The 113,592-nt window shown below is 69.4% G+C and carries 106 protein-coding genes, 1 tRNA gene and 3 pseudogenes (1 of these 110 only partly in view); 59 read left to right on the top strand and 51 right to left on the bottom strand.

Annotation, left to right across the window (positions count from 1 at the left end):
* Window positions 1-1,387, top strand: partial view of an acyl-CoA synthetase gene (locus ABD830_RS33105; protein WP_344996390.1) — the 3' portion only. Its footprint begins 200 nt before the window's first position; only the last 1,387 of its 1,587 coding nucleotides appear in the window; its start codon lies beyond the left edge, outside the window; the stop codon is at window positions 1,385-1,387.
* An 8-nt stretch (window positions 1,388-1,395) separates the two neighbouring features.
* Here ABD830_RS33105 and ABD830_RS33100 read toward each other — a convergent pair whose 3' ends face one another.
* The 3 genes from ABD830_RS33100 to ABD830_RS33090 form a co-directional block, all read right to left on the bottom strand.
* Window positions 1,396-7,575, bottom strand: coding sequence for a tetratricopeptide repeat protein (locus ABD830_RS33100; RefSeq protein ID WP_344996387.1), 6,180 nt, complete (start codon window positions 7,573-7,575; stop codon window positions 1,396-1,398).
* Window positions 7,576-7,662: 87 nt separating this feature from the next.
* Complete coding sequence (locus ABD830_RS33095; protein ID WP_344996384.1) at window positions 7,663-8,289, bottom strand: LysE family translocator; 627 nt, start codon at window positions 8,287-8,289, stop codon at window positions 7,663-7,665.
* Between the two features lie 21 nt (window positions 8,290-8,310).
* The gene (locus tag ABD830_RS33090; protein WP_344996382.1) at window positions 8,311-9,171 is read right to left on the bottom strand and encodes a LysR family transcriptional regulator; all 861 of its coding nucleotides are present in this window, start codon (window positions 9,169-9,171) and stop codon (window positions 8,311-8,313) included.
* Between the two features lie 110 nt (window positions 9,172-9,281).
* Here ABD830_RS33090 and ABD830_RS33085 point away from each other — a divergent pair, with 110 nt between their 5' ends.
* The 4 genes from ABD830_RS33085 to ABD830_RS33070 all read left to right on the top strand — a co-directional run bounded on the left by ABD830_RS33085 (window position 9,282) and on the right by ABD830_RS33070 (window position 11,215).
* Entirely contained in the window at window positions 9,282-9,809 is a 528-nt protein-coding gene (locus ABD830_RS33085; RefSeq protein WP_344996379.1) for a cysteine dioxygenase family protein, read from the top strand.
* Window positions 9,810-9,891: 82 nt separating this feature from the next.
* The gene (locus tag ABD830_RS33080) at window positions 9,892-10,395 is read left to right on the top strand and encodes a pyridoxamine 5'-phosphate oxidase family protein (RefSeq protein ID WP_344996376.1); all 504 of its coding nucleotides are present in this window, start codon (window positions 9,892-9,894) and stop codon (window positions 10,393-10,395) included.
* A gap of 48 nt (window positions 10,396-10,443) precedes the next feature.
* The gene (locus ABD830_RS33075) at window positions 10,444-11,028 is read left to right on the top strand and encodes a helix-turn-helix domain-containing protein (protein WP_344996373.1); all 585 of its coding nucleotides are present in this window, start codon (window positions 10,444-10,446) and stop codon (window positions 11,026-11,028) included.
* A 10-nt stretch (window positions 11,029-11,038) separates the two neighbouring features.
* Window positions 11,039-11,215 carry a hypothetical protein gene (locus ABD830_RS33070; RefSeq protein WP_344996370.1) on the top strand — a complete coding sequence of 59 codons (177 nt, stop codon included), beginning with the start codon at window positions 11,039-11,041 and terminating at the stop codon, window positions 11,213-11,215.
* Here the strand turns inward: ABD830_RS33070 and ABD830_RS33065 are convergent.
* Complete coding sequence (locus tag ABD830_RS33065) at window positions 11,209-11,604, bottom strand: ester cyclase (protein ID WP_344996367.1); 396 nt, start codon at window positions 11,602-11,604, stop codon at window positions 11,209-11,211. The two genes, ABD830_RS33070 and ABD830_RS33065, sit on opposite strands and share 7 nt — an antisense overlap.
* A 90-nt stretch (window positions 11,605-11,694) precedes the next feature.
* Between ABD830_RS33065 and ABD830_RS33060 the strand changes: the two genes are divergently transcribed.
* Window positions 11,695-12,285 carry a TetR/AcrR family transcriptional regulator gene (locus tag ABD830_RS33060; protein WP_344996364.1) on the top strand — a complete coding sequence of 197 codons (591 nt, stop codon included), beginning with the start codon at window positions 11,695-11,697 and terminating at the stop codon, window positions 12,283-12,285.
* Window positions 12,286-12,300: 15 nt separating this feature from the next.
* Here ABD830_RS33060 and ABD830_RS33055 read toward each other — a convergent pair whose 3' ends face one another.
* The gene (locus ABD830_RS33055) at window positions 12,301-12,915 is read right to left on the bottom strand and encodes a TetR/AcrR family transcriptional regulator (protein ID WP_344996361.1); all 615 of its coding nucleotides are present in this window, start codon (window positions 12,913-12,915) and stop codon (window positions 12,301-12,303) included.
* Window positions 12,916-13,010: 95 nt separating this feature from the next.
* Between ABD830_RS33055 and ABD830_RS33050 the strand changes: the two genes are divergently transcribed.
* The 9 genes from ABD830_RS33050 (at window position 13,011) to ABD830_RS33010 (ending at window position 18,840) form a co-directional block, all read left to right on the top strand.
* Window positions 13,011-14,207 carry a cytochrome P450 gene (locus tag ABD830_RS33050; protein ID WP_344996358.1) on the top strand — a complete coding sequence of 399 codons (1,197 nt, stop codon included), beginning with the start codon at window positions 13,011-13,013 and terminating at the stop codon, window positions 14,205-14,207.
* A gap of 183 nt (window positions 14,208-14,390) precedes the next feature.
* The gene (locus ABD830_RS33045) at window positions 14,391-15,005 is read left to right on the top strand and encodes a hypothetical protein (RefSeq protein ID WP_344996355.1); all 615 of its coding nucleotides are present in this window, start codon (window positions 14,391-14,393) and stop codon (window positions 15,003-15,005) included.
* 87 nt (window positions 15,006-15,092) lie between these two features.
* Window positions 15,093-15,470 carry a DUF2089 domain-containing protein gene (locus tag ABD830_RS33040; protein WP_344996352.1) on the top strand — a complete coding sequence of 126 codons (378 nt, stop codon included), beginning with the start codon at window positions 15,093-15,095 and terminating at the stop codon, window positions 15,468-15,470.
* 83 nt (window positions 15,471-15,553) lie between these two features.
* Window positions 15,554-15,727 carry a hypothetical protein gene (locus ABD830_RS33035; RefSeq protein WP_344996350.1) on the top strand — a complete coding sequence of 58 codons (174 nt, stop codon included), beginning with the start codon at window positions 15,554-15,556 and terminating at the stop codon, window positions 15,725-15,727.
* 11 nt (window positions 15,728-15,738) lie between these two features.
* Complete coding sequence (locus tag ABD830_RS33030; protein WP_344996348.1) at window positions 15,739-16,164, top strand: SHOCT-like domain-containing protein; 426 nt, start codon at window positions 15,739-15,741, stop codon at window positions 16,162-16,164.
* Window positions 16,165-16,402: 238 nt separating this feature from the next.
* Window positions 16,403-16,606, top strand: a complete 204-nt coding sequence (locus ABD830_RS33025) for a hypothetical protein (protein WP_344996345.1) — start codon at window positions 16,403-16,405, stop codon at window positions 16,604-16,606.
* Complete coding sequence (locus ABD830_RS33020; RefSeq protein WP_344996342.1) at window positions 16,603-17,385, top strand: ABC transporter ATP-binding protein; 783 nt, start codon at window positions 16,603-16,605, stop codon at window positions 17,383-17,385. The genes ABD830_RS33025 and ABD830_RS33020 overlap by 4 nt, the downstream gene beginning before the upstream one ends.
* Window positions 17,386-17,397: 12 nt before the next feature.
* On the top strand, window positions 17,398-18,159 hold the full coding sequence (locus ABD830_RS33015; protein WP_344996339.1) for an ABC transporter permease: 762 nt from the start codon (window positions 17,398-17,400) through the stop codon (window positions 18,157-18,159).
* A gap of 75 nt (window positions 18,160-18,234) precedes the next feature.
* A complete protein-coding gene (locus tag ABD830_RS33010) occupies window positions 18,235-18,840 on the top strand; it encodes a DUF1707 SHOCT-like domain-containing protein (RefSeq protein ID WP_344996336.1) in 606 nt (201 codons plus the stop codon).
* 92 nt (window positions 18,841-18,932) lie between these two features.
* On the opposite strand, the gene ABD830_RS33005 is transcribed toward ABD830_RS33010, so the two are convergent.
* On the bottom strand, window positions 18,933-19,382 hold the full coding sequence (locus ABD830_RS33005) for a carboxymuconolactone decarboxylase family protein (protein ID WP_344996333.1): 450 nt from the start codon (window positions 19,380-19,382) through the stop codon (window positions 18,933-18,935).
* Window positions 19,383-19,464: 82 nt separating this feature from the next.
* Between ABD830_RS33005 and ABD830_RS33000 the strand changes: the two genes are divergently transcribed.
* Window positions 19,465-20,349 carry a sigma-70 family RNA polymerase sigma factor gene (locus ABD830_RS33000; RefSeq protein ID WP_344996330.1) on the top strand — a complete coding sequence of 295 codons (885 nt, stop codon included), beginning with the start codon at window positions 19,465-19,467 and terminating at the stop codon, window positions 20,347-20,349.
* 71 nt (window positions 20,350-20,420) lie between these two features.
* Entirely contained in the window at window positions 20,421-20,930 is a 510-nt protein-coding gene (locus ABD830_RS32995; protein WP_344996328.1) for a GNAT family N-acetyltransferase, read from the top strand.
* A gap of 6 nt (window positions 20,931-20,936) precedes the next feature.
* Here ABD830_RS32995 and ABD830_RS32990 read toward each other — a convergent pair whose 3' ends face one another.
* Window positions 20,937-21,566, bottom strand: coding sequence for a TetR/AcrR family transcriptional regulator (locus ABD830_RS32990; RefSeq protein WP_344996325.1), 630 nt, complete (start codon window positions 21,564-21,566; stop codon window positions 20,937-20,939).
* A 90-nt stretch (window positions 21,567-21,656) separates the two neighbouring features.
* Here ABD830_RS32990 and ABD830_RS32985 point away from each other — a divergent pair, with 90 nt between their 5' ends.
* Window positions 21,657-22,079, top strand: a complete 423-nt coding sequence (locus ABD830_RS32985) for a DUF4345 domain-containing protein (RefSeq protein ID WP_344996322.1) — start codon at window positions 21,657-21,659, stop codon at window positions 22,077-22,079.
* A gap of 4 nt (window positions 22,080-22,083) precedes the next feature.
* Here ABD830_RS32985 and ABD830_RS32980 read toward each other — a convergent pair whose 3' ends face one another.
* Window positions 22,084-23,439, bottom strand: a complete 1,356-nt coding sequence (locus ABD830_RS32980) for a dipeptidase (RefSeq protein ID WP_344996319.1) — start codon at window positions 23,437-23,439, stop codon at window positions 22,084-22,086.
* A 281-nt stretch (window positions 23,440-23,720) separates the two neighbouring features.
* Here ABD830_RS32980 and ABD830_RS32975 point away from each other — a divergent pair, with 281 nt between their 5' ends.
* Window positions 23,721-25,103 carry an aspartate aminotransferase family protein gene (locus tag ABD830_RS32975; protein ID WP_344996316.1) on the top strand — a complete coding sequence of 461 codons (1,383 nt, stop codon included), beginning with the start codon at window positions 23,721-23,723 and terminating at the stop codon, window positions 25,101-25,103.
* A 61-nt stretch (window positions 25,104-25,164) separates the two neighbouring features.
* Complete coding sequence (ald, locus tag ABD830_RS32970; RefSeq protein WP_344996313.1) at window positions 25,165-26,274, top strand: alanine dehydrogenase; 1,110 nt, start codon at window positions 25,165-25,167, stop codon at window positions 26,272-26,274.
* Between the two features lie 32 nt (window positions 26,275-26,306).
* On the opposite strand, the gene ABD830_RS32965 is transcribed toward ald, so the two are convergent.
* The 4 genes from ABD830_RS32965 to ABD830_RS32950 all read right to left on the bottom strand — a co-directional run bounded on the left by ABD830_RS32965 (window position 26,307) and on the right by ABD830_RS32950 (window position 30,126).
* Window positions 26,307-27,695, bottom strand: a complete 1,389-nt coding sequence (locus ABD830_RS32965; RefSeq protein WP_344996311.1) for a tetratricopeptide repeat protein — start codon at window positions 27,693-27,695, stop codon at window positions 26,307-26,309.
* Window positions 27,696-27,751: 56 nt separating this feature from the next.
* Window positions 27,752-28,702: an urease accessory protein UreH domain-containing protein gene (locus tag ABD830_RS32960; protein WP_344996308.1), complete on the bottom strand. Its 951-nt coding sequence runs from the start codon at window positions 28,700-28,702 to the stop codon at window positions 27,752-27,754.
* Between the two features lie 118 nt (window positions 28,703-28,820).
* Window positions 28,821-29,063, bottom strand: a complete 243-nt coding sequence (locus ABD830_RS32955) for an SHOCT domain-containing protein (protein ID WP_344996305.1) — start codon at window positions 29,061-29,063, stop codon at window positions 28,821-28,823.
* A 94-nt stretch (window positions 29,064-29,157) separates the two neighbouring features.
* Window positions 29,158-30,126, bottom strand: coding sequence for an Lrp/AsnC family transcriptional regulator (locus ABD830_RS32950; RefSeq protein ID WP_344996302.1), 969 nt, complete (start codon window positions 30,124-30,126; stop codon window positions 29,158-29,160).
* 86 nt (window positions 30,127-30,212) lie between these two features.
* Here ABD830_RS32950 and ABD830_RS32945 point away from each other — a divergent pair, with 86 nt between their 5' ends.
* The gene (locus tag ABD830_RS32945) at window positions 30,213-31,043 is read left to right on the top strand and encodes an NAD(P)H-binding protein (RefSeq protein ID WP_344996299.1); all 831 of its coding nucleotides are present in this window, start codon (window positions 30,213-30,215) and stop codon (window positions 31,041-31,043) included.
* Here the strand turns inward: ABD830_RS32945 and ggt are convergent.
* Window positions 31,040-32,761: a gamma-glutamyltransferase gene (gene ggt / locus ABD830_RS32940; protein WP_344996296.1), complete on the bottom strand. Its 1,722-nt coding sequence runs from the start codon at window positions 32,759-32,761 to the stop codon at window positions 31,040-31,042. The genes ABD830_RS32945 and ggt overlap by 4 nt on opposite strands.
* A gap of 94 nt (window positions 32,762-32,855) precedes the next feature.
* Here ggt and ABD830_RS32935 point away from each other — a divergent pair, with 94 nt between their 5' ends.
* Window positions 32,856-33,983: a sensor histidine kinase gene (locus tag ABD830_RS32935; protein ID WP_344996293.1), complete on the top strand. Its 1,128-nt coding sequence runs from the start codon at window positions 32,856-32,858 to the stop codon at window positions 33,981-33,983.
* Window positions 33,980-34,627: a response regulator gene (locus ABD830_RS32930; RefSeq protein WP_344996290.1), complete on the top strand. Its 648-nt coding sequence runs from the start codon at window positions 33,980-33,982 to the stop codon at window positions 34,625-34,627. Before ABD830_RS32935 ends, ABD830_RS32930 begins: the two co-directional genes overlap by 4 nt.
* Here ABD830_RS32930 and ABD830_RS32925 read toward each other — a convergent pair.
* Window positions 34,608-36,122, bottom strand: coding sequence for an FAD-dependent monooxygenase (locus tag ABD830_RS32925; RefSeq protein WP_344996287.1), 1,515 nt, complete (start codon window positions 36,120-36,122; stop codon window positions 34,608-34,610). The two genes, ABD830_RS32930 and ABD830_RS32925, sit on opposite strands and share 20 nt — an antisense overlap.
* Before the next feature lie 52 nt (window positions 36,123-36,174).
* Between ABD830_RS32925 and ABD830_RS32920 the strand changes: the two genes are divergently transcribed.
* The 3 genes from ABD830_RS32920 (at window position 36,175) to ABD830_RS32910 (ending at window position 37,665) form a co-directional block, all read left to right on the top strand.
* Window positions 36,175-36,378, top strand: a complete 204-nt coding sequence (locus ABD830_RS32920; RefSeq protein ID WP_170223733.1) for a helix-turn-helix domain-containing protein — start codon at window positions 36,175-36,177, stop codon at window positions 36,376-36,378.
* Between the two features lie 10 nt (window positions 36,379-36,388).
* Window positions 36,389-36,844 carry a Clp protease N-terminal domain-containing protein gene (locus ABD830_RS32915; RefSeq protein ID WP_344996284.1) on the top strand — a complete coding sequence of 152 codons (456 nt, stop codon included), beginning with the start codon at window positions 36,389-36,391 and terminating at the stop codon, window positions 36,842-36,844.
* A gap of 65 nt (window positions 36,845-36,909) precedes the next feature.
* Window positions 36,910-37,665: a class I SAM-dependent methyltransferase gene (locus ABD830_RS32910; protein WP_344996281.1), complete on the top strand. Its 756-nt coding sequence runs from the start codon at window positions 36,910-36,912 to the stop codon at window positions 37,663-37,665.
* Here ABD830_RS32910 and ABD830_RS32905 read toward each other — a convergent pair.
* Both ABD830_RS32905 and ABD830_RS32900 read right to left on the bottom strand, forming a co-directional pair.
* Window positions 37,659-39,107 (bottom strand): flavin-containing monooxygenase, encoded by a 1,449-nt coding sequence (locus ABD830_RS32905; protein ID WP_344996278.1) that lies wholly within the window; start codon window positions 39,105-39,107, stop codon window positions 37,659-37,661. The two genes, ABD830_RS32910 and ABD830_RS32905, sit on opposite strands and share 7 nt — an antisense overlap.
* A gap of 163 nt (window positions 39,108-39,270) precedes the next feature.
* Window positions 39,271-39,444: a hypothetical protein gene (locus ABD830_RS32900; protein ID WP_344996276.1), complete on the bottom strand. Its 174-nt coding sequence runs from the start codon at window positions 39,442-39,444 to the stop codon at window positions 39,271-39,273.
* Between the two features lie 104 nt (window positions 39,445-39,548).
* Here ABD830_RS32900 and ABD830_RS32895 point away from each other — a divergent pair, with 104 nt between their 5' ends.
* Window positions 39,549-40,331 (top strand): SURF1 family protein, encoded by a 783-nt coding sequence (locus ABD830_RS32895; RefSeq protein ID WP_344996273.1) that lies wholly within the window; start codon window positions 39,549-39,551, stop codon window positions 40,329-40,331.
* 2 nt (window positions 40,332-40,333) lie between these two features.
* Window positions 40,334-40,651 carry a DUF3817 domain-containing protein gene (locus ABD830_RS32890; protein ID WP_344996270.1) on the top strand — a complete coding sequence of 106 codons (318 nt, stop codon included), beginning with the start codon at window positions 40,334-40,336 and terminating at the stop codon, window positions 40,649-40,651.
* A 38-nt stretch (window positions 40,652-40,689) separates the two neighbouring features.
* Here the strand turns inward: ABD830_RS32890 and ABD830_RS32885 are convergent, their stop codons facing one another.
* The 3 genes from ABD830_RS32885 to ABD830_RS32875 form a co-directional block, all read right to left on the bottom strand.
* A complete protein-coding gene (locus tag ABD830_RS32885) occupies window positions 40,690-40,884 on the bottom strand; it encodes a hypothetical protein (protein WP_344996267.1) in 195 nt (64 codons plus the stop codon).
* Between the two features lie 104 nt (window positions 40,885-40,988).
* Window positions 40,989-42,059, bottom strand: a complete 1,071-nt coding sequence (locus tag ABD830_RS32880) for a protein kinase domain-containing protein (protein WP_344996264.1) — start codon at window positions 42,057-42,059, stop codon at window positions 40,989-40,991.
* Window positions 42,060-42,086: 27 nt separating this feature from the next.
* Window positions 42,087-42,941 carry an arylamine N-acetyltransferase family protein gene (locus tag ABD830_RS32875; RefSeq protein ID WP_344996261.1) on the bottom strand — a complete coding sequence of 285 codons (855 nt, stop codon included), beginning with the start codon at window positions 42,939-42,941 and terminating at the stop codon, window positions 42,087-42,089.
* 72 nt (window positions 42,942-43,013) lie between these two features.
* Here ABD830_RS32875 and ABD830_RS32870 point away from each other — a divergent pair, with 72 nt between their 5' ends.
* Genes ABD830_RS32870 through ABD830_RS32845 form a run of 6 tightly spaced genes read left to right on the top strand, consistent with a single transcriptional unit; the run spans window position 43,014 to window position 51,453 of the window.
* Window positions 43,014-43,697 carry a response regulator transcription factor gene (locus ABD830_RS32870; RefSeq protein WP_344996258.1) on the top strand — a complete coding sequence of 228 codons (684 nt, stop codon included), beginning with the start codon at window positions 43,014-43,016 and terminating at the stop codon, window positions 43,695-43,697.
* Window positions 43,694-47,191 (top strand): DUF4153 domain-containing protein, encoded by a 3,498-nt coding sequence (locus ABD830_RS32865; protein WP_344996256.1) that lies wholly within the window; start codon window positions 43,694-43,696, stop codon window positions 47,189-47,191. Before ABD830_RS32870 ends, ABD830_RS32865 begins: the two co-directional genes overlap by 4 nt.
* Window positions 47,192-47,199: 8 nt before the next feature.
* On the top strand, window positions 47,200-48,741 hold the full coding sequence (locus ABD830_RS32860; RefSeq protein WP_344996253.1) for an N-acyl-D-amino-acid deacylase family protein: 1,542 nt from the start codon (window positions 47,200-47,202) through the stop codon (window positions 48,739-48,741).
* Between the two features lie 47 nt (window positions 48,742-48,788).
* On the top strand, window positions 48,789-49,856 hold the full coding sequence (locus tag ABD830_RS32855) for an alanine racemase (RefSeq protein ID WP_344996250.1): 1,068 nt from the start codon (window positions 48,789-48,791) through the stop codon (window positions 49,854-49,856).
* 10 nt (window positions 49,857-49,866) lie between these two features.
* Window positions 49,867-50,247 (top strand): RidA family protein, encoded by a 381-nt coding sequence (locus ABD830_RS32850; RefSeq protein WP_344996247.1) that lies wholly within the window; start codon window positions 49,867-49,869, stop codon window positions 50,245-50,247.
* A 9-nt stretch (window positions 50,248-50,256) separates the two neighbouring features.
* Window positions 50,257-51,453: a hypothetical protein gene (locus ABD830_RS32845; RefSeq protein ID WP_344996244.1), complete on the top strand. Its 1,197-nt coding sequence runs from the start codon at window positions 50,257-50,259 to the stop codon at window positions 51,451-51,453.
* Here ABD830_RS32845 and ABD830_RS32840 read toward each other — a convergent pair.
* Together ABD830_RS32840 and ABD830_RS32835 are read right to left on the bottom strand one after the other, a co-directional pair.
* Entirely contained in the window at window positions 51,450-51,992 is a 543-nt protein-coding gene (locus ABD830_RS32840; protein WP_344996241.1) for a TetR/AcrR family transcriptional regulator, read from the bottom strand. The genes ABD830_RS32845 and ABD830_RS32840 overlap by 4 nt on opposite strands.
* Window positions 51,993-51,996: 4 nt before the next feature.
* On the bottom strand, window positions 51,997-52,611 hold the full coding sequence (locus ABD830_RS32835) for a LysE family translocator (protein ID WP_344996238.1): 615 nt from the start codon (window positions 52,609-52,611) through the stop codon (window positions 51,997-51,999).
* Window positions 52,612-52,713: 102 nt separating this feature from the next.
* Between ABD830_RS32835 and ABD830_RS32830 the strand changes: the two genes are divergently transcribed.
* Window positions 52,714-55,455, top strand: a complete 2,742-nt coding sequence (locus tag ABD830_RS32830) for a helix-turn-helix transcriptional regulator (protein WP_344996235.1) — start codon at window positions 52,714-52,716, stop codon at window positions 55,453-55,455.
* A 35-nt stretch (window positions 55,456-55,490) separates the two neighbouring features.
* Here ABD830_RS32830 and ABD830_RS32825 read toward each other — a convergent pair whose 3' ends face one another.
* From ABD830_RS32825 to ABD830_RS32810, 4 genes are all read right to left on the bottom strand, one after another.
* Window positions 55,491-55,673, bottom strand: coding sequence for an ester cyclase (locus ABD830_RS32825; protein ID WP_344996232.1), 183 nt, complete (start codon window positions 55,671-55,673; stop codon window positions 55,491-55,493).
* A gap of 45 nt (window positions 55,674-55,718) precedes the next feature.
* The gene (locus ABD830_RS32820; RefSeq protein ID WP_344996229.1) at window positions 55,719-56,297 is read right to left on the bottom strand and encodes a TetR/AcrR family transcriptional regulator; all 579 of its coding nucleotides are present in this window, start codon (window positions 56,295-56,297) and stop codon (window positions 55,719-55,721) included.
* A 62-nt stretch (window positions 56,298-56,359) separates the two neighbouring features.
* A complete protein-coding gene (locus ABD830_RS32815) occupies window positions 56,360-57,337 on the bottom strand; it encodes a flagellar basal body-associated FliL family protein (RefSeq protein ID WP_344996226.1) in 978 nt (325 codons plus the stop codon).
* Between the two features lie 69 nt (window positions 57,338-57,406).
* Window positions 57,407-58,333, bottom strand: coding sequence for an AraC family transcriptional regulator (locus ABD830_RS32810; RefSeq protein WP_344996223.1), 927 nt, complete (start codon window positions 58,331-58,333; stop codon window positions 57,407-57,409).
* 121 nt (window positions 58,334-58,454) lie between these two features.
* On the opposite strand from ABD830_RS32810, the gene ABD830_RS32805 reads away from it, so the two are divergent.
* Window positions 58,455-59,015, top strand: a complete 561-nt coding sequence (locus ABD830_RS32805) for an NADPH-dependent FMN reductase (protein WP_344996220.1) — start codon at window positions 58,455-58,457, stop codon at window positions 59,013-59,015.
* A 50-nt stretch (window positions 59,016-59,065) separates the two neighbouring features.
* Here ABD830_RS32805 and ABD830_RS32800 read toward each other — a convergent pair whose 3' ends face one another.
* From ABD830_RS32800 to ABD830_RS32780, 5 genes are read right to left on the bottom strand one after another with little or no spacing between them, the layout of a single operon-like run.
* Complete coding sequence (locus ABD830_RS32800; protein WP_344996217.1) at window positions 59,066-59,467, bottom strand: RrF2 family transcriptional regulator; 402 nt, start codon at window positions 59,465-59,467, stop codon at window positions 59,066-59,068.
* Window positions 59,467-60,438, bottom strand: a complete 972-nt coding sequence (locus ABD830_RS32795) for a sulfate/molybdate ABC transporter ATP-binding protein (protein ID WP_344996214.1) — start codon at window positions 60,436-60,438, stop codon at window positions 59,467-59,469. Before ABD830_RS32795 ends, ABD830_RS32800 begins: the two co-directional genes overlap by 1 nt.
* A gap of 5 nt (window positions 60,439-60,443) precedes the next feature.
* Window positions 60,444-61,226 (bottom strand): sulfate ABC transporter permease, encoded by a 783-nt coding sequence (locus ABD830_RS32790; protein ID WP_344996211.1) that lies wholly within the window; start codon window positions 61,224-61,226, stop codon window positions 60,444-60,446.
* The gene (gene cysT / locus ABD830_RS32785) at window positions 61,219-62,037 is read right to left on the bottom strand and encodes a sulfate ABC transporter permease subunit CysT (protein ID WP_344996207.1); all 819 of its coding nucleotides are present in this window, start codon (window positions 62,035-62,037) and stop codon (window positions 61,219-61,221) included. The genes ABD830_RS32790 and cysT overlap by 8 nt, the downstream gene beginning before the upstream one ends.
* Window positions 62,038-62,044: 7 nt before the next feature.
* Window positions 62,045-63,052 carry a sulfate ABC transporter substrate-binding protein gene (locus ABD830_RS32780; protein ID WP_344996204.1) on the bottom strand — a complete coding sequence of 336 codons (1,008 nt, stop codon included), beginning with the start codon at window positions 63,050-63,052 and terminating at the stop codon, window positions 62,045-62,047.
* 153 nt (window positions 63,053-63,205) lie between these two features.
* Here ABD830_RS32780 and ABD830_RS32775 point away from each other — a divergent pair, with 153 nt between their 5' ends.
* From ABD830_RS32775 to ABD830_RS32765, 3 genes are all read left to right on the top strand, one after another.
* Window positions 63,206-64,390: a TIGR04028 family ABC transporter substrate-binding protein gene (locus tag ABD830_RS32775; RefSeq protein WP_344996201.1), complete on the top strand. Its 1,185-nt coding sequence runs from the start codon at window positions 63,206-63,208 to the stop codon at window positions 64,388-64,390.
* Window positions 64,391-64,472: 82 nt separating this feature from the next.
* On the top strand, window positions 64,473-65,048 hold the full coding sequence (locus tag ABD830_RS32770; RefSeq protein ID WP_344996198.1) for an alkylhydroperoxidase domain protein: 576 nt from the start codon (window positions 64,473-64,475) through the stop codon (window positions 65,046-65,048).
* Window positions 65,045-65,665, top strand: coding sequence for a VOC family protein (locus ABD830_RS32765; RefSeq protein ID WP_344996195.1), 621 nt, complete (start codon window positions 65,045-65,047; stop codon window positions 65,663-65,665). The genes ABD830_RS32770 and ABD830_RS32765 overlap by 4 nt, the downstream gene beginning before the upstream one ends.
* Before the next feature lie 57 nt (window positions 65,666-65,722).
* Here the strand turns inward: ABD830_RS32765 and ABD830_RS32760 are convergent, their stop codons facing one another.
* The 6 genes from ABD830_RS32760 to ABD830_RS32735 form a co-directional block, all read right to left on the bottom strand.
* Window positions 65,723-66,181, bottom strand: a complete 459-nt coding sequence (locus tag ABD830_RS32760) for a hypothetical protein (protein WP_344996192.1) — start codon at window positions 66,179-66,181, stop codon at window positions 65,723-65,725.
* A 60-nt stretch (window positions 66,182-66,241) separates the two neighbouring features.
* Window positions 66,242-66,997, bottom strand: a complete 756-nt coding sequence (locus ABD830_RS32755; RefSeq protein ID WP_344996189.1) for a MauE/DoxX family redox-associated membrane protein — start codon at window positions 66,995-66,997, stop codon at window positions 66,242-66,244.
* 9 nt (window positions 66,998-67,006) lie between these two features.
* Window positions 67,007-67,603, bottom strand: a complete 597-nt coding sequence (locus ABD830_RS32750) for a cell wall protein (RefSeq protein ID WP_344996186.1) — start codon at window positions 67,601-67,603, stop codon at window positions 67,007-67,009.
* Between the two features lie 10 nt (window positions 67,604-67,613).
* Window positions 67,614-67,919 (bottom strand): RlpA-like double-psi beta-barrel domain-containing protein, encoded by a 306-nt coding sequence (locus ABD830_RS32745; protein WP_344996183.1) that lies wholly within the window; start codon window positions 67,917-67,919, stop codon window positions 67,614-67,616.
* 231 nt (window positions 67,920-68,150) lie between these two features.
* Entirely contained in the window at window positions 68,151-69,488 is a 1,338-nt protein-coding gene (locus ABD830_RS32740) for an amidase (protein ID WP_344996180.1), read from the bottom strand.
* A 260-nt stretch (window positions 69,489-69,748) separates the two neighbouring features.
* A complete protein-coding gene (locus ABD830_RS32735) occupies window positions 69,749-70,735 on the bottom strand; it encodes a quinone oxidoreductase family protein (protein ID WP_344996177.1) in 987 nt (328 codons plus the stop codon).
* An 80-nt stretch (window positions 70,736-70,815) separates the two neighbouring features.
* On the opposite strand from ABD830_RS32735, the gene ABD830_RS32730 reads away from it, so the two are divergent.
* From ABD830_RS32730 to ABD830_RS32715, 5 genes are all read left to right on the top strand, one after another.
* Entirely contained in the window at window positions 70,816-71,187 is a 372-nt protein-coding gene (locus ABD830_RS32730) for an ArsR/SmtB family transcription factor (RefSeq protein ID WP_344996174.1), read from the top strand.
* Between the two features lie 115 nt (window positions 71,188-71,302).
* Window positions 71,303-71,386: a hypothetical protein gene (locus ABD830_RS54405; RefSeq protein ID WP_378520739.1), complete on the top strand. Its 84-nt coding sequence runs from the start codon at window positions 71,303-71,305 to the stop codon at window positions 71,384-71,386.
* Between the two features lie 116 nt (window positions 71,387-71,502).
* Window positions 71,503-72,900 carry a family 2B encapsulin nanocompartment shell protein gene (locus ABD830_RS32725; protein WP_344996172.1) on the top strand — a complete coding sequence of 466 codons (1,398 nt, stop codon included), beginning with the start codon at window positions 71,503-71,505 and terminating at the stop codon, window positions 72,898-72,900.
* A 15-nt stretch (window positions 72,901-72,915) separates the two neighbouring features.
* Complete coding sequence (locus tag ABD830_RS32720) at window positions 72,916-74,079, top strand: family 2 encapsulin nanocompartment cargo protein terpene cyclase (protein WP_344996169.1); 1,164 nt, start codon at window positions 72,916-72,918, stop codon at window positions 74,077-74,079.
* A gap of 41 nt (window positions 74,080-74,120) precedes the next feature.
* Window positions 74,121-74,966, top strand: coding sequence for a geranyl diphosphate 2-C-methyltransferase (locus tag ABD830_RS32715; RefSeq protein WP_344996166.1), 846 nt, complete (start codon window positions 74,121-74,123; stop codon window positions 74,964-74,966).
* Between the two features lie 64 nt (window positions 74,967-75,030).
* Here the strand turns inward: ABD830_RS32715 and ABD830_RS32710 are convergent, their stop codons facing one another.
* Window positions 75,031-75,465 (bottom strand): CBS domain-containing protein, encoded by a 435-nt coding sequence (locus ABD830_RS32710; protein WP_344996163.1) that lies wholly within the window; start codon window positions 75,463-75,465, stop codon window positions 75,031-75,033.
* A 77-nt stretch (window positions 75,466-75,542) separates the two neighbouring features.
* Entirely contained in the window at window positions 75,543-76,913 is a 1,371-nt protein-coding gene (locus tag ABD830_RS32705; RefSeq protein WP_344996160.1) for an MFS transporter, read from the bottom strand.
* 46 nt (window positions 76,914-76,959) lie between these two features.
* Between ABD830_RS32705 and ABD830_RS32700 the strand changes: the two genes are divergently transcribed.
* From ABD830_RS32700 to ABD830_RS32680, 5 genes are all read left to right on the top strand, one after another.
* Window positions 76,960-77,478, top strand: a complete 519-nt coding sequence (locus ABD830_RS32700) for a winged helix-turn-helix transcriptional regulator (RefSeq protein ID WP_344996157.1) — start codon at window positions 76,960-76,962, stop codon at window positions 77,476-77,478.
* Window positions 77,479-77,506: 28 nt separating this feature from the next.
* The gene (locus tag ABD830_RS32695) at window positions 77,507-78,118 is read left to right on the top strand and encodes a class I SAM-dependent methyltransferase (RefSeq protein ID WP_344996154.1); all 612 of its coding nucleotides are present in this window, start codon (window positions 77,507-77,509) and stop codon (window positions 78,116-78,118) included.
* A gap of 224 nt (window positions 78,119-78,342) precedes the next feature.
* Window positions 78,343-78,504: a hypothetical protein gene (locus ABD830_RS32690; protein WP_344996152.1), complete on the top strand. Its 162-nt coding sequence runs from the start codon at window positions 78,343-78,345 to the stop codon at window positions 78,502-78,504.
* Between the two features lie 12 nt (window positions 78,505-78,516).
* Window positions 78,517-79,368 (top strand): universal stress protein, encoded by an 852-nt coding sequence (locus tag ABD830_RS32685; protein WP_344996149.1) that lies wholly within the window; start codon window positions 78,517-78,519, stop codon window positions 79,366-79,368.
* 108 nt (window positions 79,369-79,476) lie between these two features.
* Window positions 79,477-80,523 carry a cellulose binding domain-containing protein gene (locus ABD830_RS32680; protein WP_344996146.1) on the top strand — a complete coding sequence of 349 codons (1,047 nt, stop codon included), beginning with the start codon at window positions 79,477-79,479 and terminating at the stop codon, window positions 80,521-80,523.
* A 1-nt stretch (window position 80,524) separates the two neighbouring features.
* On the opposite strand, the gene ABD830_RS32675 is transcribed toward ABD830_RS32680, so the two are convergent.
* The 5 genes from ABD830_RS32675 to ABD830_RS32655 all read right to left on the bottom strand — a co-directional run bounded on the left by ABD830_RS32675 (window position 80,525) and on the right by ABD830_RS32655 (window position 82,672).
* A complete protein-coding gene (locus ABD830_RS32675; protein ID WP_344996143.1) occupies window positions 80,525-81,019 on the bottom strand; it encodes a YbaK/prolyl-tRNA synthetase associated domain-containing protein in 495 nt (164 codons plus the stop codon).
* Window positions 81,009-81,311 (bottom strand): ArsR/SmtB family transcription factor, encoded by a 303-nt coding sequence (locus ABD830_RS32670; protein WP_344996140.1) that lies wholly within the window; start codon window positions 81,309-81,311, stop codon window positions 81,009-81,011. The genes ABD830_RS32675 and ABD830_RS32670 overlap by 11 nt, the downstream gene beginning before the upstream one ends.
* A 53-nt stretch (window positions 81,312-81,364) precedes the next feature.
* A complete protein-coding gene (locus ABD830_RS32665; RefSeq protein WP_344996137.1) occupies window positions 81,365-82,030 on the bottom strand; it encodes an AIM24 family protein in 666 nt (221 codons plus the stop codon).
* A gap of 80 nt (window positions 82,031-82,110) precedes the next feature.
* Complete coding sequence (locus ABD830_RS32660; RefSeq protein ID WP_344996135.1) at window positions 82,111-82,299, bottom strand: hypothetical protein; 189 nt, start codon at window positions 82,297-82,299, stop codon at window positions 82,111-82,113.
* Window positions 82,286-82,672 carry a response regulator transcription factor gene (locus ABD830_RS32655; protein WP_344996132.1) on the bottom strand — a complete coding sequence of 129 codons (387 nt, stop codon included), beginning with the start codon at window positions 82,670-82,672 and terminating at the stop codon, window positions 82,286-82,288. Before ABD830_RS32655 ends, ABD830_RS32660 begins: the two co-directional genes overlap by 14 nt.
* Before the next feature lie 115 nt (window positions 82,673-82,787).
* Here ABD830_RS32655 and ABD830_RS32650 point away from each other — a divergent pair.
* Window positions 82,788-82,859 (top strand) — tRNA-Arg (locus tag ABD830_RS32650).
* A 497-nt stretch (window positions 82,860-83,356) separates the two neighbouring features.
* Here ABD830_RS32650 and ABD830_RS32645 read toward each other — a convergent pair.
* On the bottom strand, window positions 83,357-84,214 hold the full coding sequence (locus tag ABD830_RS32645) for a protein kinase family protein (protein ID WP_344996129.1): 858 nt from the start codon (window positions 84,212-84,214) through the stop codon (window positions 83,357-83,359).
* Window positions 84,215-84,745: 531 nt separating this feature from the next.
* Between ABD830_RS32645 and ABD830_RS32640 the strand changes: the two genes are divergently transcribed.
* From ABD830_RS32640 to ABD830_RS32625, 4 genes are all read left to right on the top strand, one after another.
* Window positions 84,746-88,087 carry an NERD domain-containing protein gene (locus ABD830_RS32640; RefSeq protein ID WP_344996126.1) on the top strand — a complete coding sequence of 1,114 codons (3,342 nt, stop codon included), beginning with the start codon at window positions 84,746-84,748 and terminating at the stop codon, window positions 88,085-88,087.
* Between the two features lie 468 nt (window positions 88,088-88,555).
* Entirely contained in the window at window positions 88,556-93,610 is a 5,055-nt protein-coding gene (locus ABD830_RS32635; RefSeq protein WP_344996123.1) for a LamG-like jellyroll fold domain-containing protein, read from the top strand.
* Window positions 93,513-96,590, top strand: a complete 3,078-nt coding sequence (locus tag ABD830_RS32630) for an RHS repeat domain-containing protein (protein WP_345002188.1) — start codon at window positions 93,513-93,515, stop codon at window positions 96,588-96,590. Before ABD830_RS32635 ends, ABD830_RS32630 begins: the two co-directional genes overlap by 98 nt.
* 86 nt (window positions 96,591-96,676) lie before the next feature.
* Window positions 96,677-97,075 carry a hypothetical protein gene (locus ABD830_RS32625; RefSeq protein WP_344996120.1) on the top strand — a complete coding sequence of 133 codons (399 nt, stop codon included), beginning with the start codon at window positions 96,677-96,679 and terminating at the stop codon, window positions 97,073-97,075.
* A gap of 94 nt (window positions 97,076-97,169) precedes the next feature.
* On the opposite strand, the gene ABD830_RS32620 is transcribed toward ABD830_RS32625, so the two are convergent.
* The 3 genes and pseudogenes from ABD830_RS32620 to ABD830_RS54395 all read right to left on the bottom strand — a co-directional run bounded on the left by ABD830_RS32620 (window position 97,170) and on the right by ABD830_RS54395 (window position 98,175).
* Window positions 97,170-97,709 (bottom strand): transposase, encoded by a 540-nt coding sequence (locus ABD830_RS32620; RefSeq protein ID WP_344996118.1) that lies wholly within the window; start codon window positions 97,707-97,709, stop codon window positions 97,170-97,172.
* 69 nt (window positions 97,710-97,778) lie between these two features.
* Window positions 97,779-98,009 (bottom strand): annotated as a pseudogene (locus tag ABD830_RS54400) (helix-turn-helix domain-containing protein); the annotation flags it as partial.
* A complete protein-coding gene (locus tag ABD830_RS54395; protein ID WP_378520741.1) occupies window positions 97,897-98,175 on the bottom strand; it encodes a helix-turn-helix domain-containing protein in 279 nt (92 codons plus the stop codon). The gene ABD830_RS54395 and the pseudogene ABD830_RS54400, both read right to left, overlap by 113 nt.
* 204 nt (window positions 98,176-98,379) lie before the next feature.
* Here ABD830_RS54395 and ABD830_RS54390 point away from each other — a divergent pair.
* Window positions 98,380-99,470 (top strand): annotated as a pseudogene (locus ABD830_RS54390) (IS110 family RNA-guided transposase).
* A 611-nt stretch (window positions 99,471-100,081) separates the two neighbouring features.
* On the opposite strand, the gene ABD830_RS32605 reads toward ABD830_RS54390, so the two are convergent.
* Together ABD830_RS32605 and ABD830_RS32600 are read right to left on the bottom strand one after the other, a co-directional pair.
* Window positions 100,082-100,705: a TetR/AcrR family transcriptional regulator gene (locus ABD830_RS32605; protein ID WP_344996110.1), complete on the bottom strand. Its 624-nt coding sequence runs from the start codon at window positions 100,703-100,705 to the stop codon at window positions 100,082-100,084.
* A gap of 104 nt (window positions 100,706-100,809) precedes the next feature.
* Window positions 100,810-101,166: an MFS transporter gene (locus ABD830_RS32600; protein ID WP_345002187.1), complete on the bottom strand. Its 357-nt coding sequence runs from the start codon at window positions 101,164-101,166 to the stop codon at window positions 100,810-100,812.
* Here ABD830_RS32600 and ABD830_RS54385 point away from each other — a divergent pair.
* Window positions 101,091-101,363, top strand: a pseudogene (locus ABD830_RS54385) (aminopeptidase); the annotation flags it as partial. The gene ABD830_RS32600 and the pseudogene ABD830_RS54385 overlap by 76 nt on opposite strands.
* 63 nt (window positions 101,364-101,426) lie before the next feature.
* On the opposite strand, the gene ABD830_RS32595 reads toward ABD830_RS54385, so the two are convergent.
* A complete protein-coding gene (locus tag ABD830_RS32595) occupies window positions 101,427-102,119 on the bottom strand; it encodes a response regulator (RefSeq protein WP_344996107.1) in 693 nt (230 codons plus the stop codon).
* Entirely contained in the window at window positions 102,116-103,360 is a 1,245-nt protein-coding gene (locus tag ABD830_RS32590) for a sensor histidine kinase (RefSeq protein WP_344996104.1), read from the bottom strand. Before ABD830_RS32590 ends, ABD830_RS32595 begins: the two co-directional genes overlap by 4 nt.
* A 484-nt stretch (window positions 103,361-103,844) precedes the next feature.
* On the opposite strand from ABD830_RS32590, the gene ABD830_RS32585 reads away from it, so the two are divergent.
* The 3 genes from ABD830_RS32585 to ABD830_RS32575 all read left to right on the top strand — a co-directional run.
* A complete protein-coding gene (locus ABD830_RS32585; RefSeq protein WP_344996101.1) occupies window positions 103,845-107,093 on the top strand; it encodes a LamG-like jellyroll fold domain-containing protein in 3,249 nt (1,082 codons plus the stop codon).
* Between the two features lie 67 nt (window positions 107,094-107,160).
* The gene (locus ABD830_RS32580) at window positions 107,161-111,525 is read left to right on the top strand and encodes an RHS repeat domain-containing protein (protein WP_344996098.1); all 4,365 of its coding nucleotides are present in this window, start codon (window positions 107,161-107,163) and stop codon (window positions 111,523-111,525) included.
* Window positions 111,513-113,592, top strand: a 2,080-nt coding sequence (locus ABD830_RS32575) for an RHS repeat-associated core domain-containing protein (RefSeq protein WP_344996095.1), incomplete at its 3' end; no start/stop codon positions are given. The genes ABD830_RS32580 and ABD830_RS32575, both read left to right, overlap by 13 nt.

Raw genomic sequence — 113,592 nt, 5'->3', positions numbered from 1 at the left:
GGCAGGGCTCCTGGCCGCGCTGAAGATCAGGGCCGTGCCGATCAACGTCAACTACCGCTACGTCGAGAACGAGCTGCTCTACCTCTACCGGGACGCCGACCTCCGGGCGGTGGTCTACGACGTGGAGTTCGACGCGCGGGTGGCCGCCGTGGCGGACCGAGCGCCGCTGCTGGAGCACCTGATCTCGGTGGGCGGGCCGTCGGCGATCGGCGCGGCGGTTCCGTACGAGACCGCCTTGGAGCACGGCCGGCCGGAACGCGGTTTCCCGGCACGCTCGGGCAATGACGTCTACATCATCTACACCGGCGGCACCACTGGCATGCCTAAGGGGGCGATGTGGCGCGTCGAGGACCTGTTCATGGCCTTCGGCGGCGGCAACCCGTACGGCGAGCCGCGCGCCACCCCGCGCGAGGTGATCGACGAGGCCGTCAAGGCCGGCCCGATGGTCATGATGGCCGCGCCGCCGCTGATGCACGGGGCCGCGCAGATGGCCACGTTCATCGCCTGGTGGATGGGCGCGACCATGGTGTACGTGCGCAAGTTCGACGCCGAGGACGTGTGGCGGGCGGTCGAACGCGAGCGCGTGTTCACCATGAACATCACCGGCGACGCCATGGCCAGGCCCCTGGCCGAGGCGCTGGAGAAGGGCCGTTACGACGTCTCCTCGCTGTTCGTGATCAGCTCGACCGGGGCGATCCTGTCGGGCGCGGTACGCGACCGGCTCCAGAAGGCACTCCCGAACATTGGGATCCTGGACAACTTCGGCTCCACCGAGTCCGGCTTCACCGCGTCGGGCGTGGCCGGGTCCTCGCCGGAGAAGGGCCTGCGTTACCAGCCCAACTCCGTGGTCAAGCTGGCCGTCCTCGACGAGCGGCACCGGCCGGTCGAGCCCGGCTCCGGGCAGCTCGGGACCGTTGCCAGGACCGGGCGGGTGGCGTTCGGCTACTACAACGACCCCGACAAGACGGCCCGCACGTTCGTCACCGACGCGGACGGCATCCGCTGGCTGCTGACCGGCGACCTGGCGACCGTGGACACCGACGGGACCGTGAACGTGTTCGGCCGGGGCTCGCAGTGCATCAACACCGGCGGGGAGAAGGTGTTCCCCGAGGAGGTCGAGGCGGTGCTCAAGGGGCATCCGGCCGTGTACGACGCGGTGGTGACCGGGGTGCCCGACGAGCGGTGGGGGAGCAGGGTGGCCGCCGTCGTGGAGCCGCGGCAGGGTGTCGAGGTGACGGCCGAGGAGCTGGACGCGCACTGCAGGACGCTGCTGTCGGGGTACAAGGTGCCTCGTTCGTACGCGTTCGTGGAGGAAATGGTGCGCTCGCCGGCGGGCAAGGCGGACTACCGGTGGGCCCGCGAGACGGTGCAGGCGAGCGGCGCCTAGATGTACACCTAGAGTGCGCGCAACTCCTCCTCGACCGCTGCCAGCTCGTCGCTCCTGCCCGCCTTCTCCAGCAGCTTCAGCCTGCCCCGCAGCACGTCGCGGCGCAGGTCCGCGACGCCGTCCTGGGCGGGCAGGCCGCGCAGCAGCCCGGCCGAGACCCGCAGGGCGGCGTCGGCGGCGTCGTCCCTGCCCAGCTCCTGCTGGCAGAAGCCGAGCCTGGCGTGTGCCACGGCCCGGGGCAGCTCGTCCCGCGTCACCTGCGTGGCCCGATGGAAGACGAGCCCGGCCTCCAGCCCCCGGCCGGCCTCCATGAGGGCGTCGCCCAGCATGAGCATCGCCCTGGACAGCAGCTCGCGCTGGGCCGGGCTCCCTGACTCCTGGTGCGCCCGGCTCCCGGAGCCGAACCGCCGCTCCACCGGCCCGAACCTCTCCAGCGCCGCGACCGCCTCCCGCAGCGGCTGGATCGCGTCGGCGGCCAGGTGCCGCATCCTGAGCGCGGAGGCCAGCGTGAGGCAGGCGCCCGCGCGGCTGGTGTGCAGGGCCTGCGCGTCCATGCCGGTGGTCAGCAGCTCGTCGTAGATCGCGATGGCCTCTCTGGCCCTCGTCTCGGCCTCCACGCCGCTGTCCAGGCCGAGCAGGGGCAGCAGCTCGGAGCTCTGCGCGAGGGAGTCGGCGAGCACGGCCCGGTACGTGAGATCGTCCGGCGACCGCCTGGCCAGCGGGATCAGGTCCTCGACGAGCGCGTTGGCCTCGGTGAGCTCGCCGAGCATCATGTGGCACCTGACCAGCCGCTGGGTGGCCAGCGCGTGCTTGACCGTGCCCGGCTCCTGTCCCGTGGCGGCGATCTCGGCGAACTCGGCGGCCTCCTCCGGCTTGCCCGCCGCCAGAAGGTCGTCGGCGATCATCTCGGCGCACTCCCGCTTGCTCGCCGGGTCGGTGTGCAGCCGCAGGGCCTCCACGAGGTGCGCCAGCGCTTCCTGCTCCCTGCCGAACGCCCGCAGCACCTGCCCGCGCACCTGGACCGCCCGCGCCCGCACACCGGACGGCTCCTCCCGGTCCATCTCCGAGACTCGGTCCATCTCCGAGACTCGGTCCATCTCCGAGACTCGGTCCAGCTCGGCGAGCGACCAGGTGACCGCCTCCAGTGCGGCCTGCGGGCGGTCGAGCATGGCCAGGCTCGAGCCGAGCTGCACGTACGTGACCGCGGCGACGGCCGGGTCGTCCAGCTCGTCGCAGAGGTCGGCGGCCCGCTCGGAGTGCGCCAGCGCCTCGACGGGGCGGCCCTGTTCGAGCAGCTTGACAGCGTAGAGGTTGAGGGTCTCGGCCAGTTCCCTGCCCGGCTCGTCGGAGAGGAGGTCGATGGCCTGCTCCAGGACGGCGAGGTCGGCCTGCCCCTGCCGGGCGAGCGCGGCGAGCGCCCTGCCGAGCCGCCCGCGGTAGTCGCCGGAGAAGGCGGCCGGCCCCCGGTAGACACGCACGGCCGGCTCAGCGTCCGGCAACCGCATCAGAGCCTGCCCGCACAGGTCGTGCACCTCGGCGCCGCCGCCGCTCAGCGGCACCTCCTGCTCCAGCGCGTCCGCGAACGTCACGAGCGCGGGCAGCAGGTCGGACATGTCGCCCGGGTAGGCGATGACCTCCTCGACGAGGGTTCTGAGCGCATCCGTCCCCGGCAGCGGCCGGATGTCGAGTATCTGGCGGTACAGGGCCGCTCCGGCGGCCGGTCCTTCCTCCTCCACCCGCAGCCTGGCCAGCCGGGCGAGGGCCATCAGGTGCAGGTCGACGAGGTCGGCGGGCGGGTACGGCAGCATCGCGGTGCCCTCGGCCAGCTTGGCACCGGCCGCGCCGAGGTCGTGCAGCTCGGCCAGGCACAGGCCGCCGAGCTCCAGGCAGATGGCGGTGAGGAGCCGGTTCGCCGCCGGAGGCTCCGAGGACACGACGTCGAGGGCCCGGGTGGCCGACTGGAGCGCGCCCTCGACGTTCCGCCTCGTGAACCGGATGCCGCCCTGCAGCCGCAGGGCCCCCGCCAGGGCACGCGGGGATGCGAGCCCTTCCGAAACGAGCCCTTCGTAGAGCCCGACCAGCCGGTCTGCCGCCGCCTCCGCGTCGGCGGGGCAGGCGGATTCGGAGAGGGCGGCGGTCTCCAGGATGAGCAGCTCGGCCAGCTCCGTACGGAACACGACGCTCGTCCCGGCCCGCGGCTCATACGCCTCGATGGCGGTACGCAGGTGCGGGATGGCCTCCTTGTGCCGCCCGAGGCACACCAGCGCCCGGCCGAGCGCCGCCGCCACCATCCCCACGGCGATCGCGTGCGGCCGCTCCGGACCTGCCGACCGCTGCGGCGGCGTGTCCGGTACGGGATGGCGTCGCAGCAGTTCGGCGGCCTGCCTCGCGAGCACGAGCCCGTCGCCGGCCCGTCCCACGTCCGTCCAGGCCCGGGCGAGCACGGTCTGGGCCGAGATGTAGGCGTGGATCTCCGGCGTTCCGCCGCCCTCGGCGGCCTTCGCGCACTCCGCCAGCTGCCGTTCCGCCCCGGCCACGGCCTCCTCCGGCCGCGTGGAGATCAACGCCAGCAGCCACGGCCGCCCACCGGCGTGCTCGGCCGCCGTCTCCAGCCTGGCCGCCCTCGCCCGCACCTCGGACGTGTGCCGGTCGCCCTTGGCGCCCAGCGTGCCGTAAAGCTCGGCCGCCTGTTCCAGCTGCGCCCGGCCGTCCACCGGCCGGCCGAGCTCGTCCAGACAGAAGCCGAGCAGCCGCCTGCCCTCGGCCTGCGTCGCGGTGTGCTGCTGGGCCGCCACGGTCATGGCTTCCTGCAACGGCCCCAGCGCCTCCTCCGGCCGATCGTCGATCAGCAGCAGCTCGCCCAGCCGGAGCAGTTGCCCGGTCAGGGCGTGGCGGTGCTCGTCGGGCTCCAGCGCGACCAGGGCACGCAGGTTGCGTACGGCTTCGGCGGCGGACCGCACGGCGGCGTCCAGGTCTTCGAGCCGGGCATGGAGCCCCGCCAGTAGTCCGGCGGCTTCGGCCAGCATCAACCGCAGGCCGGGCTCCTGGACGGCGAGGCCGCGCAGCCGTACGACGGCCTCCGAGGCGGGGACCACGGCGTCGGCCGGCCTGCCGTGCCCGTCCAGCCAGACGGCCAGGAGGCGGAGCCGGTGGGCCAGGTCCCTGTTGGTCGGGGCCACGTTCCTGACGGCGGCGGTGACGGCGACGGCAAGGCACCCGGCCAGCTCGGGCAGCGCGCCGGCACCCGCCTCCTCGAACGGCATCAACGGCCCAGGACCTGGAACGGCGGCGACCGGCGACTGCTCCACCACCCCGGACCGCGCCATCGACGTCCGGCCGACCGTCCCGGCGCGTGCCGCTGACGGACCGGCCGTTTGAGGAAGCGCCGCTGTCGGGCCGGTTGTTTGGGGATGGGCTGCTGTCGGGCCGGTTGTTTGGGGATGGGCTGCTGTCGGGCCGGTTGTTCGGGGACGGGTCGCTGACGGGCCGGCCGTTTCGGAGCCGGCCGTCGGCAACCGCCCGCCCGCGCCGAGCTGTGAGACGGCGAGCGTCGCGAGGGTCGCCGCGAAGCCGGCGTCGCCGCCCGCCGCCTCGAACGCCTCCACGGCCTCGCCCAGGCGCCCGACCTCCAGCAGCGCGCAGGCGACGTTGTGCTGCGCCCGCGCGGCCTCGCCCGCGTACGACGGGTCGTCCTCGGCCAGGATGCGGAACCTGGCCGCCGCCTCCTGCGCCGGCTTGAGCGCCGAACCGGGCTCGCCCGCCAGCAACAGGCACGCCCCAAGGCTGAACAGCGCGTCCGCCCGCCCGGCCGCCTCCTCGTACGGGGGAGCGGCCGCGTAGATCTCAACGGACTCCGCCGCCGCCACGACCGCCTCTCCCGCCCTCCCCACAGCCGTCAGCCGACCCGACAGCCAGGACAGCGCCCCCGCCAGCGCCAACCCCTCGCCGGTCGCCCGGCGGTGCCGCACGGCCAGCTCGCCCAGGGTGACGTCCAGCGCCCGTAACCCGAGCCCCGCAGCGCGCCGCACCGGCCAGGCACCCCACCGCGCCGAGGATGCGCCTCCTCCCGGGCCCGATGCCGCCGGGCCCGATGCCGCCGGGCCCGATGCCGCCGGGCCTGATGCCGCCGGGCCTGATGCCGCCGGGCCTGATGCCGCCGGGCCCGATGTCGCCCGCTCAGCGGCCGAGCCGGTCCGGGTCAGCAGGGCGGATGCGGTCGCGGCGAGCGCGCGGTCGGCCGGGAACAGGGCCAGGGCGGCGTTGAGCATGTCGCCGAGCCGGGTGGCGGGGTTCGCCGCGGCTTCCGTGACGAGCTCGCCGAGCCTGGAACCGATCAGCGCACGCAGCGCCGACCGGGCCCCCTCCCCGTGGGCGGAGCGCCGCAGAACGTCCAGCAAGTGCACGATGTGCCCGACCGTGCGAGCGCCGTGATCATGGATGGCGAGAACCAGCGCGTCCAGGCCGTCCGTCTCGGCCAGGAGCCGTTCGGCCGCCAGATCCGGGCCGAGCGGGCCGCTCTGGAAGACCGTGCCCAGCCAGCGGGCCAGGTTCATGGTGGTTCCGTGGTCACGCAGCCCGGGGACGGCCGTCAGCAGGCCGGGCAGCTCCGCGGGTGTGGGAGCGGTGAGCGTGAGCAACGCCACAGCCTGCCGCGCCGTGACGTCGTCCACGCGTTCTTCCCCCGCCGGCCACACCCGCGCCCACTGGTCACTCTCCCGCTCCAGGAACCGGCCGAACAGCCCGCCACCTCGCAGCCGCATCGCCTCCGTGCCGTCATGGGCGGGGTCGGACCCTTCGTCCCCGTCGCACAGCCGCAGCAGAGCGGCCAGGTGGACGTGGAGCGGCAGGCCGTACTCCGGGTCGTCGAGCCGCGGCGGGGCGGGCAGGGCGGCCCGGCTGGGGGCGAACGCCTTCATGGCCGCGAGCGCGTGCTCCGTACGTTCCTGCAAGGTGAGCGGGTGGGCGTTGAGCTGGACGGCCGTGGTGTTGAGCCGCCTCAGCCAGCCACCGGCCGTCGTGTCGAGCCGCCGCCACCACTCCGCCTCGCCAGGCTCGCGGGCCAGCAGCAGGAGCCGTACGCGGGGGTTGCGCCCGTGCTTGGCCAGGTGCCGTACCAGCTCGCCCACCAGGGGCGGGGACGGCTCCGCGCCGTCCACCACGAGGAGGGTCGGGCGTGACGCGTTCAGGGTCCGGCTCGCCAGCGGGCCGACGACCGAGTCCAGGGAGAGGAAGCCCGTGTCCCATCCCGCCGCGGCCAGCTCCACGCAGAGCTCGCTCGCCAGCCTCGTCTTGCCCGTGCCGCTCCGGCCGGTCAGGATCGCGATCGACAGGGCGGCCGGCTCGGCGGCCCAGGCCCGGAGGTGCGCCAGCTCCTCGTCCCTCCCCAGGAACGGCACCATCGCGTGACGTGCCAGCAGCAGGGCCCAGTCCGGACAGTCCTGGGGCGGTTCGTCGCGGGCGGGCGTCAGGAGGTCGGCGAGCATCGCCGAAGGGTCGTCCTCCGCGACGGTCTCCAGCCGGCCGGGCGCCACGCCTGCCAGCTCGCGGAAGCGTTCGTCGCTCAGGAGCGCGGTCACGGGCACGGCGTCCAGGCGGTTCCGGGTGTGCCCGGCCGTGATCACGCCGATGATCTGCCCGGCCGGCTCGGCGAGCAGCGCGGCGCCCGACAGCCCCGGCCAGAGCGCGTCGGATCCCGGGCTCAGCACGCTGACCGCCAGAACCTTCGACACCGCACCCGTGGGGGCGTCGACCAGGCCGGACACCGTCTCGGCAGCCCGGAACCCGGCCCGCCGCTCCAGACGCGGAAACCCGCGGGCCACGCAGCGCACCCTGAAGCGGGCGCCGCGTCCCTCCTCCCCGTGCCCGTCGGAGATGCTCACAGGGTCCGCCGGCCTGGCCCAGCGGAGGTGTTCGATGCCGGGAACGCCCGCCCACGGCGAGTCGGCCACCCGCAGCAGCACCGCGCCCGCCCCGCCGCACCCACGCCACACCGGCTCGGCCTCGGCCCACTGTCCCGAACCCGGCGTACGTACCTGACATCGGGTGCCGGAAGCCGCCACCAGCCCGGAGGTCAGCACCAGATCGGCGCCGATCGCATACCCGGAACCGGTCGCGCCGACAAGGTCGCCGTGACCCGAGTAGACCTCGACGACCCGTTCGAGCCCGAGGCGGTGCTGTGGCGTGTCCATGGGGTTCGCCTCTTAGCTACGTCCCGACGTGCCGTCCCCTCGATCTGATCTCACTATCGCACTATGGCCGGGAAATTTCCCGGCTTGTCATGCCTTCTCGGCTGTGAGCCAGGCCGCCAGCCCGAGGTAGACGAGCCCGCTCCCCACGTCGAGACCCCGGCGTGCACGGGCCGACCTGCGCACCCGCCCGGCCACCGCCGACGAGAGCAGCGCGTACGTGCCGTCGGAGGCCATCCCGAGCACCAGCCACAGCACCCCGAGCAGCAGGATCTGCGGCCCGACCGGCCCCGCGTGCGGGTCGGTGAACTGGGGGAGGAAGGCGAGGAAGAAGATCGCGGTCTTGGGGTTGAGCACGTTCACCACGAACCCTTCCCAGAACAGCCGCCTCTTTGACTGCGCCGGCAGCTCCACCGGTCCCTCGTTCTCGCCCCGTCGCATCAGCTTGCGTACGCCGAGCCAGAGCAGGTACGCCACGCCCACGTACTTCACGATCGTGAACGCCGTCGCCGAGGCCGCCAGCAGCGCGCTGATACCGAGCGCCGCGGCCGCGATGTGGACCAGCGAGCCCGCGTGCACCCCGAGCACGGAGATCAGGCCGGCGCCACGGCCCTGGGAGACGCTCCGGGTGACGATGTAGAGGACCGCCGGTCCGGGCACCACGAGCAGTCCGAGGGTGGCCACGCAGAAGAGGGCAAGTGTCGCGATGTCAGGCATGGGGTCATCGTAGGAACAGCGTCAAAGGCTTTTCCGCAGAGCCACCAGCAGCGCCTCCGTGGCCGGCGGGTGGGGCGGCTCGCCGTAGACCGCGGCGTACACGTGCCTGGTCGAGCCGGGCACCTCCGCCACCTGCACGTCGGGGTGGCGGTGGGCCCGCAGCGCGAGCCCCGGCAGCAGGGTCAGGCCCAGACCGGCCGCCACCAGAGCCTGTACGGCCACGATGTCGTCACTGGTGAACGAGATCCGCGGCGCGAACCCCGCCTTCTCGCAGATGTCCAGCAAATGGCTCCTGCACCGGTCGCATCCCGCGATCCAGGACGATTCGGCGTGGTCGGCCAGTTCGCCGGCAGGGCCGCTGCACACCAGGTAACTGGGGTCGTCGAGAAGGTGGATCATGCGGATGCCGTTCTCCTCGGGTGCGGTGTCGTCGTACCGGAAGATCAGGGCCACGTCCACCCGGCCGGACCGCAGCAGTCTGAGCGCCTCCGGCGGCTCCATCTCGGTGAGCTCCAGGCGTAGCGCCGGATGCGCGGCGGACAGCAGCCTGGCCGCTGTCGGGATGAACGTGCCCAGCGCTGATGGGAAGGCGGCCAGCCGGGCCCGCCCCGACCGGAGCCCCACGTGCTCGGCGAGCTCCTCGGCGGCGGCGTCGAGCCGACCGATGATCTCCGCGGCCCGTTCGGCGAGCAGCCGGCCCGCCTCCGTGAGCCTGATGCCGCGCCCGACGCGCTGGACGAGCCGGGCCCCGGTCTCCGCCTCCAGTCGGGCCAGGTGATGGCTGACCGAGGGCTGCGAGTAGTGGAGCTCCTTGGCGGCGGCGGTCAGCGAGCCCTTGCGGGCGACCGCGACGAGGACGCGAAGGCGCACGACATCGAGCATTTATCGATCGTATCTATGGGTTAGGCAGAAAAGTTCTGTTGGACCTATCGGTCGAGACGTAGCACCGTGGAAAGGGAAAGAGAAATATCGTCTTTCCCTAGGGGGATACCGTGGATAGCGCTGCCACTGCCGTCAGGCCCGGCCTGGACGTGCTCGTGTCCGGCATCTCGGAGATCGTGGCCCGCCGGCTCGAGCGCCGCGAGACCGCGTTCGCCGTCGCCGACCTGCTCCGAGCCCGGCTCCCGGGGCTCGACATCCTCACGCCGCGCGAACGCGAGGGCTCGCCCGACGGGTTCGTCTCCCGCCCCCTCTACAGCCAGGACGACTTCTCCATCGTGAGCGTCGTGTGGCGCCCCGGCCAGGAGACGCCGATCCACGACCACGTGTCCTGGTGCGCGTTCGGCATCATCAGCGGCATCGAGTACGAGACGCTCTACCGCGACATGGGCCACCATCTGGTGGAGATCGGACGGACCGCCAACGGGCCGGGCGAGGTCAGCGGGTTCGCGCCGCCCGGCGACATCCACAAGGTCCGTAACACGAGCGGTGAGGTGGGGCTGTCGATCCACGTGTACGGGGCGGATGTGGCCAAGCTGGGCAGCAGCGTCCGCCGTGTCTATGACCTGCCAGTGAGGTAGCCAGGTGCTTATCCAGTGCGGCGATGAGTTTCCGCGCGCCGGGAAGTCCGTACGTGCGAGAGCCGTACCTGAAGGAGCCACCATGGAACCCACCGCCGAACTGGACGCACGCTACAGCGTCGAGAACGCGACTCCCACGCCCTGGGCCGAGGCCCGCGGCCAGCTCGAACGCGCGGAGACGTACTGGCTGAGCACTGTACGCGCCGACGGCCGCCCGCACGTCACGCCGCTGATAGCCGTCTGGCAGGACGACGCGCTCTACTTCGCCACGGGAGCCGAGGAGCAGAAGGCCAAGAACCTCGAGTCCAACCGGGAGTGCGCGCTCACGACGGGCGGCAGCTCGATGAGCGGCGGGCTGGACCTGGTGGTCGAGGGGAGCGCCGAACGCGTCAGGGACCCGGACAAGCTCAAGCGTCTGGGCGACGCCTGGGCGGCCAAGTACGGCCCTGAGTGGCACTTCGACGTCGAAGGTGATGAGTTCGCCAGCTTCGCGCACGGGCACGCTCTGGTGTTCGAGGTGGCGCCGTCGAAAGTGCTGGGCTTCCGCAAGGGCGACTACAGCCAGACGCGCTGGCGCTTCCGTTAATCCGCAAATTTTATTGCGCAAATTTTCTTTCGCTTCTATGGTGGGTTCATGGCCACCGAGAAGATCCGCCGCATCAAGGACCTCGACACGCTCAAGGCTCTGGGTCATCCGCTGCGCATGAAGCTCTACCGCGCCCTCTACGTGGCGGGCACGGCGACCGCCTCGCAGCTCGCCGAACAGGTCGACGAGGCCGTCTCGCTGGTCAGCTACCACCTGCGCAAGCTGGCCGCGCACGGCCTCATCGAGGATGCGGAGGCGGGCGGCGACGCCCGGGAGCGCTGGTGGCGGCGCGCAGACGTCGGCATCAGTACCAGGGACGAGGACTTCCGCGACGCCCCCGAGAGTGCCGCGGTCCACGCCGCGTTGTCCCGCATGCATGCCCGCCAACTGAGTGAGATGTATGAGAGCTACCTCGACACCCAGGCCGCCTGGCCCGGCGACTGGCGCAGCGCGACTTTCAGCTCTGAGTACCTGCTCTCGCTGACGGCCGAAGAGCTGCGCCGGCTGGGTGACGAGCTCAACGAGGTCATCACGAAGTGGCGGGTGCAGGGGCAGGCGGCTCGCGACTCCGGTGACACCGAGGGGCGCGAGAACGTCGCCGTGCACACGTACGGCTTCCCGTTCCGTACGTAAGGAGAACCCGATGTATCCCGACCTATACCTGTACGTCGAGCGGGCGCGAGCCCGCGAGCTGCGTGCCGACGCGGACCGGTACCGCCTGGCCCCGCCGCCGTCCGGCTCGGTCGTCCGCACCTTGGAGAGGCGGCTGGGCTGGGCCCTGGTGGAGACGGGCCTCCGGCTGGTGCACCGGCACTACTGATCCAGGCCGAGCTGGTGGCGCATGGCCACCGCGTCCCTGATGGCCCAGTGCTCGACGATCCTTCCGTCCCGTACGCGGATCATGTCGATGCCCCGCACCTCGTACCGGCGGCCCGAGGCCGTGTGGGTGCCGCTGCTGAGGTAGACGTTCGCCGACAGGTCGTCGGTCGAGATGTTCTGCTCCACTGTGACGGACATGTCGTGAAAGCCCGTCCCCCCGGAGAAGGCCCGCTCCCACTTGTCCTTCCAGGCAGCCAGCCCGTGGTGGTCGCCGTCCGTCCCGCCCCGGTGGTCGACCACGTCGGGGTCGATGAACGCCAGCCCCTCCTCCCACCGCCCAGCCTTGTAGAGCTCGATGATGCGCCGATGTACGTCCCCGGCCGTCGTCATGCCGTTCTCCCGCCGCTTAAGTGGGGAAGTCCCCGTTTCCTTCTGTCGACTAGAGTAGATGGGGAGTTCCCCACTTAGCAAGGGAGACAGATGGGACCACGTCCTCGCCGGGCGGATGCGCAGCGCAACTACGACCAGCTGCTGGCCGCGGCCGCGCAGGTCTTCGCCGAACGCGGCACCGACGCGCCGCTCGACGACGTGGCCCGCCGCGCCGGGGTCGGCAACGCCACCATGTACCGGCATTTCCCCACCCGTACGGACCTGCTGGTCGCCGTCTACGCCGACGAGGTCGCCCACCTGTGCACGAGCGGCCAGACCCTGCTGACCACCGGGTCACCCGGCGAGGCGCTCCACGAATGGCTGCGGCTCTTCATGGACCACGTCACCACGAAACGCGACCTGGCCCTGTCGGTCACCGACGACCAGAGCTGCTCCGCGCTGGTGGCGGAGTGGCACGCCTCCATGCTCGCCACCGCCTCGGCCCTGCTGGACGCGGCGAAACAGGCGGGCGCCGCCGGCGCCGACCTCGACGTGCGCGATCTGCTGACCCTGGTCAAAGGCATCGCCCTGGCCGCCTTGGACGGCGTGCAGGCCGACCGCCTGCTGCGCCTGATCGATTACGGCGCCTCGCCCGGTCCGTCCGCGCTCCCGGAGCCGAGCACGGACATGGGCCGGGTCTGACCGCCGTTCACGACCTCATCCGGTCGGGTCCACCCCACGCACGATGACCTCGACGGCCCGCCGGCCCGCCGCCAGGATCTCCTCGGGAGAGTCGCCGCGCTCTTGGGCGACGAGACCGGCCACGCCTGTGGCGCCCCAGAAGCCGCCGACCACGGCGGCCGCCGAGATCAGGTCGAGCTGGTCGGGGTAGGCCCGGTGCAATGCCTCGGCGAAGCGCGGCTGCCGGTCGAACATCAGCGACATCCCCCGCGCCCGCAGGGCGGGCTCGGAGAAGAGTAGCCGGGCGCGCGCCGTGGACAACGCGATGTCCAGCTCGTCGTCGTCGGCGAATCCCTGCACGAGCAGATCGAAGAGCCGTGGCAGCAACTCGCCCAGCGGCTCGTCGGGCCTGCGATCGGCCAGCGCCTCGATGAGCTGCTCGACCCGGTCCTCCGCCTGCAGGAAGAGCACGTCCTCCTTGCTGCCGAAGTACGTGAAGAAGGTCCGGGCCGACACCTCGACCGCGGCGGCGATCTCGTCGACCGTGGTCCGCTCGAATCCCTTCTCGTCGAACAGCCGAATCGCCGCCTCCACCAACGCACGGCGTGTCCGCACCTTCTTGCGCTCGCGAAGTCCCACTTCAGCAGACATGCCGGGAGTTTAGCACAGACCATGAAATTCTTCAGAGCTTGCAATTCTTCAGAGTCTGCGGTTTTCTCGATATCACGTCCACCATGGAGAGAACCATGACCGAGCCCCTGCCGGGCCTGCCGACCGACCGGCCCCATCCCTTCGACCCGCCCGCCGCGCTGCGACCGATACGCGACCAGGGTCCGCTGCACCGCATGACCTACGCCGACGGCCGCCCCGGCTGGCTCGTCACCGGCTACGCCGAAGCCCGTACGGTGCTGGACGACCCCCGCTTCAGCAACAGCTTCGACTCCGGCTTCAGCCCGCCCATCGCCGAGCTGGCGGTGGCGAAGGCACCGGAAGCGGTGCTGCCGCCAGGGTTCTTCCTGGCGCTGGACGATCCCGAGCACGCCCGCTTCCGCAAGCTCCTCACCGGCCAGTTCACCACTCGGCGCATGCAGGCGCTCGAACCGCGCATCATCGAGATCGTCGAGGCGCGGCTGGACGAGATGGCCCGCACCGGCCCGCCGGTCGACCTCGTGGCGGCCTTCGCGCGGCCCATCCCGTCCATGGTCATCTGCGAGCTGCTCGGGGTGCCGTACGGCGATCGGGACCGGTTCCTGGAAGACGCCGACACCATGGTGGACCTCGAGCGCACCGCCGGGGAGCGGGCCGCCGCCGTCGGGCGCGTCATGGGCTACCTCGCCGAACTGGTCGGGCGCAAGCACGCGGAACCGGCCGACGATGTGCTGGGCGGGCTGGTCGCGGGCGGCGAGCTCACCGACGCCGAACTGGCCGGCGTCGGCACGTTCCTGCTGGTCGCCGGCCACGACACCACCGCGAACATGCTGGGCCTGGGCTCCTTCCTGCTCCTCCAGAACCCCGCACAGGCCGCCCTCCTCCGGGAGGACCCGGCTCTCGCCGACCGGGCGGTCGAGGAGCTGCTGCGCTATCTCACGATCGCCCACATCGGCCCCATCCGCGTCGCCACGGACGACGTGCCGATGTCCGGCCACACCATCCGCGCGGGCGAGACCGTGACGATCTCCCTGCCGGTCGTCCACCGCGACCCCGACCGCTTCGCCGACCCCGACCGTCTGGACCTCACCCGGGACGGCGGCGGCCACCTGGCCTTCGGCCACGGCATCCACCAGTGCCTCGGCCAGCAGCTGGCCCGCGTCGAACTGCGGGTCGCGTACCCGGCCCTGCTGCGCCGCTTCCCCGGCCTGCGCCTGGCCGTGCCGCCCGAGCAGGTGCCGCTGCGACCGCGAGCCACGCTCTACGGCGTCAACCGGCTCCCGGTCACCTGGTGATCACACTGGCTGCATGACCAGCCGATTGCCGCAGCACCCCCGATCGGGACCGGTCCCGACGCCTCAGGGCGACCATGGGCATCGGCGCGTGCGAGCCGCCACTGAGCAGGCCACCCCACCCTGCACTATGCGTGTCTGTTTTGTTACTCTAAGTTACGGGTGGCAGACGAGGAGCGCAGGCACATGGACAAGGCAGGAACGACTCCCGGCGAGCGGAAGCGCGGCATCCCGTACGGCATCGGCGTGCCGCACCGGCTGATCGCGGCGGTGGCGGCGGTGGTAGCAGGTGGAATGCTGGCCCTGGCCGGGTGCGCGTCCGGTGGCGACACCTCGCCGGACGCCTTGACGCAGAGCGGCTCTCCGAGCTCGTCCGCTCCGCCCGCGGCCGCCGACGACGACGCCCAGGACGACGCCACCCCGGACACCTCGACACGGAGCGGGACCCCGGGTTCGTCCGGCCTGCCGGCAGCCGCGGACGGCACCGACCTCTCCGCCTGCGTCGACGGCCGCTGCGAGGTGCGTGTCGGCGCGGCGGCGAGGCTTCCGGTGCCACGCCGCCTCCGGGTCGCCTCGGTACGGGTGCAGTCGGTCGGCTTCGACACCGTCACCGTCGTCGGGCGCTATCTCGGATACTCGCAACGCGGATTCTGCACCGGAGTGAGCTGCAACTCCTCCAGCTCGGACGGCAGGTTCAGGCTCGTCCTGGCCGCCGACAGCACCGCCACCGAGAACGGCCTGAGCATCACGGCAGTGGCGGTCAACGGCGAATCCGCGGTGCTGCGGCTCACCCCGGAATGACGAGCACGAGCCCGATGGGCATCTCTTCTTAAGAAAATTAAGATCAACTTCTTGAAAGTTTAGGATGTCCTGGGTATAACTTTAGATATGACAGAACAGGCGATGGAATGGCAGGAGCTCACGAACCTGACCCGGGGCCGGCCGTTCGTCGTCGAGCGGGTGCGCCTGGCGGGCGCCGGCGTCGCGATCGAGGGTGAGTTCGAGCTGCCGCAACTGGCTCAGCTCAGCGTCGAGGATCAGGTCTTCGTCACGGCGTTCGTGCGGTGCCACGGTTCCATCAAGCAGATGGAACGGATCTTCGGGGTGAGCTACCCGACGATCAAGTCACGGCTCAACCGGATCGCGGAGATGCTCGACTTCGTCGAGACGGATCCGGCGCCGCCGCCGGCCGACGTCATCGATCGGCTGCGCCGCGGCGAGATCAGCGCGCAGCAGGCCCTGTCCGAGCTGGAGGGGCCCACATGATGCCGCAGTTGGTGACCGTAGGGGTCAAACGCCCGGACCGTCGTCGCATCCGGATCTGGGTTCCAGTGCTCCCGGTAGTGCTCGTGCTTTCGCCGGTCCTGGTCCTGGCCGTCCTGGGGGGCGCCGTGGCCTGCCACGTGTACCGCATCGACGTGATGCGGGCACTCGGCACCGGCTGGCGCATCGTCTCGGCGTTGCCCGGCACCCGGTTCGACGTCGAGTTCAGCCGTACGGCTGTGCTCGTAGCCATCCGATAGGAGAGGTTGCGATGAACGAACAGCGTAAGGACGTCCTCGGCATGCTGGCCGAGGGCAAGATCACCGTAGAGGAGGCGGAGCGGCTCATCACCGCACTCGAACGAGCCCAGCCGCCGACGGCGGCCAGTCCCGCCGTCCGGCCGAAAGGCAGGGCGAAGTACCTGCGGGTGGTGATGGAGTTCCTCGAGGAGGACGGCCAGTCGGGGCGGCTCAACGTGCGGGCGCCACTGCAACTGCTGCGGGCGGGCGTACAGCTGGCGGCCCTGATCCCGCCGCAGGCCCTGGAGCGCGCCAACGCCGAGCTGAGCAAGTCGGGCGTGCCGTTCGACCTGACGCGGCTCAAGCCCGAACAGCTCGAGGCGCTCGTGGACCACCTCGACGAGACGATCGTGGAGATGGAGATGTCCGACGGCCACTTGCGGGTCTTCTGCGAGTAGGCGCCGTCCGGTTGGACGGGCCCTCGGGAGGGTGCTGGAACACCCCCTCCGAGGCCGCGCCCCGCTACAGCAGTGCACGGTTGAACTGCCAATCTGAACTTCAGCCGCGCATCGGCGCGGCCCGGTCGACCTCCCCCACCGGCAGCGGAGGTCCACGCCCGCGCGCTCGGCGCCTGCGGGGTCATCAAGAACTCCGGCGGACACCCCCCGAATCGGCGAGGCCATCGACGGCCTGCGGATGAACTCAACCGGGGGCGACATCGTCGTCGACCACGCGCACGGCGCGCTCACCATGCCGAAGCGGCGCTGTCGGCCGCACAAGGCACGCACGCAGCGGCTCCCCGCGACCTGTCGCAACGCCACCCATCGCGCCATCAATGACGCCTTCGATCGCGTCATTGGCAACAAGCTGCGACGAAACAGAGAACGGATATCTGAATGACAGCTGACAAGGTCCAAGGACCTGTGATCCATGTGCAGGGCCTGGAGAAGTCGTACAAGGAACTGCGGGTGCTGCGCGGCGTGGATTTCGAGGTGGCGCGGGGCAGCATCTTCGCGCTGCTCGGCTCGAACGGGGCGGGCAAGACCACGGTCGTGAGAATCCTGTCCACGCTGCTCAAGGCCGACGCGGGCACGGCCGGGGTCAACGGCTTCGACGTCGCCACGCAACCGGCGGACGTACGCGAGTCCATCAGCCTCACCGGACAGTTCGCCGCCGTGGACGAGATCCTCAGCGGGCGGGAGAACCTCGTGCTGGTCGCCCGGTTACGACACCTCAAGAACCCCGGCCGGATCGCCGACGACCTGCTGAGACGTTTCTCCCTCACCGACGCCGGCGCGCGGAAGGTGTCGACGTATTCAGGTGGCATGCGCCGCCGCCTCGACATCGCGATGAGCCTCATCGGCGACCCGCCGGTCATCTTCCTGGACGAGCCGACGACCGGGCTCGACCCCCAGGCGCGCATCGAAGTGTGGCAGGCCGTCAAGGAACTCGCCGGCCGGGGCACGACGGTGCTGCTCACCACGCAGTACCTGGACGAGGCCGAACACCTCGCCGACCGGATCGCGATCCTCCATCACGGCCGCATCATCGTCAACGGCACCCTGGCCGAGCTCAAACAACTGCTCCCGCCCGCCAAGGTCGAATACGTCGAAAAGCAGCCGACCCTCGAGGACGTCTTCCTCACCCTCGTCGGCGACAACGCCGGCACGGACGCGTAAAGGGGAACACCGATGAGCAAGCACTTCTTCGGCGACACCACCGCCCTGCTGGGACGATCCCTGCGCCACATCACCCGCAGCGCGGACACCATCATCACGACCACGATCATGCCGATCGCCATGATGCTGATGTTCGTCTACGTGTTCGGCGGCGCGATCAAGACAGAGGCGGACTCGTATGTGAACTACCTGCTGCCCGGCATCCTGCTCATCACGGTCGCCTCGGGCATCTCCTACACCGCGTTCCGGCTCTTCCTGGACATGAAGAGCGGCATCTTCGAGCGCTTGCAGTCCATGCCGATCGCGCGCTCGTCCGTGCTGTGGGCGCACGTGCTGACCTCGCTGGTCGCCAACCTGATCTCGCTCGTGGTCGTCGTGCTCGTCGCCCTGCTCATGGGCTTCCGCTCCGGGGCGGGAGTACCGGCGTGGCTGGCGGTCGCGGGCGTCCTGATCCTGTTCACCCTGGCGTTGACGTGGCTCGCCGTCATCCCCGGCCTGTCAGCCACATCCGTGGAAGGCGCCAGCGCGTTCTCCTACCCGCTCATCTTCCTGCCGTTCCTCAGCTCGGCCTTCGTGCCCACCGCCACCATGCCCGGCCCGGTGCGCTTCTTCGCCGAGCACCAGCCGGTGACCTCCATCGTCAACGCCCTCCGCGACCTGTTCACCCAGCAGCCGGTCGACACCGACCTGTGGACCGCCCTGGCCTGGTGCGTCGGCATCCTCATCGTCACCTACATCTTCGCCATGGCCACCTACCGCCGCAGAATTGCCTAGGTGGCTGTCTCCTTGGACCGATCACTCAGCAATCTCGGTGGCTCGGTGCCACCCCCTCGCCACGGAGGAGGCCGGATGCCGGCAGATCCGCCCAGCTCACCCGCGCTGCGCGCGTCCGATGCGGATCGCGACCGGGCCATCGAACTGCTGCGCGCCGGCGTCGCCGACGGCCGGCTCGACCCGGTCGAGTTCGACGAGCGGCTGGACGCGGCGCTGGCCGCCCGCACCGTCGACGCGCTGACCCCGCTCGTCACCGATCTGGTCGCGGTGCCAGGCGGCGACGGCGCACTCACGCTGCCGTTCGCCGGGACGCCGGCCGAGCCGGCCGCCGAACTGCTCACCATCAAGGAGCGGCACGGCTCGGTGCGCCGTGACGGCCGGTGGACGCTGCCGCACCGGCTGGCGCTGCGCACCGTGTGGTGCGACGTGATGCTGGACCTGACCGGCGCGGTGCGCAGCGCACCCGAGCTGGTCATCGAGCTGCGGGTGAACGGCGGCAACGTGGAGTTGATCCTCGCGCCGGGCATGGTGGTGAACGCCAACGAGCTGTCGGTACGGCACAGCCTGGCGGAGATCAGCAGGGACGCGGGCGACGGCACACCGGAGACGCTGCACGTCCGCTTGGTGGGCCGAATGCGGCACGGCCGGCTCGGCACCCGGTGGCAGGCGCCGCGCCGGTGACGCGGCAGGGCCCGGATACCGCGGTATCCGGGCCCTGACATCTGCGCGTGGTGCGGGCGCACGGCCTCCGGGAGGATGACGCCCCGCCCGGCTCACCAGGTCATGCCGGCCTGCGCGCGGATCGTGTGGTTGATTCGGTTGAAGAAGTTGGTCATCGCGATGTTCAGGATGATCGCGGACAGCTGCTTCTCGTCGAAGTGAGCGGCGGCGGCGTCCCAGATCTCGTCGGTCACGCCCGGTGCGCCGTCCTGGATGCGGGTGGCGGCCTCGGCCAGCGCGAGCGCCGCCCGCTCCTTCTCGGTGAAGAAGGGCGTCTCGCGCCAGGCGGCCACGCTGTGCAGCCGCTCGTCGGTCTCCCCGCTCTTCTTGGCCGACGCGACCCCGGCGAACACGCACGGGCTGCAGCCGTTGATCTGGCTGGCCCGCAGGTGGACCAGCTCGAGCGCGAGAGGGTCGACGCCGCCGGCGTGGATCGTCTTGTTGAGCAGCTGGATCGCGGTCATCACGTCGGGACTCACCGAGCTGTTCATACGTGCTTTCATCGATGTGCTCCTTCATCGGTTACGTGCGCCCGTCCGGGCCCGTCATCACCCATGACGGAGCAGATCCGAGGAAGGTAACAACATGTCCCACACCAGCCCGGCGAACCCGGTGGCCGAGGCGTTCCAGGCCCAGCGCGACCGGCTGCGCGCGGTTGCCTACCGCATGCTCGGATCGCACGCCGACGCCGAGGACGTGGTCCAGGAGGCCTGGCTGCGGCTCTCCCGGCAGGACACGGCGACCATCCACAACCTCGCCGGCTGGCTGACCACGGTGGTCGGCCGGATCAGCCTCGACGTCCTGCGATCGCGCCAGGCCCACCCTGAGGCGTCCTACGACGACCGGCTGCCCGAACTCGTCGTGACGGCCGACGACAGCCCTGCGCCGGACGACGACGTAGCGCTCGCCGACTCGGTCGGGCTCGCGCTGCTCGTCGTCCTGGAGTCGCTCCGGCCGGGGGAGCGGCTGGCGTTCGTGCTGCACGACCTGTTCGCGGTGCCGTTCGATGAGATCGGCCAGATCCTCGGCAAGTCCGCCGACGCCGCCAAGATGCTCGCCAGCCGCGCCCGCAGGAAGGTACAGGCGACCGAGCGGCCCACGGCCACCGGACGGGAGCAGCGAGAGGTGGTCCAGGCCTTCCTGGCGGCGGCTCGCCGCGGCGACTTCGAGGAGTTGCTGCGCCTGCTCGACCCCGAGGTGAGGCTGACCGTCGACACGCCCACCGGTGAGGTCGTCATCCTCGGCGCCACCAAGGTCGCCGAAGGCGCATCCACTCGAGCCGCCGGCGGCGCGGCCGCGAGAGGGCGAGCGGTGCTCGTCAACGGCCTTCCCGGGTTCGTCTCCTGGCGCGAGGACGGAACTCCGCTCTCGGTCATGGCGTTCACCGTCGTCGACGGCCGGATCGTCGCCATCACGACGGTGATCGCCCCGGCCAGGCTCGCGTCGATGAACCTGCCGGAGCCGGAGTGAGCCACTGCCGGGGCGGTCGCCGCAGTTAAATGATTTGTCGGGAGAGCGGTGGGCGGTTACCTTCGCCGTCTATGACCCCGACCCTGCGCACTGAGCGTCTGCTGCTGGAGCCGTACGTCCCCGAAGACGAGGAAGGCTTCGTCGCCCTGTTCCAGGACCGGAGGGTTTCGCAGTGGATGGGCGATGGCACAGCTACCGAGGCGGAGGACCGTGCCCTGTTCGGACGGGTCTTCACGAAGGTCTATGCCCAGGAGCTGTTCGACGTCTGGGCCGTTCGCCGGGACGGTCTCTTGATCGGACACGCTGAGATCAAGCCGACCGACACGGTCCAGGGCTACGAGATCATCTACGCGCTCACCCCTGACGCGTGGGGATCGGGGCTGGGGAGAGAACTGGCCGAGGCGATCGTCGCCTACGGCTTCGACACCCTGGGGCTCACCGAGGTGTACGCCACCGTGGCGGCGCCCAACAGCGCCTCGCTGGCTGTGCTGAACAGGATCGGCTTCGAGCACGTCCGGGACATGGCCGAAGACGACGGCAGCACCACTCACGTGCTGGCGTGTCACCGATCTCCCGGCTGAGCAGACCTAGGCGCCCGCGCCGGCCCCTTGTGGCGGCCAGCCGGGGGCGGGGTCCTCGGCGAGCAGCGGCCGGAGGGCGCCGAGGACCGCGCCGATGCAGACGTCGCGTAGCTGGGTGCGGGTACAGGTCGCATGGGTGAGCCAGTCGACGCAGAGCACCTGGACGAAAACCAGCCAGCTCTTCAGGACGCCGGACACGGCTTCGCGGGCGCTGTCGTCCGCGAGCGGGAGCACGGCCAGCAGTCGCGCACGGAGTGCGTCCAGCTCGCTCGTCATGATCGTCTGGATCACCGGGTCGCCCGCGAGGACCCGGTTCGCGGCGAGGACGGCGTTGCGGTTCGTCACGAAGTAGTCGAGATGGACGTCCATGCCCTGGATGAGCTGCTCCACCAGGGAGTCGGCGGGGTCGAGTCGGGTCTCGGCGAGCAGTTGGTCCGCCGCCTGCTGGTAGACGGCTGCGAAGAGGGCGTGCTTGCTGGGGAAGTGGCGGTAGAGCAGGGCCCGGGAGACGCCGGCTTCTTCGGCGATCTCCTCCATCAACACGTCGGCGTACGGGTGCGCCGCGAAGAGCCGTGCGCCGACGGCGAGGAGTTGGGCGCGGCGGTCGGCGGGGGTGAGTCGCTGGCGGGAAGGCACGCACGAAGTTTAGTTGACACACGTCTACTAGTGCGCCCACTGTAGTAGACACATGTCAACTAAGCTTCGCCAAGACGACTCGGAGGGATTGTGGCCAGGGTTCTGCGCATACTCACGCAGCTGATGGGCTGGGCCTGCATCGCGATCGGCCTGTTCCACGTGGCACTCGGCAACGCGGCGATCCCCGGCGCCGGTTCAGCGGGCACGACGATCGACAGTTGGGGCCGGTTCATGGGGTCCAGTTTCGCCGGCTACGGGCTGGCCTGGCTCTGGGCCGCGCGTCAGCGTCCCATCCCGGCTCGGGCGGTGCGGTGGCTGGCCGGCGTCTTCCTGCTGGGCGGCGTGGGCCGGCTGCTCTCGCTCGCCGTGCACGGCTGGCCGCAGTCGTTCCAGATCGCGCTGGCGGTGATCGAGCTCGGCCTGCCGCCGGTCTTCTTCTGGTTGGCCGACGCAGACGAACGGGCCCACCCACCCGGTGACAAGGCAACGGATGGATGGGCCCGCGCGGCCTGACTGGCTAGACCCCCAGCGCCGAGGGGAGGCTGAGCTCGTGGAGGAACAGGGCCTCGGTCGTCGCCACGCGCTGCAGCTCCTCCAGGTCCACCCGCTCGTTCGGCGCGTGGATGGCGGCGTCCTCGTCCTCCGCCCCGAACAGCAGGATCTCCGCTGCCGGGAACTGCTTCAGCAGCGTGTTCACCAGCGGGATGGAGCCCCCCGCGCCCACGTCGCGCGGCCGGCGGCCGAAGGACCACTCCATGGCGCGGTTCAGCGCCGCCCGGGCCTTGCCGCCCGAGTCCGCCTGGAAGCCGGAGCCCACCGTGAAGTCCTCGAACGACACCTGGACGCCCCACGGCGCCACCTGGCGCAGGAACTCCACCACCGCGTTGACCGTGGTCTTCGGGTCTCCCGCCGGCGGGACGCGGACGGTCACGCGCGCCCGGGCGGCGGGCTGGACCGCGTTCACCGCGCCCGAGACCGTCGGCACGTCCAGGCCCGTCACGGTGATCGCGTACGACGACCAGAGCCGGTCCGCCAGCGAGCCCGAGCCCACCAGGGAGACTCCCTCCAGGACGCCGGCCGTCTTCCTGAACTCGTCCTCCGACGGCCCCTGGCCCAGGAACGCCCCGCGCGGCAGGCCGGGCACGCGGATGTCGCCGTTGTCGTCGTGCAGCGAGGTCAGCATGCGCATCAGGGCGGCCAGCGCGTCGGGCGCGGCGCCGCCGAACGAGCCGCTGTGCACCGCTTCCTTCAGCGTGCGGACCTCGATGGTGAACGCCGCCATGCCGCGCAGCGAGGTCGTGACCGCCGGGTCGCCGACGCGCGGGTTGCCGCAGTCGGCGACCACGATGGCGTCGGCGCGCAGCAGGTCGGGGTTGCGCTCGACGAACGCCTCCAGGCGCTCGCCCGCGTACTCCTCCTGGCCCTCGATGATGACCTTGATGCCCACCGGGAAGCGGCCCTGGAAGGCGCGCAGGGCGGTGACGTGGGAGATGACGCCCGACTTGTCATCCGCGCAGCCCCGCCCGTACAGGCGGCCGTCGATCAGGGTCGGCTCGAACGGCGGGGTCCGCCACGCGGCCAGGTCGCCCGCCGGCTGCACGTCGTAGTGCGCGTACAGCAGGACGGTGGGAGCGCCGGGAGGGGCCGGGGCCTCCCCGTAGACGGCCGGGAAGCTGCCGTCGACGGGCACCTGCTGGACGCGCGGCAGTCCCGCGGAGCGCAGCAGCTCCTCCGTCAGCGCGGCGGCGGCGAACACCGGCTCCTCCGGGTGCCCGGGGAAGGCCACGGAAGGTATGGCTGCCAGCCGCTTGAGGTCCTCGACGGACTGGGGCATCGCGGCGGCGACAGCGCTCTTGATCTGCTCAGGAGTCACGGAAGGTCCCCCGGGGGTCATTCATCGTCAGTGGTTGTCAACATCAACAGGTCTCGGCCGGTGCGGGCTGGTCTAGACGCGTTGCTCTCATTGGATCACAGAACGTCCCGGGTGCGGCAACGGGCCTGACCCGCGCGCCAATGTACATGCGGATTTCGTCGCTGTTACAAACCGGTTCTGCGGATCTCGATTTTCTTGCATAGTGCTGCGACCGATTCGCTTGGCAAATCCGCAGGTGAACATGCACACTGTGGGGAGATCAGACACAAGGGAAGATAACCATGACGCAGCCGGAAAACGACGTCCTGAAGGCCGCGCAGGACAACCTGTGGTTGCACTTCACCAGGCACAGCGCCTACCAGCAGTCCGAGATCCCGACCATCGTGCGCGGTGAGGGATCGTACGTCTACGACATTCACGGCAAGCGCTACCTCGACGGTCTGGCCGGGCTGTTCGTGGTCCAGGTCGGCCATGGACGCCAGGAGCTGGGAGAGGCCGCCGCCAAGCAGGCCCAGGAGCTGGCGTTCTTCCCCCTGTGGTCGTATGCCCACCCCAAGGCCGCCGAGCTGGCCCAGCGCCTCGCCTCCTACACCCCCGGCGAGCTGAACCGCGTCTTCTTCACCACCGGCGGCGGCGAGGCGGTCGAAACCGCCTGGAAGCTCGCCAAGCAGTACTACAAGCTCGTCGGCAAGCCGCTCAAGCACAAGGTCATCAGCCGTCAGATCGCCTACCACGGCACCCCGCAGGGCGCGCTGTCGATCACCGGCATCCCCGCGTTCAAGCAGATGTTCGAGCCGTTGGTGCCCGGCTCGGTCAGGGTCCCCAACACCAACCACTACCGCGCCGACGAGATCACCGGCGTCAAGGGCATGACCCCCGAGGAGTACGGCTTCTGGGCGGCCGAGCGCGTGGCCCGCGCCATCGAGATGGAGGGCCCCGACACGGTGGCCGCCGTCTTCGCCGAGCCCGTGCAGAACGCCGGCGGCTGCTTCCCGCCCCCTCCCGGCTACTTCCAGCGCCTGCGCGAGATCTGCGACGAGTACGACGTGCTGCTCGTCTCCGACGAGGTCATCTGCGCCTTCGGCCGGCTGGGCACGATGTTCGGCGGCCAGAAGTTCGACTACGTGCCGGACATCATCACCTGCGCCAAGGGTCTGACCAGCGGCTATTCGCCCATCGGCGCCATGATCGCGCATGAGCGGCTGTTCGAGCCTTTCAAGAACGGCGACACCATGTTCGCCCACGGCTACACCTTCGGCGGCCACCCCGTCTCTTCGGCCGTTGCACTGGCCAACCTTGATATCTTCGAACGTGAGGACCTGCTCGGTCACGTCACCAGGAACGAGCCGCTGTTCAAGCAGACCCTCGACGGCCTGCGCGACCTGCCCATCGTCGGTGACGTGCGCGGCTCCGGCTACTTCTGGGGCATCGAGCTGGTCAAGGACAAGGCCACCAAGGAGACGTTCAGCGCCGAGGAGTCGGAGCGGCTCCTGCGTGGCTTCCTGTCCAAGGCGCTGTTCGACGCGGGCCTCTACTGCCGCGCCGACGACCGCGGAGATCCCGTCATCCAGCTCTCGCCCCCGCTGATCGCGGGTCCGGAGGAGTTCGCCGAGATCGGGTCGATTCTCCGTGACGTGCTCACGCAAGCGTGGGCGCGCCTGTAAACCGCGCTGTAACACCGTAATCCCGGTACGACGGTGTGCCGGTTCGCGAAAGGATCAAACCATGAAGATCGGCGTTCCTGCCGAGGTCAAGAACCACGAATATCGCGTCGCCGCCACCCCTGCCGGAGTTCACGAGCTGGTGCGCAACGGCCACGACGTCCTCGTCCAGCGGGGCGCGGGGCTGGGCTCGTCCATCCCGGACGAGGAGTACCTCTCGGCGGGCGCGAAGCTCCTCGACAGCGCCGACGCCGTGTGGGGCGAGGCGGACATGGTGCTCAAGGTGAAGGAGCCGATCGCCGAGGAGTACCACCGGCTGCGTGAGGGGCTGGTGCTCTTCACCTACCTGCACCTGGCCGCCTCCCGCTCCTGCACCGACGCGCTGCTGGCCGGGAAGACGACCGGCATCGCGTACGAGACCGTCCAGGTCGGCAACGCCCTGCCGCTGCTCGCCCCGATGTCCGAGGTCGCGGGCCGGCTCGCGCCGCAGGTGGGCGCGTACAACATGATGCGCTTCAACGGCGGCCGCGGCGTCCTGCCGGGCGGCGTGCCCGGCGTGGCCCCGGCGAAGGTGGTCGTCATCGGCGGCGGCGTCTCCGGCCTCAATGCCGCGCAGATCGCCGTCGGCATGGGCGCCGACGTGACCGTGCTCGACACCAACATCGACCGCCTGCGCTACATCGACGCCATCTACCAGGGCCGCCTCAAGACGCTGGTCTCCACGTCGTACGCGATCGAGCAGGAGGTGCTGCAGGCCGACCTGGTCATCGGCGCGGTGCTGATCCCGGGCGCCAAGGCCCCGACGCTGGTCTCCAACGACCTGGTCTCGCGCATGAAGCCGGGCTCCGTGCTCGTCGACATCGCCATCGACCAGGGCGGCTGCTTCGAGGACTCGCGTCCGACCACGCACGCCGAGCCGACGTACACGGTGCACGAGTCGGTGTTCTACTGCGTGGCCAACATGCCGGGGTCCGTGGCCAACACCTCCACGTACGCCCTGACGAACGCGACGCTCCCGTACGCGGTCAAGCTGGCCAACCTGGGCTGGCGCGACGCGCTCAAGGCCGACGCGGGCCTCGCGGGCGGGCTCAACACCTACGACGGCAAGCTGACCAACCAGCCGGTGGCCGAGGCGCTCGGCCTGCCCTTCACGCCGGTGGCCGAGCTGGTCTGACAGATGGTGGAGGGACCTGCCCTCCACCATCTCTAGCGCACGCCCAGGCGCCGGCGCAGGTCGCGGGCCGTGGCCAGGACGTACTCGATCTCGGCGGGGCTGGGCCACGGCGCGCTCCCGGGGCGCAGGAGCGTGCCGCGCACCGACGCCAGGTGGTCGATCGCGCTCCGGTGCACCCCGCTCCGCTCGACCAGCCACCCGATCACGTCGGAATGGTCGTGCAGCGGCCTGGTCACCAGGTCCCAGGTGCCCAGCACCTCGGCCAGGTCCGACACCGAGAGCGAGACGCCGCCCCTGCGCCCGGTCGCGGCCGCGGCCAGCTCCGCCCTCGCGGTCAGCTCGGGCTCGGCGTGCCGTCCCCAGGCGGCGGCCGGCGGCGGGTCGGACAGCCAGGTCTGCGCCTCGCCCACCTCGCCCGCCACCGACAGCAGCCCGCCCAGCTCGACGGCGGCCCCGCGGTGCCCGGCCTGCGCCGCCTGCCTGAACCAGTGCTGCCCGCCCGCCATGTCGCCGAACTCGGCGATCAGCAGCAGGCCGTAGTTGAAGGCCGACTCGGCGTCCCCGCCGGCCGCCGCGCGGCCGAACCAGTGGCTGGCCGCCGCGCAGTCGCCCAGCTCCACGCAGACGAACCCGGCCATCCGCTGATCGTGGACCCGACCCGTCCCTGCCGCCTGCTCGAACCAGGCGCGGGCCGTACGCAGGTCGCCTCTGGACAGCGCGACGCCGCCGAGCTGGGAGGCCGCGCCCGGGTGCTCGTTCTTGGCGGCCAGCCGGTAGTACGCCTCCGCGCCCTCGGGATCGCGGCCGGCGTCGAGGTAGAGGCCCATGCAGTACGCCGAGTCCGCGTGGCCGCCCCTGGCCGCGTACTCCCACCAGCGCACGGTCTCCTTGTCGTCGCCCGAGGAGTAGGCCAGGAAGCCCAGGTCGTGTGCCGAGGTCAGATCGCCGTCGGAGGCCGCCCTGCGATGCCACTCCCGCGCCGCTCCGAGCTCGCCCGCGTCCTCGCACATCAGCGCCAGCCTGCGCGCAGCCGCCCTGGACCCGCCGAGGGCCGCCCGCTCGTACCAGTGTCTGGCGGCCCCGGTGTCGCCGCGCTGCTCCAGCAGGAGCGTCGCCAGGTTGGCGGCGGCCTCGGCGTCGCCGGTGCCGGCCGCGAACTCGTACCAGGTGACCGCTTCCTCCAGGCTGCCGTGTTTCTCGTGCCAGACGCCCAGGTTGTAGGCACTGTCGACGTTGCCGGCGGCGGCCGCCCGTTCCCACCAGTGCTTGGCGGCCGCACGGTCGCCGTGCTGGGCGTAAAGCTTGCCGAGCCGGTGCGCGGCCTGCGCGTCACCCGCACGCGCGGCGGCCAGCAGCTCGGGCTCGTCTCCCACGCGCGGCGCCGGTACGGTCGGCGCCGTCACCTCTCCTTGCCAGGCCATGGCGAACAGAGTGGCACGTGATCGCGAGATTGCGAACAGTAATCGCCGACACGGCGCTAGGAGAAGTTGATGAGGCCCGTGTACATGCCCATCCCGCACACGTACCGCAGCGATCCCCGCGGTTGCGGCGGCAGGCGCACAGTGGCCGGCAGCGCGATGTCGCGCCCGCCGATCGTGACGGTGCCGGTGCATCCCCGGTCCGCCAGCTTGAACACCACATCGACGGGCACGCCCGCGCGTGCCGTCACGATCGCCGGGCGGTAGCCCTCGCGGGTCGCCCAGATGGTCACGGTCTGCACGCCTGACCCGGTGGCGGGCGGGGTGCCGCCGACCGTCCCACCGACCGGGCCACCGACCGGGCCACCGACCGGGCCACCGACCGGGCCGCCGATCCAGCCGCCCAGGTTGATGCCGGCGCCGATGGTCCAGAGTCCGGCGGCGACGGCCACGACCCCGGCCAGCCGGGCCAGCCGGGTGCGTGAGAGGCGCCGCAGCACGTAGCCGAGCAGCGCGAACGCCGGAGCGGTGCCGACGACGAACCCCGCCATGGCCGCCGCCCCCGCGACCGGGGAGCCGCTGGAGACCGCGATCATCTCCATGCCGAGCGTCACCCCGCAGGGCACCAGGACGGTGGCCGCGCCCAGCAGCGGCGCCTGGTACCGCGAGGGGGCGTCAGCCGAGACCGGAGTCGCGCAGCGCCCCCGCCTCATCAGCCGGACCGCGAAGACGATCATCGTCACGCCGGCCGCGACGAGCAGCGCCGCGCGCGCCCGCGGGGGCAGGCTGACGGCCGAGCCGAGCAGCCCGAGCAGCGCTCCGGCCACGCTGTACGAGGTCAGCCGCCCCGCCAGGAACCAGGCGACCAATGCGGGATCGCGCCCGTGGCAGCCGTCGACCAGACCCATGAGCAGCCCGCCCTGCGCCGCGGCACACGTGGCCGTCCCCGCCACGAGCCCGGCGGCGGCACCACCGGCGAACAGGGTGAGGACGTTCAACCACGACTGCACTGGCCGCAGACTTCCGCGACAGACCGCATACCTGTCCCACTTCCACGAGTCCGGTATACGCAACCTAACGCGATGTCTTGGATGCGGCCAGTGACAGTGTTTGCGCCTTCGGTAATGGTTACGCTGCCCCGCCCCGGAGCACGGACATCCTCTCGAAGTACTCGTCGTCGCTCATCTCGCCGCGGGCGTACCGCTCGGCGAGGATCTGCTCCGCGGACGAGGTGGACGAGGCAGGCGAGGCCGGGGCGGGCGTGTGACGCGGCCCCCACCAGCCCCTGCGCCGGGCGGTGATGGCGAATCCGACGACGGCGACCCAGAACAGGCCCCAGAAGAACGGGATGATCGGCCAGAAGCTGTGCATGTCTCCTCCTCGGTGTGTGCCTCCAGGGTCCGCCGGCGGAGGGGGTCGCCGAATCGGACGTCAGGCCCTGTTCCGGATTCGCCCCAGGGAGTGTTCATGCGGGCCGGGCGTACGCCCGCGGAAGTAGGACACCGGTGCGTTTCATCGTCCGGAGGACGGGGGCGGTCTCGAGCGTCTGGACGGCGTCCAGGGCGCTGACCCGTTCGGTGAGGTAGCGGTAGAGGTCGGCGTTGTCGCGGCAGACGGCGGCGGCGAGGAGGTTCGTCGGGCCGGTGGTGACGCCGGCGAAGGAGATCTCCGGATGGCCCGTGAGGGTGGTGGCCACGTGGAGGAGCTCGGAGGGGCGTACGGACATCCACAGCCTGGCCTCGGCGTGGTAGCCGAGCAGCCTGGGGGCGTAGTCGAGCTGGATGTTGAGCGCGCCGGACGCCCTGAGCTGGTTGAGGCGGCGCTTGACGGTGGACTCCGACCAGCCGGTGGCCCTGGCCAGCTCCGCGTACCCGGCCCGGCCGTCCTCTGCCAGCACCTCCACGAGGCGGTGGTCCTCCTCCCGCAGGACGATGCCGTCCGATCCGGTACGCGGCTCGGGGCGCAGCCGGTCGGCCTGCTCCTCCGTCAGGCAGGCCAGCCCCCGCCAGCCGCCCGGCACGGCGAAGCCCCGCAGGAGCGAGTGCGCGGTCATGCCCAGGACATGGCTCGTCCTCGGCAGCTTCTCCAGCAGGACCGCGTCGGGTGACTGGGTGAAGCAGGAGATCTCGGTGCCGCCCGACAGCAGGTGCACCCAGTACGTGTCGGGCCGCCTGGCCAGGGCCTCGGCGATGGCCGTGCCGGCGTCGGGGGTGCAGCGTACGCGGATGGTCCAGGGCGTGTAGCCGAGGAGCAGGCCGTCGAGGCCGCCCACCACCCTGATCACACCCGCCGCGGTGAGCCTGCGGTAGCGGCGGGCCACGGTCTGCTCCGAGACGCCCAGCACGTCGGCGATCCTGGCGAAGGGGGCGCGGCCGTCGAGCTGGAGCGCGTGCACCAGGCCGCGGTCGACGGCGTCCAGTTCGGCGGATTCCATCTCATGATGGTAGATCGATGGAGGAAAGCCGCCGGAATGCTCCTGGCAATTGGGGCGGCTCGGGTGTCTGAGCCAGCCTTGGCCGCATGATTCTCGTAACAGGAGCCACAGGGAACGTCGGGCGCCAGGTCGTCCACCAGCTCGTCGGGGCGGGTCACCCCGTACGCGCCATGACCCGTGACCCGTCCTGTGCGGCCCTGCCCCCGGCCGTCGAGGTGGTCAAGGGCGACCACGAAACCATCGACCGGTGCCTGGACGGCGTGGAGTCCGTCTTCCTCATCTGGCCCTTCCACACCGCCGACCTCGCCACCGGCGTGGTCGCCGCGATCAGGCGGCACGCCCGCCGCATCGTCCTGCTCTCCTCGGGAGCGGTACGCGACCAGCCCGACTCGGCCGTCGGCCTGTCGCACAACGAGCTCGAGCAGCGCGTCGAGCAGTCGGGCCTGGCCTGGACCATGCTCTGGCCCAGCACGTTCGCCGCGAACGCGCTCTGGTGGCGCGGCCAGATCCGCTCGGGAGACGTGGTGCGGGGCGGGTTCGGCGCGCTGAAGATGGCCATGCTGCACGAACGCGACATCGCCGCCGTGGCCGTACGGGCGCTGACCTCGGACGGCCACGACGGCACCCGCTACGTGCTGACGGGGCCGGAGGCGCTGACCCAGGTCGAGCAGGTACGGATCATTGGCGACGCGCTCGGGCGCCCGCTGCGCTGGCAGGAACTCAGCCGGGATGAGGAGCGGCAGCGGCTGCTGGCCGACGACGACTTCCCGGACTCGTTCGTGGACGCCCTGCTCGACGGCTATGCGCAGATGCTCGACGGCCCGCCGCCGGTGCTGACGAACACGGTCGAGGAGGTCACCGGACGGCCCGCGCGGTCCTTCGCCGAGTGGGCGAAGGACCACGCGGGAGACTTCTAGGGCTTCACCACCATCGCGCTGCCGCCGCCGCGGCGGACCGGCTCGGCGACGGCCTGGACCCGGCCCCTGCCGACGAACTCCAGCGCGGTGGCCGCGCCGATCTCCGGGTTGAGCGCGAAGCTGTGCCCCTTGGCCTCCAGCTCGGCGCGGTACTTGTCGAGGAACGCCTGCTCTGCCTGTGTCTGTGCGGTGTTGCGCTGCGTGGCGCGGGGCGCGGCGAGCGCGTCGGGCAGGTTCATCCCGAACTCGTACCGGTTGACCAGGATCTGCAGCACGGTCGTGATGATGGTCGAGCCGCCCGGCGACCCGACCGCGAGCACCGGCCTGCCGTGCTCGAACACCAGCGTGGGCGCCATCGACGAGCGCGGACGCTTGCCGGGGCCGGGCAGGTTGGGGTCGCCGGGCGCCGGCCCGAACGTGAAGTCGGTCAGCTCGTTGTTGAGCAGCACGCCGCGCCCCGGCACCACGATGCCGTTGCCACCGGTGGACTCGATCGTCAGGTTGTAGGCGATCACGTTGCCCCACCGGTCGGCGATGACCAGGTGCGTGGTCTCGGGGCCCTCGTCGGCGATCGGGGTCGAGCTGCCGGTGGGCTGGGCGCAGGGCTCGTTCGAGCCGTCCGGGCTGCCGGGCGCCGCCGGGCTGGCGAGCGCCGTGTCACCGATCAGGCAGGCCCGCTCCTTGGCGAAGCCGTCGGACAGCAGCTCCTTGAGCGGCACGCCGGGGATGTCGCCGACGTACTTGCCGCGGTCGGCGAAGGCCAGCCTGGAGGCCTCCAGGTATTCGTGCAGCCCGACCTGAGGCAGCGCCTCGAGGATGTTCAGGGCCTCGCCGACCGTCGAGCCGCCGGAGGACGGCGGCGCCATGCCGTACACGTCCTTGCCGTGGTAGGAGATCTTGGTGGGCTCGCGCTGGAGCGCGCGGTAGGCGCGCAGGTCGGACAGCTCCATCAGGCCCGGCCGGACGTTGCGGGTGCTGCCGGGGGTGACCGGCGGCTGCTTGACGGTGGCCACGATCTCCTTGCCGAGTTGCCCGCCGTACAGCCAGCCGGGGCCGCGCCTGCCGAGCTCGCGGTACGTGGCCGCCAGCTCCGGATTCCTGAACACCGAGCCGACGGGCGGCGGGGCGCCGTTCGGGAGGTAGAGCTTGGCCGTGGAGGTGAAGTCCTTGAACCGGGCCTGGTTCGCGGCGGTCTGGTCGTAGAAGGTCTGGTCCACGACGAAGCCCTTGGAGGCCACGTCGATCGCGGGCTGGAGTGCTTGTTTGAGCGAGATCGTGCCGAATTTCCGTAGGGCCAGGTCCCAGTTCGCGACCGTGCCGGGGATGCCCGCCGACAGGCCGCTGGTGACGCCCTCGTCGAACGGGATGCCCTCGAACGTGGTCGAGGTCATGGCCTGCGGGGCGGTCTCGCGACCGTCGATCGTGAAGACCTTGCGCTGCCTGGCGTCGTAGTACACCATGAAGCCGCCTCCGGCCAGGCCCGCGGAGTACGGCTCCGTGACGCCCAGCACCGCGCCTGCCGCGACGGCGGCGTCCACGGCGTTGCCGCCCCTCCTGAGCACGGAGACGGCGGCCTTGCTGGCATCGAGGTCGACGGTCGCGACGGCACCGCCGTACCCCTCCGCGACCGGGACTTTCTGCTCTGGCTCTGCCAGCACGGGTGGGGCCGACACGAGCGAGACGAGGACTGCTGCTGCAGGGACTAGCACTCGGCGCATGGTCCTTACGATGGCCTACGTACGCCCGTGGCGGTAGGCCCCCCTCACACACAAGGATGATGCGCTGGTCAGGAGGCTGATCTAGCGTAGGGCTGTGCGTAGGAAGTACGGCTTCGACCCCTATCTGGCCCTCATCGTGGCAGCCGCCCAGTTCGTCGTCGGCATGGGCGCGTCCTGGGGGCAGCGGGAAATACCGCGGGTGCCGATCGTCGGCCACCCGTACGCCTTCGCGCTGCTGCTGGTCGGGCCGCTGGCGATCCTGCTGCACCGCCGCTTCCCGCTGCTCACCACCGCCGCCGCACTCGGCGCCTCCGACCTCTTCATGGCCGCCGGCTTTCCCTACGGCCCCAGCTTCATCAGCCCGGGAGTCCTGCTCTTCCTGCTGGTCACGCGGGGCAGGCGGCTGATGGCCTGGATCATGGCGGGGATGACGGTGCTGTCGTTCATCACCTACGCGTGGCTGATCGGCAACCGCGGCCTCTTCCACAGCGTGTGGATCCTGACGTTCATCATGCTGTTCATGGTCGTGGCCGAGCTGGTCAGGATCGTCAGGGAACGCCGGGCCGAGCGCGAGCGCATCGCCGAGGAGGAGGCCAGGCGGCAGGCCAGCGAGGAGCGCCTGACCATGGCGCAGGAGCTGCACGACGTGCTCGCGCACAACATCTCGCTGATCCACGTCCAGGCCTCCACCGGCCTCCACCTCTTCGAGGACAACCCGGAACAGGCCAGGACCGCTCTGTCCACCATCAAGACGGCGTCCAAAGAGGTTCTGGGTGAGTTGCGCTCAGTCCTGAACGTCCTGCGCGAAGGCGCTCCGCGTGCCCCCACGGCCGGGCTCGACCGCCTCGACGACCTGGTCGAGCGCTCGGGCATGGACGTGACGCTCAAGCGTGTCGGCTCGCGCCCGCTGCCGCCGGCGGTGGAGCGGGCCGCGTACCGGATCGTGCAGGAGGCGCTCACCAACGCCGCCAGGCACGCCCCCGGCTCGTCGGTGAACGTGCGGCTGGAGTACGGCGAGCGCGAGCTGGCCATCCGCGTCGCCGACACCGGCGCGACGACCACGCCCGTGCTGTCCGAGGAGGGCAGCGGCAACGGCATCCCCGGCATGCGCGAGCGGGCCTCCGCGCTGGGCGGCACGCTGGTCGCGGGCCCCCTGTCCGTTAACGGGGGCGCCGGTTTCCAGGTCGAGGCCCGGCTGCCACTACCCGAGGAGACTTCATGATCAAGGTGCTGCTGGCCGACGACCAGGCGCTGGTCCGCGCCGGCTTCAAGGCGCTGCTGGACGCCCAGCCGGACATGACCGTGGTGGCCGAGGCGTCCGACGGCGCCGAGGCGGTCCGGCTTTCCGGCGAGCACCAGCCGGACGTGGTGCTCATGGACATCCGCATGCCGGGCACCGACGGCCTGACCGCCACCCGCCAGATGCCGCCGGGGCCGCACATCATCATCCTGACGACGTTCGAGCTGGACGAGTACGTCTTCGAGGCGCTGCGCGGCGGCGCCAGCGGCTTCCTGGTCAAGGACACCGAGCCGGCGGAGCTGATCCAGGCCGTCCGGGTGGTCGCGGCGGGCGAGGCGCTGCTGTCGCCGAGCGTGACGCGCCGCCTGATCGCCGAGTACGCCTCGCGCGCCAAGGAGCCGGTCGCATCCGCCGGGCTCGACCAGCTCACCGAGCGCGAACGCGAGGTGCTCGCCCTGGTCGGGACCGGCATGACGAACGACGAGATCGCGGCCAAGCTGTTCATGTCGCCGGCGACCGCGAAGACGCACGTGAGCCGGACCATGATGAAGCTGCACGCCCGCGACCGCGCCCAGCTCGTGGTCATCGCCTACGAGTCGGGCCTGGTCAAGCCCGGCTGGCTGTGAGTTTGAACCACTCTTCGGCTGCTTGCCTGAGCCCGTCCGCGCCTGCCCAGGCGACGTAGCCGTCGGGGCGGATCAGCAGGGCGTCGGTGGGTGCGTCGTCGGCGCGGGCCCTCACCACGTCGATCCAGTCGTCGTCGAGCACCGCGCCGCAGCCGAGGTCGAGCAGCACGGGCCTGCCCGCGCGCATCAGCTCGGCCAGCCGCCGCCCGTCGGCCAGCGCCAGGTCGGGAGCGAACCGGCCCACCAGCGGGTGCACGGCCTCTGCACCAGACCCGCGGCCTGAGCCGGAGCCGGGGTCCGAGCCGGAGCCGGTGTGCGGGGCGGGAGCCGCGTCGTACCGGACGCCCGAGTCGTGCAGCAGACCGGCGAGGTGGCGCAGTGGCTGCTCGAAGGCGAACACCTCGGTGAGCAGTTCCCGCAGCGCCGCGCCGTCCTCGCCCTCCAGCCGGTCGAGCGCCGACTGCGCGCGGGTCTGCATGAGAGCCCGCTCGGCCACCGGCCGACGCTCGGACTCGTACGTGTCCAGGAGCCCTTCCGGCGCCCGGCCGAGGAGGGTGGCGGCCAGCTTCCAGCCGAGGTTGGCCGCGTCCGTCATGCCCACGTTGAGCGCCGAGCCGCCTGCCGGGAACAGGTGCGCGGCGTCCCCGGCCAGGAACACCCTCCCCGCCCGGTACCGGTCGGCCAGCCTGGCCTGGGAGACCGTGCTCGACAGCCAGACCGGCTCGCCCAGCGGCAGGTCGCGGCCGAGCACCCGCCGCACGGCCGCGCCGAAGTCCTCGGGCGTCACGGGTCCGTCGGGCGGCCCGCCCTTCTCGCGCACACCGGCGATCAGCACGCCGTGCTGGAGCGAGGTGAGCAGCAGGCGACCGTGCGGGGTGCGGTTCCAGCCCGGTTCGAGGCCGTCCAGCTGTGGTGACTCGAACACGCTCACGTCGGCGGCGAAGTGCCCGAGCCGCAGCACCTCAGGGTCGGTCGTGCCGGGGAAGCCGATCCCGGCCGGCTTCCGCACCAGGCTGCGCCCGCCGTCGCAGCCGACCACGTAGCGGGCCCGGACGCGACGGCCGCTTCCGTGGGGCCTGTCCACGAGGTCGAGCGTCACCCCCTCGGCGTCCTGGGTGAGCGAGAGCACCTGGCAGCCTCTCCTGATCTCGGCTCCGAGCTCCACCGCCCGCTCGGCGAGCAGCCTCTCCAGGCGCGGCTGCTGGATCATCAGCAGCCGTAACGGCACGTCCTCGATGCCCGCGAAGCGCAGCGGCACCGAGCCGAACGGGAATCCGGGCGCCCGGCCCGCGAACGGGCTGCCCTCGCTGAAGCGCTCCAGCAGGCCCCGGTGGTCGAGGAGCTCGACGATCTGTCCGCCCAGGCCGTTGGCCCTGGGCAGCTCGCTCGGCTCCGGTCTCTTCTCCAGCACGATCGGGCGGACGCCGGCAAGGCCCAGCTCGCACGCGAGCATGAGCCCCACGGGACCCGCCCCCACAATCAGCACATCTTCCATGCCTGTCAGGCTAGATTGACAATTTCCCGGCTGTCAATCTAGCCTGACAAGCGTGGACGTAACAGAGCTCTCCGAGCGGATCAGGTCGAACGATCCGGCCATGGGGCTGCGGGCGGTGGGCGCGCTGCACCGGCTGGCCGAGCAGGTCGAGGCGGTGTCGGTGGCGCTGGCCAGGGAGCAGGGCTGGACCTGGGAGCAGATCGGCGACGCGCTCGGCATGTCACGGCAGTCGGTACACGCCAAATACGGGAAGTGAGGTTCTCGCGATGTTCGGCTTCGAGAAGAGCAAGTTCGGTGTGATCCTCAAGGGCGCGTTCGAGGAGGCCAGGCAGCGGGGCGACCGCCGGGTGGGCACCGAGCACCTGCTGCTCGGCGCCCTGCACGACGCGGACCTCGCCCGGGCGCTCGGCGTGGACGTGGCAGGCGCGCGGGCCGCGCTCGAGGAGCTCGACCGGGCGGCGCTGCGCATGCTCGGCCTGGAGGTCGGCGACATGCCGCGGACGCCGCGCAAGCACCCGCCGGTCCCGAGCACCGGGCTCACGTCGAGCGCCCGCGCGGTCATCAACCAGGCGATCAAGGGCACGACGATGAAGACCAGGGCGGCCGAGGGGCCGCGGCACCTGGTGCTGACCTTGCTCGCGCAGGGCCGGCCCGACCCGGTGGCGCACCTGATCGACCAACTCGGCATCGACCGCGCCGCGGTGCGCAGCCGCGTCGCCTGACGCTCGCACCGGCCGGGGCGGAAATTCGATTGAAGGCCCGGCAGGACCGCTGACAAGGTCGAAGGATGCGCCGCACGTATGACGACCTTGTCCAGGAGGCAGCCACGGTCTCCGTGGACGGCTGGGACTTCTCCTGGCTCGACGGCCGGGCCAGCGAGGAGCGGCCCTCCTGGGGCTATGCCCGCCTCCTGGGCGAGCGCATGGCCACGGCCGAGGCCGCGCTCGACATCCAGACCGGAGGAGGCGAGGTCCTCGCAGGCCTGCCGAAGCTGCCGCCGGTGGCCGTGGCCACCGAGTCCTGGCCGCCCAACCTCGCGCTCGCCGCGTCCCGGCTGCGACCACGGGGAGCTCGGGTGGTGGCCGACGACGGCGGGTCATGCCTGCCGTTCAGGAGCGGGACCTTCGACCTGGTGAGCAGCCGCCACCCCGTGCGGACGTGGTGGGGTGAGATCGCCCGCGTGCTGCGGTCCGGCGGGGCCTACCTCTCCCAGCAGATCGGCCCCAGGAGCGTCTTCGAGCTGGCCGAGTTCTTCCTGGGGCCGCTGGACGGCTCGGCCCGCGATCCCAGAGCCGCCAAGGAGGAGGCGGAGGCCTCCGGGCTGGAGGTCGTGGACCTGCGGCTCGAGCGGCTGCGGATGGAGTTCCACGACGTCGGGGCGGTGATCTACTTCCTGCGGAAGGTGATCTGGATCGTGCCGGGCTTCTCGGTCGAGCGCTACGCGGACAGGCTGCGCGACCTGCACGACCGGATCGAGCAGGAGGGGCCGTTCGTGGCCCACTCCTCACGGGTCCTCATCGAGGCGAGGCGGCCCGCTCAGTAGATCAGCTCGTACGCCTCCGGCCTCACCCTCCTGGTACGCGCCCAGTACTCGAAGGTGAAGCCCGGCCAGATCGTCCGGTTGACTCCGTGCTCGTCCAGATACCAGGAGGTGCAGCCGCCGGCGTTCCAGACGAGAGGGTCGAGCCGTTCGCGCAGGCGGCGGCCGAACGCCCGCTGCACCTCCGGCTTGACCTCGACGGCCCTGGCCTGGGTCCTGGAGAGCAGGCGCAGGCAGTCGATGACATAGCGGACCTGCGACTCGATCATGAACACGACCGAGTGGTGCCCGAGGCCCGTGTTGGGGCCGAGCAGGAAGAACAGGTTGGGGAAGCCCGCCGTGGTGATGCCGTAGTAGGTCTCGATGCCGTCCTGCCAGGCGTCCTGCAGCTTCAGCCCGCCCCGGCCGACGATGTGCTGGTCCTGGATCGCGTCCACGACCTTGAATCCGGTGCCGTAGACGATCACGTCGACCTCGTGCTCGGCGCCGGCGGCGTCCACGATCGAGTGCGGCCTGATCTCGGTGATCTCATCCGTCACCAGATCGACATTCTCCCTGTTCAAGGCCGGGTAGTAGTCGCTGGAGATGAGGATGCGCTTGCAGCCGATCAGGTAGTCGGGGGTGAGGCGGCGGCGCAGGGCGGGGTCGGGGACCTGGGCTTCGAGGTGCCTGCGGGCCAGTTTCTCGTGGACCTTCATGAGGCGCGGATCGATGGTGAAGCCGAGCGCCCTCGACTCCAGGGCCCAGTAGATGGCGCCGCGCATGGTCCTGGCCAGGCCGGGCGCGCGCAGGATCCGGCGCACGCCCGGCGAGAAGGCGAAGTCGGGCTTGGGGTGGATCCACGGGGGAGTGCGCTGGAAGACTGTCAGGCGGCCCGCGACGGGGGCGATCTGCGGGACGAACTGGATGGCCGAGGCGCCGGTGCCGATGACGGCCACGCGCTTGCCGGTCAGGTCGATCGAGTGGTCCCATTCGGCGGAGTGGAAGGCGGGGCCGGCGAAGGACTCCCGTCCTGAAATTTCGGGAAATTTCGGGATGTGTAGCGCGCCGATGGCCGAGACCACGGCGTTCGTGCGGAACGTCGCGCCGTCGTCCGTGGTGACCGACCAGTCCCGCCGGGCGTCGTCGTATTCGAGGGCGACGACGCGCTCGCCGTAGCGGATGTGCGGGGTCACGCCGTACTTGTCCGCGCACGAGCGCATGTAGTCCCAGATCTCCTCCTGCGGGGAGAACATCCGCGACCAGCCGGGATTCAGCTCGTACGAGTAGGAGTACATGTGCGAGGGGACGTCGCACGCGCAGCCGGGATAGGTGTTGTCGCGCCAGGTGCCGCCCAGTTCGGCGGCCTTCTCGAGGATGACGAAGTCGTGGAAGCCCGCTTCCTTGAGCTTGATGGCCATGCCGATCCCCGCGAACCCGGACCCGATGATCGCCAACCCTGGCATTGGACCTCCCGGGGCGCACGCTTATTGGACGCTAAATCCAATGTAATGAGCGCTTCCCCATAAGGTCCATAGTGAGTCCCGTCACGGTGCCTGCCGTACCCCGGACGGAGGAACGGCAAGAACCCGCCACGGCCCCCGCGGCGGGTCGATCCCGTTGTTTGGGCTACTTCAGCAGGAGGAAGGCGGCGACGCCGAGGATCACGATCACGGCGACGACCGCGATGATGGGCACGAGGGGCGACTTCTTGGGCGGGACAGCGGCTTCCTGCTCGCGGCGCTGCGCGAAAGCCTTGAACTGCTGGGTGTTGCCCGCCGGGTCGATATGCTGGTCAGACATGGCCAGCAGCCTAGCGTGAGAGGCTGTTCCGTTTGCGTCGTTTGGCGGGATCAATAGGGCGGGCTGATTAGGGGACCGCCCCACCCGGCGGATAGCTTTGAGGCATGCTCAGGACCCTGCTCTCGCCCCGTGTCATGGTGTTGCACCTGCTCACGGCAGTGGTCCTGGTGGCGTTCATCCTGCTCGGGCGCTGGCAGCTCGGCGTTTTCCAGGACTCCGGCAGGCCGCACGCCTCCACGGATCCGGGCCCCGTCGCGGTCGGCACGCTCGCCCAGGTGGGCCCGCAGCTCAGCGGCGAGGTCGTGGGCCGCAGGGTCACGGCCGAGGGCGTCTACGAGCCGGACCGGCAGCTCCTGATCGCCGACCGGCGGGCCGACGTCGACGCTCCGGGCGGCAACGTCTCGCGTGACCGCGGCTACTGGGTGCTCACGCCGCTCAGGCTCGACGACGGCACGCTCATGCCGGTCGTACGGGGTTGGACGGCCAAGGCCGATGACCCGGCGGTCGCCGCGGTGCCGCAGGGCCGGGTCACGGTGCCCGGACGGCTGCGGCCGCAGCAGGGCACCGACAGCGTGCAGCGGCGCGCGGAAGGGCTGCCCGCCGGCCAGGTGCAGACGGTGTCCACGGGTGAGCTGGTCAACTTGTGGAGCGGTCAGAAGGTGCGCACCGGCTATGTCGTGGCGCAGCCGCCGTCGGGCTCGTTGGCGCAGGTCAAGGTCCAGCCGCCGGTGGTGGGTGGCACGCTGACCTGGCGTAACCTGGCGTATGCCGCCAACTGGTGGATCTTCGCCGGGTTCGCCGTGTTCATGTGGTTCCACTTCGTACGCGACGCCGTACGAAACGATCGGGACCGTGCAAAGTCCCCTGAGATGGCTCTGGAAGGTTAATCGTGGAATCGGCTCTGAAGCCCTTCCGGGTGCTCGCGTACGTGGTGGGCGTCATGCTGCTCGTGCTCTGCGTGGCCATGGTGATCCGTTACGGCTTCGACAACCCGGCGATGTCGAAGGTCGTCGCCCCCATCCACGGCGGGCTCTACATGATCTACCTGGTCACGGTCATGAACCTGGGCATGAAGGCGCGCTGGTCGTGGCCGTACATGCTCGGCGTCATGGTCGGGGGCACGGTGCCGTTCCTGTCGTTCTATGTCGAGCGCAAGGTGACCCAGCGCGTGCTGGGGGCTCAGGAGGCGGCGACCGCGGAGGCCTGAGCGCGGCGGGAGCCCGGCGAGGCCCCCGCCGCCGGGGCTCAGCGGCCGATGCCGCGCCTGCGGGCCCTCTTGAGCCGCTCGCGCTGCGACGGGTCGAGCATCAGGTAGCCGACCACCGGGGCGGCGACCACACCGAGGATGACCAGCAGGGTGACCCATCCGGCCCCGAAGAAGATCAGCGAGAGCAGGACCGCGGCGCCTGCGCCGATGGCGTACTTCTGGACTGGCGACATACTCAACTTCCTCCGAACACGGAGCGCACGCCCCGCCTCTCCCACATTCTGCGTCGCCTGACCAACGAGTGAACCCCTCGTCTTGGTTCCGCTCGCGATGTATCTCAATCTTTACGCGGCTGCCGTACCGACTCGAGGTCGTGGCGGAGCTCGTCCGGAGTGGGACGTTCCAACGGATCGCCGGACAGCAGGCGGAACAGGACGGGAGCGAGCGCACCGGCCCTGGCCAGCGGCGCGCCGGGCGCGGGCGGCACGCCCTCGACGGCGGTGAAGAGCGTGGCGCCCAGTGACCACAGGTCGGCGGCCATGGTGGGAGCGGCTTCAGGGGCCGTGTAGGCCGGCAGGGTTCCGGACCTCAGCAGCGGGATCAGCCGCGCCCGGCCCTGGGCGTCGATGAGGACGTTGCCCGGCTGCACCCCGCCGTGGAACGTGTCCGCCGCCTGGAGCTGGTCGATCAGGGAGAGCCCGATCGCGGCCACCTCGGGGACCGGCAGCGGGCCGGCCGTCGCGATCATCACGTCCAGCGGGCGGTCCACGGCCACGAGGTGCAGGGTCTCGCGTATCACGTCGAGCGGCGGCGGGCCCGACGGGTGGAGCATGGCTCTGACCAGGGATCTGAGCGGGTCCGCGCCCTCCGCGGGCACCTGTCCCGGCGGGCGGCCCTCCACCGCGAAGTGCAGCGTGGCGGCCAGGGACCACAGGTCGGCGGAGGGCAGCATGCTGAGGCTGGGGAAGCCGAAGCCGGTCAGCACCGCGCGACCGGTCGGGATGAGCAGGACGTTGCCCGGCTCGACGCGCCCGTGCACGATCCCGGCCTCGTGCGCGACCGTCAGGGCCGCGAGGAGGCAGACGCCCACCCGGGCCGCCTGCGCCACCGGCAGCGGGCGTCGCGAGCGTACGGTGTGCTCCAGCGACGCCCCTGACACGAACTCCATGACCAGCCACGGCGTGCGGTCCTCGATCACCACGTCCAGCACCCGCACGATCGAGGCGTGCCGCAGCCCGGACGCCCTGCGCGCCTCCTGCAGCGCGACGTCGCGCAGCTCGGTCGGGACCCGCAGCTCCCGGACCGCGACGTCACGGTGCTCCGACTCGTCGAAGGCCAGGCGGACGGAGCCTGTGCCCAGGTGGTTCAGCAGCCGGTAGCGGCCGGCCAACTTCCTGGTCTCACCCATGTCGAGGTGCACGATAGCGCACGTTCGTCACGATGGGTCACCGGCCAGCCAGGCCTCATGCGCGTCGTTCACCTTGCGCCAGAGTTTCTCCTTCTCCTCGGCGCTCACGTCGTCGAGCGGCAGCAGGAAGATGTCCGCCAGCGCCGCGAAGTAGTCCGGCGCGCCGTCCAGGGTGACCGAGTGGGCGCTGCCGCCGAGCCGGCTCAGCACGAGCCCGCGCAGGACGTCCGCGCCGTACGCGTCACGTCGCAGGATCGCGGCCGTGCGGACGAAGCCGGATGTCGGTGACGTGGTCAGCTGCCGGTGCATCTCGACGAACGCCGACATGTCCGTGGGTGCCGGGTCGAAGTCCATGCCCTGGAACGAGCCGGCCGGATCATGCTCGAACCGCCAGCCGCCCGGCGCGAGCTCCGACGGGCGGAGGGCGAACTCGAACGGACCCTGCCGGTACGCACCCGCCACCAGCGGGAGCGGCGCGTGGAGCGCGTCGCCGAGCCCGACGTCGACCAGCCACTCTCCGCCGGGATTCTCCTCCGACGGAAGGCCGCGCACGGTGAGCACCAGGTGGTTGGCGGTGATGCCGGGCTCGGCGCCGCGGTTCTGGACGCCGCCGACGTGCCGGGTCACGTCGTACCCCAGCGCCCTGAGCAGCTCGGAGAACGCGCCGTTGAGGTGGTAGCAGTATCCGCCGCGCCCGCGGATGATGCGCTCCGCCGACTCGACGGGATCGACGGTGGTGGTGCGGCCGAGCCAGATCTCCAGCGCCTCGTACGAGACCTTCTCGATGTGCGCTACGTGGAGGGCCCGCAGGTTGTCCGCGCTGGTGGGGGCGTGGAGGAGGTGGGACAGGCCGAGGCGGCTGAGGTATCCGGCGGTGTTCACGAGGCAAGTCTGCACTGTTTGTGCACAGATTTAGGAGTGTCGTCTGCACAGGGCGCTTCTAGGCTTTCGTACGTGGCAGAGCAGCGACGCATCCTCGTGGTCGAGGACGATGTGACGATCGCGCTGGCCGTACGGAACCGGCTGGCCGCCGAGGGCTTCGACGTCAGGGTGGCCGGTGACGGGCAGGACGCCCTGATCCAGTACGGCAGGGCGGACCCCGACCTGGTGATCCTCGACCGGCTGCTGCCGGGGCTCGACGGGCTGGAGGTGTGCCGGCGGATGCAGGCGGCCAGGCCGGTGCCCGTGCTCATGCTGACCGCGCTCGGTGAGGAGACCGACGTGCTGGTCGGGCTCGGGGTGGGGGCCGACGACTACTTGGCCAAGCCGTTCAGCATGCGCGAGCTCGTGGCCAGGATCCACGCGCTGCTGCGCAGGGTCGAACGGGCCGCCCAGCTCGCGGCCGAGGACACGGTGATCAGGGTGGGCGAGGTGGAGATCGACACCGCGGCCCGCCGGGTGTTCGTGGGAGGCGCGGAGGCGCAGCTCACCAGGACCGAGTTCGACCTGCTGCGCCGGTTGGCCGAGCGGCCCGGGCAGGTCTTCGAGCGTGACCGGCTGCTGTCGGACGTGTGGGGCTTCTCGGAGGCCGCGGCGACCAGGACCGTGGACAGCCACGTACGGGCGCTGCGCCGCAAGCTGGGCTCCGACGTGGTGCGCACGGTGCACGGCGTCGGTTACGCGCTGGTCCGCCGATGAGGCCGCTCGACTTCCTCGGCCGGATCAAGGTCAAGCTCGGCATCGTGATCGTGCTGGCCGTGGGGACCGCTTTCGTGGTGAACGAGGTGGGGCTCAACTCGGGCCTGTCCCGCGAGGTGCGCATCGCGGTCGCCGTGGTCCTGGCGTTGATCATGGTGCAGGTGCTGGCCATGGGGATGACCAAGCCCCTGCGCCAGATGGCCAGCGCCGCCCAGACGATCGCCAAGGGCCTGTACGGGCTCCGCGTGACCGCCACGTCCCGCGACGAGGTCGGGGAGCTGGCCAGGGCGTTCAACGCGATGGCCGCCGACCTCGGCGAGGTGGACCGGCAGCGGCGCGAGCTCATCGCGAACGTCAGCCACGAGCTCCGCACCCCCATCACCGGCCTGCGCGCGGTCCTGGAGAACGTCGTGGACGGCGTCTCCGCCCCCGACCCCGTCACCATGCGGACCGCGCTCTCCCAGACCGAGCGCCTCGGCCGCCTCGTGGCCCAGCTGCTGGACCTGTCGCGGCTGGACTCCGGCGTGCGGCTGATCGAGCCCGAGGCGATCGAGCTGGCGCCGCTGCTCGAGCAGGCGGTCCTCGAGGCGTCGCTGGCCCGCGAGGACGTCGCTATCCGGCCGTCGGCACCCGCCGACCTGGTGGTGCGCGCCGACCCGGACCTGCTCGCCCAGGTCCTGGCCAACCTCCTCGACAACGCGGTACGGCACAGCCCGCCGGACGGGATGGTCACCGTGAGCGCCACCTCTGAAGGGGACGGGGTCCGGCTGACGGTCGCGGACCGGGGGCCGGGGATCCCGGTCTCGGCCCGGGCGCGCGTGTTCGAGCGCTTCTCCCGGCTGGACACGGGACGGGCGGCCGACTCCGGGGGCGCCGGGCTGGGGCTGGCCATCGTGAAGGAGATCGTCGAGCTGCACGGGGGTTCCATTCGTATCGACGACGGTGCGGGGTGCCGCATGGTCGTCGACTTACCAGGGAGGACGACGATGGCGGACGTGCCGTTAGAGGGCGAGCGGGGCACGGGGGACGCCTCGTCCACGGCTGCGGCGACGGGGGACGCGTCGGTCGGGGCGGCCCCGGTTTCGGGTTCTCTCGCGACCGATGCGGTGGCGGGCAACGTGGTCGCCGGGGGCGATGTGGCGGCGCACACGGGGACCGGCGAGGTGGAGCTCGCATCCGGTGGCGGCGACGTGTCACAGGGCAGTGGCGTGTCACAGGGCAGTGGCGTGTCACAGGGCAGTGGCGTGTCACAGGGCAGTGGCGTGTCCCAAGGCAGTGGTGTGGCGCCGGGGCAGGCGGCGGGCGGTGACGCGGCTGCCGGGCTCGCGGCTCTCACGGCCTTGGCGACGGCGAGCGAGCCCGGCATCGACACGCTCGGCGTCACGCCGAGCGGCGGCGTCGTGGTGGCGGAACCCGCGCTCGGCAGCGGCGCGGCGGGTGTCGCGTCGAGGAACGGCGCCGTGGTGCCGCCGCCTGCACGCGGCGGGTTCGCCAGGATGATCGCCGGCGGCATCATCGGCCTGCTGATCGGGTTCCTGGTCGGCCTGTTCGCCGCCGTTTTCGTCAGTGTGACCTTCGGCGACGGGCTGGCACTGGCCACGCTCATCCTGTCCATCGCGTTCATGGGCGCGGTCGGCGTGGCGCTGGGCGCCGGTTCGGGACGCCGCGCCGCCTACCAGGCGGCGCAGGTCGCGGCTTATCAGTCAATGGCCCACGGCACGGGTTACCCGTCGGCGAACCAAGGGGCGGGTGGCCCCGTTCCCCAGGCCGCGCAGGCGGGTGGTCCCTCGGCCCAGAGCGGCCCTTCAGGGCAGGCGCAGGCACACGGCGCCGGTCCCGGTTTCTCGGCGCAGCAGGTGGGAGGTCCCGTGGCACATGCCCAGGGCGGCGGTCCTTCGGGGCAGGCTCAGGCCGGCGGCCCGGCGCACAGTCAGGCGGGTCAGGCGGGCCAGGCGGCGCACGGTCCGGCAAGTCAGGCGGCGCAGGGGCCGTACCGGCAGCAGGCCGGACCGCCCCCGTACGTGCCCCCGCCGCTCTTCCCCAGGCCCCAACTCCCCGAGCCGCCCCGCTGGCTGCTGCCCGCGGCGGCCGGGGCGGGGGTGTTCGCGGCGGTGGCGCTGCCGGACGCGCAGGTCGGGCTGGGGATCGTGCTGGTCTCCATGGTGCTGGGGGCGGCGGCGCTGCCCGCCGTGATACGGCGGATGACGCCGTGGACGGTGGCCTTCGGGGTGACGGCGTACTTCCTGATCTCCATGGCGGCGGTGCGCGACGCCGACTGGCTGGTCGCGATCCTGCTCGTGGCGGGGGCCGGGCTGGGCGCGCTGGCCGTGTCGGGAGCCGGGGCCGGTTGGCTCGGCGTGATCAGGGGCGGTGTGTCCGTGCTGCTCGCCGCCCTGGGCCCGGTGGCGTGGTTCCTGGCGGAGCCGTTCAAGCGGATGTCGCCCAAGCGGCGCGTCATGCCGGCGCTGGCCACGCTGGGCATCACCGCGGTGCTGCTTCTGGTGTTCGGGCTGCTGTTCGCGTCGGCGGACGCGGTCTTCGCCTCCTTCCTGGAGCGGCTGACCACCGCGCCGGACTGGGCGGACTCGGCGCCGCTGCGGATCTTCCTGTTCGTGCTGTTCGCCGTGGTGCTGGCCGCCGTGGTGCTGGTCGCGCTCAGGCCCGTGGTCGACCCGGTGGGGCCCGACACGAAGTTCAGGGTGAGCAGGAGTGTCTGGATGGTGCCGCTCACGGCGGTGAACCTGCTGTTCGCCTCTTTCGTGGCGGTCCAGATCACCGCGCTGTTCGGTGGCAACGCCTGGGTGCTGAAGACGGCCGGGCTGACCTACGCCGAATATGCCAGGCAGGGGTTCTTCCAGCTCGTGGTGGTCAGCGTGTTCGTGCTGGGCATCGTGGCGGTCGCCGCCGGGCTGCTCAAGGTGGAGCGGCGCGAGCGCCTGCTGCTGGCGGTGCTGCTCGGCGTGCTGTGCGGGCTGACCATGGTGGTGCTGGCCTCGGCCCTGCACCGCATGAGCCTCTACACCGACGCCTACGGCCTGTCCAGGCTGCGCCTGTCCGTGCAGGCCACGGTGTGGTGGCTGGGCGCGCTGTTCGCGCTGGTGCTGCTGGCCGGTGCGGCCCGGCTCCTGGGCCGCGGCTCCGGCTGGCTCCCGCGTACGGTCGTGCTCGTCACCGGGCTGAGCCTGGGCGCGTTCGCCCTCGTGAACCCCGACCTGCAGGTCGCCCGCACGCAGGTCGAGGTGCGCGGCGTCACCAAGATGGACTCCGACTACCTGGGCGACCTCGGCGCGGAGGCGGTGCCGGCCCTGGACAGGCTGCCCGAGCCGCAGCGCAGTTGCGTGCTCGGCGACGTGATCGCGGCCAACGGGCTCGACCGTCCCGACCCCTGGAACGGCTGGAACGTGGACCGGGCCCGCGCCCGCGACGTGCTGGCCGCCCGGCCCATCGACAAGTACGCGCAATGCGCCCCGGCGTACTCGCGCGGCTCTGATTGAATCTTGGAGTGAGCTTCGACGTAGTCATCAGCGGCGGCCGGGTGCTCGACGGCACGGGCGCCCCGCCGTACCGGGCGGATGTGGCGGTCGCGGGCGGCAGGATCGCGGCGGTCGGGAGGCTCGACGGCGCGCAGGCGGAGGCCGTGATCGACGCGACGGGGCGGTTCGTCGCGCCCGGCTTCGTGGACTGCCACGCCCACGGGGACGCGGCCGTGTTCGACCCGGGGGTGCAGCGGGCGGCGCTCCGGCAGGGCGTGACCACGTTCGTGCTCGGGCAGGACGGTCTGTCCTTCGCCCCCGGCTCCGCCGCGACCGTCGCCTACGCCGCCCGGTACTTCGCCGCCGTCAACGGCCCGCTGCCAGGGAGCGTCCCGTCCGATGGGCCGTTGACCGTGGGGGAGCTGCTCGACGGCTACGACCGCGCCGTGGCGCTGAACACCGCCTACCTCCTCCCGCACGGCACCATCCGCTACGACGTCATGGGGCCCTCATCCGATCGGCCTGCCGGCGAAGACCTGGCGGCCATGCTGCGGCAGGTCGAGCGGGGCCTGTCCGAAGGTGCGGCCGGACTGTCCAGCGGGCTCGAATACCTCCCGGGCCGCTACGCCACCGCCGAGGAGCTGGCCGCCCTGTGCGCCCCGCTCGGCGCGCTCCCGTACGTCACCCACATGCGGGCCTACGGCGCGCGGGCAAGCGTGGGCATGGCCGAGGTCATGGACATCGCCGAGCGCTCGGGAGCCGCCGTCCACGTCTCCCACCTGCACGGCCCCGCGGACGTGCTGCTGCCGCTGGTCGAGGAGGCGCTCGGCAAGGGAGTGGACCTCACCTTCGACACCTACCCCTACCTGCGCGGCAACACCATCCTGGCCATGGTCGTGCTCCCGGACTCCGTGCCGGGCGCCGAGACGGACCGGGCGCTGGAGATGATCGCGTCCGACGAGCTGGACGGCTGGTGGCCGTCGCTGGAGGACACCTGGCCGCGGCTGACCGTCTCGCACGCGCCCGGGCTGGAGTGGGCCGAGGGCCTGACCATGGTCGCGGCGGCCGAGCGGGACGGGGTGACGCCCGCCGAGTTCTGCCGCCGCCTCCTGACGGAGACGCGGCTGGAGGCCGGGGTCGTGTCCGCCCGGCCCGACGAGGGGCCGGAGGGAGAGCAGTCGGTACGCCGGATGCTGCGGCACCCCTCGCACACCGGCGGCTCCGACGGCATCTATGTGGGCGGTCATCCGCATCCGCGCGGTTTCGGGGCGTTCGCCAGGTTCCTCGGCCGGCACGTGCGGGAGCTGGCGGACTGGACCTGGGAGCAGGCCGCGGTGCACCTGGCTTCGCACCCGGCCAGGCGCTTCGGGCTGGCGGACCGGGGGCTGGTGCGGAACGGGTTCGCGGCCGACGTGGTGGTGTTCGACCCGGCGACCGTGGAGGACCGGGCGACGTACGAGGCTCCGCGCACGCTCGCGGCCGGGATCGACGACGTGCTCGTGTCAGGGGTACGCGTGCTGGCCGGGGGAGAGCTCACCGGGGCGACTCCGGGACGTGCGCTGCGCCCCTAGATCGGAGACCGCCTGAGATAGGGTCGGACGCGGACGAAAGGGGTGTCGTGCTCGGGCAGCAGGTCTTCGCAGGTGGGCTCGACCTCCCCCTCATGGTGGTGCGCCGGGAGGCGCTGGCGCACAACGTCGCCACGATGGCGGCCTTCGTCCGCGACCACGGGATGGAGCTGGCGCCGCACGCCAAGACGCACATGTCCGCTGAGATCGCCGCACTTCAGCTCGAAGCGGGCGCCTGGGGTCTCACGGTCGCGACGCCGCGGCAGGCGCGGGCGGTCCGAGGGTTCGGGGCTGGCCGGATCATGGTGGCCAACCAGATCGTGGATCCGGCGGGGCTCACCTGGGCGGCCGGCGAGCTGGAGCGTGATCCCGGGTTCGAGTTCCTGAGCTTCGTCGACTCCCGGGCCGGGGCGGACATTCTCGCTCGGCATGCCGCATCCAGGCCGTTCCGGGTGCTGGTGGAGCTGGGGCACGAAGGCGGACGAGCCGGGTGCCGGTCGCTGGACCAGCTGCTGGAGCTGGCGTCGTACGTGCAGACGGTTCCGAACGTCGAGCTGGCCGGGGTGGCGGGCTACGAGGGCGCGCTGAAGACCGCCGACGATGTCCGGAAATATCTTGACTTGTTGCAGCAGGCCGTCGAGTACGTCCGCGTCAGGAACCCGATCCTGACCGTCGGCGGCAGCCAGTGGTTCGACGTGATCGGCCGGGAACTCGTCGCCACGCAGGCGAGGATCCTGCTGCGCAGCGGCGCGTACGTCTCCCACGATGACGGCTACTACCGCGAGCGCACCCCGTTCAACCGCATCGACGGAGAGCTGCGGCCGGCGCTGGAGGTGTGGGCGCACGTGCTGTCCACGCCCGAGCCGGGGCTGGCGATCGTGGGCATGGGCAAGCGGGACGCCCCGTACGACGAGGGGCTGCCCATCCCGCGCCGCGACGGCGTCACGATCGTGAAGATGCAGGACCAGCACACCGTCGTACGCGCCGACGGGCTCGAGCCCGGCGACCTGCTGGCGTTCGGCATCTCCCATCCCTGCACCGCGTTCGACAAGTGGCGCGTGCTGCCCCTGGTTGATCGGGACTACCGTGTCGTAGGCACCATTACCACCAGTTTCTAGGGAGTCATCGGTGAAAAAGGAGCTCAGGACCAGCGAAGGCGCTGCCCCGATCGGCGCCTATTCGCAGGGTCTGGTGGTCGGCGACTTCGTCTACACCTCCGGGATGGGCCCCCTCGACCCGCAGACCGGTGAGATCGTCGGCGACGACGTCGCCACCCAGACGCACCAGGTCATGCGTAACCTCGGCGCCATCCTGGCCGCCCACGGGCTCGGCTTCGACGACGTGGTCAAGTCCACGGTCCACCTGCAGCACCTGGAGCGCGACTTCGCCGCCTACAACGAGGTTTACCGGTCCTATTTCAGCCGGCCGTACCCCACTCGCACCACCGTAGGATCGCAGCTGTTGGGCATCCTGGTGGAGATCGACTTCGTCGCTCACAAGAGCGCTTAAGGTCTGCTTGTGGACAGTTCGGTGTACGTCTTCGTCGAGGACCTGCGCGGCGAGGGCGTCGAGCGGGTGCTCGACAGGATCAGCGCGTACGGCGTCAACGGCATCACCGTCGGAGCCGTGCACCACGCCTCCCGCGACGTCACCCCGCACGGACTGTCCCGGCTGACCATCCGCCACGACGGGGCCCACTTCGTCCCGCCGCCCGATCTGTTCGCCGGACTCCGCCTTTCTCCCGTGCCCGGCTACCTGAACGCTTTCGACGGGCTTCGCGAGGCGTGTGCGAAGCGGTCCATGAAGCTCCACGGATGGACGGTGTTCCTGCGCAACGCGACGCTCGGCACGGAGCATCCGGACGTGACCGTACGCGACTGCTTCGGCGACCGCGGCTCGCTCACCGACCTGTGCCCCGCCCACCCCGACGTGCGCGAGTACGCGGTCGCGCTGGCCAGAGCGGTGGCGCGGCTCGGGGCCGACAGCGTGGTGGCCGAGTCGCTGCATTTCAGGCCGCTCAAGCCGCAGCGCTCGTTCGTGCCGCTCGGGCCGATGGACACGTACCTGTTCGGGCTCTGCTTCTGCGACTACTGCATGCGCCGCGCCACCGACCTGGGCGTGAACGCCGAGGTGGCGCGGGACGAGTGCGCCAGGATCGTGGGCGGCGTCCTCGACGGCGACCCGCCCGCGCAGGGCGAGGTGACCAGGGCGGCGCTGACCGCGTACGCGGGGCCCGACGTCGTCGCCTACGCCAGGGCCCGGTCAGAGACCGTCACCACGCTGGTGTCGGAGGTGGCGTCGGCGGTGGCCGACGAGGGGTCCAAGCTGGTGTTCATCGACGCGACCGGCGCGGTCAAGGGCTACCGGGACGGGCTGCCCACGCCAGGGCTCGCCGCCCATGACGCCTGGCAGCTCGGGGTCGATCTGGTGGCGCTCGGAGATCTCGTGCCCGCGTTCGGAGTGCTCGCGTACGCGCGGGACGCGGCCCGGGTGGCCGACGACGTGGGGGCCTACCTGCGGTCGGTGGGCAAGGACCGGGAGGTGCGGGCCGTGCTGCGGCCCGGCCACCCGGACAGCGACTCGACGGACCGGTTGGTCGCCAAGGCACGGGGGGCGAAGGCGGCGGGGGCGCTCGCCGTCGACTTCTACGCGTACGGACTGGTGCCGCACCCCGTACTGGACCGCATCCCAGCTGCTTTGTCGGAAGCGGGTTAGACGACGCCGTCGAGCAGCGCCGAGACAGCCTGATGGGGGAAGTCATCGGCGATGTGCAGGCCCCTGAAGACCGCCCGCATCCACACGGCCCCGGCCAGCAGGTCGACGATCAGCATGGGGTCGGCCGACTCCTTGAGCTCGCCGCGCCGTACCGCACGCTCGAAGATCTCCCGCTCCCTCGCGAACCGGTCGGCGAAGAAGCGCCGGGCGTCCAGCTCGGGGTGGCGGACGGCGGCGGCGAGCGCGGCGACGGCGATGTCGCTGGCCGGCGGCTCGGTGAGCAGCCGCTTGACGCCCTCGACCAGCGCGACCAGGTCACCGCGCAGGCTCCCCGTGTCGGGCGCCTCGAACCCCAGCACGTCGGCCGCCACCAGCGCCGCCCCCAGCAGCGCGGCCTTCGACGGCCACCAGCGGTAGATCGTGGTCTTGTTGACGCCCGACAGCTCGGCGACCCCCTCGACGGTCAGCCCGTCGTAGCCCTTCTCGGCCACGAGCCGCAACGTCGCGTCGAAGATCTCCTGCTGCTTCCTGGGCGCCATGGGGTCATTTTCTCCCGGCGAACGCCGTGGCCACCCCGAGCCCCAGGTAGACGATGCCGCTGACGTACCTGAGCGTCCTGGTCCTGGCGGTGAGCCGGGCGCCGAGCGCGCCGGCGGTGCACGCGTACACGATGTCCGAGATCAGCCCCAGGAGCAGCAGCGTCAGGCCGAACAGCACGACCTGGAGCGCGGGCGAGCCCGCGGCCGGGTCGACGAACTGCGGCAGGAACGCCAGGAAGAACAGCGCCACCTTGGGATTCAGCACGTTCACCAGCACGCCTTCGAGGAAGACCTTCCTCAGCGGCTGCGGGGGCGGCGTGCCGCCCTCCACCTGCTTGCCGGTGAACGCGCGTATGCCCAGGTAGAGGAGGTACGCGACGCCGGCCCACTTCACGATCGCGAACAGCGTGGCCGACCGAGCGATCACGTACGAGAGGCCCGCGGCGGCGGCCGCGATGTGCACGAGCGTGCCGGCCTCCACGCCGAACGCGCTGGCCAGGCCCGCCGCTCGTCCCTGGGCAACGCCCCTGGCGGTGATGTAGAGGTGGTTCGGGCCTGGGATGATGACCAGGGCGAGGGAGGCCGTCACGAAGAGCGCGAAAGTGGTTGGGTGGATCACAAGACAGCAGCGTAAAATACCTTTGGTATGTCGATGAGGGCCAATCTTGGGCGAGTTTCCTGAACCAATGGAATGTCAGTAGAGCGTGGGATGGTTGCCGCCATGAATGGGCTTCTCGTCGGGCGCTCTGCTGAGCTGGCCGGACTCGTGCGGGTGCTGCAATCCGCCGCCGAGGGCGTGGCCGGCGTCGCGCTCGTCGGTGGGGACGCCGGCATCGGCAAGACCCGGCTGACGGCCGAGCTCGTCTCGGAGGCCCGCGAGCGCGGCTTCCACGTGCTGGTCGGCCAGTGTGCCGAGCTGGGCGACTCGCTGCCGTACCTGCCGCTGGCCGACGCGCTGCGCGGCGCGGAGCCGGTCGTGCGCGAGGCCGCCGCCGCCCATCCCATGCTGGGCCAGCTGCTGCCGGGCATGCAGAGCGCCCCCTCGACCGGGCTCACGCAGCAGCGGCTGTTCGGCTCGCTGCTCGGGCTGCTGGCCGATGTCCAGCCCGTGCTGTTCGTGATCGAGGACCTGCACTGGGCCGACCGGTCCACCCGCGATCTGCTGGTCTTCCTCAGCCGCATGGTGCAGAGCGAGCAGGTCTGCGTGGTCGGCACGTACCGCACCGACGACCTCCACCGCCGTCACCCGCTCCGCTCCGTGCTGGCCGAGCTGAAGCGGCTGCCCACGGTGATGGGCGTCGAGCTGGGGCCGCTGGCCTCCGGCGACATGTCCGACTATGTGGCCACATTGGGCGAGATGGGCGCTCAGGAGCTCGACCTGATCGTGGCCCGCGCCGACGGCAATCCCTTCTACGCCGAAGAGCTGTTCGCGGCCGTGGCCGAGGGCGACAGCCTGCCCGACGGGCTGGCCAGCCTGCTCATGACCAGGGTCGAGGTGCTGTCCGAGTCGGGGCAGCGGGTGCTGCGGGCCGCCGCCGTGGCGGGGCGGCGGGTGGAGGACGAGCTGCTGCGAGAGGTGTCGGGGCTGCCGCTGGCGGAGTTCGAGGACGCGGTCAGGGAGATCGTCTCGCGTGGGCTGCTCAGGGTCGACGGCTACGGCTACACCTTCCGCCACGCGCTGCTCCAGGAGGCCGTCTACACCGACCTGCTGCCCGGCGAGCGCACGCGGCTGCATGCCGCCTTCGCCCGCCTGCTGACCTCACCCGCCGAGCTGGCCTACCACCACCTCGCCAGTCACGACCTGACCGGGGCGCTGTCGGCGTCGGCCGAGGCGGGCCGCCTGGCCGAGCGGCTCGGGGCCCCCGCCGAGGCGCACAGCCACTACGACCGCGCGCTCGGCCTCTGGGAGCGGGTCGAAGGGGCCGCCGCCTTGGTGGGGGAGACCCGGGAGCGGCTGGCGTTCCGCAGCGCCGTCATGGCGGCCGACAGCGGCGACAACCATCGCGCGATCGTCCAGCTCAGAGCTCTGCCGCCGACGTCCGAGGTCAGCGAGCGGCTCGCCTACTACCTGTACGAGGCCGAGGACCAGCCGGGCGCCATCGCGGCGGCGGAGCGCGCGGTCGAGAGCGCGGAGGATCAGGCGGCGCTCGCCCGCGCCCTGGCCACCCACGCCCGGACGCTGCTCTGGAGCGACCGCCACCGTGACGTCGAGGCCGTGACCGCGCGGGCGCTGGAGACCGCCCGCGCCGCCGGGGTCAGAGACGCCGAGGCGGGCGCGCTGCTCACGCTGGCCACCTATGTGGAGCTCCGCGGTGACCGGGACAAGGCACACGAGCTGATCGAGGCCGCCTCCACCGAGGGCAGCGGCGACCTGGCGATGGACCTGCGCGCCCGCTTCCACCACGCCCGCATCCACTACGAGCAGGGCCTGCTCGCCGAGGCCGCCGAGGTGGCCGACGCCGGCATCCGCGTGGCGTTCGAGAACGGGCTCAATTGGAGCAACTACGGCACCGATCTGCGGTTCCTGCGGTTCCTGATCCACTACGTGGCCGGCGAGTGGGACCAGGCCGAGGCGGTCGCGTCCGGGTTCGGCGCGCGGGTGGGCACGCTGCCGGAGGCGATCCTGTCGTCGTTCGCGCTCTTCATCGAGGTGGCGCGGGATCTGCCCGCGGTCGGCGAGCGGCTGAGCCGGCTGCGGCCGTTCTGGTACAGCGAGCTGGCCGCGTACATGTCCCGGGGTCTGGCCGCCGAGCACGCGCTCTGGCACGGCGACCCCGCGACGGCGCTCGACCATGTGCGGGCGGTCATGGCCCCGATGGTCAACGGCGAGGCGAGCGCGCTCCGGATGGCCGCCATCGGGCTGTGGGCGCTGGCCGAGCTGGGCACGACCGAGGGCGCCGACGACCTCCGCGCCCGCGCCCGCCGCGCCGTCGACTCCGGGCCCATCGTCGGGCCCGGTGCCCTCGGGCCCGAGGGGCGGGCCTGGGCGCTGCGCGTGGAGGCGGAGTGGCACCGCGTGCACGGGCGGCTCGACGTGGAGCTGTGGCGCCAGGTGGTGGAGGCGTTCGACTTCGGGTTCGTCTACGAGGTGGCGCGGGCCCGGTGGCGGCTGGCCGAGGCGCTGCTGGCGGCCGGCGACCGTGAGGGGGCGCAGGCGGAGTGGGACCTGGCCCGGGAGACGGCGGCGAAGCTGCGGGCGGCGCCGCTGGAGAACGCGCTGGCGGAGTTGGGGCGGCGGGCCAGGTTCGGCGGTGGCGGGCAGGGTGACGGCGGGTTGACGGCTCGGGAGATCGAGGTGCTGCGGCTGGTCGCCGAGGGGCTGACCAACCGGGAGATCGCGGAGCGGCTGTTCATCGCCCAGAAGACGGTCAGCGTCCACGTGTCCAACATCCTGGGGAAGCTGGAGGTCTCCACCCGCACGCAGGCGGCCGCGGCCGGGCGGCAGCGGGGGCTGCTGGCCTGACCTCGCTGCCGCCCTCCTGGGGCGGGCGACAAGGGTCAGGTGGGCTGGGTGAGGGTGACGGCGTCGAGCGCGTTCAAGGCACCCAGTTCGTCGGCGGTCATCCAGACGTTGCTGATCCGGCCGTCGGTGATGGTCAGGATGTCGATGATCCGCAGGTCCAAGGGGCGGCCCGTGGGTGGAAGCGGTCCCGCCGAGGTCGCCAGCGGGCCGACTGCCATGCCGCCAGTGTCCACCGGCCGCGCGTGTCCGCCCAGACCGATGACTTACACGCGCACGCCGAGATGGTCGACGAGCAGGTCGATCCGGTCCTGCTGGTGCCCGGCGGGGATCCGGCGGTCGTGGGCCAGGGTCGCGAGGCCGTGCAGGGCGGCCCACACGACCTCGGCGAAAATGCCGGGGTCGTGTTTCCCCGCGACCGGCTCCAGCGCGTGCGCGAACTCGCCGAACGTCTCGCGCAGCTCCTCCGGGGTCTCCTCCGTGGCGAAGGGGATGGCGATCGGCATGACGAACATGGCCTCGTACAGGGCGCTGTGGGTCCGGGCGAAGTCGAGGTAGGCCATCGCGACCTGGCGCAGCACCGCCTTGGGATCGCCGCCGGCCGCACGCGCCGCGCGCAGCCTGCCCGTCAGCTCCACGAACCCCTCGAGCGCCACCGCCTGTACGATGGCGTCCTTTCCCGTGAAGTGGCTGTAGAGCACCGGCTGGCTGTATTCGACCCGTTCCGACAGGCGCCGGGTCGTCACGGCGTCCCAGCCCTCGGACTCGGCCAGCTCGCGGGCGGCGGTAATGATCAACTGGTGGCGTTCGGCACGTTCGCGTGCTCGGCGGGCGGCGATCGACATACCTGCCAAGCTAGCATGACTATAACGCCTAGCGCTGCTACGACAGCTACCGATTGCCAGGCCTAGCTCGTGATGGTCAGGTCGCGGAAGAGGAAGTAGCTCGCGTGGTCGCTCTGCAGGTACCGGTGGTAGTACGCGGCCAGCGACTTGGCGGTCTTGTCCGCGGTGAGGACGGTGACGACCACGTACTTCTTGGACGCGGCCGAACGCATCTTGCCGTAGACGTAGGTGCTGTGCGCCTTGTCCTTGCGCCACTTCACGGCGTTCGAGTCGAGCGTGGCCAGCCGTGCGGCGGCCTTCTTCGCGGCCTGCTCGCTGGGGAACGACATCATGACCTGGACCGCCTTGATGTGCCCGCCGTAGGCCGAGTACGCGAGCTGGATGGCGCGCTGGCAGTGGTTCTGGGCCAGCACGCCCCTGCCGTCGACCGGGTCGCAGGTGCTGTACGTCCAGCCGCCGACCCTCTTGGCCTGGAGCTTCACGTCTCCGAGCTTGAAGTCCCAGTCGTCGAACTCCTTGTCCGTGAGCGGCGAGCCCGGATCGACACGGTCGGAGGAGGTCTGGGTGTCGCTGGGGGTCGGGGTCGAGGTCGGCGGGTCAGACGGTGAGGCCGGCTCCGAGGGCGGGTCGGACGGCGGCTGCGTCGCGGTCGTCGGGAACGGCTCGGCGCTCGGCAGGGCGACCGGCGGCTTCGAGACAGAGCCGCGCAGGTAGAGGAACGCGCCGGCGCCGCCGCCCACGAGCAGCACGGCCAGGCCGGTGACCAGGCCGATGATCAGAGCGTTGTTGCTCTTCGGGGGCGGGGACGGGAGCACCAGCGTCCGCTGCGGCTCCATCCGCTGCCCGTACGGCGGGCCGTATCCGGGCGGTGGTGTGCCGCCATAGCCGGACTGGCCCTGGCCGGGCTGTCCGTGGCCGGGTGGCGGGCCGTAATGGGGATGGGGATTCGGGGGCGGGCCGTACCCCTGCGGCGTTCCTTGCCCGCCCCACGGTCCTTGCGGCTGAGGCTGGGGCGGCGGAGGCTGCGGAGGGTATGCCATCCGTCCATTGTGGTGTAACCAGCACTCATCCGGCCCAACCGCCCCTCGATTCCCATCTGACGCATCGGGTCAGGCGGCGACCTGGCGTCGGTACTTGCCGGGCGACACCCCGAACTGCCGCTTGAACGCGTTCCCGAAGGCGAACTCCGATCCGTACCCCACCTGCTGGGCCACCTCCGCCACCGAGGCGTCGGACTCGCGCAGCAGGCGGCCGGCCGTGGCCAGGCGCCACCATGTGAGGTACGCCAGCGGCGGCTGCCCGACGAGGCCGGTGAAGCGGCGGGCGAAGCCGGCGCGCGAGAGCCCGGCGTGGGCGCCGAGCGACTCGACCGTCCAGTGGCGGTCGGGGGCGCGGTGAATGGCGTCGAGCGCGCGGCTGACGGCAGGATCGGCGAGCGCGGCCGCCCACCCGGACTCGTCGCACACCGTCGACTCCTGGTCGAACCAGGCCCGCAGGATGTAGAGCTGGAGCACGTCGAGCAGCGACGTCACGACGGTGTCGGCGCCCAGACGGGGGTTGTCGAGCTCGCCGGCCAGCAGGTCGACGGCGGCCTTGAGCTCCGGGCGGTGGCCGAGCGTCGTCGGCAGGTGGATCACGCCGGGCAGGGAGCCCAGGATCGGGTGCGTCCTTCCGGCGTCGAGCTGGTAGCCGCAGCACAGGGTGACCGTCTCGGCCCCCTCGCCGTCGTACGTGGCCGAGGTGAACAGGTCGAAGTCGTGATAGGGGTTGCAGGCCGGCGGGGCGAGCGGCGTGCCGGGGCTGTCGGCCAGGCCGTACCCGTCGCCGTGCGGAAGGAAGACCACGTCGCCCACGCTCAGCGGCACGGGATCGCCGCCGGGCGGGATGAGCCAGCAGGACCCGCGCAGCACCATCTGGAACCCCGCCGACCCGGGCACCGCCGGAAACGCCTGCCCCCAGGGGGCGCGCCAGGTGATGCGGGCGGACGTGGGCCGGCCGGTGCGTATGTGGGCGACGACATCACTCAGCACATCCATGTCCGAAGTCTAACCTCTGAGACTCTCGCTTAAGAAAAGTAGACAACCAAGCATTGGTTATCTCACGAACGCCGCATACGGTTGTTTGCGTTCTTCCTGACCGACCGTGAGGACCGTTGAAATGATCAAGGTTGGCATCATCCTCGGCAGCACCCGTCCGGGCCGCAACGGCGAGGCCGTGGCGCAGTGGGTGCACGAGCTGGCGACCAAGCGCGGCGACGCCGAGTACGAGCTGGTGGACCTGAAGGACTACGACCTCCGCCACCTGGACGAGCCGAACTACCCCGCCATGGGCAACTACGCGCACGAGCACACCAAGCGGTGGGCCGAGAAGATCGCCTCGTTCGACGCGTTCGTCTTCGTGACGCCCGAGTACAACCGCTCCATCCCCGGCGCGCTCAAGGACGCCGTCGACTTCCTGTACGCCGAGTGGAACAACAAGGTGGCCGGTTTCGTCGGCTACGGAGTGGACGGCGGGGCCCGGGCCGTCGAGCACCTGCGCCAGATCCTCTCCCAGGTGAGCGTGGCCACAGTTGCGCAGCAGGTGGCGCTCTCGCTCTTCACGGACTTCGAGAACATGTCCGAGTTCAGGCCCGCCGCCATCCACGAGGACAAGCTGGGTGCCGTGCTCGACCAGGTCCTCGCCTGGTCCGGTGCCCTCCGCCCGCTGCGGGCGGCATGAAGGGTGCCGCCGACGTACAGGCCCCACGCCCGCCAGGCGATCGAGAACAGTCAGCCGGAGGCTGGGTCCTTGGCCGCCGTGATGACGACGTCGGCGAGCGTGACCTCGGTCAGCAGGGCATGCTCGTGCTCGCGCATCGCCGTCCAGATGTCGGTGAGCGGGCCGGCCACGCCGGGGAAGCGCTCGATCTCCTCCTCGATCCCCTCCGTCACGCGGATGACGTCGGCGAGGGTGATCTCCTCGGCCGGCCGGGCCAGCCAGTAGCCGCCGTCAGGTCCCCGCTGGCTGCGCACGAGCCCGGCCCGGCGCAGCTGCAGCAGGATGTTGTCGCAGAACCGGCGCGGGATGTCCTGGCTGGAGGCGATCTTCTCAGCGGGCACCGGACCGAGTGGCGCCGCCGCGAGGGCGACGGCGGCGCGCAGGGCGTAGTGAGTGCGGGCAGAGATCCTCATCAGGCCGGCGTCGTGCTCAGGGCGAGGGAGCGGGCGGCCGGGCTGGGCCACACATGGATGACCTGGTCCGGACGCAGGTTCAGGCGCTCGACGGTGCTCCGGGTGACCTGGGCCCAGGCCTCCTGGCCGTCGATGAGCAGCTCCACGCGCACCTCGAAGCCGAGGCGGACGATCCGGGTGACGGTGGCGGGGACGCTGCCGTTCTCCTGGGCGGCGCCGATCTCGATGTCGTGCGGGCGGACCAGACGTCCGTCCAGCTCGGTGACCGGGCCGAGGAAGCGCATCACGAACGGGTCGGCAGGGTTGTCGTAGACCTCCGTGGGGCTGCCGATCTGCTTCACCTGTCCGTCGGCCAGCACGACGATGGTGTCGGCGACCTCGATCGCCTCCTCCTGGTCGTGGGTGACGAACACGGTGGTGACGTGCACCTCGTCGTGCAGGCGGCGCAGCCACGTCCGCAGCTCCTTGCGTACCTGGGCGTCCAGGGCACCGAAGGGCTCGTCGAGCAGCAGGACCTGGGGCTCGACCGCCAGCGCGCGGGCCAGGGCCATACGCTGGCGCTGCCCGCCGGAGAGCTGGGCCGGGTAGCGGTCGGCGAAGTTCTCCAGGTGGACCAGCTCCAGCAGCTCCATCACGCGCTTGCGGATCTCGTCTTTGGGACGTTTGCGGATCTCCAGGCCGAAGGCCACGTTCTTGAACACGCTCATGTGCTTGAACGCCGCGTAGTGCTGGAAGACGAAGCCGACATTGCGGCGCTGGGGTGACAGCCTGGTGGCGTCCACGCCGGAGATCAGCACGGTGCCCGTGTCGGGGGTCTCCAGCCCGGCGATGACGCGCAGCAGCGTCGATTTGCCGCCGCCGCTCGGGCCGAGCAGCGCGGTCAGGGATCCGGCGGCCACGTCGATGGAGACGTCGCTCAGCACCGGCGTTCCCCCGAACGCCTTGTTGACGCCGCTTACTTGGATGGCCATGAGGTTCAGCCCTTCGGGCGCAGGATCTTGGTGAGCAGGAGCGTGACGACCGCCACCAGCGCGAGCGCGGTCGCGGCGGCGAAGGCGGAGGCTTCGTCGAAGTTCTGGAAGCGTTCCTCCACGAACAGGGTCAGCGTCTGCGTCTTCTCGACCAGGCGGCCGGAGACGACGGCGACCGCGCCGTACTCGCCCAGCGCCCGGGCCAGGCACAGCACGACGCCGTAGGCCAGCGCCCAGCGGATCCCGGGGATGGTGATGCGGCGGAAGGTCTGCCAGGGGCCGGCGCCAAGTGTGCGGGCCGCCTGCTCCTGCTCGTCTCCGAGCTCCTCCAGGACGGGGATCACCTCCCGGATGACCAGGGGCAGGGAGATGAAGACGGCCGCCATGACCATGCCGGGGATGGAGAAGATGACCTGGACGCCGAGGCCCTCCAGCCATCCGCCCACGGGGGCGAAGCGGCCGTAGACCAGGATCAGCGCCAGGCCCACCACGACCGGGGAGACGGCCATGGGCAGGTCGATGAGGGCGTTCAGCAGCCGCTTGCCGGGGAAGTCGTGCCGTACCAGGAGAATGGCCGTGCCGACCCCGAAGACGGTGTTGGCCAGCACCGCCCAGAACGCGACGATCAGGGTGACGCGGAAGGCCGACTGGGCCTGGGGGGTGGTGAGCGCCTCCAGCACCGGGCCGAGACCGTTCTCGAAGGTGCGCCAGCCGATGAGCACGACCGGCAGCACGAGCAGGAACAGCAGGTAGAGGAGCGCGAGCGCGCGGAGTCCGTATTTAGCCACGGCGACTGCCCCACCGCTGCAGCAGGTCCAGCAGGACCAGCGTCACCAGGGCGACGACGAGCAGGACCGTGGAGACCGCCGCCGCGCCGACCGGGTTGTCGGTTTCGATCTGCCCGAAGATTTGCACCGAGGCCACCTGGGTCTTGAACGGGAGGTTTCCCGAGATCAGCACCACGGAGCCGATCTCGGCCATCGATCGCGAGAACGCCAGCGCGGTGCCCGACAACATGGCCGGCACCAGGTTGGGCAGGATGATGCGCCGGAAGACCTGCGCCGTGCTCGCGCCGAGCGAGGCCGCGGCCTGCTCCATGTCCCTGTCGAGCTCCAGCAGGACCGGCTGAACCGTGCGCACCACGAACGGGAGGGTGACGAACAGCAGCGCCAGCACCACGCCGGCGCGGCTGTAGGCCAGGTCGACGCCGAGCGGGCTCTTCGGGCCGTACAGCGCCAGCAGCACCAGCCCGGCGACGATGGTGGGCAGCGCGAACGGCAGGTCGATGAGCGTGTCGACCACGGCCTTGCCGGGAAAGCGGTCCCGGACGAGGACCCAGGCGATGACCGTGCCCATGACCAGGTTGATCACGGCCACGACCACCGAGGCGCCGATCGTCAGCGAGAGCGCCGCCCAGGCGTCCGGCGTGGTGACCGCGTCCCAGAAGTAGGCGATCCCCCGCTCCTGCGAGCGCAGGACCACGGCGGCCAGGGGGATCAGCACGATCAGGCTCAGGTACAGGACGGCCGCGCCCAGCCCGAGCGCGGTGCCCCGCTTCTGGCTGAGCGCCGCCCTGGAGACGACAATCTGTGCGGACACGTGGCGCCTACTTCTCGGTCGAGACTCCGAGCTTGCGCTCGATGTCGGCCATGACGCTGCCCTTGGGGTCGAAGAACTCGGTCGTCACCTTCGGCCAGCCGCCGAGGTCGGCGATGGTGAACAGGGCGGGCGGAGCCGGGAAGGAGACGCCCTGCACGCCCTTGACCACCGGCCGGTAACCGTTGTCAGCGAAGATCTTCTGCGCATCCGTGGTGTAGAGGAACTTCAGGAACGCCTTGGCCTCGTTCGGGTGAGCCGAGTTCTTGGTCACCGCGACCGGGTTCTCGATCAGGATCGTGGAGTCCGGGACCGTGTAGTCCAGCGGCTGGTTGTTCTGCTGGGCGAAGATCGCTTCGTTCTCGTAGGCGAGGATGGCGTCGCCCTTGCCGCTGGAGAAGGTCTGCAGCGACTTGCGGGCGCTGTCGTCCTGCACCGGAACGTTCGCGAACAGGGCGTTGAGGTAGGTGACGCCGGTCTGCTTGTCCGCGCCCTTGTTCGACTTGGCGCCGTAACCGGCCATGACGTTCCAGCGGGCGCCGCCTGAGGTGAACGGGTTGGGGGTGATGACCTCGACGCCGGGCTTGGTCAGGTCGTCCCAGGTCTTGAGGCTCTTCGGGTTGCCCTTGCGGGTGGCGATGACCACGACCGAATCGGTGATCATGCCCTTGTTCTCACCGGCGCTCCAGTCCTCGGCGACCAGGCCCTTCTTGACCAGACGGGTCATGTCCGGCTCGAGGGAGAACGCGACGATGTCGGCTTTCAGGCCGGCCTCCACGGCCCGGCTCTGGTCGCCCGACGCCCCGAAGGACTTGGTGAAGGTGACGTTCTTGCCCTCCGGCGTGGCCTGGAAGGCCTCGATGATCTTCTCGTAGGCCGCCTGTGGCGTGGAGTACGCCACCAGCGACAGCTGTACCTGACCGCCCGACCCGCCGTCGGACCCGCCGCCCCCGCACGCGGCGAGAGTGGCGATCGACGCCACGACCGTAGCCGTCGCCAGATGCCTGCGCACGTTCACCTATTCTCCTAATTTCCTACTTAACAAGTCGATATATGGATGTTAAGGCGAGCGGGTTCCCTTGGCAAGGCCATGACTCGACCTATTCCCTTCTTTGTAGGTAGGTTAAAGTGGCTTTAGGGTCATCCACTCCCGTTCATGAAGCGCACCTCCATGTCATCCTCCAGACTGCGCACCACAGCCGTGGCGAGCACCGCGATGCTCGCCGTCGTGGGGCTTATCGGCGCCTGTGGCGGTGGCGGAGCTGCCCAGTCGGCCAAGAGCGGCGGTCAGCCGGTCTTCGGCGGCACGCTGACCTGCCTCGAGCACCAGCCGCCCACCTGCCTGTACCTGCCCGCGGCCGGCTTCTATCCGAACGGCGGCATCCTCAACCAGATCACCGACAAGCTCACCTGGCAGAACCCGAAGACGCTCGAGATCGAGCCGTGGATCGCCACCAAGTGGGAGATCAACGAGGACGCCACCGAGTACACGTTCCACCTGCGCGACGGCGTGACGTTCAGCGACGGCACCCCGCTCGACGCCTCCGCCGTGGCGGCCAACTTCGACGTGTACGGCCTGGGCGACGAGAAGCTCAAGCTCCCGGTGGCCGAGTTCGTCAACAACTACGAGCGCAGCGAGGTCGTCGACCCGCTGGCCGTGCGCTTCCACTTCGACAAGCCGTCCCCCGGCTTCCTCCAGGGCGCCTCCGTCATCGGGGCGGGCCTGGTCTCCAAGAAGACGATCTCGCTGCCGTACGAGCAGCAGTGCCAGCTCAAGAACGTCATCGGCTCCGGCCCCTTCACCCTGAAGAACCAGGTCGTCGACAAGGAAGTGGACCTGGCCGCGCGCAAGGACTACAACTGGGCGCCGCCGTCCTCGAAGCACCAGGGCCGCGCGTACCTGGACGAAATCAAGATCATCGTCACGCCCGAGGACAACGTGCGCGTCGGCGCGCTCACCTCCGGCCAGGCCGACTTCGTCCGGTACGTCCAGGCGTACGACGAGAAGACCGTCAAGGACGCCGGCTTCCAGATCTACGCCGAGCCGACGAGAGGCGTCAACAACGGTCTCTACCTGCGTCCGCGCAACGGCATCCTGAAGGACGTCAAGGTCCGCAGGGCGCTCCAGGCCGGCACGAACGCCAAGGAGGTCATCGACACCCTCTTCACCGGCAGCTACCCGCCGGCCACCTCGGTGCTCAGCCACCTCGCGCAGGGCTACGTGGACCTGTCCGAGGACCTCGCGTACGACCCCGGCAAGGCCGACCGGCTCCTGGACGAGGCCGGCTGGACCAGGGGCGCCCGAAGCGCTCGCCGCGCTGGCCCGAGCGGGGGTGGAGCACCACGGGTATCGTGACGCTGTCGCAGCTCGTCGCCTTCCTGACCTTCCAGATCCGCGTGGTGGCCGGGCTGCGTCACCTGCAGAAGGGACCGACCTCATGACGCAGCAGGCGTTCACCCGGGACCAGCTCGGCTGGGAGCCGTGGCTGGCGCCGCTGGCCACCGACGAGCTGACCGACGAGCACTACGAGGCGCTGGTCGACAAGGCCCGGGCGAAGTCGCCGTACTTCCTGCTCCTCGCCCGCGACCCGGCGATCCTGGAGGCCAGGACCAGGACCGACAACGACATCTTCTACAACGCCGACGGCGGGCTGCCGCGCGCGGAGCGCGAGCTGGCGGCGGCGGCGACCTCGCGCCGCAACGGCTGCGTGTTCTGCGCCTCGGTGCACGCCCGCTTCGCCGCCCACTACTCCAAGCGTGCCGACGACGTGGACCGGCTGCTCGACGAGGGCGTCAACGCGCCCCAGGACGGGGAGTGGCAGACGATCATCGACGCCTCGGTGGCCCTGGCCGCCACCCCGGCCGAGTTCGACGCCGACCACGTCGAGGCGCTGCGCGCGGCCGGCCTCGACGACCTGGCGATCAGCGACGTCATCCACGCGGCCGCGTTCTTCAACTGGGCCAACCGCCTCATGCTCTCGCTGGGCGAGCCGGTACAGGAGCCTTCAGCATGACAGCCGAACTCGACCACCTCGTCTACGCGGTCCCGGACCTCCTCGCGGGGGTCGCCGCGTTCGCGGAGCGCACCGGGGTGACCCCGGTGGCGGGCGGGCGCCACCCCGGCGGCACCGCCAACTACCTGGTCGGCCTGGGCCCGACCGCCTACCTGGAGCTCATCGGCCCGGATCCGGAGGCAGCGGGCCCGCGACCCCGCGCGTTCGGCCTGGAAGCGCTCACCGAACCCCGGCTCGCCCGGTGGGCGGTGCGGCCCGGCGACATCGACGCGACGGTACGGCAGGCGCGCGAACGCGGCTACGACCCCGGCGACGTGCAGCCGCTGTCCCGCCGGACACCCGCCGGGACGCTGCTGGAGTGGCGCCTGACCAGGTGGAACGACGTGGCCTCGATCAACCTGGTGCCGTTCCTCATCGACTGGGGCACGACCGCCCACCCCGCCGCCTCCGGTCTCCCGCAGCTCGGCCTGGCCTCCTTCGCCGCCGTCCACCCGGACCCGGAGGCGCTCCACCGCGATCTGGCCGCGCTGGACGCCGTGCTGGAGGTCGCGAAGGGCCCGGAACCGGCGCTGGAGGCGGTGCTCGACACTCCTCAGGGCGCGGTGACGCTGCGCTGACCGAGACCCGTGCCCGTGCCCGTCCCCGCCCGGACGGGCACGGCGCGGTCTCACGGCTCAGGGCGCCTTGTACTCGGCCGCCTTGCCGCAGTAGCTGATCCCGATCGGCGTGCTGCTGAACCGGCAGACCTGCACGACCACGCGGTCGACGGACGTGAACGCCACCGGGTCGGCCAGGGCGAAGGAGATCGGCACCTTCTCGTTGTCCGCCTTGGCGGTCTGGGAGTCGACGAGGGTGCTGCCCTTGTAGGCGGAGAAGGTGGCCGTGGAGTACATCCGGTCCAGTGAGCAGGGCGAGATGGACGCCTCGTCGGCCAGGTATCCGTCGACCTTCACCGTCGGCCGGACGACCGGCCCGTCGACCCATTCCAGCGTGCCCTCGGTGACCCCGCGCACGCACTGGTCTCCTGAGTCGGCATGGAAATTGACCACTGACTGAGCCGCCGTCGCCGGCAGAGCCGCCAGCAGGACGGCCGCTACCGCCGCCCCCGCCGCCAGCCCGATACGTAAACGCATGGCACCGACCTTCCGTTTGATGGGGATTCGGCCCCATCGTGAACCACGGATCGCGATCTGTCATGACCCCACGAGCGTGACCAGCACGGCCGAGGGGTCGTCGCCGGTGAGGGGGACGGCGAAGACCGCCGTGCGCTCGCGGGCACCGTAGACGACGAACCGCAGGCCGTCCTCGTCCCAGGTGTCCTGGACGTCCGAGGTGAGCTGCGCTGACGCCGAGCAGAACGCGGGGCTGCGGTAGAGCAGGTGCAGCGAGGTGCCCAGCGGGACGTGCTGCGACGGCGCCACGGCCAGCGGGCGGCGCAGCCGTACGAGGAGCTGTCGCAGCGGGGTGAGCCAGTATCGGTCCAGCTCGCCGGAGAGAGCCATGAGGACCACGGCCTCCGCCAGGCCGAGCGCCACGAGCGGAGGGTTCGGATCGGCCGGGATCGCCACGAGGCTCGCGGTCAGCAGGAGACCGGCCCGGGTGAAGGCACGCACGTCGACCGGGCGGGAGTGCGCGCCCAGGCAGCCGCACGACGCCGTGGGCGCGGCCACGTACGAATAGGTGAGATACGCCAGGAATCCGGCGGAGAGCAGCGCGGCGGCCGCCCCGTCCCACGGGGAGAGGGGCGGCGCCAGCAGGGCCGCGGCCACCGCGAGCTCGACCACTCCGACGAGCCGGAGCGCCGGGACCGCGCGCGCCGCGCCGACCAGGCGGGCCAGGGCGGTCTGCCCGGCCCGCACCCGCATCCTGCGGCTGAACAGCTTCATCAGGCCCGCCCAGACGAGGAACAGGGCGATCACGTACGGCTGCGTCGCGGCGATCCCGTGCACGGCTGGCTCCTAGTGGGGGGAGAAGACGGTTGCGATGTCGACCTCGTTCGTGTCGGGCCGCCAGGCGCCGAGGATCTGCACGTGCTGGGCCACCCGTAGCATCGACAGGTCGGCGGTGGGCGGCGATTCGGAGTGGACGGCCACCGACCTGCCGGCCACGACGTGGCAGAGCACCTCTTGCCCGTTGTGGTCGAGGTGAAGGGTCTTGTCGGTGATGTTCTTGATGTGGCCCTTGATGTTGACGATGTTGAGCCACACCGACTCGGCGGCCAGCACGCCGTCCGGCATCCGCACGCCGCGGGCGTACAGGCCGTCTCCCGGCTTGGCCTCGTCGAACGGCACGGGTCCGAGCTTCCACAGGCTCGTGCCGTCCACGACCTTGATGCTGTGGAACACCATGTTCGAGCCCAGGACGAGGAGCGTGTTGTCCTTGATCGAGCGGATCCGGCCCTCGGCGAAGTTGGGGTCGGGGGCGCCCGGCTCGACGTCGGGCGCCGAGCGGGCGAAGGCCGCCTCGGGGCCGAGCGAACCCATTGCGGTCGCGGCGACGACCGTGGCGCCGCCGCCGAGCAGGGCGGACCTGAGCATGTCTCTTCTGCTGGTCATCGTCGCCCCCTCACGCCGCGTCGATCGAGCAGGGACGCAGGCCGGTGGAGAGGCTGGCGATCTTGCTGTACGCCGCGGGAGTGAGGTCGATGATCCGGTCGGTGGCGCAGGTCGAGCCGCAGCAGCTGCGCTCGCCGCAGAACAGGTCGGTCTGCGGGCCGCAGTCGGCGATGGAGGTGACGACGCTGACGCCGCTGCACAGGTTGGTGGTGCGGTGCTGGAAACCGCAGGTCCTGCGGGAGAGGTTGAAGCCGCAGGTGTCCGGGTGGGTGATGGCCCAGCAGGCGTCGGAGGTGTTGGGCCACGCGTGCTGCATGCTTCCGGAGTTGCAGGTGCCGCAGGCGCCCTTGCCTGTGGTGCTGCAGGGTCCCCAGGCGGTGCCGCAGCAGAACCAGGAGACCTCTCCTTGTACCGCGGCGTATAAGTCGATGGGGGTGTCGGGGGGCTGGGTGCGCGCCATGCGCGTCCTCCTAGGGTGAGCTCTGGACGATCTGGAGGTCCTGAAGCTTTCCGACTTGATCTATGAGTACCATGTAAGAATTTTTCGTCAAGGCCCACCATGGGGCCCATTCTTGGCCGCCGTCCGGAAGAGCAGATGCTCGTTCCCGGCGCGGCAGACGAGCTGGACCCCGACCGGCAGGCCGTCCACCGTTCCGGCGGGGACGCTCAGGGCGGGCAGGCCCAGCAGGCTCCATGGGCTGGTCAGTGAGAGCAGCGCGTCCCGTACGGCGACGAGCGTGCCGCCCACGTCGATCTCCCTGCGGCCGAGGGGCGGGGCGGTGATGGGCACGGTGGGCAGCGCGAGGACGTCATGGCGCTCGAACAGCGCCCCGACCGTTTCGGCCAGCCGCGGTCTGGCCTCCAGAGCGCGCACGTACCGCCAGCTCGGCACCGTGGCGGCGGCACGCAGGCGTTCGAGCACCTCGCCGTCGAACAGCGAGGGCGCCTCCGCCATACGGTCCGCGTGCACGGCCGCCACCTCGCCGCTCTGGATGGCGGTGAACGTCTCGTGCAGGTCTCTGGCCTCTTTCCGCGACAACCGGAGCTCGTCCAGCGGGCCGGTCCCGGCCTCCAGCGCCTGGCGCGCCGTGCGGATCACCTCCCGGTCGCAGGGGAAGAGGTCGGCCGGATCCAGCCAGCCGGCACGTGGCGCGCCCGTGCCGTCGGCGTCCGGGACGAGGGAGCGGTAGGCGATGAGGCAGCCCTGCGCGTCGCCCGCGAGCAGGCCGACGTGGTCGAGGGAGCGCGCCAAGGGGAAGACGCCGTCCGCCGGGATCGCCCCGTACGCGGGCTTGAAACCGGCGATCCCGCACAGCGCGGCGGGGACGCGGGTCGAGCCGCCGGTGTCGGTGCCGAGAGCGAGCGGGACCATGCCCGCCGCCACGGCGACCGCGCTGCCGCCGCTGGATCCGCCCGCCATGCGGGAGGTGTCCCACGGGTTGAGGCACGGGCCGGCGGCCGAGCGGTCGCCGGTCGGGCCGTACCCGAATTCGTGCGTGTTGGTCTTGCCGACGATGACGGCCCCGGCCTGGCGCAGAAGGGTCACGCAGGCGGCGTCAGCGTCCGGGACGTAACCGGCGAAGTGCCGCGAGCCCATGGTCGCGGGCAGGCCGGCCACCATGATGACGTCCTTCACGCCGGCAGGCAGGCCGTGCAGGGGGCCCCGGTCCATGCCGAGCGCCAGCTCGCGGTCGGCGTGGCTCGCCGCGGCCGTCGCGCCCTCCGCGTCCACGGTGACGAACGCGTTGAGCGCCGGGCCGAGCGCCGCGACCGCATCGAGCGCGTGCCTGGTGAGCGCCGCCGAGGTGGTACGCCCCGCGCGCAGGTCCTGCGCGAGCTCGGAGATCGTACGACCGGCGAAGTAGCCGCGTTGGCCGAAGGACATCGCTGGTCTCCTACCCCCGTTGGCAGGCAGTATGAGTTAGGTTAGCCTCGCCTAATAACGCAAGGGGCGGCATTACTCGGCCTGCCAGCACGCTCCCGCCTCGACCGAGCAATCCGATGCCGCAAACGACCACTGCACCCATGACCCGGCCAAGGCGAAGACCTTCCTCGCGGAGGCGGGCCTGAGCAGCGGGTTCACCATCACCCTGGCGGTGCCCACAGGCGGATCGGTGTCGGAAGGCGTGGGCCCCGGCGTGATGGCTAGGCAATACGCGCCACGTATTTGCCGCTGCCTCTGCCATCCGCGAGCAACTGGTGTATGGCGGGCACGTTGGTCAGCGAGCCAATGTCCGTGACCGCGACATCCAGCCGGCCGGCGCTGATCAGGTCCAGGACGCGGCGCAGAGCCGCAGCGACCCGTTCTGGAGCCGATCTGCTCAGGCTGGTGATGCTGAAACCGCCGATCGAGACGTTGCCGCCGATGAGCTTTCCGAGGGGTGGGAGCGGAGCGGGCTGCCCGCCGCCGGCGTTGCCGAACAGGACGACCCGCCCTCCCGGCGCCGTAATTGCCAGGTCGACATCGATCAGGCTGGTGCCCAGGGGGTCCAGGACGACGTCGACGCCCTTCCCTTCGGTGGCGGCACGTACCGAGTCGACCAGATCGGCGCCGCGAGCCAATGCGATGTCATAACCGCTCTGCCGTGCAGCGTCGACCTTGTCCGGCCGGCCGACGGTGCCGATGAGCAGACCGCCGCCCAGCGTCGGAATCAACTGCGCCAGGGCGCTTCCCACACCACCACTGGCCGAGTGCACCAGAACGCTCTCTGCCGAGGCGAGCCTGGCAGCGTCGGTCAGCAACAGCAGCGCGGTGGAGAACACCATCGGCGTGCCCGCCGCCGTCAGCAAGGGGATCTCATCCGGCACCGGTACGGTGAGCGCTGCCCGCGCGACCGCCACCTCGGCGAAGCCGCCTCCGGCTGTGAACGCCACCACCCGCTGCCCCAAGGCCAGCCCGCTCACGTCGGCGCCGAGCTCCCGTACGGTTCCGGCCACCTCGAGTCCAGGCACGTGCGGCCAGGACGAGGCGTAGCCGGGATCGCCGCGGCGCGCCATCACGTCCATGAAGTTCACTCCGGCATAGGTGACATCGATACTCACCTCTCCGTCGCCGGGACGTGGTTCGACGATCTCCCCGACCTCTGTGCGATCCGACCCATCTGACGGCGCGGTCATCACCAAGGCACGCATGGTTTCCTCTTTCTACGTTCGTCGTACAACGAAAGTCGTATCATGCTTGTACGATGCTTGTCGAAATAGAAAGGCGTGAGATGCCCCGCACGCACCGCCGCCGCCCCGTGCTGGTCCACCCGGACACCGAGAACTTCGACGTACTCGACGTTCTGCACGCGCTGGCCGATCCGACGCGTATGACCATCGTGCAGACCCTGCGCGCCGCCCCCGAGCGAGCCTGCGGCACCTTCCAGGTGGACGTCGCGCCGTCCACGCTCACCCACCACTTTCGGGTGCTCCGCGAAGCCGGGATCATCCGCCAGCGCGAGGAAGGCAACCGCCGTTGGACGGCACTGCGCATGGACGATCTCGACGCCCGCTTTCCCGGCCTCCTGGACGCCATCGTCAACGCCTACGACCGGCAGGTCGCACAAGCCGCGGCCCTTGACACCCTGATCGTCGACCATTGATCGGCGCTCCGTCATCCATGCATGGCCGACGACCGGGCCGGCTCCACCGCGGCTGCCCAGGGCGGGTCGCTCGTCGTGCTGGTCTCCGACGTGGTCGCGGCTGCTGATCCCGGACGTGGAGCTGCCCGTCGGAGTGGTCACCGGCGTGCTGGGAGCGCCCCTCCTGCTGTGGCTCCTGGCGCGCGTCCACCGCCGCTAGATCACTCTCGCAACAAGGTTAGCGCTAGGTGACTTCTAGGCCACTGAACGTAATGACCCCGGCTGATTACGTTCAGTTGTGCACCAGCAGTCACAGGCGAGCGATTGCGAGGGAACATGTCTACGGAGTCGTCCACGGGGCCCCGGTTGAGCCTGGACACTCGGGCAGCGCGCAACCTGGCCACCACTACCAAGACACGCCCGCAGATGCAGGCCATCACCTCCCGCTGGCTGCTGCGCAGGCTGCCGTGGGTCGACGTGCGCGGCGGCACGTACCGGGTCAACCGCCGGCTGACGCACCGGGTCGGGCGCGGCCGGGTGAGCGTGGTGCTCAACGGGGCGGACGACGTGCGGATCATCCCCGAGACGCTGTCGGAGCTCCCCCCGCTGCGCGGCTTCGACGACCTCGAGATGCTGAGGGCGATCGCCTCGACGTTCGCGCCGCGGGAGTTCCAGGCAGGCGACGTCATCGCCGAGTCCGGCGCTCCGATCACCGAGACGTACATCGTCGCCCGCGGCCGGCTCGACCGGCTGGCCACCGGCGCGTACGGGGACACGCAGCTCCTCGGCGTCATCACCGACGGTGAGCACCTGGGCGACGAGGCGCTCGCGCAGGAGAGCCCGCACTGGTCGTGCACCGTCAGGGCCGCCACCGCCGGCACGATCCTCGTGTCGCCGTGGCAGGAGTTCCAGCGGCTGTTCGACGGGTCGCCCGCCCTGCGGGAGCACGTGGAGCGATATCTCGAGGAGACGCGCAGGCCGGTCAACCGCCGCGGCGAGGCGGCCGTCGCGATCGCGTCCGGGCACGTCGGCGAGCCCGTCATCGACGGCACGTTCGTGGACTACGACCTTCATCCTCGCGAGTACGAGCTGAGCGTCACGCAGAGCGTCCTGCGGATCCACACCCGCGTGGCCGACCTCTACAACGACCCCATGAGCCAGCTCGAGCAGCAGCTGCGCCTGACCGTCCACGAGATCCGCGAGCGCGAGGAGTGGGAGCTGCTCAACAACCGCGAGTTCGGCCTGCTGCACAACGCCGAGTACGGCCAGCGGATCAGCACCTGGTCCGGCCCGCCGACCCCGGACGACCTCGACGACCTGATCAGCATGCGCCGCAAGACCCGGTTGCTGCTGGCCCACCCCAAGGCGATCGCCGCGTTCTTCAGGGAGTGCAACAAGCGCGGACTGGTGCCCGGCAGCGCCGACGTGGACGGCCACGAGATCCCGGCCTGGCGCGGGGTCCCGATCTTCCCCTGCGGCAAGATCCCGATCTCCGAACACCACACCACCTCCATCCTGGCCATGCGCACCGGGGAGGAGGACCAGGGGGTGGTCGGCCTCTACCAGACCGGCCTCCCGGAGGAGCACGAGCCGGGGCTGAACGTCCGGTTCATGGGGATAAACCAGCAGGCCGTGATGTCGTACCTGGTCAGCGCCTACTACTCGGCGGCGATCCTGGTGCCCGACGCGATCGGCATCCTCGAGAACGTCGACATCGCCGCCCCGCGCGTCTAGGAAGAGGACGGCGACATGCCCGACATCGCAGGCCCCACCGGCCTGGGCACCTCCGCGCTGCGCCTCCCGCCGGTGGACCGCCATCCCGTGCCACAGCCCGCCGAAGGCGACGGGCACGAGCCTCCCAGACCCGCCCCGGTGGACCCCGCGCAGGCGCTTCGCGGCGCACTCCACCGGCACAGCCTCGCCCCGCTGCCGTACCGGGAACGGCAGTGGGGCGACGGGTCGTACCCGCCGCTTTACTGCCCGGAGACCGTCAGGGACGACCAGGAGCTGGCCGACGAAGTGGACCGGCGGCTGGCGGCCTGGGCGGAGCGGGCCGGCCTCCACGAGGGGCGGATGGAGGAGTTCCGCGCGACGGGGTACGGGCGGCTGGCCACGCTCACCCACCCCGACGCCGACGACCCCGACCTGCTGCTGGTCGCGGCCCAGATGAACGCCGCCTGGTGGGCCGCCGACGACTACTACGCGGACGAGACCGAGCTCGGGGCGACGCCGACCGAGCTCCCGCCCCGGCTCGCCCTCGTGACGTCGGCCATGGACCCGCCCCCGCCGGCGGGCGACTACACCCACGAGCTCGAGGAGGCGATCCAGGCCGACCCCGTCCTGGTCGCGCTGAGATCGGCGGCCGGCCACGTACGCCGCCACGCCACCCCCTCGCAGGTGGGGCGGGTCTGCAACATCACGTCCCAGATGTACGTGAGCTGGGCCGCCTACGCGGCCTGGCGCTACCTGGAGACGCCGCCGCCCGTGTGGCGCTATCTCGCGGCCAGGCAGCACGACAGTTTCTACACGTCCATGACGCTCATCGACATCGTGGGGGAGTACGAGCTGCCCGCCAACCTCTTCTTCGACAGCAGGTTCCACACCGCGCTCATGCAGGCCGGCACCGCCAGCGTGCTCGTCAACGACCTCCACTCCGTCGAGAGGGAGGCGGCCGACGAGCTGCCCGACTCCAACGTGATCCTGCTCATCGCCGCGGAAGAGGGCTGCTCCACCCGCGAGGCGACCGAACGCGCCGTCGCCATGCACAACGACTTCGTCCGAGGCTTCGAGGCCAGCCAGCAGCGACTCGCCACCGTCCCGTCCGTCGAGCTGAAGCGCTTCCTGCGCGGGGCGCAGGCGTGGATGGCCGGCTGCCTCGAATGGCACAGCACCAGCAGCCGCTACCAGTCATAGAGATCAGCCGTAGATCAGTCGTAGCGAAAGGAGTCCCGCCGATGACGGCCACACCCGTCCTCAGCACCTACTACCAGCACTCGGTCGCCGACTATTGGAACTCGGAGCAGAACCCGGTCAACCTGCGCCTGGGCGAGGTCGACGGCATTTACCACCACCACTACGGCATCGGAGATGTGAACTGGTCGGTCCTGGAGGGCCCGGCGGAGACCCGCGAGAAACGCGTCATCGAGGAGCTCCATCGGCTCGAGCACGCCCAGGCCGACACCCTCATCAGCAACCTCGGCCCCCTGCGGCCGGACCACCGGGTGCTGGACGCCGGCTCGGGCCGCGGCGGCTCAAGCCTCCTGGTCAACCTCAGGCACGGCTGCCACGTCGACGGCGTGTCCATTTCCGAGTCCCAGGTGGCCTTCGCCAACGAGCAGGCCGCGATGCGCGGTGTCGACGACAAGGTGCGCTTCCATTTCCGCAACATGCTCGACACCGGATTCGAGACGGGAACGTTCCAAGCGATCTGGAACAACGAGAGCACGATGTACGTCGAGCTCTCGCTGCTCTTCGCCGAGCACGCCCGCCTCCTGAGCCGCGGCGGCCGGTACGTGTGCATCACCGGGTGTTACAACGACGCCTACGGCCTGCCGTCCCGCGCCGTCAGCCAGATCAACGCCCACTACATCTGCGACATCCATCCGCGCAGCACCTATTTCAAGGAACTGGCGGCCAACCGCCTCGTCCCCATCAACGTCATCGACCTCACCGCCGCCACCGTCCCGTACTGGGAGCTGCGCGCCAAGACCCATCTGGCGACGGGGATCGAGGAGGCCTTCCTCGAGGCGTACCGGGACGGCAGCTTCCAGTACCTCCTCATCGCCGCCGACCGGATCTGACGTTCAACGGCGAATGGGGCCCCGGTCGGAGCCCCATTCGCGTGATCGGTCCGGACGCGTCGTCTCACGAGGGTGCGTACACCCGGTGGACGAACTCCGCGAGCTTGTTGTCCGGCAGCTCCTTCGCCAGGTCGGCCTCGCTGACCATGCCCACGATCCGGTGGTTGTCGATCACGGGCAGCCGCTTGATCTGGTGCTGCTCCATCTTCTGCAGCGCCTCTTCGACACTGCTGTGGGCTTCCACCCACACCAGCCCCATGGCGAGCTCGCTCGCCGTGGTCTGGTCGAGGTCCTTGCCCTCGGCGCAGCACTTGATCACGATGTCCCGGTCGGTGATGATCCCTTTGAGCCGGTCGTCATCCCCGCAGATCGGCAACGCGCCGACTGCGAGGTCACGCATCATCTGCGCGGCTCTGCGCAGGCTGTCGCGCTCGCCGATGCATTCCGCTCCGTGGTGCATCACGTCCTGTACGGTCTTGCCGACTCCCGATGTGTCCATCGCTACCTCCTCGGAGACGGTCGCAGGAATCTTCAATGAAGGCCCTACCCCCTCTGGATGAGATCGCACGAGCGGGGTCAGTCCCTTCCCCGATCGCCGGGACGGCCGGGCATGACCAGGGCCGCGACCGCCGTGACGCCCATGAGCACGATGCAGGCCGCCACCATGATCCCCGTCCCCAGGCTCCAGCCCAAGGCGCCGACGAGGGCCGCCACGGCGGCGGCGCCCAGCGAGGAACCGACGTAGCGGGCGGTGTTGTTGGCCCCGGAGCCCATGCTCACCCGGTGGGCGGGCACGCTGTCGATCGCCAGCTGCGTGATCGAGGAGTTGATCAGCCCGGATCCGACCCCGCTCACCGCCAGCCCGGCGACGACCAGCGGGAGGTGCAGCGAGCCGCCCACGCCCAGCAGTCCGGCGAACCCGGCCGCGCTCAGCCCCAGACCGAGCGCCAGGCGCGCGGCCGTGGCCAGCCGTACGTGCCTGGTCAGCAGCGACGCCACGAACGACAGCCCCGACCAGACGCAGAACAGCAGCGCCGAGTCCAGCGGCGTCAGCCCGTGCGCGGCCTGCAGCACGCTCGGCAGGTAACTGAGCAGCCCGACCACCGCCGCCCCCACGACCAGCGCCCCGCCCGTCGACACCAGGAACGCCGGCCGCCGGAACAGCTCCAGGTCGATCAGCGGATCCGCCCGCCGCCGCTCCACCGCGACGAACGCGCCCACCAGCACCACCGCCACCGCGAAAGCCCCCAGCACGACCGGCCGCGACCACCCGACCCGCCCTTCCGTCACCCCCGCGACCAGCGCGGCCACGCCGAGGCTGAGCAGCACCACGCCCGGCACGTCGAACCTGCGCGGCAGCGCCGATCGCGACTCCTCCAGCACCCGGGCGGACACCACGGCCAGCGCCAGCGCGCAGGCCGCCATCAGCCAGTACACCGCCCGCCAGCTCGTCACCGTCGCCAGCGCCCCGGACACCAGCGGGCCGAGCGCCGTGCCGAGCCCCATCATCGCCCCGTACCGCCCGCTGGCCCGTACGCGTTCCATCCCTCCGGGGTAGGCATGGCCCACGATGCCCAGGCTCGCGGCCAGCATCGCCGCGCTCGCCCCGCCCTGCACCAACCTGGCCAGCACGAACACCGGCACCGACGTGCTCACCGCGGCCACCACGCTCGCACCGGCCAGCACCGCCGTGCCCGCCACCAGCACCCGCCTGCGCCCGTAGTCGTCGGCCAGCCCGCCGGAGACCAGCAACAGCGACGACAACCCCAGCGCGATCGCCCCCAGGATCCACACCGGCCCGGTCGCCCCCGCACCCAGCGACGCGGCCGTCTGCGGCAGCGTCACCATCGGCACGGTGTAGTTCGTCAGCACGAGGAGCGGCGCCACCGACGCCACCACGAGCGTCGTCGCCCGCCGCTCCACAGTAAGTTCGGTCATTGAACTCATGTCGGGCACGGTACCACGGTTCAGTCAATGAACTAACATGGACCTCATGGCGCTCGGCAAGAACTACGACGGCCAGGACTGCTCGCTGGCCAAGGCCCTGGAAGTGATCGGCGAACGGTGGACGCTCCTCGTGGTCCGCGACGCCATGTACGGCGTGCGTCGCTACGGCGACTTCCTCGCCCACCTCGACATCCCGCGCGCGGTGCTCTCCCAGCGGCTCACCGCCCTCGTCGAGGCCGGCGTCCTCGCCAGGCGCCGCTACCAGGACACCCCGCCACGCGACGAGTACGTCCTGACGCCCGCGGGCCGCGAGCTCTGGATCTCCGTGCTCACCCTCGGGCAGTGGGGCGAGCGGCACCTGTCCGACCGCGGACCGCGCCGGCTGTTCCACCATGTGACCTGCGGCACCAGGCTCGATCCTCAGTCGCACTGCCCGGCCTGCGGCCGCCATGTCGCGCTGGACGAGGTGGAGGTGCACCCCGGACCAGGCCTGGAAGGCAACAGGGACGACCCGGTCAGTCGCGCCCTCGAGTCCCCTCACCGGATGCTGGAGCCCATTCCCTGACCCGACCCCGGCCTGTCATGATCCGGTGATGGATGACCCCATCTCCGCGACTACAGCCAGTTATGACCGCATCGCCGCTGAGTTCGCCGCACGCACAGAGCACGTGGACAGCGTTTTCCTCGCCTTGAGGCAGCGCTTCGTGGACGCGCTGCCCTCGGGCGGCCTGGTCGCCGACCTAGGGTGCGGGCCGGGGCGGGACGCGGCCTGGTTCCTGGAGCAGGGGCTGCGGGTCGTCGGGATCGATCGTTCGTACGAGATGGCCAGGCTCGCCACCGCGCGCGGGGTCTCCACGGCGCTGGGCGACCTGCGCCGCCCGCCGCTCGCCCCCGGCTCGCTGGCCGGCCTGTGGTCGGTCGCGGCGCTCCTGCACGTGCCGGCCGCCGAGACCGAGGCCACGTTGCGTGCCTGGTCGGTGACGCTGCGGCCCGGCGGCGTGCTGTGGCTGAGCACTTCGGCGGGCGACGGTGAGGGTTGGGAGCGGGTGCAGTACGGCGGCGAGCTGTACCGGTGGTTCGTCCACCGAGAGCCGGACGCACTTCTCGGACTGCTCGCCGAGGCCGGGTTCGACGTCCTTGAGCACCACGTCAACACCAACCAACGCACCTGGCTCAGCACCCTCGCGATCCGGCGCGAGGTTTGACGAGCGCCCTGGGCGGTATGGGTCCCATCAGGGGAACCATGAAAATGATCGCCGCTGTCGCAGGACTTGTGGTCATGGCCACGTCCAGCGTGACCGCCGCCTTCGCGGACGGTACAGGCCAGCAAGAAGTGAGTCAGCAGCAGTACGAGACCCTCATAGCCCAATGCCGCTACGCCGACACCGGTAAGGCTCAATGCAGAGCATCGGTCAGGGAGACATACCGCGTGGGCAGAGTCGACCGCAAACTCGACTGCCGCACGTACTCCGGCGTGACCGTCTGCGGCACGCTCAAACTCAGCGAGGCAGAGCGCGAGTGCGTGCGCGACTCCACGGCCAAGGGACTGACCTTCCGGCGTGCCGAGGTGGAGTGCTACGCGTTCGCCTAAGGAGCAGGTTCCGTGATCATCGTGGGCGTCGACGGCTCGCGCACCGGGCTGGATGCCGTCGGCTGGGCCGCCACGGAAGCGGCGCTGCGTCGCGCGCCGCTGACCGTGGCGCACGCCGTTCCGAAGTGGGTGTGCGAGGAGACCCACGGCCGTTACGCCGAGGTCGGGCGGTGGATGCGCGAAGGCGCGAAGACGGTGCTCCTTTCGGCGCGGGACCGGGCGCTCCGCGAGCGGCCCGAGCTCACGGTGGAGACCACCCTGCTGCCGGGCGACCCCCGAACCGCCCTGGTCAAGGCCTCGGAAGAAGCCGAGCTGCTGGTCGTCGGCAGCCGGGGGATCGGCGGCGTGCGCGGGCTGCTGGTCGGCTCCGTCGCGTACGGGGTGGCCGCGCACGCGCGCACGGACGTGGTCCTGGTCCGCGATCGCCCTTCGCCGCCGCAGGGCGAGGTGGTCGTCGGGGTCGACGGCTCTCCAGGGGGAAGGCAGGCGCTCGACTTCGCGTTCGCCGAGTCCGAATTGCGCGGTGCGCTGCTTCGGGCCGTACACGCGTGGGCCTGGCCGCATCCGAGCGGCTTCGAGCCCGCCGACCCCGACAGCGAACGGGACGCGCTGCGGGAGCTGAACGAGTTCCTGGCCGGGCACCGGGACCGGCATCCCGGAGTGGACGTGGTGACGGAGATCGTGCACGGCCATCCCGTCGAGGTGCTCCGGGAGGCGGCGAAGGGGGCCGACCTGCTGGTGGTCGGCTCGCACGGGCACAGCCAGCTCGCCGGGATGCTCATGGGCTCGATCAGCCAGGCCATGCTCCACCACGCGCCCTGCCCGCTCGTCGTGGTCCGCCGCGGTGTGCCTGGACAGGATTGAAAGTTACACGGCGTCTTCGCAGGCCATGAGCCTGTGCGTACCGAGTCGCCTTTCCGCCGTACCGGCGCCTTCTTACGATCTGCGCAGGCTACAACGGGAGAGCAGACGATGCGCAGGACCAGCACCTTGCTGGTGGCGATGCTGGCATTGGCCGCGGCGGTGTTATTCGCGACCACCACGCAGGCCAGCGGCGCCGCGGCAACCAGGATCATGCCCCTCGGCGACTCGATCACCGGATCCCCCGGATGCTGGCGGGCCCTGCTCTGGAACCGGCTCCAGAGCTCCGGCTACACCAGCATCGACTTCGTCGGCACCCTCCCGCTGCAGGGCTGCGGCGTCCCGTACGACGGCGACAACGAGGGCCACGGCGGCTACCTGGCCACCAACATCGCCAACCAGAACCAGCTGCCCGGCTGGCTGTCCGCCACCAAACCCGACATCGTCCTCATGCACCTCGGAACGAACGACGTGTGGAGCAACATCGCACCGGCGACGATCCTCAGCGCGTTCACCACGCTCGTCAACCAGATGCGGACCAGCAACCCCAACATGAAGATCCTGGTCGCCAAGATCATCCCGATGAACCCGTCCAACTGCGCCGACTGCGGCCAGCGCGCCGTCAACTTCAACAACGCCATCCCGGCCTGGGCCGCCGCGACCACCACCCAGCAGTCGCCGATCACCGTGGTCGACCAGTGGACGGGGTTCAGCACGAGCACGGACACGTACGACGGGGTGCACCCGAACGCCACAGGGGACCAGAAGATGTCCGACAAGTGGTACCCGCCGCTGGTGAACGCCCTGTCGGGGACCTCCACGCCGACCGCCACCCCAACCGTCACTCCCACCGTCCCCGAGGGCGGGTGCGCGGCCACGTACAAGATCACCAACCAGTGGCAGGACGGCTTCCAGGGCGAGGTCACCGTCAAGAACAGCGGCGCCGCGGCGATGAGCGGGTGGACGGTGCAGTGGGCGTTCGCGAACGGGCAGCGGATCAGCCAGCTCTGGAACGGCACGCTGAGCGCCGGCGGCTCGTCGGTGACCGTGCGTAACGTGGGCTGGAACGGGTCGCTCGCGCCCGGGGTCTCGACGACGTTCGGCTTCATCGCCTCCTGGAGCGGCGCGAACGCCGCTCCCACACCCACCTGCTCCTAGCTCAGGACTCCTGGCCCAGGGTTATCGGCGCCAGCCTGGGCTCGGCCAGCCGCACGTAGTCGTCGGTGGCCAGCGCGACGGACCGGTCGAGCCTGGCGGCGTTGAAGTAGAGCTCGGGCCGTTCGAGCAGCGACGGGTCCGCGACCAGCTCGAGCCGGGGGTCGTAGCTGAACGGGAGCACCGTCCCGCTCACGCTCCCGGCCAGCTCCTCGGCCTTCTCCTTGCCGGCGAAGGCCACGTACGTGCCGTCCAGCAGCGCCTTGACCGCCTGCAGGTCGAGCCGGGCGTCACCGGGAACGACGGCCAGCACGTGCCGGGTCTGCTTCTTGCCGATCTTGACCATCACGACGAGGCACTTGGCCGCCTGTGCGACGTCGTGCCCGCGCATCGCGCTGACGAGCTCGGTACGCCCTTCGGGGGCGTGGTCGATCAGCCGGTAGCTGGCGCCGGCGGCGTCCATGTCGGCGATCAGGCGCTCGTACAGCTCACCAGTCACTGCTCAACAACTCCTTCGCGGCGGCGATCCGATCCTCGTCGCGCTGGTAGAACACCCACTGCTTGATCTTCTTGCCGCGGATCAGGCCCGCCTTGGCGAGCACCTTGAGATGCTCGCCGCAAGTGGGCTGGCTGACGGCGAGCTTCTCCGCGATGAACAGGGAGCAGACGCCGTCGCGTACGAGATCGCCGTCGTGCTGGGGCGGAAAGTGGCGCTCGGGGTCGCGGAGCCAGTCGAGGATCAGCATCCGCTTCTCATTGGCCAGCGCCTTGACCAGATCAACGTCAAGCACGAAGGAATTATGGCAATTAGCTAATTATCTGCCTAGGTCTGGATGGGTCGTGTCTAGGCCTTCTGGGCGACGACGGGCGCCCCTTCGCTGGCCTGCACCAGCACGAACCCCTGCCCACTGAACGACAGCTGCATGGCCTCTCCGCTGCCGCGCCCGATCAACGCCCCCATCTTCATCGTCCGGTTGATGCCGACCCGCAGCCCGGTGCTCCAGCAGACCGCGGACTGGCCGTCGGCGTACGTGGGCATACGGGCGGCGTCGAGCAGCACCGGCGTGCCGTGCGTGGTCACCGCCACCCACCCGGTCCCGGTCACCGTGGTGTTGAACAGCCCGCCCGCCGCCATCCCGGCGCCCTGCACGCGCTGGATGTCCCAGGTGAGCTGCGGCTGGAACGCCAGCAGGTTGCGCCCGTTGACGGTGATCCCCTCGTTCTCCAGGTAGAACAGGTGAATGTCGTCGGCATTGTCGGCGAGATAGAGCAGCCCTTCGCCGCGTACGCGCATGAGTGCGGCGCCCTCGCCCGTCACGGCCTTCTTGAGCAGCTTGCCGAGGCCTCCGCCTTCGTAGTCGAAGTCCATCTGCCCTTGGAAGGCGACCATGGAGCCCTGCTTGGCCAGGACCTCGTGCGGCAGCTGAACCCTGAGCATCTTGCCGTTCTGGAGGGCGAATCCAGGGGGCAGCGGCTGGGACTCGAGATTGCCGAAAATGGAGCTACGCACGGTTCGACCTTCCTGCTGTTCGGACGAGCGGTAGGGCCAGCGTACGCGTAAAGGATCTGGCCGCAGCACGTAAAAATCCGTTACACCGCCAGTGCGGTTTCGCGTGCCTCCTCGATGGACCGCATCACGCCTGCGGCGCCATTGTTCTCGGCAATCTCGGCGGCCTCGTCGAGCACGGCCCCACCACCCTCACGCGCATCCCGCTGATCCCAGGGTGTGCGCTGACCGATGTCGAGGGTCGTCGCCTCGCACTCCTCAGCCTCGGCCACCAGCCGCCAGATCCCGCACCACCTGAATAAGCTCAGCCGGATCGAACGGCTTGGTCAGATAAGCGTCCACGCCGATCCCCAGCCCCCGCCTCCTGTCATCGTCCTGCGCCCGGGCCGTGATCAGCACGACCTTGATATGGCTGGTGGCCTCGTCGGTGCGCAACTTCTCCGCAGTCGTCCATCCATCCAGGCACGGCATCATCACATCCAGCGTGATGACATCCGGCATGACGTCGAGCACCCGATCGAGGCAATCCTGCCCGTCGGTGGCGGTCGCGACCTCGAACCCCTCCAGGTTCAGATTGACCGCGATGAGCTGACGGATGACCTCGTCGTCGTCGACGACCAGTACTTTTCCCAGAACCTCGCCCACGGGCGCAAAGTTACCTGGAGCAGGGCTGCCACGTGCGGTTTTCGCTGGATGCGTACGCGGAGCGTTATCCGGTGCCGAGTGGTGCCGGGATGCTGATAGCCTTATCACTCGTCGAGCCCCCTTAGCTCAGGGGATAGAGCACCGGCCTCCGGAGCCGGGTGCGCAGGTTCGAATCCTGCAGGGGGCACTCGATCTTGACCAGCGGCTTCGGTCGCTGACCAGGGCGAACAGCGTACGAACGGGCGGGCCTTCAGTCTCATGGAGTCCCGCCCATTCTCGTCGTAGCTCGCTGGATGTGGGCCAGTTGTGGGCCGACTTTGGGCCAGATCCGGCGAGGTCGAGCCTGGAGACCGACGGAGAAGCATGATCATATCGTGTTGTTTCTGTCCGGTGCTGCCGTACGGTGGCTTGCGGGAAAGCAGCCAATGGGTGGATGAAGCTCTCCACCATGTGTAAACGGACACGAGATTTTCCTCGTGGGCGGCCAACCTGATCCAGGTTGGCGGCCGTCAAAACTCCCGCTGGGTGGCCAAGTAGCTTCCTGACAGCGAGAAGTGGGTCCGCTCCGCTCGCTGGTCGGTTCCCGGGGCGGGCCTTTCGGGCGGGTACGATATCACCGCGCTTTCGGAGCCGCTTGTCCGATGCCGGTGCGATCGTCGTTGCTCCCGCCGCGAAGGAAGGAGCCTACGGGGCGGTCAACGCCGTTTCGATCGCCGCGCCGTTTCGCTCCAACCACGCCTCCTGCCGCTTGATCTCATCGCCGGCGCCCTCCTGCCACATCCGCGCCCAGCCCCCGCCTTGCGCCTCGGCGATCTGCTTCATCGAGAACCACGCCCGCCTTGACCGCATCACGGCCACCTCGACGAGCCGGGAACGATCCGTATCCGACATCCCGTAGGCGTCTGCGAGGATCCGGCAGCGGCGCGGCGCGTCGACGTCCCGTAGCCGCGGATCGGCGTCGACGGGATCACCCAGCGGAGCCCAGGAGAGCATCGCGTTGCACACCTCGTCGACTCTGGAGACCGGCTTGGCCATGTCGAAGTCGATGAGCGCGACTGCCTCGCCGTCCCGGAACACGATGTTGTCCGGCGTGAAGTCCATGTGCCCAACCAGTTCGACCGGATAGGACGGTGCGGGCGGCATGCCCGGCGGCTCGGTCAGCTCGCCGAGTCCCGCGAAGGGCCGGACCCCCTCGGGGAGGACGAAACCGGCGGCCGCGTCGTCGTAGGCCCGGACGAGGCGGCCGACCGAAGCCAACCGTGCCTCGTCGGCGATCCACGCGGGCCTCGGCCGCCCGGCGACCTCACCGGCGACGAACGTCAGCACCTCACGCCCGGCCGCGTCTACACCGAGAAACCTCGGAGCACCCGCGAACCCGACCAGCTCCAGATGGCGGAGCAAGGCATGGACGAGAGGAGCATTGAAGCCGACCGGACGCCGCACCGTGTCACCAACGCGCACGACGCCCTCGGTGACCTCACCGCCGACCAGCGCGACCTCGGGTTCGGATTCAGCAGGTTCGACGTAGGTGCCGGAGCTCATGACGGTTCTCCTCTTCAGTTCGGCCAAGTGTTAGACCGTACTGCGGCACATGGGCATGATCGAGTGATTTCCTTGGCCATCCACCAGGATTTCCGATGACCGCCGGTCAGGAACCGCATGGCCATCGGCCCGGACTCATGTGGCCGCCGACCAGGAATTCTTCATGATCGCTTACACCATGTTGCCCAACCAAGGCGTCCTCGCGGATGCGGTTGACCTAAAGGGACTGGTTTCCAGACGTTAGCGCGCAACTGCGGCGATACCGATAGTCGGATGGCTACAGCAGCGTATTTGGTGCACTGAGCGCGGCTGAGCACAGCCAGATGACCTAAGGTAGGGCAAGTGCGACGAGACACCAGCGAGGGTCCTCGTGCAAACTCCGATCTTGGCTGGCTGCTGGCTTAGCGAAGCCTTCGACGACCTTCACCCACCCACTCTTGTGCCGGCCACGCGTGATCAATCCTGGCGCCCGGAGCTGTACGCATGTCCCGCCTTGAAGGAGCGACGGCGAAGTGTCACAGTGGAGTCAAGATGAGCACCGTCGAAATCTTCTGGGGCGAGAACCCGGAAGTCCCCTCTGAGAAGGCGTTCCTTGAAGCGATCAGCAGCGAACTGCATCGCAGAGGCATGCACGCATTTATTCTAGCGAATTTCTATACTGATAGCTCATCGCGACAAGTTGACTTCCTAATAGTGACGGACGATCACGTCGTACATGTAGAGCTGAAGAATTATGACGGCGTTCTTAGCGGAGGCAAGAACGGCCAATGGACATCCGCAATGTCAGATGGCGAGAGGCGTGTCATTGACCGGCAAAACCCATACTCGCAAGCCGTTCAATGCAAGATGGCTATTAGCGATGACATGCACATCCTTGCAAACTCCAACGAGCAGATTCCAAGGCCGTCTGGCAAATTTTATACACAATTTGATAGTGTAGTATGCGTTTTCCCGCGCCTAGCCCCAGGCTCCCATGTGCCGTCCGATTACAAAGCTAGGACGCTAGGATATAAGGAACTCGTAGAGTTCGCTCTCGCTCCCGGTAAGAGGCCGCCTTGGAGTCAAGATCAGTGGCTAGCATTAATACGGCAACTAGGCTTGGTACGCGCCGAGCCCACGACTGAGCGAAACATATCACTTTCTGAGAGCGAGGATCTAGTAGCAGCATACCGGGAGCGCCTTGCACGCTTTTATCGACGTGAGCTACATGAGCTAGTTCCACTTTCGCTACGGTTCGCAGATCAAGTCCTTCCCTCTACGTTGCTCCATAGAAAACTAGAGACCATACCGTACCTTCAAATAGTCGGCCCGGCCGGGTCGGGTAAGACGCACCTGATCAAACATGTGACGCTAGAGCTTCTAGCTAATGACTACGTGCCCATCTTCGTGGAGGCCGGCGCCTATGAAGGAAGGCTGTCGCGGCTGATTGAGCGAAGCATCGCTAGATTTTCGACAGCAACGTTCTCAGTTTTGTCTGACGCTGCTCAACTCACGAATAGTCAGGTCCTGCTGATCCTCGATGGCTGTAATGAATGTCCTCCTTCCTTGCTTGAACAGCTATTAGGAGACTTGAGCGCAGCATGTTTGCGCATGCCGACGATGAAACTACTAGCCACCAGTCAATCAGCCATCTCGCTTCCCTCTACCATCAATGCAGAGGCAGCTTATATTGAAGCCCTAAGTGCCGAACAGAGACAAGCTATAGTTGCATCTTACGGCGCCCCGGAGATATTGGACTTCTGCGAACCCTTTTCTACGTCTTACGAACTGGCCATTGCAGCCGAATGCTCGGCTGAAGTTCGAACCAGGATCACTCGAGCTGACCTCTTCGCTGCGTTTATACGCAAGCGCCTAAGCTCAACTCGATCGCCTGGCTTTACTCGTGATATTCTGCGCCAGCTAGCATTAGTGATGGATTCACGGATTACGACCACACTTCCTCTTGACGACGTGTGGTCTATCGCGGATCGGCGACTCGCGGAGCGTTCAGGCACACCTAGTATCACGGATGAAGTCTTTTCTTGTGCGCTAGTTAGAATTGAGCAAGGACGACTTGCGTTCACCCATGAGCTGATTGGGCGCTTCCTTGCTTTGGAAGAGCTACGAATCCAGAATCCGACGGTTCAGGCGCTGATGAACGAGTTGTCCAAGCCTCGTCACGCCGACTTAAGAACCATGTCTGTCCAGCTTGAGCAAGAACCTCAAAGAGTATGCGAACTGCTGAATAAGATTGCCGACTCGAGCCTATACATCAATGCCCTAATGGGAACTTTGGGTCACGAAGCGAAAAGAGCGGTAACGTTCGAGGCGCAGAAGCTCTTGCACGAGGCAACACATGCTATGGCGGAGGTGGAAATTCGGGTTGGTCCCCGCCTTGATATTGCTATTCATGGGACTTGCGAACTATCTTCCGGGGATCGCGCCGCGCTTGCTGCCGTTGGTGCGATGGTTCATCGCGGTGACTTTTTCGCTGACACCATCCGACTCCTAGATGCCACCGATCGAGTCTGTATGAAGGCCGCAGATGCATGGGCAGGCGACGACCTGAGGGATGAAGTCGTCTCTGCCATTGTGTCTGCCGTATATACGGGCCTCATCAGTGGTGGGCATAGGACAGCCGCCTCAATTATCACGGAGTCCAGCAGACACGCCAAGCACACGTTCAAGTGGCGGAAAGCTGATGGCACGCCTTCCGAAATTGCTACTGAACGGCTCGGCGAGTGTCTAGAGACTGCACATCAAGGGAGCTATGGGCGGCTGCTTCTTCTGTCCCTTCTGCTCGCTATGAGGGACGATATCTCTGCCGCCGAGATGTGTCCTCATCTTATGCGACTAGCCTGGGAAAGCGGTGCATACCATGTTCGACTTGAAGGGCTCCAAACGATTCAGTCGTTTGCTAGATTGATCGAAGAACACCCGGTGCATCAGGAAATTGTAGACGTACTGAATACGATGCACACGGACCATTTTATGCTTTCTTCTCAACTCGTCGAAACGTTGGATGCGTACGGGTTGATTGAGTATCCAGGAGACACTAGTCAGATCACGTCTGCAATAGATCGCATTCTGCTTGATCCGACGAATCAAGAGAATGCTAGAGCAGCCTACATAATTGTCGCTAATCAGTTTGAAGATGTGGTTGCGCAGCCATATCTTGAGGCAATCAGCGCGCTGTCACACGATCAGCTTACAATGCTACTCGTTAGTGCAGCCATAGGCTCATCTGTGGACAATTTCTGGCTCGATTGGATTCTCCTTGAACTCCTTGAACGCGCGGATTCGCGATCTTTTCCTGTATTCGAATATTGGACTGGGGAGATCAAGACCGATACGCCTTTCAAGCAGCAGGCTTATGCATGTTTCCTTCTTGCCATACAAGGCTACGCCCTCTTTTGTGGTGATCCGCCTCGTTTGGTCAAATGTCAGACGCGAGATGAGTTGGCCTGGCAACACTATGCCGCTATAGTTTTTTGGCTTCATCGTGGGGAAATTGATTCTGTCGTCGCTGAGCGATGCGCACCTCATTGGAGAAGTCTCCAGGGTGACCTGTTGAACGCGTCCGTCGATCCGATTCATTGGATGATTCCGCGTAACATCACTCGCGGAAAAGGAGCATCGGTAATTCAGCGACTGATCGAACTCTTTCCGAGCGAATTGCGTAACATACTCGAATGGGGTTTCCTGCATCGAGAGGAGCTGTCGTCTATAGACAGCTTCAGTGACCCCGACAGAATATTTAGCATTATTCAATTGCTGGAATATGTGGGAAACGAGGAAACGGTCAGCATACTTCGTCAGTATGCGGATGATCCCAGCCTCGGCAGGTCGGTGATATCAACGATCAAGAGATTAACTACGGGTCATGAGACATAGTAAGATGCAGAGCGTAGAGGCGAAACCTAGGAGAGCTAGGCAGGTTCGCTCTGCTGGTGTCGACTGTGCATGGTCAGGACCTACAACCCCGACCATGCAGGTCGCGCTGGTGATTCATAGTCACATGAATGAAGGCACCTCCTCAGGTGTTAGGGCTGCCTCGATTCGGCGATTGATTTGACTGTCGCGCCCATCGAGGCACTTGGCGTACCGCTTGAGGAGGACCTCCACGCTGTTGCCCGCGCGCTCTGCTACCTCTGTCGCATCGACGCCCGCGTTGAGCCACGTGGACAGGGCAGCGTGGCGCAGGTCGTAGGGCTTTCCAGCAAGGGGTGAGGCGACCTGCTGCGGGGTTAGGGCAAAGCGGCGGGCCTCTTCCCAGGCTCGCGAGTAGGTAGATGCGCCGAGGACTCCGCCGCGCTCGTTGCGGAACAGGCGTCCGTCCGGGGCCGTTCCGAATGCCTCAAGGTGCGCTCGCAGTATGCGAACCAGTTCCGGTGGGATCGGCACGGGACGGACCTCTCGTTCCTCTCGCTGCTTGAGCCCGCGCTGGTCGTGTACGGTCCCGCTGTCGGTCCACTGCTTGCCGCTGCTTGCCAGGTCCCCGCCGAGAAACTTACCGACGGCATGCTGATCCGCTGGCGGGTGCGCGGTGTGACCACAGGTGGCGTCAGCGGTGTCTGGTCTGGGTGGCAGTCGGCGAAGGTTGACTTGAAGAAGCCGGGTGTCTCTGGCTGGGGGATGACTCCGGCGACTCAGATGTCCGGCTCCTGGATGGTCTCGTCGTTGACGCCGTGGGTGTACGCGAAGGTCACTGACCCCGAGAGCCGGTCGTCCTTCCTCACGGTTGAGGTGGAGCACGATCCTCTTGCTGCTGGTCAGGGGACAGGTCTGATCTACGGCGGTACCGGTGCGCAGGCCGCCAGCTCCGGTACGAATGCCTGGATACAACTTCCCGCCGCCAAGTTGCAGGATGGCTGGCTCGTGCGCTGGCGCGTTCAGGCCAAGACCAGCTCAGGCGTAGTCGGCCCGTGGTCAGAATGGAACAACGCCAAGATCGACTTGAAGAAGCCTTCGGTCGAAGGGCTCGGCATGGACCCTGCGGTGCGAGGCACGGCCTCCTGGACTGCGGGCTCCCTTACGCCATGGCTGTATGCCAAGATTACCGACCCAGAGAACCGGGCGATGAAGCTAAGCGTCGAGGTCGAGCACGACCCAGCCGCTGCCGAGCAGGGGACGGGCCAGATCTGGGCGGGGACCACCACTTCCGAAAGCGCGACCGGTACGACAGCGTGGATCGCCGTCCCGGCGGACAAGCTAAAGGACGGCTGGCAGATCCGATGGCGAGCCCAGGCCAAGACGACCACCGGCGGTCAGGTCAGCCCCTGGTCTGACTGGGTTTATGCGAGGATCAGCGCCCTACCGTTCGAAACCTTCTCCCCGGAGAACAACACGCAAGTCGGGACACTGACACCAGTACTGTCGGCGAACGCCCGCCCGCTGAACGAAGCTCCGGTCAACTATTGGTTCCAGGTATGTGAGGGCACCGCCCCGAACTGGACCTGGTGCGAAAGCTCGCCCCAGTGGAGCACCACCGGTGCGTGGCAGGTGCCGGACAAGAAACTGGCGTGGGGCAAGACGTACTCGTGGATGGCCAAGGCCGCCACCACCTACACGACGGTGACCTCTGCCTGGCGTACCTTCACTCCGGCAGTGGAGCAGGGTAATATCAACGCTTTGCTGGCAGGCGGCACGCAGGGCCGTGACTTCAATCATGTTTCGGGCAACTACGCCCACACGGCAACCGACGCCTCGGTGGCGGTCGTGGGTCCGCCGCTGTCGGTGACCCGTACCTACAACAGCCTGGACCCGCGCACCAGTGGTGCCTTCGGCGCTGGCTGGACCACCCGGTGGGACATGCGGATCGAAGTGGAGCCTCAGGGAAGTCTCCTGGTGACCTACCCGGCGGGCGAGCAGATGCGGTTCGCCCCCAAGGGGGACGGAACGTTCGCCGCCCCGTCAGGTACGTTCGCCACGCTGAGCGTCGAGGCTGGGGGCGGTTGGCGGCTGATGGACAAGTCGGCCACTTCCTACTGGTTCGACCAAGCAGGCAACCTCACAAAGATCACCGATCATCGGGGCCGGTCCCAGGAGCTCGCCCGCGGCACCGACGGCAAGCTGGCGAAGGTGACCGCGACCGGAGGCCGGTCACTGACGTTCGCCTGGACCGGTAACCACGTCACGAGCGTGTCCACTGACCCCGTCGACGGTAAACCGTTGACCTGGACCTACGCCTACGACGGCGACCAGTTGGTGAAGGTGTGCCCGCCCACCTCGGCTACCGCGTGCACGGGCTACGCGTACACGGCTGCCTCCCGTTACAAGAGCGTGGTGCTGGACTCGACGCCGGAGTACTACTACCGGCTGAACGAAACTGCTACCACGACGGGGACGAAGGTCGCCTCCTCGGCAGGCTGGAACATCACTGAGGAGCAGGCCAAGCTCACCGGCACCACGCCGGCCGATCTCGGGGTCGGGGTCCAGGGCGCGCTCGGCGGGTCGCCGGACGTGGCGATGCGGTTCAAGGGTGCCGCGACCTCCACCTTCGTGCAGCTGCCGCGTTCGACGATCAGCGGCCAGGGCGGCGAGCTCGCAGTGGAGGCATGGTTCAAGACCACCACTTCCGGCACGATCATCGGGATGCAGAACTCCGCGGACAACACCCCGTCGGCGTTCACACCGGTGGCGTATGTAGGCACCGACGGCAAACTCCGCGCCCAGTTCTACACCGGCGCCCACACGCCCATCACCTCTGCCACCACGGTGAACAACGGAGCCTGGCACCACGTGGTGCTGTCAGGTCACAAGGACACCCAGACGCTCTACCTGGACGGCGCACAGGTCGGCACCCTGGCTGGCGAGATCAAGCACGGCGACCAATGGGAGACCCGGATCGGCTCCGGCTACGCAAGCACAGCCTGGCCGTCCAGCACCACCACGACCAAGGCGTTCCCGTTCAACGGCGACATCGATGAAGTCGCGGTCTACGGCAAGCCCCTTGGCGCGCCAACAGTCCAGCGGCACTACGCCGCACGCAACCCCCAGCCGCAGCTGACCAAGGTCACGCTGCCGTCGGGGCGAGTGAACGCGGACAACACCTACGCCGCCGACGGTGGCCGTCTGGTGACGCACGTTGACGCCAACGGCGGCAAGTGGACGTTGTCGGAGCCGGTCTATGCCAAGCAGACCACCATCTCCACCTTCGCCACCGTGACGGTGACGGATCCGGCCAATGGCATCGTCACCTACGTCAGCGACGCACAGCGCGGTAACCGGGCGGTATCACAGAGCGACCAGGTGGGGGCGACCACGAAGTGGGCCTATGACGTCGGCGGATACCCAGCCAAGGTGTTCGACCCCAACAACAACGTGGTCGAGTTCGCCTACGACGCGCGCGGGAACCTGCTGTCGAAGAAGACCTGCCGTAAGACTGGCGTGAACTGCTCGATGGAGTACTCCAGCTACTTCATCGATGCAGACAATCCGTTCAACCCGCGCAACGATCTGCAGACCGCCCGCCGGGATGCACGGTCGGCGTCGCCGACAGATGACACGTATCAGACCTCGTGGCTTCACAACGCCTTCGGCGAAGAGATCAAGGTCACCACCGCGGCCACGGAAGATTTCCCGACCGGTCGCAGCGCGAGCAAGGTCTACACCGACGGTACCGAGCCCGCGGTCGGCGGCGGCGCCATGCCCGCGGGCTTAATGAAGTCAGCCAAGGACCTCAAAGGCAACGAGACCACCTACGCCTACACCGCGGCCGGTGATTTGGCCGAGCAGCGTAATCCTGAGGGCCTCTTGGTCAAGCTGAGTTACGACGCGCTGGGTCGGCTGCGGGAGAAGTCGGAGGTGTCGCAGGCCCATCCGGATGGGGTCAAGACCGCCATCACCTACGACGAAGTCGGGCGAGTGGCAACGCAGACCGAGCCGGGCGTGAAGAACGAGGTGTCCGGCGTCACTCACACCAAGCGCACCACGTACGGCTATGACCCGGACGGCAACAGGCTCAGCGAGACCATCAGCGACCTGACCGGTGGAGACGCCGAGCGCGCCACCGTCTACACCTACGACACCCACGGCCGAGTCGAAACCGCCACCGACCCCGAGGGCGGTGTCGTCCGCCAGAGCTGGGACACCATCGGCAGCTTGGCAACGGTGACCGACACCAAGGGTGCGGTCGTCGAATACGGCTACAGCAAGCGTGGTGAGCTGGCGTCGAAGACACTGAAGGGGTGGACCGGTAGCCCGGTCAACCCGCAGCCGGCCAAGGACGTGGTGCTGGAGTCGTTCAGCTATGATCCCGGCGGTCGCCTGGCCGCGCACTCTGATGCCATGGGCCGTAAGACCACGTTCACCTACTTCGACAACAACCTGCTGGCCCAGAAGACCGCTTCCGCTGTCAAGCTGAACGGCTCCACCACCGCTGCACGCGATGTGGTTCTGGAGGATCACGCCTACGACGCCGCAGGCAACCAGATCAAGCTGGTTACAGGCGGCGGAAAGGTAACGACCGAGTACGTCTACGATGCGGCCGCTCGCCTGACCTCGCAAACCCTCGACCCCAGCGACCTGAACCGCAAGACGGTCTTCAGCTACGACGCCAACGGCAACACGACCAAGGCCGCTCGTACCGGCGCCGGATCGACCCGTACCGAGATCACCGAGTACGGCTACAACAAGACGAACCTCGTCACCAAGACGACCGTCGAAAACGGCGACGTAGACCTGGTCTCCACTGTTACCTATGACGACCGCGGTCTGGCCATCACCTCTACTGATCCGCGCGGCAACGCCGACGGCGCCAACAAGGCCGACTTCACCACCGAGATGCGCTACGACGCACTGGGACGTCTGGTCGAGGCCACAGGTCCGCAGGTCAAGGTGGATAAGGCCGGTACAGCTGCTGATGCCCGCCCCACCGTCCACTTCGGCTACGACACGCTTGGTGCCAAGACCCACGAGACGGACGCCGAGGGCCGCACCGTGACCTCCACGTTCGACAAGGCGGGCCAGCTGACCAGCCGGCGCGCCCAGCTACACCCCACCTGGCGGCACCGCCCTCACCTCGGCAGTCTCCTACGCCTACGACGCCGCCGGGCAGCTCATCTCCACCACCGACCCGCGCGGCTACGTCACCTCCTACGACTACGACCAACTCGGCCGACAGGTCCGCACCACCGACCCCACCGCCGGCGGCCAGAGCGCCGGCGTCTGGGTGAGCGAGTACGACATGGCCGGCGAGAAACTCGCCAGCGTCGACCCGACCGGCGCCCGCAACGAGGCCACCTACGACGATCTCGGCCGGCAGATCACCACCACCCAGATCGAACGCAAACCCGCCAACGCCGCCTACACCACCACCATGGAGTACGACGACGCCGGACGACTGATCAAGCAGACCGTCCCCGGCTCAGGAACCGGCACCAAGGCCACCAGCTTCGAGGTCAACGCGGCCGGTGAGACCACCAAGGCGACCGACCCAGCGGCCACGACGACCATGGACTACGACCTGAGCGGCCGCCTGATCAAGACCACCGAGATGAACGGCACCGTCAACGGGAACGCCAGTGTCGCCGAATACGACCTGGCCGGCCGTAAAACTGCAGGCAAAGACCTGAACGCCGCCGGCGACGTGTTGCGCACCTACAGTTACGGCTACGACTTGGCCGGCAACCCCACCAGCGCCACATCCCCCGAAGGACACCTCACCCGGCAGACCTACGACGCGCTCGGCCGGACCACTTCCCTCGTCGAACCGGTCTCCGCGAGCGAGTCGATCACCACGAGCTTCGGCTACGACGCCACCGGCGCCCCCACCCGCCTCACCGACGGCCGCGGCAACGCCACCTGGACCACCTACAACAGTCTCGGCCTGGCCGAGACGGTGACTGAACCGGCGACTACCGCGCACCCGGCCGCGGCCGACCGCACCTGGACCCACCTCTACGACGCTGCCGGCAACCTGACGGTCACCATCCAGCCCGGCGGCGTGCGCACCGACCGCACCTTCGACCACCTCGGCCGGCTTACCAAGGAGAGTGGCGCGGGCGGGGGCGCCACCACGGCCGAACGCACCTTCGGCTACGACTTGGCCAGCCGCCGCACCACCGTCGGTGACCTGACGGTTGACTACAACGACCGTGGCCTGCCGCTGGAGGTCTCGCGCGGCACCATCCAAGAGACCGCGTACACCTACGACGGACTCGGCAATCCCACCCAGCGCATCGACGCCGCCGGCACCGCCGCCTTCACCTACGACAGCGCCAACCGCCTCAAGACCACCACCGACCCGGTCACCAGTCGCACGCTCACCTATGGCTACGACTCCGTCAGCCGGTTGAAGACCATCACCGCCACCAGCGGTACGGCCAGCACCCAGACCTTCGACTACGACGACATGGACCGGGTCAAGAGCCAGACACTGAAGAACGGCTCCGGCGCCCAGCTCGCCACGATCACCTACGGCTGGGACAAGGACGACAACCTCACCACCAAGACCACCACGGGCCTGGCCGGGGCGGGCAGCAACACCTACGGCTACGACCACGCCGGCCGACTCACCTCCTGGACCGCCCCCGGCGGTGCAGTCACCGCTTACGAGTGGGACGCCGCAGGCAATCGCACCAAGGCCGGCAACGCGACGTTCACCTACGACGAGCGCAACCGCCTGACCTCCGGCGATGGCACCGACTACACCTACACCCCGCGCGGCAGCCTGGCCACCAGCACCAAGGCCGGGGCCACCACGAACTACACCTTCGACGCCTTCGACCGGCTCATCGCCGACGGCGACAGCCTCTACAGCTACGACGCCCTCAACCGGATGACCAGCCGCATCCGCGGCACCATCAAGCAGACCTTCGCCTACGCCGGGCTGAGCAACGACCTGGCCGCCATCACCGACAACAGCGGCACCGTCCAGGCCAAGTACGCCCGCGATCCCGGCGGCGGGCTGCTCGGCCTTATGGAAGGCACCGGCGCGGCCGTGGCGGCGCTCAGCGACTTGCACGGCGACCTGGTGGCCACCTTCACCACCAGCCTGCAGACCTCGACTGCCTACGACCCGTTCGGCACCATCACCGCCCAGAGCGGCGCCAAAACGAACCTCGGCTACCAGGGCGAATACACCGACCCGGACACCGGCAAGGTCAACATGCACGCCCGCTGGTACCAGCCCGGCACCGGCACCTTCACCAGCCGCGACAGCGCCACCCTCAGCCCCAGCCCCTCCGTCCAGGCCAACCGCTACACCTACGCCAACGCCTCACCTATGACCGGCGCCGACCCCACCGGCCACTACACCGTCGGCAGCGGAACGTGCATCGGAGGCTGTGGCAGACAAGAGATCGGAGGTGGAGCGATCGCCTGCGATATCCAGTCGTGCGGCAGCGCTACCGTCGACCCGAGCTGGGCGCGAGTGATCGAGCTGGAGAACGAAAAGAAGTTCTGGCTCGGACAGGATGAGCTTGAGCGGCTGGGCTGGAAGATCATGCCGAACGGACGCCCTCTCGTCGAAGGCATGGAGGACTTCTGGCAGGCCAGCGAGGCATCCCAGATGGAATTCATGGAGAATTATTCCCCGGATGCCGAGGACTTCTCGCTGTACCTGCTGTGGCTCGCCATCAAGGAGCCAGACCCGTCGCTGGGTAACGGCGGCTCTGGTGCCGGCTCCGGCGGCTACGGTGCGATGCCAGATCCCGGATGTGGGGCCGCAGATAGCGACAAGTGTAAACTTTTCTACGAATCGCATCACATCAGGGGGTACAAGTGGGTTGCCAACAAGCCGGTCAAGCCGCCCAGGGTGACCAATAAGAAGCTTAAAGCGTTGCTGAACGCGATCTACGAGACGGACAAGGTGAAGGGCGGAGTGATCGGAGACGGCAAGGTCGGATCCGCGCTCGAATTTGAACTCAGAACCGGCATGAAAATCAAGGGCATTTATCATGCAAACAAAGCGGCAGCGCTGGCTAACGCCTTAGCCAAACTCCTGGAGGATCACAGTAAGGGTAAAATAAAGTTGTCGCCAAGCGACGCATATTATGCGGCGAAAGAGTTCGCAGAGATTTGGCAAGTACTCAATCGCGCACAATATCACCCCAATGTCATAAGCTTTTTCCGGGCCAACCCTGATCGACTGAAGGATTTCAATAACACTATCGCTAAAACAATGAAGACCGAGGCGGTCAAGAGTGTGACGGGCCAAGAATTCCGTCCGCAGCCCGGGCAGGAACGCAATCCCAACGCGAAGAATTATCATGTTCCCGGGGCGGGCCGGAAGCCGACGGGGTTCCTCCGCGGTATGATCGGGCTAAGCGAAAAGATAGGCGTCCTGGGTGATCTGCTCTTCGTTCTCACCAGCGCGGCCTGCGCAGCTAATGATCAATGTGTGGACGATTATTTCCGCGAAGAGTACGGGCTACCCCAGCCGACAATGGTATAATTATTCTTCCAATCAAACGGGCCTGCGCATCGGCCTGATGCCTCCTTGACCTATCACTTCGGTGTTCGGCGAATATTCCCTCGGGGATGACCATGAACGACTTTGATCTCGACGAGTTTGTGAGCCTGGAAGAACTCATCCGGCGAACTCGGGAGATCCTTTGGAAGATGTCCTCTGCGCGACGATTCATTCAGGCGCTCGAAGCGGAGGCCGAGCAAGACGGCGAAACCTACGTCAGTATGTTCGAATATCTGCTCGAGGTCGTTGTCGAAGTGTTTATGCCAGCCGTGGAGGAGGACGATGACAAGGACGTGATCAGGTCTTTTCTTGGCATCTGTGAAGAGCTTCTCAGCGTGAACAGCAGCCTCCTCAGGGAAAGTGTTGACGATCTCGTGGCAAAGCTGCTCATTCGAGATTATCCTCATCTTATTTCGCAGAGCGGCCCGCAGCTGCAGAAACTTATCGCCACTCATAGAGACGGTTGAAAGCTTCTGCAATTCGGCCATCTGCATCAGTGCGCCTAAGGGACAGCCAACTCAATCATGGCCCCAGCTGCACAGGTTGAATTCGTAGGGTCGGTCACGGGTTTGCCGGGGTTTCGAGGGTGAGTCCAGTCTGGGTCAGGCAGCCGGTGAGCAGATGAGGCCGGTACTGGATCTCCTTCAGCTTGCGTTTGACGATCCGGACGAGTCCAGGCAGGTCGGCGACGGCGAAGTTGGCCAGGGCCCGGCGAAGCAGGGACCAGATGCCCTCGACGGGGTTCAGTTCGGGCGCGTAGGCGGGTAACTGGACGATGCGCAGCCATTCGGCGTTCTCGGCGGCGAAGTCGGCGAGTTGGCCGGCCAGGTGCATGTTGAGGTTGTCCCAGCACCAGACCAGTGGCGCGCCCAGGTACTGGTGGGTGGCCACGATCAGGTCCCGGTAGTCGATCCAGGAGAAGGACTTGGGCTCGCCCTTGCGTCCGCGGTAGATGTGCAGGCGGTAGAACAGGTGCGGGCGTTCGCCGTCCCGGTAGGCCACGACGCCGGCCATGTTGACCCGGCCGGAGCCTTTGCCGCGTACCGTCACCACCGGACGGGCGCCGACCGGCGCCCAGGTCCGCCGCGGTGCTTTTACCACCGGCCACACCTCGGCCTCCCAGGCAGCGATAGCCTCCTCGTCCCTCTCCAAGGCCCGCCGCACCGGAACCCGGACCGAGCAGCCGTGGCGATGCAGCAACTTGCCCACGCCCTCGATGGGGTAGCCGATATGGAACAGCCGCCCGATCAGCGTGTTGACCCGGGCCAGTGTCCAGCACTGATCCTCGTCATATCCCAGGCCAGCAGCCCGCGCCGAAGCTCGGTCTCCAGCCGCTCCACTGCCGTGCCGATAGCTTCTCCTTCGACACCGGCCCCTTGGACAGCAGCGTCTGCGTCCCATCCCCACGCCAGGCCCTACGCCAGCGGGTCACCGACATCTCGTGCACCCGTAACCGCGCGGCGACCGTCTTGATCGACTCCCCGGCCTCGAACCACTCGGCCGCTTGCAGCCATACACGCTCGCGCCGTTCCTGCTCGGCGGGCGTATGCCCACAGTGCGACTTGATGGGTAGGACCGCTCAGGGTTTGACCCGTGTACCCACTGGTGTCGTTGCCTTGAAGGGGTCTGTCGATCCCGGTCAGCTCCTGCGTTGACGCGTGCTGGTGGGCTGCTGTGACCTGACAGGTGCTTGTCTGGTGGCTGATCACTGTGTTGTCCGTCAGCCGGTTGGTGCATGCGTTCGTGAGAGAGCGGCGGATGAACTGGATGGGTGGTAGCGGCATGGCGGGTAAGAAGGGATAAGGCACGGGTCATCGGCGCGGTGGACACCCATGGACAGGCGCACCACGCCGCGGTGATCTTCATGAACGGGCGGCGTCTGGCCGATGCCGAGTCCCCGGCGACCGGTGAGGGGTATACGCAGTTACTGGCCTGGCTACGAGATTCGGGGCCGACTCGCGTCGGTGGGCGTGGAGGACACCGGCAGCTACGGTGCGTGCCTGGCCCGCTACCTGCACGCTCAGCAGGTCAAGGTGGTCGAGGTGGACCGGCCGGATCGACGGGCCCGGCGCAAGGTGGGCAAGTCCGATCCCCTCGACGCCTACGCCGCTGCAGAGGCGGCGCTGGCGGGACGAGCCGCCGCGGTGCCCAAGGCCAGGGACAGGCGAGTGGAGGGCATCCGTGCCCTGCATGCGGCGCGGGCTGGCGCGGTCAAAGCGCACACAGCCACGCTGAATCAGCTCAAGGCGCTGTTGGTGACCGCCCCGGCCGAACTGCGCGAGCAGTTGAGCCGGCCCGGGCGTGCTGCGGGCACTATCGTGGCGGCCTGTCTGCGGCTGCGGCCTGACCGCGGGGCGGATGCGGTCACGGCCTCGACCAAGGCGGCGCTGTGCAGCCTAGCCCGCCGTTACCGGCACCTGAGCGAGGAGATCGCCGAGTTGGACGCCCAGCTCGCCCCGCTGGTCGCCTCGAGCTGATTGCCCAGCACGGCATCGGCACGGAGACCGCCGCCCAACTGCTGATCACTGCTGGGGACAACCCCGACCGGCTGCACAACGAGGCGGCCTTCGCCCACCTGTGCTGCGTCGCACCGATCCCGGCCTCCAGCGGCCAGACCCGCCGCTTCCACTGAACCGGGCTGGCGACCGCGACGCCACCCACGTCCTGTACATCATCGCCCTCAATCGCCTGGCTCATGACGAACGTAGTCGCGCTTACGCCGCCCGCCGCACCGGCGAAGGCTTCTCGAAGAAAGACATCCTGCGCTGCCTCAAGCGCTACATCGCTCGCGACGTCTATCGCATCGTCACCCGCGGCAACGCACCCGTACCAAGCCCACCACCGGCTCTTGACAGGACATAGGAGCTTCCCCCCTTTGCCCGTACCGCATACCACGGTTGTGCTAGACCGAGCGCTATCCGTCACGACCTGAAGACTCTACGCATTCAAACTGTGGCTGTCCTGATCGTGGGCCCATTGTGGGCCGTAATCGATACTGATGAGCTAGGTCTAGCGTTTCCGCAGGTCACATGCAGCATGAGGACACCATCTGCAACCTTCTCCGGAGCCGGGTGCGCAGGTTCGAATCCTGCAGGGGGCACGTACTAGATCTGCGCTGCGGGCACTCTCCTCATTCGAGGACAAAGAGTGCCCGTTCGTGTGTTGTGATGTGTGCTTTGTCGGGCTTGTCCGGGCGGTCTCCTGTCGCGTGTGGTCGGTAATCGCTGTGGCTGTGCGGCCGACCACCGCGAGGAACTCGCCGGGGTCGGTCTTGAGCGAGACGCAGCGCAGTGCCGTGAACGGGCCTTGCGGGGTGTCGTAGGTCTTGGTGACCTCACGTACGTTGATGACGGACACCGAGCCTCCTTTCAGAACATCGAGTCAGTTACAGAACACAATGTTCGATACAGAGAAGCCGGGTCAATCGACGAAACCGCAGTTCAGTGCGGTAGTGAACAGATCGGCGAAAGTGTTCAGATTCCGTAGGCAGCCTGCACGCCGGGCCCGATGAGCCGCATGTACATATCGGCCATCTCCTCGGCCGTGTAGGGCACGTCGTTGTCCAGCCACCACACCAGCAGGCCGAGCAGTGAGGTCAGCAAGAACTCCATGGCTACGTCCACCGGCACCGCGCTGTCACGGTGCGGCAGGAACTCGGGTATCTGCCGTGTCATCGCTTCCTTGATCCGGCTGTGCAGCCCCGCCCGCATCACCTCCGCACCCCGCTTGCCGGCCAGCGCCTTGTACAGGTCGCGCTGCCGGTCGGCATGCTGGAAGGCGGCCAATACCGGATTCGGCTCGGCACGGCTCGCGAAGTGGCGCTCCATGTGCTCCTCGAACGCCGACGCCAGCTCCTCCAGATTACTGAGCAGCAGATCGTCCTTGTCGGTGTAGTGCGCATAGAAGGTCGAACGGCCGATGTCCGCGCGGTCGATGATGTCCTGCACGGTGATTCGGTCATAGCCCTTCTCCAGGATCAGCTCCACCAGGGCGCGGCGAAGGAGTTCCCTGGTCCGCCGCACCCTGCGGTCCACAGCTGTCGGCATCGAGCCCTCCAGATTCCGAACACTGTATTCAGCACCATACGCGGTGTTCATTAACCCTTCGTGCTCACTGCCGGCAAAACGCTAAGAGATGAGCGCGGCGATGAGCCCGTACTCGTTCGCACGGCCGTCGAGCTCGGCGTGGGAGCGGCGTTGGGTCAGGAGTAGCTGAGGAAGAGGGGCACCACCAGGAAGGCGACGGCCGCGGTCCAGAACGCGCCCGCACCCGGGGTGCCCGCCAAGGAACCGAACGCCGCCGCCAGGCCCGGGACCACAGGTTGGGCGACACCCCAGGATGATCCTTGGAAGGCGAACCAGCGGGGTCGTTCGGGCTCGGGGGCGGAGTCCGCGACGAGGGTTTGCCAGCGTCCGATCAGCAGTCCGTTGGCGGCCGTGGACGCGAGGTAGGCCGCTGCGGTCAGCCAGGCCCGGTCGGTGAGTGCCATGGCGAGGGCGAGCAGGCCGAGCAGTACGGTGCCGCCGCCGAGCACGATCCCGTGACCGAGGCGTGCCAGGTGCCGGCGAGCTGGCCCTCGTGGACGGCTCCTCTCTCGTGGGCCGCTCGGGCACGGTCTCCGTGGCGAGGCTGCTGGACGAGAACGCCACCTGCCACCTCGCCTGGGGCGCCGGCATGCCCGAACGCCTCTGCTCGGGTGACGCGCCGAGGGTGAAGCAGACCCACGTCGACTTCATGGTTGGCAGCCCGGAGGTCGCCATCTGGGCATCCGGCCCGACAGCGGCTCCGTCGTCCTGCTTCGTGAGGAGAGTCGGCAGTTCAGACGTCATGGGGCGTGGCGCTCTCCCGACCCGGGGTGACCAGGCCGGACTCGTACGCCATGGCCACCGCCTGCGCGCGGCTGCTCAGGTTCAGCTTTGTCATGGCCCGGTTGAGGTGGGTCTTGACCGTGGCCTCGCTGACGCACAGCCGGGCGGCGATCTCGGTGTTGGACAGCGCATGCCCCACCAGCTTGAGCACCTCCGCCTCACGCGAGGTGAGGAGGTCCAGCACCGGAGTGGGTCGGGTGGCGGTGCTCGGGCGGGCGTGCTGCGTGTACGCCTCGACCAGTCGCCGGGTGACGCTCGGCGCGAACAACATGTCGCCGCAGGCCACGGTGTGGATGGCGGCGATGAGCCGCTCCGGCGGCGTGTCCTTGAGCAGGAAGCCCGACGCGCCGGCTCGCAGCGCGTGGTAGACGTATTCGTCGAGGTCGAACGTGGTCAGGATGAGCACCCGCGGCGGCTGGGCGGGGCCGGGCGTCAGGATGTGCTCGGTGGCCGTGACGCCGTTCATGCCGGGCATCCTGATGTCCATGAGGACCACCTCGGGCCGGGTGGCCGCCGCGAGGGCCACGGCCTCCTCACCGGTCGCCGCCTCCCCGACGACGTCGAGGCCGGGCGCGGCCCGGATCAGCGCGGCCAGCCCGGCGCGGATGAGGATCTGGTCATCGACGACGAGTACGTTGATCATGTTTTCGGCCCACCGTGCGACTCGGCGGGCCGATCGTCGTGGCCCGGGGACGACAGAGGCAGGGTGACCACGACCTCGAACCCGCCCGAGGGTTGGGGCCCGGCCTTGATCGTTCCCTTGTAGAGCTTGACGCGTTCGCGCATGCCGATCAAGCCGTGGCCGTCACCTCCGGGGGTGACGGGTGCTCCGGCTCCGTCGTCGTCGATGCGCAGTTCCAGTTCGGCTCCGTAGTGCACGCAGATGCGCGCCGTGGCCGGGGCCGCGTGTTTCAGCACGTTGGTAAGGGATTCCTGCACAACCCGGTAGGCACACACCTCGATGCCGGGTGGCAGCGGGCGCACCGAGCCGGTGATCGACACCTCCACCGGCACCCCGGCGGCGCGTACCCGTTCGGCCAGCGCTTCGAGCCGTTGCAGGCCGGGCGCGGGGGCGTAGTTGTCGGCGTCGGGGTCGTCGTCGGCGTCCACGCGTAAGACCGCCAGCAGCCGTCTCATCTCGCCCATGACCTCGCTGCCGGTGTCGGCGATGGTGGCCAGCGCGCCGCGGGCGGTGGCAGGGTCGGAGCCGAAGACGTAGCGGGCCAGCCCGGCCTGGATCACGATGACCGACATGTGGTGGGCGACCACGTCGTGCAGCTCGCGGGCGATGCGCACCCGTTCCTCGGTGACGGCCCGCCGGGCACGGTCCTCCTGCTCCCGGCGCAGCCGGGCGCTGAGCTCGGCCAGTCGCCGGTTGCGCTCGACCAGCATCCGGGTGCTGGTGCCGAACGACCACGCGACCGCCACCATGACGCTCGTCTGCGCGATGTTCGGCCAGATGAAGTCGTCCGGGCCGAGGGTGGCGGCGTGCCACCACAGGCCTGCTACCACCAGCGCGCACGGGAGCGACATGGCCGGGAGCCGGCGGCTGGCCACGGTGTAGAGGGCCAGCAGCGGCGCTATGTCGTTGAGCCTGGCGTTGTAGCCGGCCGCGTGGAAGACGGCCGTCGCGGTGCAGGAGATCGCCAGCACGGTGAGCGGCGCCTTCCGCCGCCACGCCAGGGCGAGGTTGCCCACCAGCGTCAGCCCAATGCCCACGGCGTCCATCGCACGCCGCGCGTACTCCCAGTCGCCTGGCCCCGTCCTGAGCGCGGCGGCGAAGGCCAGCGTGGCGCCGGTGACCAGCAGGCTGAACAGCAGGTCGACGATGAAGGGATTCCTCACGGCGAGCCGTCGCACGGACGACAGCACCTTTGCGTGCATCAGCGCATGCTAGCCGCCAACCCCTCCACCTCTCATTCACCACCCGATTGATCAGAACGACGACCTGTGCGGTAGACCGGCGGCCCGCCTACCGCGCTGGTTTACCCGCCGGGCCGGCACCCTACGGCAGAGGTTGCAGCGATCTTCATCCGACAGGTTGACGCCGGTTCGATCGGCCTGTTTCAGAATGGTCGCGTTTCGGATCGCCGGCACCTTCCCTGCGGCGGGCACCGATGAGTACTCCGTGGAAATCCGTCACGCCGATTCTCTGGAGGCTTCATGCGCCGCCGTACCCGTCGTGGTCTCCTTGCCGTCGTCCTGTCGCTGACGGCCGGTTGCCTGGCCGCCGTAACCGTGACGACGACGCCCGTACGCGCGGAGACGGGGGGACGCCCCCGCGCCGACGGAACGGCAAGCCCTCGACCGCGCGCGCGACACGAAGCAGCAAGTCGAGGTCTGGTCGCTGCGTACGGAGAACCGCCAGGTGTTCGCCAACCCCGACGGCACGTTCACCTCGCAGACCTCGGCGTTGCCCGAACGGATACGGCGCGGGGCGGGCTGGGCCGACGTCGACCCGAGTCTGCTCTTCGCCGCGGACGGGAGTGTGCGGACGGTGGCGACGCCGCTGGAGTTGACGTTCTCCGGCGGCGGGGCGGCCCCGCTGGCCGCCATCGGAGAGGACGGGCGTTCGGTCGCGATGACCTGGCCAGGAAGCCTGCCCAAGCCGTCCCTTGAGGGGGACACCGCGACGTATGCCGAGGTGCTGCCGGGCGTGGACCTGAAGGTGACCGCGTCGGTGCTCGGCTTTTCCGAGGTGCTCGTGGTCAAGTCCAGGCAGGCCGCCGCCAACCCCGCGCTGAACGAGGTCGCCTTCGGCCTGCGCGCGAACGGGCTGAACGTGCGCAAGACGGCGACCGGCGGCCTGAGTGCGGTCACCGAGTCGGGGACCGAGGTGTTCCACGCGCCCGCGCCACGCATGTGGGACTCCTCAGGCGCGACGGCCGCTTCCGCCTCGCTGAAGGCCGAGCCGGCCAGGCAGGCGGTCATGGGCGTGGACCTGGCAGGGGACCGTCTCGCGATCACGCCGGACAAGAGCCTGCTGGCCTCCCCCGGCACGACGTACCCGGTCTACATCGACCCCCAGTGGTCGGGCTCGAAGCTCGCCTGGACATACGTGGACAAGTCCTATCCCGCCCAGGAGTACTGGAACTCCAGCCACATGCCGGAAGCCGGCAACTACGGCAGCGGTCTCAAGCGGTCGTTCTTCCGGATGGACTCCAACAACGTCAACGGCAAGCACATCCTCAAGGCGACGTTCCGTATCACGCAGGTCAAGTCCTGGGGGTGCACCTCTGACCCGCAGGCCGTGCAGCTCTGGCTCACCGGCGGCATCTCCACCTCGACGACCTGGAACCGCCAGCCGTCATGGAGCGACCATCTGGACAGCGTGGCCTCCGACGCCGGTTACAGCTCCTCCTGCCCGGACAAGGGCATCGAGTTCAACGTCACCGGCGCGATCGTCAAGGCCGCCAAGAGCGGCTGGTCGAACACGACGTTCGGCCTGAGGGACTCCAACGACACCAGCAGCGGCGTGTGGGGGTGGAAGGGCTTCGGCACCGCGCCGAAGCTCGTCATCGACTACAACACCCCGCCGGCGGCCCCGTCGGGCATCGGCACCTACCCAGCCACGCCCTGCGTCACCGGAGCGGCCCGCCCGGCCGTCAACGCCGGTGATGCCGCGAATCCGCTCCAGCTCAAGGCCCGCATCTACGACCCGGACAAGGCCAACGACGGCGTACGGGCCGAGTTCGTCCTGCACCACTACAACACCACCACCGGCGTGTGGGACGACATCACCTCGACCCTGCCGGGCGACGGCAGGACCGCCTACAAGTACACCACCTCGGCCACCGACCACTCGATCAAGCTGGCCGGGCTCACCACCGGCCACACCTACGGCTACAAGGTCAAGGCCTACGACGGCACCGACTCCAGCGCGTGGAGCAAGTGGTGTGAGTTCACGGTGGACACGATCGACCCGGCCACCGTGCCCAAGGTGAGCTCCCTCGACTACCCGGCCGACACTCCGGACGCCTGGCAGGGCAGCGTGGGCTGGGCGGGCGGATTCACGCTGGCCCCCGGCGACGGCGAGAGCGACGTGACGGCCTTCCGATGGGCGCTCGACGACCCGGCGCTGGCCACCGCCGCCACCCAGGTGAAGATCCCCGCCGGGCAGACCACCGTGAACGTGCGGGTCGCGCCCCGCCATGACTGGCTCAACGCCCTGTACGTCTACCCGGTGGACCGGGCAGGCAACGTCGGCAAGACCCCCGCCGTCTACAGCTTCTACGTCAACACCGGGTTCGACCCGGAGGGACACTGGCGGCTGGACGAGACCACGGGCACCACGGCGGCCGACTCCGCGGCGACGACCCACCCCCTGACGCTCGCCGGCGGCACCACCTGGACCGGCGCGCGTGTCGCCGGCGGCCTGCGCCTGGACGGCAGCACCGGCTACGGCAGCACGTCCGGCCCGGTGGTGCACACCGACCGGAGCATGAGCGTGTCGGCCTGGGTGCTGCTGAACGACAAGACCAAGAACTCCACCGTGGTCAGCCAGAACGCCGTCCGAGGCACGGGCTTCCAGCTCTACTACTCCTCCGGCTACAAGCGGTGGATCTTCAGCAAGTTCAACGCCGACGTCGACGACATGACCATCGTCCGGGCGATCAGCGACGACGAGCCGACGACCGGGATCTGGACACATCTGACCGGGGTGTGGGACGCGCCGGAACGGCAGTTGCGGCTGTACGTCAACGGCATCCTGCAGACGACGACGGGCGCCTTCCCGTACAAGCCGTGGGACGCGACGGGCCCGTTGCAGCTCGGGCGGGTGCAGTCGCACGGCGGCTACATCGAGAACTTCGCCGGTGACATCGATGAGGTGAAGATCTGGAAGCGGGAGTTGTCGGACGACCCGCGCACGGTCAACGACCCCGCGCTGGGGAACGAGATCGCCGCGATGGCCAAGCAGCCGCCCATCCAGCGCGGCTGGTGGAAGTTCGAGGAGACCACGGGTACCACGGCGGTCAACTCCACCGACAGCCGCTGGCCCGCGGCCCTGGGCGGCGGCGCCGCCTGGACCGGCGACGGCTTCGACGGCGGCGGCGCGCTCAGCTTGAACGGCACCACCGGCTACGCGGCCACCCCGTCGGCGCCGCTCCGCACCGACCACAGCTACGCCGTGACCGCGTGGGTGCGCCTGTCAGGCGACGACACCTGCGTACTGCCGAGCCACGCGATGACCGTCCTGGCCCAGGACGGAGCCGCCTACAGCTCCTTCTACCTCGGCTACCGGCTCATCGCCGAGAACGGCGTCGCGGTGCCGCACTGGTCGTTCTCGACAACCCCTGACGCCGCCGTCGGCACCCTGACGCACGCCACCTCGGCCGAGCCCATCGACTGCTCGGCGCTCAACACCTGGACCCACCTGGCCGGCGTGTACGACGAGCAGGCCAAGCAGATCCGCCTCTACGTCAACGGCCAGCTCAACGACCAGCGTCCCGTCACCGGCGGATGGGCGGCGGGCGCGCTGCAGATCGGCCGCGCCACGTACAAGAGCGCCGCCGTGGACTACTTCAGCGGCGACATCGACGACGTCCGCGCCTACACCGGCACCCTGACCGACCGGCAGGTCATCAACATCGCGATGAACCTCCCCATCGACGGCTAGACGCCACGCTCCACACGCTCACCGACGCCCCCTCGGGAGGAAAGCCGTGCTCGGTTCAAGGCGAGGCTTGATCCAGGTCGCCGCAGTCCTGGCCGTCGTGGTGCCGGCCACGCTGGTCAGCTCGATCGCCGCCCAGGCGACCGACGACCCCGGCTGGCAGCAGGCCCAGGAGCAGCATCCGGTGCCCGGCCGCACCGCCAAGGCACGCGGGCTCTTGACGGACCCGGGCGCCGGATACGACCTCAAGGGCGCGCCCGCCGTGTCCTGGCCGCAACCGGGCACCGCGACCGTGACCGTCCCGGCGTCCGGTGACGCGCCGTCGCAGGGCGCGGAGAGTACCGCCGCAGCGGGAACGGCCGCGCCGAGCGGCGGCAGGGCCAGGTCACGGGCCGGAAGCCTGCCGGTCTGGCTGGGCCGGGCCGCGCCCGCCACCCGATCGAAGGGCGCGGAGGGGGCCACCACCGTCCAGGTGCGCACGCTCGACGCACGCACCGCCGACAGATCGCAGATCAAGGGCCTCGGCATCCAGCTCACCGCGCAGAACGCCCCGGCTCGCTTGTCCGTCGAGGTGGACTACTCGGCCTTCCGGTACGCCATCGGCGGCGACTGGGCCTCCCGCCTGCGCCTGGCCCAGTTGCCGGCGTGCGCGGCGACCACGCCCGACCTGCCCGAGTGCCAGACCCGCACTCCTCTGCCGACGAACAACGACGTCAAGACCGGCCGGCTGGCCGCCGACGTCGCCCTCGGCGCGGGCGCGACCACGCTGGCCGCCGAGGCCGCCCCGTCCGGCGCGGCGGGCACGTACGAGGCCACCTCGCTGTCGCCGTCGGCTACCTGGAGCGTCAGCAACCAGAGCGGCGCCTTCTCCTGGTCCTATCCGCTCCGGCTGCCGCCCACCCCTGGCGGCCCGACCCCGAACATCGGCTTCGTCTACTCCTCGGGCAGCATCGACGGCCGTACGGTCGCCACCAACAATCAGGCGTCGTGGATCGGCGAGGGCTTCGACTACTGGCCCGGCTTCATCGAGCGTAGGTACAAGCAGTGCGCCGACGACGGCGTGACCCCCAAGCGCAACGACCAATGCTGGGGCAACCACAACGCCACCCTGTCCCTGAACGGCCAGGCCACCGAGCTGATTCTGGACGACGCCACCGGCACCTGGCAGCCGAAGGAGGACGACGGCTCCAAAATCGAGAAGCTGTCGGGCGCCGACAACGGCGACAACGACGGCGAGTACTGGCGCGTCACCACCCCCGACGGCACCCAGTACTACTTCGGCCAGAACCACCTGCCCGGCTGGACGAGCGGCAAGGCCGAGACGCAGTCGACGTGGACGGTCCCGGTGTTCGGCGACGACGACGGGGAGCCCTGCCACAAGGACTCCTTCTCCGACTCCTGGTGCAAGCAGGCGTGGCGGTGGAATCTCGACTACGTCGTCGACACCCACGGCACCGTCAGCACCTTCTGGTACGGCCGCGAGACCAACTACTACCGCCGCGACGTCACCACCCTGACCGACGGCGTGCCGAACGGCACCCCCACCTCCTACGACCGCGGCGGCTACCTCAAGCGCATCGACTACGGGCAGCGCTCCGACGCGATCTTCTCCACCTCAGCTCCAGCCCAGGTGGACTTCGACGTCAAGGAACGGTGTATCCCGACCTCCGGCTTCGACTGCGCCGAGGGCAAGTTCACCAAGGACAACGCCAAGTACTGGCCCGACGTCCCCTACGACCAGAACTGCGACTCCGGCGACAAGTGCCTCGACCGCTACTCGCCCACGTTCTGGACGCGCAAGCGGCTGGCGTCCGTCACCACCCAGGTGCTGTCGGGGAGCGCGTACAAGGACGTCGACACCTGGACGCTCGACCAGCAGATGCGCGCACCCGGCGACGGCACGGCGGCAGCGTTGTGGCTGGCCGGGATCCAGCACACCGGCAAAGTCGGCGGGACGGCGTCGCTGCCGCCGGTGAGGTTCGCCGGCGTGCAGCGCCCCAACCGGGTCGACGCCCTGGAGGGACGGCCTCCGCTGACCAAGTGGCGCATCTCCGCGATCGACAACGAGACCGGCGGCGCGCTGTCCATCACCTACTCCGACGAGGACTGCAAGGCCGGGACCACCCCCGATCCGGACTCCAACACCCGCCGCTGCTACCCGCAGTACTGGTCGCCGGAGGGCGCCACCTCGCCCAAGCTCGACTGGTTCCACAAGTACGTCGTCACCCAGGTCCAGCAGATCGACCGCACCGGCGGCGCCCCTGACGTGCTGGAAACCTACGAGTACCTCGGCGGCGGGGCCTGGCACCACGACGACGACGACGGACTGACCAAGGAGAAGTACAAGACCTGGTCGCAATGGCGCGGCTACGGCAAGGTCCGGGTGCTGCGCGGCGCCCCGGGGGAGCAGCGCTCCAAGGCCGAGTTCACCTACTTCCGCGGCATGGACGGCGACGAGCTGTCCGGCGGCGGCACCCGCGACGTCAAGGTCACCGACTCCACGGGAACCGCCGTGGACGACGCCGAGCCGCTGCAGGGCCGCGTCCGCGAGGAGATCCGCTACGACGGCCCCACCGGGCCCGCCATGACGGGCACGATCACCGGCTACTGGACGAAGCAGACCGCCAAGCGGGTGCGTTCGTGGGGGACCACCACGGCGAGCATGGTGCGCGAGGACAAGGAGCGCACCCGCACCGCGCTGGCGTCGGGTGGCTGGCGGTACAACACGACCGACACCGACTACAACGGCGACGGCCTGCCCACCCAGGTCAACGACCTCGGCGACCAGGCCACCGCCGACGACGACAGCTGCGTCCGCACCACCTACGCCCGCGACGCCGCCCGCTGGATGATCTCCTACGCCGTCCGCGTCGAGACCGTCACGAAGGCGTGCACCGTCACTCCCGACCGACCGGCCGACGTGACCTCCGACGTCCGCAAGTACTACGACGGCGGGACCTTCGGCGCGGCGCCGTCCAAGGGCGACGTCACCAGGACCGAGAAGCTCGGCTCCTGGGACGGCGGCCCCCAGTACGTCACCGCCGGCTCGACCACCTTCGATGTCTACGGCCGCCCCCTGGTGGTCACCGATCCCAACGGCACCACGACCAGGACGTCCTACACCCCGGCCACCGGCCTGGTCACCGCCAAGCAGGAGACCAACGCCCTCGGCCACGTCACCACCACCGAGATCGAGCCCGCCTGGGGCCTGGCCACCGCGACCACCGACGCCAACGGCAAGCGCGCCGACCTGGCCTACGACCCGCTCGGCCGGCTGACCGGCGTGTGGCTGCCCGGCCACGCCAAGACCAGCTACGCCTCGACCCCGAACATGAAGTTCGGCTACCAGATCCGCGCCGACGGGCCCACCACCGTCTCCACCGCGACGCTACGCGCCGACGGCGCCACCTACACCACCGGGTACGCCCTCTACGACGGACTCGTGCGCCCCAGGCAGAAGCAGGAGCCCGCGCCGGGCGGCGGCCGACTGATCAACGACACGCTCTACGACACCCGCGGCCTGGCTTACAAGTCCAACGCCGACTACTACACCGAAGGCGATCCCGGCAACGCCCTGTGGGTCCCGGCCAGCGACGACGACATCCCCGGCCAGAGCGTCACCGTCTACAACGGCATGGAGTGGCCGACCGCGCAGATCTTCCGCAAGCGTGGCACCGAGCAGTGGCGCACCACCACCACGTACGGCGGCGACCGCATCAGCGTCGACCCGCCCGCCGGCTCCACCCCCATCACGAAGATCACGAATGGGCAGGGCGAGACCACAGAGGTCCGCCAGTACAAGGGCGACGCCCCGACCGGCGACTACGACGCCACCAAGTACACCTACACCCGCGCCGGACAGCCCGCCACCATCACCGACACCGCGGGCAACACCTGGACCTACCACTACGACCTGCGCGGCCGCCTGGTCCAGGTCGACGACCCCGACAAGGGCACCGCCAAGCTCACCTACGACGACAAGAACGACCTGCTCACGACGGTCACCGACGCCCGCGGCTCCAGCCTGTTCCTCACCTACGACGCCCTCGGCCGCAAGACCGCCGAATACGCCGGGCACCTCCGCCGCGGGCACCAAGCTCGCGGAGTGGACGTTCGACAAGCTGCCCGACGGCACCGTGGTCAAGGGCCAGCCCACCGGTTCCACCCGCTACGTCAAGAACGCGGCCACCGGTGCCATGGACGCCTACACCAGCTCGGTCACCGGTTACGACAACGCCTACCGGCCCACCGGCACCCAGACCGTCATACCCGCCGCCGAAGGCGGGTTGGCCGGCACGTACAAGACCACGACCGACTACAACCCCGACGGCACCGTCCACCGCACCGTGCTGCCCGCCGCGGGCGGCCTGCTCGGCGAGACGATCCTGTACGACTACGACCAGCTCGGCAACCCCGACCACGATGCGGGGCCTGACCAACTACGTCACCTCGACGACCTACGGCAAGCTCGGCCAGGTCCTCGACATGACGATGAGCACCGGCCTGAAGCGGGTCAAGGAGACCAACTTCTACGAGGAGGGCACCAACCGGCTCACCCGTTCGGTGTTCGAGCGGGAGACCGCCCCCATCTCGGTGGCCGACACCAACTACACCTACGACCCGTCCGGCAACATCACCAAGATCGCCGACACGCCGTCCGGCCAGACGCCCGACGTGCAGTGCTTCCGTCAGGACTGGCTGCAACGCCTCACCGACGCCTGGACCTCCACTGACGACTGCGCCACCGCACCCTCGAAGAGCATCGTCGGGGGACCCGCGCCCTACTGGCAGTCCTTCGCCTACGACAGCGTCGGCAACCGCACCAAGGAGACCGACCACCAGGCGACCGGGGACATCACCAAGACCTACACCTACGCCGGACCGAGCAAACCGCAACCGCACACGCTGACCTCCGTCGCGTACGACGGCGGCCCGCGCGACGGCCAGATCGACACCTACACCTACGACAAGTCCGGCAACACCACCGAACGCGGCTCAGGCCGCCTGCTGGAATGGGACGTCGAAGGCCACCTCGCGAAGTCGACCGACCCCTCCGGGGTCAGCACCTTCGTCTACGACGCCGGCGGTGAACGGCTCATCCGCCGCGACCCCACCTCCACCACCTTGTACGTCGCCGGCATGGAGATCCGGGTCGACACCAAGACCGGTGCCAAGAGCGCGACCCGCTACTACGACTTCGCCGGGCAGGCCATCGCCGCTCGTACCAGCAAGGGCGTGACCTGGCTCGGCGCCGACCACCACGGCACCGCGGACACCTCCGTCGACGACACCTCCACACAGGCGACGACCCGCCGCCGCTTCACCCCGTTCGGGCAGCAACGTGGCGTCGCACCGGCGTCCTGGCCCGGCCAGAAGGGCTTCGTGGGCGGCGTCATCGACGAGGCCACCGCCCTGACCCACCTCGGCGCCCGCGAGTACGACGCCGAGACCGGCCGCTTCATCTCCGTCGACCCCGTCTTCGACGCCTCGGACCCGCAGAGCTGGAACGGCTACGCCTACGCCGACAACAACCCGGTCACCGGCTCCGACCCCACCGGCCTGATGTACGACGGCGGCACCCAATGCGGGATCATCGCCTCCAACCCGTGCAACCCGCCCTCCGGCGGCGGCGGTGGCGGTGGGGGCGGCGGTGGGGGCGGCGGAGGCGGTGGAGGCGGCTACTCCTCGCCTCCCCCGCCCAGCAATCCGCCCCACTGCGGCCGCTGGAGTTTCGGCTGCAAGGCGAAGAAGATCTGGCACGAGCACAAGGCCACCATCGTCAACGTCACCGTCGCGGTCGTCGTCACGGTCGGCTGCGAAGTGGCCACCGGAGGCGCCGGCAGCATCGGCTGCGCCGCCGCGGGCGGAGCAGCCGGCAACCTGGCGGGCTACCTGGTCTCGACACCACGCGACGAATGGAGCGCCGGGGGCGCGTTCAAGGCCGCAGCGGTCGGCGCCATCACCGGCGCGGTAGGCGGCGCCGTCGGCAAGGGTGTGGGCGCGGCACTCGGCAAACTCGCCACCACGGCGACCGGCAGGACCGTCGCCGGAGCGGCGGGCAAGGCGGCCAGCAAGGTCCGGAGCGCCCTTGGCCGCGGCGGCGGCGCAGCGGCCGGCGGCGGCGAATCCGCCGGCGCAGCGGCAGGCAAGGCCGCGGTGGGTAGGACAGCGAGCAGGGCAGCGGGCAAGGCACGAGCCACGTCCGGGGCACGATCCGGCTGCAACAGTTTCGCCGCGGGCACCATGGTCAAGCTGGCGGACGGCACCAGCAAGGCGATCGAGCGGATCAGGCCCGGCGACAAGGTCCTGGCCACCGACCCGCTGACGGGCAGGACCGTGCCGAAGCCGGTTGTCGCCGCCTTCTCGGGCGTCGGCTACCTCAATCTCGTCCAGATCGCGGTCGACACCGACGGCAAGAAGGGCGACGAGACCGGCGTCATCCTCGCCACCGAACACCACCTGTTCTGGGACACCAAGGACCGCCAGTGGGTCCGCGCCGACC

It is taken from the genome of Nonomuraea helvata, from assembly GCF_039535785.1.
Lineage (GTDB): Bacteria > Actinomycetota > Actinomycetes > Streptosporangiales > Streptosporangiaceae > Nonomuraea > Nonomuraea helvata.
This window is presented reverse-complemented; position numbering and strand designations above follow the sequence as displayed.

Bases quoted from the DNA above. Each gene is read 5' to 3' on its own strand.
- ABD830_RS32720 (WP_344996169.1), top strand. From the start codon at position 72,916: ATGCCCGACATCGCAGGCCCCACCGGCCTGGGCACCTCCGCGCTGCGC.
- ABD830_RS32910 (WP_344996281.1), top strand. From the start codon at position 36,910: ATGCGCCGCACGTATGACGACCTTGTCCAGGAGGCAGCCACGGTCTCC.
- ABD830_RS32740 (WP_344996180.1), bottom strand. From the start codon at position 69,488: ATGTCCTTCGGCCAACGCGGCTACTTCGCCGGTCGTACGATCTCCGAG.
- ABD830_RS33005 (WP_344996333.1), bottom strand. From the start codon at position 19,382: ATGAAAGCACGTATGAACAGCTCGGTGAGTCCCGACGTGATGACCGCG.
- ABD830_RS32945 (WP_344996299.1), top strand. From the start codon at position 30,213: ATGATTCTCGTAACAGGAGCCACAGGGAACGTCGGGCGCCAGGTCGTC.
- ABD830_RS32760 (WP_344996192.1), bottom strand. From the start codon at position 66,181: ATGCGTTTACGTATCGGGCTGGCGGCGGGGGCGGCGGTAGCGGCCGTC.
- ABD830_RS32705 (WP_344996160.1), bottom strand. From the start codon at position 76,913: ATGAGTTCAATGACCGAACTTACTGTGGAGCGGCGGGCGACGACGCTC.
- ABD830_RS33060 (WP_344996364.1), top strand. From the start codon at position 11,695: ATGGGACCACGTCCTCGCCGGGCGGATGCGCAGCGCAACTACGACCAG.
- ABD830_RS32745 (WP_344996183.1), bottom strand. From the start codon at position 67,919: ATGCAGCACGCGTGGCCCAACACCTCCGACGCCTGCTGGGCCATCACC.
- ABD830_RS32800 (WP_344996217.1), bottom strand. From the start codon at position 59,467: ATGAGGATCTCTGCCCGCACTCACTACGCCCTGCGCGCCGCCGTCGCC.
- ABD830_RS32700 (WP_344996157.1), top strand. From the start codon at position 76,960: ATGGCGCTCGGCAAGAACTACGACGGCCAGGACTGCTCGCTGGCCAAG.
- ABD830_RS33100 (WP_344996387.1), bottom strand. From the start codon at position 7,575: ATGGACACGCCACAGCACCGCCTCGGGCTCGAACGGGTCGTCGAGGTC.
- ABD830_RS32590 (WP_344996104.1), bottom strand. From the start codon at position 103,360: ATGCACGCAAAGGTGCTGTCGTCCGTGCGACGGCTCGCCGTGAGGAAT.
- ABD830_RS32765 (WP_344996195.1), top strand. From the start codon at position 65,045: ATGACAGCCGAACTCGACCACCTCGTCTACGCGGTCCCGGACCTCCTC.
- ABD830_RS32730 (WP_344996174.1), top strand. From the start codon at position 70,816: ATGCCCCGCACGCACCGCCGCCGCCCCGTGCTGGTCCACCCGGACACC.
- ABD830_RS33090 (WP_344996382.1), bottom strand. From the start codon at position 9,171: ATGCTCGATGTCGTGCGCCTTCGCGTCCTCGTCGCGGTCGCCCGCAAG.
- ABD830_RS32975 (WP_344996316.1), top strand. From the start codon at position 23,721: ATGACGCAGCCGGAAAACGACGTCCTGAAGGCCGCGCAGGACAACCTG.
- ABD830_RS33055 (WP_344996361.1), bottom strand. From the start codon at position 12,915: ATGTCTGCTGAAGTGGGACTTCGCGAGCGCAAGAAGGTGCGGACACGC.
- ABD830_RS32775 (WP_344996201.1), top strand. From the start codon at position 63,206: ATGTCATCCTCCAGACTGCGCACCACAGCCGTGGCGAGCACCGCGATG.
- ABD830_RS32725 (WP_344996172.1), top strand. From the start codon at position 71,503: ATGTCTACGGAGTCGTCCACGGGGCCCCGGTTGAGCCTGGACACTCGG.
- ABD830_RS32905 (WP_344996278.1), bottom strand. From the start codon at position 39,107: ATGCCAGGGTTGGCGATCATCGGGTCCGGGTTCGCGGGGATCGGCATG.
- ABD830_RS32770 (WP_344996198.1), top strand. From the start codon at position 64,473: ATGACGCAGCAGGCGTTCACCCGGGACCAGCTCGGCTGGGAGCCGTGG.
- ABD830_RS32925 (WP_344996287.1), bottom strand. From the start codon at position 36,122: ATGGAAGATGTGCTGATTGTGGGGGCGGGTCCCGTGGGGCTCATGCTC.
- ABD830_RS32995 (WP_344996328.1), top strand. From the start codon at position 20,421: ATGACCCCGACCCTGCGCACTGAGCGTCTGCTGCTGGAGCCGTACGTC.
- ABD830_RS32810 (WP_344996223.1), bottom strand. From the start codon at position 58,333: ATGGATGTGCTGAGTGATGTCGTCGCCCACATACGCACCGGCCGGCCC.
- ABD830_RS32630 (WP_345002188.1), top strand. From the start codon at position 93,513: ATGGAGTACGACGACGCCGGACGACTGATCAAGCAGACCGTCCCCGGC.
- ABD830_RS32735 (WP_344996177.1), bottom strand. From the start codon at position 70,735: ATGCGTGCCTTGGTGATGACCGCGCCGTCAGATGGGTCGGATCGCACA.
- ABD830_RS33020 (WP_344996342.1), top strand. From the start codon at position 16,603: ATGACAGCTGACAAGGTCCAAGGACCTGTGATCCATGTGCAGGGCCTG.
- ABD830_RS32595 (WP_344996107.1), bottom strand. From the start codon at position 102,119: ATGATCAACGTACTCGTCGTCGATGACCAGATCCTCATCCGCGCCGGG.
- ABD830_RS32955 (WP_344996305.1), bottom strand. From the start codon at position 29,063: ATGCACAGCTTCTGGCCGATCATCCCGTTCTTCTGGGGCCTGTTCTGG.
- ABD830_RS32885 (WP_344996267.1), bottom strand. From the start codon at position 40,884: ATGTCGCCAGTCCAGAAGTACGCCATCGGCGCAGGCGCCGCGGTCCTG.
- ABD830_RS32625 (WP_344996120.1), top strand. From the start codon at position 96,677: ATGACCATGAACGACTTTGATCTCGACGAGTTTGTGAGCCTGGAAGAA.
- ald (WP_344996313.1), top strand. From the start codon at position 25,165: ATGAAGATCGGCGTTCCTGCCGAGGTCAAGAACCACGAATATCGCGTC.
- ABD830_RS32795 (WP_344996214.1), bottom strand. From the start codon at position 60,438: ATGGCCATCCAAGTAAGCGGCGTCAACAAGGCGTTCGGGGGAACGCCG.
- ABD830_RS33010 (WP_344996336.1), top strand. From the start codon at position 18,235: ATGCCGGCAGATCCGCCCAGCTCACCCGCGCTGCGCGCGTCCGATGCG.
- ABD830_RS32710 (WP_344996163.1), bottom strand. From the start codon at position 75,465: ATGGACACATCGGGAGTCGGCAAGACCGTACAGGACGTGATGCACCAC.
- ABD830_RS33030 (WP_344996348.1), top strand. From the start codon at position 15,739: ATGAACGAACAGCGTAAGGACGTCCTCGGCATGCTGGCCGAGGGCAAG.
- ABD830_RS32695 (WP_344996154.1), top strand. From the start codon at position 77,507: ATGGATGACCCCATCTCCGCGACTACAGCCAGTTATGACCGCATCGCC.
- ABD830_RS32830 (WP_344996235.1), top strand. From the start codon at position 52,714: ATGAATGGGCTTCTCGTCGGGCGCTCTGCTGAGCTGGCCGGACTCGTG.
- ABD830_RS33015 (WP_344996339.1), top strand. From the start codon at position 17,398: ATGAGCAAGCACTTCTTCGGCGACACCACCGCCCTGCTGGGACGATCC.
- ABD830_RS33045 (WP_344996355.1), top strand. From the start codon at position 14,391: ATGGACAAGGCAGGAACGACTCCCGGCGAGCGGAAGCGCGGCATCCCG.
- ABD830_RS32930 (WP_344996290.1), top strand. From the start codon at position 33,980: ATGATCAAGGTGCTGCTGGCCGACGACCAGGCGCTGGTCCGCGCCGGC.
- ABD830_RS33070 (WP_344996370.1), top strand. From the start codon at position 11,039: ATGTATCCCGACCTATACCTGTACGTCGAGCGGGCGCGAGCCCGCGAG.
- ABD830_RS32815 (WP_344996226.1), bottom strand. From the start codon at position 57,337: ATGGCATACCCTCCGCAGCCTCCGCCGCCCCAGCCTCAGCCGCAAGGA.
- ABD830_RS32915 (WP_344996284.1), top strand. From the start codon at position 36,389: ATGTTCGGCTTCGAGAAGAGCAAGTTCGGTGTGATCCTCAAGGGCGCG.
- ABD830_RS33000 (WP_344996330.1), top strand. From the start codon at position 19,465: ATGTCCCACACCAGCCCGGCGAACCCGGTGGCCGAGGCGTTCCAGGCC.
- ABD830_RS32820 (WP_344996229.1), bottom strand. From the start codon at position 56,297: ATGTCGATCGCCGCCCGCCGAGCACGCGAACGTGCCGAACGCCACCAG.
- ABD830_RS33050 (WP_344996358.1), top strand. From the start codon at position 13,011: ATGACCGAGCCCCTGCCGGGCCTGCCGACCGACCGGCCCCATCCCTTC.
- ggt (WP_344996296.1), bottom strand. From the start codon at position 32,761: ATGCGCCGAGTGCTAGTCCCTGCAGCAGCAGTCCTCGTCTCGCTCGTG.
- ABD830_RS33065 (WP_344996367.1), bottom strand. From the start codon at position 11,604: ATGACGACGGCCGGGGACGTACATCGGCGCATCATCGAGCTCTACAAG.
- ABD830_RS32750 (WP_344996186.1), bottom strand. From the start codon at position 67,603: ATGACCAGCAGAAGAGACATGCTCAGGTCCGCCCTGCTCGGCGGCGGC.
- ABD830_RS32950 (WP_344996302.1), bottom strand. From the start codon at position 30,126: ATGGAATCCGCCGAACTGGACGCCGTCGACCGCGGCCTGGTGCACGCG.
- ABD830_RS32840 (WP_344996241.1), bottom strand. From the start codon at position 51,992: ATGGCGCCCAGGAAGCAGCAGGAGATCTTCGACGCGACGTTGCGGCTC.
- ABD830_RS33040 (WP_344996352.1), top strand. From the start codon at position 15,093: ATGACAGAACAGGCGATGGAATGGCAGGAGCTCACGAACCTGACCCGG.
- ABD830_RS32640 (WP_344996126.1), top strand. From the start codon at position 84,746: ATGAGCACCGTCGAAATCTTCTGGGGCGAGAACCCGGAAGTCCCCTCT.
- ABD830_RS33080 (WP_344996376.1), top strand. From the start codon at position 9,892: ATGGAACCCACCGCCGAACTGGACGCACGCTACAGCGTCGAGAACGCG.
- ABD830_RS32880 (WP_344996264.1), bottom strand. From the start codon at position 42,059: ATGGGTGAGACCAGGAAGTTGGCCGGCCGCTACCGGCTGCTGAACCAC.
- ABD830_RS32715 (WP_344996166.1), top strand. From the start codon at position 74,121: ATGACGGCCACACCCGTCCTCAGCACCTACTACCAGCACTCGGTCGCC.
- ABD830_RS32895 (WP_344996273.1), top strand. From the start codon at position 39,549: ATGCTCAGGACCCTGCTCTCGCCCCGTGTCATGGTGTTGCACCTGCTC.
- ABD830_RS33025 (WP_344996345.1), top strand. From the start codon at position 16,403: ATGAACTCAACCGGGGGCGACATCGTCGTCGACCACGCGCACGGCGCG.
- ABD830_RS32680 (WP_344996146.1), top strand. From the start codon at position 79,477: ATGCGCAGGACCAGCACCTTGCTGGTGGCGATGCTGGCATTGGCCGCG.
- ABD830_RS33095 (WP_344996384.1), bottom strand. From the start codon at position 8,289: ATGCCTGACATCGCGACACTTGCCCTCTTCTGCGTGGCCACCCTCGGA.
- ABD830_RS32805 (WP_344996220.1), top strand. From the start codon at position 58,455: ATGATCAAGGTTGGCATCATCCTCGGCAGCACCCGTCCGGGCCGCAAC.
- ABD830_RS32825 (WP_344996232.1), bottom strand. From the start codon at position 55,673: ATGGCAGTCGGCCCGCTGGCGACCTCGGCGGGACCGCTTCCACCCACG.
- ABD830_RS33075 (WP_344996373.1), top strand. From the start codon at position 10,444: ATGGCCACCGAGAAGATCCGCCGCATCAAGGACCTCGACACGCTCAAG.
- ABD830_RS32965 (WP_344996311.1), bottom strand. From the start codon at position 27,695: ATGGCCTGGCAAGGAGAGGTGACGGCGCCGACCGTACCGGCGCCGCGC.
- ABD830_RS32605 (WP_344996110.1), bottom strand. From the start codon at position 100,705: ATGAACACCGCGTATGGTGCTGAATACAGTGTTCGGAATCTGGAGGGC.
- ABD830_RS32900 (WP_344996276.1), bottom strand. From the start codon at position 39,444: ATGTCTGACCAGCATATCGACCCGGCGGGCAACACCCAGCAGTTCAAG.
- ABD830_RS32865 (WP_344996256.1), top strand. From the start codon at position 43,694: ATGAGGCCGCTCGACTTCCTCGGCCGGATCAAGGTCAAGCTCGGCATC.
- ABD830_RS32645 (WP_344996129.1), bottom strand. From the start codon at position 84,214: ATGAGCTCCGGCACCTACGTCGAACCTGCTGAATCCGAACCCGAGGTC.